This is a genomic window from Rhizobium sp. K33 (assembly GCF_056501445.1).
Window position 1 is genome coordinate 400,403 of the sequence record NZ_CP096478.1, and the last position, 110,621, is coordinate 511,023.

Genomic DNA, 110,621 nt, shown 5'->3' on the forward strand with positions numbered 1-110,621 from the left:
AGACCTGCGTCGCCGCATATTCCTGACCGAGAACGAGCGCGGCGAAAGCCTCTGCCTGCGTCCGGAATTCACCATTCCCGTCTGCCTGCGCCATATCGAAACCGCGACCGGCACGCCGAAGCGATATGCCTATCTCGGCGAAGTCTTCCGCCAGCGTCGTGAAGGCCCGCAGGAATTCTATCAGGCCGGCATCGAGGATCTGGGCGATATCGCAACCGCCGCAGCCGACGCCCGGGCGATTGCCGATAGCGTGGCGATCCTCACGCGCCTCCTGCCGACCAAGCCGCTTTCCGTCACCCTCGGCGACCAGGCGGTGTTCGAAGCCGTGGTCAAGGCGCTTGGTCTGCCCGCCGGCTGGCAGAAGCGCCTGATCCAGGCCTTCGGCAACCCGGTCCAGATCGACCAGCTCCTGCGCACCCTGGCCACCCCGACGCCGGTGCCGGGTCTGGCGCCGGAGGTTTCGGACCTGCTGGCAAAGGGTGACCAGGACGCCCTGATCGCCCATATCGACGCGACCATGCAGGAAACCGGCTATCTCACCAATGCGAGCCGCACGCCCGCCGAGATCGCCCGCCGCCTGAAGGAAAAGCTGGAGCTTTCCGAGACCCGCCTCGATGGTGCAGCTCTTCTTCTGCTGCGCGAATTCCTCTCGCTCGAACTGCCGCTCGCCGATGCCTCGGCAGCCCTTGCCGGCTTTGCCGATGCTGCCGGCCTGAAGCTTGGTTCAGCACTCAGCCGTTTCGATGAACGCGTGGCAGCCCTTGCCAATATCGGCACCGATCTTACCCGCATCACTTACCGTGCCGCCTTTGGCCGACCGCTCGATTATTACACCGGCCTCGTCTTCGAAGTGGCCGTGGACGGTAAACCCGCTGTGCTCGCCGGCGGCGGTCGTTTCGACCGGCTGCTGACCCTGCTCGGCGCCGAAAGCCATATCCCGGCCGTCGGCTTCTCGCTCTGGCTGGATCGCATTGAGACCGAGAGGAGCGCGTCATGACCATCACCATCGGTCTGCCCTCCAAGGGCCGCATGAAGGACGATGCCTCCGCCATTTTCGAAAAGGCCGGCATGAAGATCGTCGCCGTCGGCAATGACCGCTCCTATCGCGGCCGCGTCGAAGGTTTTGAAGATGTCGAGATCGCCTATCTCTCGGCCTCCGAAATCTCGCGCGAAATCGGCAATGGCACGGTCGATTTCGGCGTCACCGGCGAAGACCTGATCCGCGAAGGTCTGGCCGAAGCAGACGCCCGCGTCGAGATCGCGGCGCGCCTCGGCTTTGGCCATGCCGATGTGGTCGTGGCAGTTCCCGAGATCTGGTACGATGTCGACACCATGGCCGATCTCGGCGACGTCGCCGCCGAATTCCGCACCCGCCATGGCCGACGCCTCGCCATCGCCACCAAATACTGGCGCCTGACGCAGCAGCATTTTTTCGGGAGCCACGGCATCCAGCTTTATCGCATTGTGGAAAGCCTGGGCGCCACCGAAGGCGCGCCCGCTGCCGGCCAGGCCGACATCATCGTCGACATCACCTCGACCGGCTCGACGCTGCGCGCCAATCACCTGAAGGTCCTTTCGGATGGTGTCATCCTGCGCTCCGAGGCCTGCCTCGTCAGGGCACGCAAGGCGGAGCATGAGGGTAATGCGATGATCGGTCGGATCATCGAGGCCGTCCGCGGCGTCCTCTGAGGCGTGAGACTTCTCGTCGTGCGGTACCCCCCTCTGCCCTGCCGGGCATCTCCCCACAAGGGGGGAGACCAATCTGCGGCCGGCGCCGCGCACTCCCTCTGCTCTCCCCCCTTGTGGGGGAGATGTCACGAAGTGACAGAGGGGGGTATGATCTGGCTCACCTTTGAATTTTCTATGCAAAAAGCCCGCCGGATCGCTCCGGCGGGTTTTTTGTTGCCTTCAAGGGGCAGGAATATCAGGCAGCGACGGCCTGGGCCGAGCCGCGGCGGGCGTCGATCGAGTAGGCGCCGGCGCCGACGATGGCAAGCGCGATGTAGCCGCCAGCCAGCGTGATGTTCTTCATCATCATGATCTGGTTCAGCGTGTTGATCCAGCCGAGAGCGCCTTCCGGCCAGCCTTCGATGGCAACGGTGCCGGAGTGGAAGACGAGGCCCGTGAAGACGCAGAAGAGCGCAACGGTCCAGGCGGTGATCTTGGTCTGGAAGCCGACGAGGATGAAGAGGCCAGCGACGAGTTCATAGAGACCAGCGGCATAGGCGAGCAGATCGGCAGCCGGGAAGCCGGCGCCGGCGATCATGCCGGCAGTGCCGGCCGGGTCGGTCAGCTTGCCGAAGCCGGACATGATGAACATGAAGGAAAGCAGGATACGAACGAGAACGAGAAGGCCGTTATTGGTGGCGGACATGGGGGATCTCCGTTGAGCGTTGACGCTGAAACCCCCATCGTTGGCGGCCTCAGTCTGTGCCGCTTAGATGCATGCTTTTTTGTCGCAGGCATAGGTTAACAGTCTTTGACTGATCGTTCACAAAAATGAAACGACATCGCCGGCCTCGTTCGGTGCTCCACTCTTCCCAAGGCGTGGCACGCTCCCTACTTTCTAAGGCATCCCCCAGCAAATGGAGCCTTAAGCATGGCAGATCTTTCCGCGTTCCCAATCACGACCAAGTGGCCAGCCGCCAATCCAGACGTCATCCAGCTCTACTCGCTGCCGACCCCGAATGGCGTCAAGGCTTCCATTGCGCTGGAAGAACTGGGCCTGGCCTATGAACCGCATCTCGTCGATTTCGGCAGCAATGCACAGAAGAGCCCGGAATTCGTCTCGCTGAACCCGAACGGCCGCATTCCCGCATTGATCGATCCCAATGGCCCCGATGGGAAGCCGATCGGTATCTTCGAGTCCGGCGCCATTCTCATCTATCTCGCGGACAAGACCGGCAAGCTTCTGCCGAAGGAAGGAGCGGCACGTTATGCCGTGCTGCAATGGCTGATGTTCCAGATGGGTGGCGTCGGGCCGATGTTCGGCCAGTATGGCCATTTCTACAAGTTTGCCGCCGACAAGGTGGAGAACAATCCTTACCCCGCCCAGCGCTATCGTGACGAAACCCGCCGTCTGCTCGGTGTGCTGGAAGCGCAACTGGAAAAGGGGCCGTGGTTGATGGGCGAGGACTATACGATCGCCGATATAGCCACTTGGCCGTGGGTGCGTGCGCTCAAGGTCTTTTATGCCGGTGAAACCGATCTCGGCCTTGCCGACTTCCCGCGCGTGCAGGACTGGTGGGCCCGTGCCGAAGCCCGGCCTGCCAGCCAGAAGGGGCTCAACATCCCGGCGCGCGGCTGATCATGTCAGGGGAGGCGTCGGTGGACGCCTTCCTTTCTCCCGGATGTCCCTCAAAGGGAAAGGGCGTCAGACGGGTGAAACGGAAACGGTTGTTGGCAGCTGAAACCGCGGAAAGATGAAAAGCCCGACCATGTTGCCGCCACTGCCTTCGAAGCCGGAGGATTCCCCGATGCAGAAGACCGGCTGGCGGTGCTGGCTGCCGGTGACGATGGTGGTGGAATAGCAGAAACGCGAGGGCTGGGTGGCAGCCTGCTCGAACAGCCTCAGAATATGGCCACGATCCGCCTGCTCATAGCAGCGCATGACAGTCAGCAGACCACATTCGTCATTGTCGAGGCCATGCAGGACCCTGGCGTTGTCCCCAAGCTTCAACAGTCCGTTGGTGAGATCGCCCGTCCAGTCTTCGGACAGGCCAAAGCGGCAGTCATGCTGCCCCAACAGGCCTTTTTCGTCCTGTTCGCTGACCCTGAAAGCGGTCGCGAGATTGGCATTTGCTATTTTGAACAAGGCTTTCCCCAAGTCGATAGCCAGAACCGGCCCACTGTCTTCCCGGCCTGCGGCAGTCCCTGCCGTAGCCACCCCTTCCGGCCGGAGCCGGCATGCCCGTCGAACAGAGCTTCGTTCCTCCGGTTTGCGCCAGTGAACACACCGACGCCACCATGCATCCTCGCCCCTGATCGAGGAAGCACAGCGTAACAGTCCATCTCAGTCAGCCTTCCGACCGACAGACCTGGACGAAGTCAATCGCCGCATATTGCTCCGGGTGCATCCATGTCGCGTTGCATGGCGGTGCATCTCGCGATCCGCCAGGCGTTCATGCTTCCCCCACAAGAAGCTTGAAGAACAACACGCTAGACACGCCGGAGTTAACGCACTGGATACCATGTTTTATTTCGACTGAAAACGGTAGATGTCTCGATTTGGCACAGAATACTCGACCAAGGTAATAAAGCTAAATATTAGGATAAAATAATATACGGCGATTATATGGCATCTGCGCGCTCGTGATGGAGCAGTGCTTGCATGTCACTTCACAGATATTGAAATATTAGAAAGTTTTTTGTCAACAGTTCAGTTGGACATCCGCCGTCGCCATCTTTGGGTGCACCAGCACGCCAAAGAAAAGGGCGACCCGAGGGCCGCCCTTCCACAAGACTGAACCGGATGGTCCAGATGATAAGACCCTGTTGGTCTTACATCATGTCCATGCCGCCCATGCCGCCCATGCCGCCCGGCATGCCGCCAGCAGCTTCCTTCTTCGGAAGTTCGGCGATCATGGCTTCGGTGGTGATGAGCAGCGAAGCAACCGAAGCTGCGTTCTGCAGAGCCGTGCGGACAACCTTGACCGGGTCGACGATACCCATGGCGATCATGTCGCCGAATTCGCCGGTCTGGGCGTTGTAGCCGAAGTTTTCTTCGTTCTTGTCGAGGATCTTGCCGACGATGATCGAAGCTTCGTCACCAGCGTTGGTGGCGATCTGGCGAACCAGAGCCTGAAGCGCGCGGCGAACGATGTTGATACCGGCTTCCTGGTCGTCGTTGACGCCCTTGGCGGTGATCTTCGTGGACGAACGCAAGAGAGCGGTTCCGCCGCCCGGTACGATGCCTTCCTGAACGGCCGCGCGGGTCGCGTTCAGAGCGTCGTCGATGCGGTCCTTGCGCTCCTTGACTTCGATTTCGGTCGAGCCGCCGACGCGGATGACGGCAACGCCACCGGCGAGCTTGGCCAGACGCTCCTGGAGCTTTTCGCGGTCGTAGTCCGAAGTGGTTTCTTCGATCTGCGCCTTGATCTGGGCAACGCGGCCTTCGATGTCCGACTTCTGGCCGTTACCATCGACGATCGTGGTGTTTTCCTTGGTGATGGAAACCTTCTTGGCGCGGCCGAGCATGTCGAGGGTGACAGACTCGAGCTTGATGCCGAGGTCTTCCGAGATCACGGTACCACCGGTCAGGATCGCGATGTCTTCCAGCATGGCCTTGCGGCGATCGCCGAAGCCCGGAGCCTTGACGGCAGCGATCTTCAGGCCGCCACGCAGCTTGTTGACGACGAGCGTAGCAAGGGCTTCGCCTTCGACGTCTTCAGCGATGATGACGAGCGGCTTGCCGGTCTGAACGACAGCTTCGAGAACCGGCAGCATGGCCTGGAGGTTCGAGAGCTTCTTCTCGTGCAGCAGGATGAACGCGTCTTCGAGGTCAGCGACCATCTTTTCCGGGTTCGTCACGAAGTAGGGGCTGAGGTAGCCGCGGTCGAACTGCATGCCTTCGACGACTTCGAGTTCGGTTTCAGCGGTCTTGGCTTCTTCGACGGTGATGACGCCTTCGTTGCCAACCTTCTGCATGGCTTCAGCGATGTCGTTACCGACCTGCGTGTCGCCGTTTGCCGAGATCGTGCCGACCTGGGCAACTTCAGCCGAGGTGGAGATCTTCTTGGCCTTGGCCTGGAGGTCCTTGACGACTTCTGCAACAGCGAGGTCGATACCGCGCTTCAGGTCCATCGGGTTCATGCCGGCAGCAACGGCCTTGGCACCTTCGCGAACGATGGCCTGGGCCAGAACGGTTGCAGTCGTGGTGCCGTCACCGGCGATGTCGTTGGTCTTCGAAGCAACTTCGCGGACCATCTGGGCGCCCATGTTCTCGAACTTGTCTTCCAGTTCGATTTCCTTGGCAACCGATACACCGTCCTTGGTGATGCGCGGAGCGCCGAAGGACTTGTCGATGATGACGTTACGACCCTTCGGGCCGAGGGTAACCTTCACGGCGTCTGCGAGGATATCGACGCCATGCAGCATCTTTTCGCGCGCGGTGCGGCCAAACTTGATTTCTTTAGCAGCCATGTTCAAACTCCCGGGCGTCTAGCCCATTGTTGACTTGGTTAAAAAGCAAGGTGGGATCAGGCTGAGATCAGCCGATGATGCCCATGATGTCGGCTTCCTTCATGATCAGCAGGTCGACGCCGTCGAGCTTGACCTCGGTGCCGGACCACTTGCCGAACAGAACGCGGTCGCCGACCTTCACGTCGAGGGCAACCTGCTTGCCGCTTTCGTCGCGGGCGCCAGGACCAACGGCGATGACTTCGCCTTCAGCCGGCTTTTCCTTGGCGGTGTCGGGAATGATGATGCCGCCCTTGGTCTTTTCTTCGGACTCGACGCGCTTGACGACAACGCGATCGTGCAGAGGACGGAAATTGGTGCTTGCCATTGTCTAATCCCTCGATCAAATGACATTCGCGATCCCGGACGGGACCACATCGGAATTTGTTAGCACTCTCCCTCAGGGAGTGCCAGCGACGCTGAGATAAGAACAGGCTCTAAACGAGTCAAGCGTCTCGTGAAAAAAGGGAAGGTGCATGCCGGCCAAAAAAACCGACATTCACGACACCCAGGTCCTGACCGACCGCCGTGCATCCCCGACATTTTCCGAGCTAACCTCCGCCTTCGCCCGGATCGGCGTCCTCTCCTTCGGCGGCCCGGCAGCGCAGATCGCGCTGATGCACAAGATCTGCGTCGAGGAAAAGCGCTGGATCGATGAAGACCGTTATCTGCATGCCTTGAACTACTGCATGCTGCTTCCGGGCCCCGAGGCGCAACAACTTGCCACCTATATCGGCTGGCTCCTGCATGGCGTGCGCGGCGGCATTGTCGCCGGCCTGCTCTTCGTTCTGCCGGGCCTGGCCGTCATCCTCGGCCTGTCTGCGCTTTACGCGCTTTATCAGGAGACAAGCCTCGTCACCGGCCTCTTCTTCGGCTTGAAGGCAGCCGTGCTGGCGATTGTCGTCGAGGCGGTCATCCGCATCGGAAAGCGGGCGCTGAAGACGGCTTTTCATCGGGGACTGGCGGCCGCAGCCTTCTTCGCGCTCTTCCTGTTCTCCGTGCCGTTCCCGCTCGTCGTGCTCGCTGCTGCGCTCATGGGCTTGCTCCACGCACGAGGCAAGGAAACGTCGGCGGCGGAGATCTCGCAAGAGATCGGCGCGCGTCCCCCCTTTGCCAGTCAGGTGGCCACGCTTCTGTTCTGGATCGCGGTCTGGCTCGCACCTTTGCCGCTGCTGTGGTGGGCGCTGCCGGAAACGGCACTTCCCGAAGTCCAAAGCTTCTTCTCGAAGATGGCGCTCGTCACCTTCGGCGGCGCCTATGCGGTGCTTGCCTATGTCGCACAGGTCGCGGTCGATCACTATGCCTGGCTGAAACCCGGCGAGATGCTCGATGGTCTCGCACTCGCCGAGACGACGCCCGGCCCGCTGGTGCTCGTGCTCTCCTATGTCGGCTTCCTGGCCGGCTTCCGTCAAAGCGGTGCGCTCGACCCGCTCGTCGGCGGGTTGCTCGGTGGCTTAATCGCCGCCTGGGCCACTTTCATTCCGAGCTTCATCTGGATCTTCGCCGGTGCCCCCTATATCGAGCGGCTGCGCGGCAACCGACTGCTCAGTGCAGCCCTTTCGGCGATCACCGCCGCCGTGGTCGGCGTCATCCTCAATCTCGCCGTCTGGTTCGCACTGCATGTCGTCTTTACCCAGGTGGAGCCGGTCGATCTCGTCAGTTTAGGTCCGCTGACGCTCTCCGTTCCGCAGCCGGTCTGGTCCTCGCTCGACTGGCAGGCCCTGGTCATCGCCGTCATCTCGGCCGTCCTCATCTTCCGCTTCCATATCGGCATCGGCAAGACGCTGCTCGCTGCAGGCGCGCTGGGGCTGGCGGCCCGTTTCCTGCTCTGACGCTAAAGGCAACGGCTGCCAATTTCGGGCCTCACGACGCTTGCCCCTTGCCTTGCCGCCCGTCCTTTGCCATGTCACCGGACACACTTCGAGCAGTCAGGACAGATGATGACCCGCAGCATTTCCACCCTCGGTGACGTAACCGACGCCTATGACGTCATTCTCTGCGATGTCTGGGGCGTGCTGCACAACGGCATTGACGCCTTCCCGCTCGCCGGCGAAGCGCTGACCGCCGCGCGGGAAAAGGGCCTGACGGTGGTGCTGATTACCAATTCGCCCCGACCCGCCATCGGCGTCATCCCGCAGCTGCGCGCCATCGGTGTTCCCGACAGCGCCTATGACCGCATTGTCACGTCGGGCGATGTCACCCGCACGCTGATCGCCGCCGGACCGAAGAAGGTCTTTCTGCTCGGCCCCGAACGCGACCTGCCGCTCTTCGACGGTCTCGACGTGGAGGTGGTCTCGAAGGAAGAGGCAGACTGCGTGGTCTGCACCGGCTTCTTCGACGACGAGGTCGAGACACCGGAAGACTACCGCGACATGCTGACGGATTTTGTCGCCCGGAAGGTGCCGCTGATCTGCGCCAATCCGGATCTGGTCGTCGAGCGCGGTCACCGCATCATCCCCTGCGCCGGCGCTGTTGCCGCATTTTACACAGCACTCGGCGGCGAGACCCGCATCGCCGGCAAGCCGCATGCACCGATCTACGCCGCAACGCTGGCGGCGGCAAAGGAAGCCCGCGGCGACTTCGACAAGGCCCGCGTGCTCGCCATCGGCGACGGCATGCCGACCGACGTCAAGGGTGCCGTCGATGCCGGCCTCGACCTTCTCTACATCTCCGGCGGCATCCACGCTGCGGATTACGCGGCAAACGGCCTGACCGACGAGGGCAAGCTGCATGTCTTCCTCGATCGCGAAAAGGTCGCGCCGCAATACTGGATGCACAGGCTGGCATGAGGCGCATGCTGAGATGACCATCTTTCACCGCAATGAAAAGAAGGAACCGCTGCCCGCAGCGCTGCGCGGCGGCGTCGTTGCCATCGGCAATTTCGACGGGGTGCATCGCGGTCATCAGGCGGTATTGAACCGTGCCTTGGAGCGCGCCGAAGCGCTCGGCGTTCCCGCGCTGGTCCTGACCTTCGAGCCCCATCCGCGCACCGTCTTCAATCCGGACAAGCCGGTCTTCCGGCTCACCCCGCCATCCTTGCGCGCCCGCATCCTTCAGGCCATGGGCTTCCATTCGGTCATCGAATATCCCTTCGATCGGGAATTCTCCCAGCGCTCGGCCGAGGATTTCGTCCAGTCGATCCTGGGCGACTGGCTCGGCGCCAAGGAGGTCGTGACCGGCTTCGATTTCCATTTCGGCAAGGGAAGGGAAGGCGGCCCCGCCTACCTCATGCAGGCCGGAAGCCGCCACGGCTTCGGCGTCAGCCTCGTCGATGCCTTCCGCGACGAAGGGGCCGAGGTCATCTCATCCAGCCGCATCCGCGGCCTGATCGCAGACGGCGATGTTGCCCAGGCAGCTGGTCTCCTCGGCTATCGCTATACGGTCGAGGCGGAGATCATGAAGGGCCAGCAGCTTGGCCGGACGCTGGGTTTTCCGACAGCCAACATGCATCTGCCGCCGGAAGCGACGCTCAAGCCCGGCATCTATGCCGTCCGCTTCCGCCGGCCCGACGGCATCATCCGCGATGGTGTCGCGAGCTTCGGCTATCGCCCGACCGTCACCAGCAATGGCAATCCCTGGCTCGAAACCTTCGTCTTCGACTTCTCCGGCGATCTCTACGGCGAGACCTGCTCCGTCTCGCTCTTCGGCTTCCTGCGCGATGAGTGGAAGTTCGACGGGCTGGATCCGCTCGTCGCCCAGATCCACAAGGATGCGGAGGAGGCGAGGGCGCTGCTCTCGGGCGTCAAGCCGCTTGGGCCGCTCGACGCTGCGATTACCTTCTGAGGTAACACTCCACCGTCGTCGATGTGAGTTGCCGAGCCGCTCAGCGTCACATATGCATGGTCATATGTAAGATCGGCCCGTGACCCGGCGGGCGACGCTGGAGACTATCTTGACCGAATTCACCCCCTTGATGTCTTTCGCCGGAGGCCTGCTGATCGGCCTCTCGGCACTCCTCCTGATGCTGACCTGGGGCCGCATCGCCGGCATGACCGCGATCATCGGCGGCATTCTGCCGCCGCTCGGCGCCGACTGGTCCTGGAAAGCCGCTTTCCTCGCCGGCGCGATCCTGGCGCCGCTCGCTCTATCGGTCGGCGGCTATGAGGTCGAATATTCGGTACCGGTCTCCACCGCCGCCCTGATCATCGGTGGCCTGATCGCCGGCATCGGCGTCACCTTCGGTTCCGGCTGCACCTCCGGCCATGGCATCTGCGGCATGGCGCGCCTCTCGCGCCGCTCGATGGCCGCAACCGCCACCTTCATGGCCTTTGCGATCGGCACCGTCTTCCTCATCCGTCATGTCTTCGAGGTCTCGATCTGATGCGTTTCCTCATCGTTTTCTTCATCGGTGCGCTCTTCGGAACCGGGATTGTCCTCTCAGGCATGGCAAACCCCGCCAAGGTCCTCAACTTCTTCGACCTCGCCGGCAGCTTCGATCCGAGCCTCGCCTTTGTCATGGCCGGTGCGCTCGCGGTGGCAGCCCCCGGCTACGCGCTCCTTTTCCGCAGCCGGCAAAAGCCGCTCTTCGATGCGACCTTCCGCCTGCCCAAGGCGAACGACATCGACGCGAAGCTGATCGGCGGCTCCGCCGTCTTCGGAATCGGCTGGGGCATTGCCGGTTTCTGCCCGGGTGCATCGATCCCCGCACTCGGCCTCGGCCATGCGTCGGCAGCGATCTTCGTTGCGGCCCTGCTCGTAGGCATCCTGATCGCCCGGCGCCTCGCCAAGGCAGATTTCTTCGCCGATGCTCGGCGTTCAGGCTGAGCACTGCCTGCTGGCAACGCCCGGCCATCATCGCTTGACGCCTTGACCGCATTATCGCCTAGTGCGGCCAGCAAATCAGTTGAGACAGCCCGAAAGGCAATCCATGGCCACGACGCCGCGCAGACCCGCCAATCCGAAGGATGCCGCCGAGGCTCTGTTCAAGCCCGCAAAAAAGCCCGCAACCCCGGTGGTCGAGCGCCGTGCGCCGCCGCAGGTGAAGGAGCTGGTCTCGATCAAGCTCGACAGCGCGATCCTCGAACACTTCCAGAAGGACGGCCCCGGCTGGCAGGACCGCATCAACGACGCCCTGCGTGCGGTCGTCGAGGCGGAAAACAGTGGGTAGGAAGCCACGCACGGCACTCCATCTTGCCCCTTCCTTTCGCAACGAAAAACCCCTAAAGAACGCGGCGACATGACGTATCTTTCGGCGGCCCGGATCATTCGAATTATTGGCCCGGCCCTCCCGGTGGCTTGAAGAGCTGCGGGAAGGTCCGGGTTTTTGGCGTTGGGTTAGAAGCCCCGCGCCCGCTTGCCGCCACTCCAAGACGCAAATTCCGCGACCCCGAGGTCGCCCCATCCGATGGCTGATCCATGACCACTACCCCTGAAAAGATCGATTACTCCAAGACCCTCTATCTGCCCGAGACCGAATTCCCGATGCGCGCCGGCCTTCCCCAGAAGGAGCCGGAAATGGCGGCGAAGTGGAAGCAGATGGATCTTTACAAGCGCCTGCGCGCCTCGGCCGCCGGCCGCGAAAAATTCGTCCTGCATGACGGCCCTCCCTATGCCAACGGCAACATCCATATCGGCCACGCGCTGAACAAGGTTTTGAAGGACGTTATCACCCGCTCCTTCCAGATGCGCGGCTTCGATTCGAACTACGTGCCCGGCTGGGACTGCCATGGCCTGCCGATCGAGTGGAAGATCGAGGAAGCCTATCGCGCCAAGGGCAAGGACAAGAACGAAGTTCCGATCAACGAATTCCGCCAGGAATGCCGCGACTTCGCGCAGGGCTGGATCAACATCCAGGCGGAAGAATTTCGCCGCCTCGGCATCGAGGGCGACTTCGACAACCCCTACACCACCATGGCCTTCCATTCGGAAGCCCGCATCGCCGGCGAACTCCTGAAGATCGCCATGTCCGGCCAGCTCTATCGCGGCTCCAAGCCGATCATGTGGTCGGTCGTCGAGCGCACGGCGCTTGCCGAAGCCGAGGTGGAATATGCCGAGGTCGAGAGCGACACGATCTGGGTGAAATTCGCAGTGGTGGAAGGCGCAGATGAATTGAAGTCTGCCTCCGTCGTCATCTGGACCACCACCCCCTGGACCATCCCGGGCAACCGTGCGATCTCCTACTCTTCGAAGATCGAATACGGTCTCTACGAGATCACCGAAGCCACCAACGACTTCGGCCCGCAGCCGGGCGAAAAGCTGATCTTCGCCAAGCGCCTCGCCGAAGACGCGGCCACCAAGGCCAAGGTGACCTTCAAGCTCGTCCGCGATGTGACCGCGGCCGAACTCGGCGCGATCACCTGCGCGCACCCGCTGGCCGACTTGGGCTACACCTTTGCCGTCCCGATGCTCGATGGCGACCACGTCACTGACGACGCCGGTACCGGTTTTGTCCACACCGCCCCGTCCCACGGTCGCGAAGACTTTGAGGCCTGGATGGCAAATGTCCGCGCGCTTGAAGCCCGTGGCATCGACGTGAAGATCCCGTTCCCGGTCGATGATGCCGGCTTCTATACCGAAGACGCTCCCGGCTTTGGCCCCTTGGCCGAAGGCGGCGCTGCCCGCGTCCTCGACGACAACGGCAAGAAGGGCGACGCCAACAAGCGCGTCATCGAGGCCCTGATCGCCGCCGACAACCTCTTCGCCCGTGGCCGCATCAAGCACGAATACCCGCATTCCTGGCGCTCGAAGAAGCCGGTCATCTTCCGCAACACGCCGCAGTGGTTTGTCTACATGGACAAGGAACTCGGCGACGGCACGACGCTGCGCACCCGTGCGCTCTCCGCCATCGACCAGACCCGCTTCGTCCCCGCCGGCGGTCAGAACCGCCTGCGCGCCATGATCGAGCAGCGCCCGGACTGGGTTCTGTCGCGTCAGCGCGCCTGGGGTGTACCTATCTGCGTCTTCGCCGATGCGGAAGGCAATGTGCTGAAGGATGAGAAGGTCAATGCCCGCATCCTTGAAGCCTTCGAGAAGGAAGGCGCCGACGCCTGGTTCGCCGAAGGCGCCAAGGAGCGTTTCCTCGGAAACGAGCATGACGGCGACAAGTGGCAGATGGTCACCGACATCCTCGACGTCTGGTTCGACAGTGGCTCGACCCATACCTTCACGCTGGAAGATCGCCCGGATCTCAAGTGGCCGGCCGATGTCTACCTGGAAGGCTCTGACCAGCATCGCGGCTGGTTCCATTCCTCGCTGCTCGAAAGCTGCGCCACCCGCGGCCGCGCGCCCTACAATGCCGTCATCACCCATGGTTTCACCATGGCCGAAGACGGCCGCAAGATGTCGAAGTCGCTCGGCAATACGGTCACGCCGCAGGACGTCATGAAGGAGTCCGGCGCGGATATCCTGCGTCTCTGGGTCATGTCGACCGACTATGCCGAAGACCAGCGCCTCGGCAAGACGATCATCCAGACCAATATCGATGCCTACCGCAAGATCCGCAACACGATCCGCTGGATGCTCGGCACGCTCGCCCATGACAAGGGCGAGGAGATCGCCTATGCCGACCTGCCGGAACTCGAAAAGCTGATGCTGCACCGTCTGGCCGAACTCGATCAGCTGGTCCGCAAGTCCTACGACGAATTCGACTTCAAGCGCATCGTCCGCGCGCTCTCGGACTTCGCGAATGTCGAACTCTCGGCCTTTTACTTCGATATCCGCAAGGACACGCTCTACTGCGACGCGCCGTCGAGCCTGAAGCGTCGTTCGGCCCTCTTCGTCATCCGCAAGCTCTTCGATTGCCTGGTCCTGTGGTTTGCGCCGATGATGCCCTTCACCACGGAAGAGGCCTGGCTGTCGCGCGATCCAAAGGCCGAGTCGGTCCATCTCGAACAGTTCCCGGTGATCCCGGCCGACTGGTCGAACGAGGCGGTCGCCGAGAAGTGGAAGGGTGTGCGTGCCGTCCGCCGCGCGGTCACCGGCGCGCTCGAGATCGAGCGCAAGGAAAAGCGCATCGGTTCTTCGCTGGAAGCCGCTCCGGTCGTCCATGTCGCCGATGCGGAGCTTCTGAAGGCTCTCGACGGTCTCGATTTCGCCGAGATCTGCATCACCTCTGACATCTCTGTTGTCGCAGGTGAAGGTCCTGATGAAGCCTTCCGTCTCGACGATGGCACGAAGGTCGCCGTCGAGCCGAAGCTCGCCGAAGGCACGAAATGCGCCCGCTCCTGGAAGATCACCAAGGATGTCGGGTCCGATCCGGACTATCCTGAGGTTTCGGCGCGTGATGCCCAGGCGCTGCGTGAACTCGCGGCACTCGGATAAGGAAATGTGACCGGATGATTTGCGCTTTTGCGGGTCATCCGGTAAAACTGCCTGAAATTGGCCGAAATCGACCGGCAGGGCTGGTCGCGAGTATTCGGCACGACTGATGTAACTGCGGCGAGGCTGGTAGGCATTCATGAATTCGGCATATCTGTTCAGAGTTGGCCTCGGTCTGGTTGGCCTTTTCGGCGTCACGGCCAGCCTGTCCGGCTGCGTCGGCAGCCCGACCTACGGCACTGACAAGACGGCAATGGAGCAGCTGGTGGATGACGTCGGCTCGGCCGTGTCGATCGCCCCGCGCGAAGCTGCCAACAAGGGCACGAAGTACAACCCGCGTCCGGATCTCGTGCTGCCGCCGGGCGGCACGCAGACGGCTGCGCTTGTTGCGCCACAGGCTTCCGTCGCAAGCCGCGAAAACAATCCGGAATGGGTGGAATCGCCGGAGGAGGCGCGTGAGCGTCTCGTCGCCGAAGCCGACGCCAATGCGGACAACCCGCGCTACCGTTCGCCGCTGCTTGCCGGCTACGGCACGGCAGGCACCATGACCGAGACCCAGAAGTGGCAGGCCTTCCGCGAGGCGCGCCAGCTGCAGAAGGGCGCCTATCTCGACCAGCGCCGTCTTCTCTCCGATCCGCCGGCCGAATATCGCCAGACCCAGGACGTCGCTCTGACCGACCTGGGCGAGCCGGAAGCCAAGAAGGAAAAGCGTCGCAAGAAGGAAGCCAAGGCTGCCCAGCAGACCAGCTCCTGGTGGATGCCTTTCCAGTAAACCTTTTATCGATATCGTGAATACCGGGGCAGGGCGGCAACGACCTGCCCTTTTGCTTGAGGTCGTCAGATGAACTTCACCATTCGCCCCGCCACGCCGGAAGATGCCGCCGTCATCCTCGGCTTCATCACCGAACTCGCCGTCTATGAAAAGGCGGGCCATGAGGTTGAGGCAACCGAGGAGACGGTCCGATCCTCGATCTTCGGCGAAGGCTCGGTGACGGATGCGGTGATCCTGGAGGCCGACGGCAAGCCGGCCGGTTTTGCCGTCTGGTTCTACAGCTATTCCACCTGGCAGGCGAAGAACGGCCTCTATCTGGAGGATCTCTACGTCTCCCCCGACTTCCGCGGCTCCGGCGCCGGAAAGCTGCTTCTCAAACATCTCGCACGTGTGGCGGTGGAAAAGGGATGCGGCCGCTTCGAGTGGAGCGTGCTCGATTGGAACGAGCCGGCCATCCGCGTCTATGACGCCGTCGGTGCCGAGCCGCAGAACGAATGGATCCGCTACCGATTGGCCGGCCAGAAGCTCAAGGATTTCGCCGGCATCGCATGAGGCGGCTTCAAGACCGCCCTTTTACTCTTCGTTTTCCACCGTGCGGGCGACAAGCGCCATGTGCAGCGCCTGGAGCGCCGGGCCGATGAAGGAAACCCAAAGCAGCGCCATGTTGCGCTCCGCGTGGTCATGCCGAGACAGCACGAAGATCAGGCCGATGATCGTCAGCATCAGGACGGGCGTCGTCGCGATCGCGAGAAGACGAGGCGCCCGCCAGTTCACGGTGCCGTCTGCCGACCACTGCATTGGCAGGCGGTCGCTATGCGGCGCGACGTTGCGATAGGCCCAGAAGGCAATGGCAGCCATGCCGGCGATCGACAGCGTGAGCGCAACAAAGATCATCAATCCCTCCGATCCTGGAAGAAGGCCCTGAGCATTTCGGCCGCTTCGCTTTCGCGAATGCCGGAATAGACATCCGGCACGTGATGGCAGGTGGGCTGCGCGAAGAAGCGGACACCATTCTCGACCGCGCCACCTTTGACATCGCCGGCAGCATAATAGAGTCGCCTCATCCGGGCAAAGGAGATTGCCGCCGCACACATGGTGCAGGGTTCGAGCGTCACATAGAGATCGGCCTCAACGAGTCGTTCGTCGCCCACGGCAGCCGCGGCACGTCGGATGGCGAGGATCTCTGCATGGGCGGTCACGTCATTGAGCGCCCTTGTCTCGTTGCCGGCCCGACCGAGGATGCGTCCGTCGCGCACAACCACGGCGCCGATCGGAACCTCGCCACGCTCGCCGGCCGCACGCGCCTCCTCGAACGCCGCCTCCATGAAGCCGTTTGTCTTCTCCATGCCTGAACTTTCCACTTAACCAGAGCCGCGCGACCTGATACGACAGCCCAAACCACAGGCAAACAGCAAATGACATTCAAAGACAAGTCCAGGCGTCCGGGGGCGAAGTCCTCCGACCGCGGCGGCAAGCCGCAAACCCGAAAGCCGTCCGCAGCCTCAGCAGACAAGCCCGCGTCGAAGCCCGCCCGCGCGCCCCGCGCCGAGGCGCCGGCCGGCGACGAGGCCATGAAGCCCGAGCGCATCTCCAAGCTGCTCGCGCGTGCCGGCGTCGCATCCCGTCGCGACATCGAGCGCATGATCACGGAAGGCCGCGTTTCCGTGAACGGCAAGGTGCTCGAAACACCGGTGCTGAACGCAACGCTCGCCGACAAGATCGAGGTCGACGGCCAGCCGATCCGCGGCATCGAACGCACACGCCTCTGGCTCTACCACAAGCCGGCCGGTCTTGTGACGACCAATTCCGATCCGGAAGGCCGCCCGACGGTGTTCGAGAACCTGCCGGAAGAACTGCCACGGGTCATGTCGATCGGTCGCCTCGACATCAACACCGAGGGTCTGCTGCTGCTCACCAATGACGGTGGTCTTGCGCGCGTCCTGGAACTGCCGACCACCGGCTGGCTGCGGCGTTATCGCGTGCGCGCCTATGGCGATATCGACCAGCCGGCGCTTGATGCGCTGAAGGAAGGCATCGCCGTCGACGGCGTGCTCTATGGCGCGATCGACGCGACGCTCGACCGCAAGCAGGGCCACAATGCCTGGATCACGATGGGTCTGCGCGAAGGCAAGAACCGCGAGATCAAGAACGTGCTTGGCGCGCTCGGCCTCGAGGTCAACCGCCTGATCCGCATCTCCTATGGCCCGTTTCAGCTCGGCGATCTGCCGGAAGGCCAGGTGGTGGAAGTGCGCGGCCGCATGCTGCGTGACCAGCTTGGTCCCCGCCTGATCGAGGAATCCAAGGCAAATTTCGACGCACCGATCTACAGCCATGGCGCGGAGACGGACGAGGAAGACGCTGCAGCGCCGGCCAAGAAGTCCGGCCGCGAGCCGAAGGCCGACTGGGGCCGTGACGAGCGCTCTTCCGAGAAGAAGCGCTCAGGCTCGAACGATCGGGGTGACAAGGGTGACCGCCGCGAGCGGGCGCTCGGCCGTCTCGATACCCGCCGCGACGATGGCAACTCCGGCGACAAGTTTGCCGACAAGCAGAAGCGGCCCGCTGGCAACACCAAGGGCAGGACGGCAAATGTCTGGATGGCCCCGGGTGCCCGGCCGCTCGGCGAAAAGGCGGCCGCTGCCGCTGCCCGCCGCAAGCCTGATCCGCGCGGCGCAAAAAACGCCGATCGTTTCGACGACAGGCCGACCTCGACCGTCAAGATCACCCGTGCTCGCGACGAAGAGGGTGATTGGATCCGCGCCGATGGCCCGGATCAGAAATCGGGTGCACGCGAAGGCGGCCGTGGCGGAAAGCCCGGCGGTTTCGGTGCCCGTCCCGCCCGCCGGGAGGGAGAGGACCGTGCTCCCCGCCGCGACTTCGGCGACCGTGCCGAGCGCACTCCCCGTCGAGACGGCGAAGATCGCGGACCGCGTCGAGAGTTCTCCGATCGTGGTCCGAAGCGCGATTTCGGCGATCGCCCCGCACGCGGTGATCGTCCGCGCGACGACAGACCCCGCGATGACAGGCCCCGTGGCGAGCGTCCGTTCGGTGACAAACCGCGCGGTGGCAAGCCCTTTGGTGACAAGCCAGCCGGCAAGTCCTTCGGTGGAAAGCCTTCGGGCAAGCCGGGTGGAAAGTCCTTTGGTGGCAAGCCAGGCGGCAAGAGCTTCGGTGGCAAGCCGGGTGGCCGTCCTGCAGGTGGCCCGCGCTCCGGTGGTCCGGGGGCTAAGCCTTCCGGCAGCCGCGGTGGCGCGCCCAAGGGCAAGAGGTAAGCCGGCATGCGCATCGTCGGCGGAGAATTCCGTGGCCGGACGCTGGCCACGCCGAAGTCGAATGACATCCGGCCGACCATCGACCGGACGCGCGAAAGCCTGTTCAACATCCTCGCGCATGCCCATCCGGGCGTGCTCGAAGGCACCCGCATCCTCGATCTCTTCGCCGGCACCGGTGCCGTCGGCATCGAGGCTCTGTCGCGCGGCTGCAAGTCGGCGCTCTTCGTCGAAAACAGTGTCGAGGGCCGCAGCCTTCTCTGGGAAAACATCGATGCGCTCGGCCTGCATGGCCGCGCCCGCATCCTGAGGCGCGACGCGACCAATCTCGGACCGGCCAACAACATCGAGCCCTTCGAGCTTCTCTTCGCCGATCCGCCTTACGGCAAGGGCCTTGGCGAAAAGGCGTTGCTTGCGGCGCATCAGGGTGGCTGGCTGGCCAAGGATGCGCTGGTCATCCTTGAAGAACGCAGTGATGTGCAGGTCTCCGTCGATCCGGTTTTCGCCTTTGTCGAAGAGCGGACCTTCGGTGACACGAAAATGTACTTCTTTTCCTATAGGTCGTCCTGATCCCGTCAGTGGAGAAAGACTGAGTCTATGGATCTTGTCGCCGAAACCCCCATCCCCTCCAATCCCGTGAAAGCCGATCCGACGATCGGCGTGGCGCTCGGGGCAGGGGGTGCCCGCGGCTTTGCGCATATTCCGGTGCTCGAAGTCTTCGATGAACTCGGCATCAAGCCGGCGCTGATCGCCGGCTCCTCAATGGGGGCGATCCTGGGAGCCGGTTATGCCGCCGGCATGAGCGGTCGTGACATCCGGGACTACACGCTCTCCCTTGCCGACAATCGCGGCCTCGTTCTCAACCGCTTCTGGAGCCTGCGCCCCGCCAGCATCCGTGCGCTGGGCGGCTTTCGTCTCGGGCAGTTCAACCTGCCGCGCCTGTTGCGCGCCTTCCTGCCGCCGCAGATCCCCGAAACCTTTGCCGAACTCGGCCTCCCCCTGACCGTCATTGCGACTGACTATTACGGCCAGTGTGAGATGGTGCGGACCGAAGGCGATCTCTATGAAGCGCTGTCGGCCTCTGCAGCCATTCCCGCCCTGTTTGCACCCGTCACCATCGACGGTCGGTTGATGATCGACGGCGGCATCTTCAACCCGGTGCCCTACGACCATCTGGTCGGCAAGGTCGACATCATGATCGCCGTTGATGTGATCGGCGCGCCAGAGGGCGACGGCTCACTGGTTCCCAACCGCATCGACAGCCTGTTCGGCGCCTCGCAGCTGATGATGCAGTCGCATATCGCGCTGAAGATGAAGATCTGCCAGCCCGACATCTATCTGCGCCCCGACGTCAACAGCTACAAGGTGTTGGACTTCTTCAAGGCGCGGCAGATCCTGGAGATCTGCGATCGCCTCAAGGATCCGTTGAAGCGCGATATCGCCGCGCGCATGGAAGACTTCGTCCGTCGCTGAGCGATCAGGCGGCCGGAACTTCTCGTTCCTCCTCGACCGCCTGGATCGCCTTTTTCGGCTTGACCAGCGGCTCGGGCTTCACCGGGCGCTTGTGGATCAATTCGCGGCCCGCAAGGATCCCCTCCTGCGCCTGAAGCTTCAGCCGTTCCTCGTCGCGGCGGCGAATGTCTTCGCCGATCGTATAGGCCTCGTCCTCCGAGGCGCCGAGCCCTTCCAGCGTGCGCCGACCGAAGAGCAGGCCGGACTCGAAAGTCTCGCGCAGCTCGTATTCCACATCCTTGGCGCGAAGCTCCAGGCTGTGAACCCGGTCATAGGAGCGCACGAAGAGACGCACATCCGGATATTCCGAGCGAATGAGGTCGACGATCTTGTCGGTGATCTCCTTCTTGTGCGTGCAGACGGCGACGATCTTGGCCTTCTCGATCCCGGCGGCCCGCAGCATGTCGAGGCGCGTGCCATCGCCGAAATAGATCCTAAACCCGAAGGTTGCCGCCTGCCGGATACGGTCCGGGCTGTCGTCGAGGATGGTGACGTCCCGGCCGCTCGCCAGAAGGATCTGCGCGGCGATCTGGCCAAAGCGCGAGAAGCCGATCATCAGGACGTCCGAGCCCGCACCCTCGAAGTCTTCGTCCATCTCCTCCTTCTCCGTCGCGTCGCGCGACAGCAGCCGCTGGCCGATCAGCGCGGTGAGCGGCGTCAGCGCCATTGAGAGCGTCACGATCGAGATGAGCAGCGAGGACTGCGCGCCGGTGAACAGGCCGGCTGCGGCTGCGGTGGTAAAGAGTACGAAGCCGAATTCGCCACCCTGCGGCAAAAGCATGCCGATCCGGATGGCGTCATTATGCGTGGAGCCGGCGATCCGGCAGATCGCATAGATGATCAGCGCCTTCACCGCCATGAGGACGGGCACGGCGATCACGATCAGCAACAGGTTGTCGACGATGACCTGCAGCTCCATCGACAGGCCGACCGCGATGAAGAAGAGCGCCAGCAGAAGCCCGCGGAACGGCTCGATATCGGCCTCCAGTTCATGGCGATAGGAGGATTCCGCGAGCATCACGCCGGCAAGGAAGGCGCCCATGGCCATGGAGAGACCTGCCACCTGCATGAGATAGGCCGATCCCAGCACGACGAAGAGGGCAGCGGCAATCATGACTTCCCGCGCCCCCGTCCGGGCAATGATCTGGAACATGGGCGTCAGCAGATACCGGCCCGCCAGGATCATGGCGATCACCGCACCCACGGCAATCCCCACCTCCAGGATCGGCGACTGCTGTGCCTCACCGCCTTGCGAGCCGAGAACCGACACCATGGCCAGAAGGGGCACGATCGCCAGATCCTGGAAGAGCAGGATCGAAAAGGAGCGTTGGCCATAGCGGCTGTTCATGTCGCCATAGTCTTCCAGCAACTGCAGCGCAAAGGCGGTGGAGGAGAGCGCGAGGCCGAAGCCCGCAACCAGCGCCCCTCGCCAGTTGAGAAGACCTGCCGCATAAACCAGTCCCGTCAGGGCCAATCCTGTGAGCACCACCTGGCTTGTCCCGAGCCCGAAGATGTCGCGCCGCATGGTCCACAATCGGCTGGGTTTGAGCTCCAGCCCGATGATGAAGAGCAGCAGCACCACGCCGAGTTCGGCGACCGCCAGAATCTCGCCGGAGCCGCCGATCAGATGCAGCACGGGGCCGATCACGACGCCCGCGGCAAGATAGCCGAGAACGGTGCCGAGCCCCAGTTTTCGGAAGATCGGCGCTGCGATCACCGCGCCGCCGAGCAGCAACAGGGGTTGGGTGAAAAGAGCTTCGCTTGCGCCTGCCAATGCCATTCTCCTCGTCCGCCGGCATAAGCCGCGCTTGCTCGCCTGGTGCCATGCCGGGCTCGTGATCGGAAAACCCCGAACCGCCCTTGATGCACCTTGTGTTGCACAATAAATGGAGCGGGAAGGAAAGGCCAACCCATGCCCAATCAAATCGATTCCGCCAATCTCCTCGAACGCGCAGAGCAGCTTGTGGACCTCGCCATGAAGGCCGGTGCCGACAAGGCGGATGCCGTGGTCGTCCGCTCCCGGTCCAAGGGCGTTAGCGTCCGACTTGGCAAGGTCGAGTCGACCGAGGCCTCCGAAAGCGACGACTTTTCACTGCGCGTCTTCGTCGGCCGCCAGGTTGCCAGCGTCTCGGCCAATCCGGGCTTCGATCTGAAGGCACTGGCCGAGCGGGCCGTGGCCATGGCCAAGGTGTCGCCCGAAGATCCCTTTGCCGGCCTGGCCGACGAGAGTGAGCTTGCCCGCGACATTCCCGACCTACAGCTCTTCGATGACACGGATGTCTCAAGCGACGAGTTGCGCGAAAGCGCGCTCGCCATGGAGGAGGCGGCCCGGTCGGTGAACGGCGTCAGCAATTCGCTGGGTGCAGGTGCCTCCGCCGGCATGGGCGGTCTCGTGCTCGTCACCTCGCACGGTTTTTCCGGCAGCTATGCCGGCTCGCGTTTCTCCCGCTCTGTCGGCGTCATTGCCGGTGTGGGCACCAAGATGGAGCGCGACCACGACTTCGACAGCCGCCTCTATTTTGCCGAGCTCGACAGCCCCGAAGAGATCGGTCGCCGCGCCGCCGAGCGTGCGATCCGTCGCCTGAACCCGCGCCAGGTCCCGACGGCATCCAACCTGACCGTTGTCTTCGACCCCCGCGTCGCCCGCGGTTTCGTCGGTACGATCGCCGGTGCGATCAACGGGTCGTCCGTCGCCCGCAAGACGTCCTTCCTGCGCGACAAGATGGGCCAGCAGGTGTTGAAAGCCGGCCTCAGCATCACCGATGATCCGCTGAAGGTGCGCGGCTCCTCCTCACGGCCCTTTGACGGCGAAGGCGTCTCCGGCACGCCACTCACCATGATCGAGGACGGTGTGCTGAAACACTGGTTCCTCTCTTCGTCCGTTGCCCGGGAATTGGGTTTGAAGACCAATGGCCGTGGTGTGCGTGGCGGCACGTCGGTCTCGCCATCCTCTACCAATCTCGCATTGGAGCCAGGTGACATCTCGCCGGAGGAGCTGATCCGCAGCGTCGGCACAGGGCTCTATGTCACCGATATGATCGGCAGTGGCGTCGACATGATCACTGGCGAGTATAGCCGCGGCGCGAGCGGCTTCTGGATCGAAAACGGCGAGTTGACCTATCCGGTCTCCGAGATCACGCTGGCGTCCAACCTGAAGCAGATGTTCATGCGGATCACGCCGGCCAACGACATCGACCGGAAGTTCGGCGTCGCCGCGCCCACGCTTGCCATTGAGGGCATGACCCTTGCCGGACTCTGATCGACAGACACCGCCCGGTCCGCGCTTCGACTGGCAGGCGGATCTGAGGCTGATAACCGAGGCCGCGCGCGAGGCCGGCAAGGTGGCCATGGCCCATTTCGGCCAGTCGCCGGAAGTCTGGTGGAAGAACGAGGGCCGCTCGCCGGTCAGCGCGGCCGACTACGCCGCCAACCGGATCCTTGAAGAAATCCTCCGCCACGCCCGGCCGAATTACGGCTGGCTTTCGGAAGAGACGGATGACGATCCGGCGCGCCTCTCCTGCGACACTCTCTTTGTCATCGATCCGATCGACGGTACCCGTGCCTTTCTTGCCGGCAAGGATACGTGGTGCGTCTCGGTTGCCGTGGTCTACAAGGGAGCGCCGGTGGCAGGCATTCTGGTGGCGCCATCGCTCGGGGAAGAATTCACCGCAACGATCGATGGACCTGCCCGTCGCAATGGCCAGGACATTGCGGTATCCGCGGCCGGCATCGAAGACAGCCTGAAACTCGCCTCCGCCCAGGACATGGTCGCAAGCTTCAGCCCGGTCCTCAGACCCCGGATCGAGAGGGTGGAGCATATCCCCTCGCTCGCCTACCGACTGGCGCTGGTCGCCGACGGGCGCATCGATGCGACGCTCGTCAAGAAGAGCTCGCATGACTGGGATCTCGCCGCAGCCGATCTGATCCTTGCCCGCGCCGGTGGCGGGATCACAGATCTCGACGGGCAGCCCCTGGTATACAATCGGGAAGAGGTCACCCACCCGGTGCTCTGCGCAGCATCGGCCGAGCTTCTTCCGGCATTGCTCAAGAACATCTCCCGAATTCCTCGGAGTTGACCTTTGGGGCGAAATCGCGCAGATGGTTCCCCACAGACTAGGAATAAGAAAAGGCCGCGAACATGACGGAAACCAACGAAAACAAGCAGCTTCTCCATCTGGTTTTTGGCGGTGAATTGTCGAGCCTAGAAGAGGTCCAGTTTCGCGATCTGAATGCCCTCGACATCGTCGGCATCTTCCCCGATTACGCCAGCGCGCTCGTCGCCTGGAAGGCGAAGGCTCAGGCCACGGTCGACAATGCGCATATGCGTTATTTCATCGTTCACATGCACCGACTGTTGAACCCTTCGGATAAGTGAACCAGGGGTCGGCGGTGCTCCCAAAACCGCCGTTCACGACCCGCAAGGGTCACGTTTTGAACTCAGTCTTCTTGCATCTCTAGTGTGCGTAGCGCCGCCTCCGAAAAGGGCTGAATGGCATTGTCGATGAAGATGAGCAGGTTCGATCGATGGCACTGAGCGATGGCCTAGCCTCCTTCGCCTTGACATCCTACGGCTGGCTGGGCCTTGCTGCCTACCCGCTGTCTCGGCCCCTGCTTGCCTATCGTGCAGCCAAGGGCAAGGAAGACCGGGCCCGCCGTGCCGAGCGCTTCGGCCATGCAAGTCTCGCAAGACCCGTCGGACCGCTTGTCTGGATCCATGCCGCGAGCGTCGGCGAAACCACCGCCGTCATGTCGCTGATGCGGGAACTGCGCCGCCGCGACATCCATGTGCTGCTGACCACCGGCACCGTAACGTCGGCGGAAGTGGCGAAGAACCGTCTCGGCGACATGGTCCTGCACCAGTATGTGCCGCTCGACCTCCTGCCGTCGATCCGCCGCTTCCTCGATTACTGGCAGCCGGATGTCGCGATCGGTGTGGAGTCCGAGATCTGGCCGACGACGCTTGCCGAGCTGCATCGCCGGCATATCCCGCAGATCCTCGTCAATGCCCGCATGTCCGATCGTTCCTTCGATCGCTGGAAGCGGCATTCATCGATTGCAGAAACCCTGTTCGGCAAGCTCGCGCTGGTGATCGCCCAGTCCGATCTCGACGCAGAGCGCTTCCGGGATCTCGGCGCCTGGCCGGTCAGCGTCTCCGGCAATATCAAGGTCGACAGCGATGCGCCGCCCTGCGACGAGCAGGTGCTTGAGCGCTACCGCCAACAGATCGGCAATCGCAAGACCTGGGCGGCCATCTCCACCTTCGACGGTGAAGAGAAGATCGTCTCCATGGTGCATCGTGCGCTGAAGGCCCATACCGGCCTGCTCAGCGTGCTTGTCCCGCGCCACCCGGAGCGCAGCGATGAGATCGAAGCCATGCTGGTCGAAAAGGGGCTGGTCGTTGCCCGCCGTACCCGCGGGGATGTGATCACGCCGGAGACGGATGTCTTCCTGGGCGATACGATCGGCGAAATGGGTCTCTATCTCAGGCTGACGGAAGTCGCCTTTGTCGGACGTTCGCTCTCGGCCGAAGGGGGGCAGAACCCGCTGGAGCCCGCCATGCTCGGCTGTGCCGTTCTGTCCGGTCCCCAGGTCAGCAATTTCCGCGAAAGCTACCAACGTCTGGTCCGCAAGGGCTCTGCCCGCATCGTTCGCGATGCCGAAATGCTGGCCAAGGCCGTGCACTTCCTGCTGAACAATGATGTGGCACGCTCCAAGATGATCGACGCCGGGCAGGAAAGCATGCAGGAAATGCGCGGTGCGCTTACGGCAACGCTTAAGGGGCTCGAACCCTATATCAGCCCGCTCTCCGTCAAGGCCAAGCTGGAACCGCGCATCGCCGGCCAGAGCTGAGACACCAGCCAGGAATTGTTTCATGCAGCAGAAGTCCAAGATCGCCGGCATCCTGTTCGATAAGGACGGGACGCTGCTCGACTTCGATGCCAGCTGGGGACCGGTCAATCGCGAGGTCGCGCTGATGGCCGCCGATGGTGACCAGGCACTCGCCGATCGCCTGCTCCTCGTCTGCGGCATGGATCCCGCGAGCGGCGCGATCGTGCCCGACAGCCTGTTTGCGGCCGGCAACACGCTCGAGATCGCCGAAGGCATGATCAATGCTGGCTCGCCCTTCATGGTCGAAGCGCTGGTGCCGAAGATCGACGACTGCTTCGCCAAGGCTGCGGAGTTCTCAGTGCCGGTCACCGAACTTGAGCCTCTGTTTGCCCGCCTGCATGGCAAGGGCCTGCGCCTCGGCATTGCCTCCAGTGACAATGAACGCTCGATCAAGGTGGCGGCTGAGCGTTTCGGCATCCTGCCCTATATCGATTTCATTGCGGGCTATGACAGCGGCCATGGCAGCAAGCCGGAGGCCGGCATGGTTCTCGGCTTCTGCAAGGCGACGGGTCTTGCCCCGGCAGAAGTGGCCGTCGTCGGCGACAACAATCATGACCTTCACATGGGCAGGAATGCCGGTGCGGGTCTGAAGATCGGTGTCCTCTCCGGAACCGGCTCGCGCGAGACGCTGACGCTGCATTCCGACATGGTCCTCGCTGACATCACCGAGCTGGAAGCTGTCCTCGCCTGACCAAGGCGTGCCATTTCGGCACGGCCGCGCTTGACCATTCTGCGTTGCAATGGTTCTTGTTGCGCCCACAGGACGGCGTCAGAGGGGCGCCGGGGTCAGGACAGGGACGAGAATGGTATCCGAGGCACCGCCTTTCTGGTGGACCAAGACCGGTTGGCAGGCGATCTGCCTTTATCCGCTCTCCTTCGTCTATGGCCGCATCTCCGGTGCCATCCTGCAGCACCGCCGCCGGCATCCTCTGCCTGTGCCGGTAATCTGCGTCGGTAATTTCACCGTCGGCGGTGCGGGCAAGACGCCGACGGCCATCGCGATCGCGCGTGCCGCGAAGGCGAGGGGGCTCACCCCCGGTTTTCTGAGCCGTGGTTATGGCGGCTCGCTCGACGTCACCACTGTCGTTGATCCGCATCATCATCGTTCGACGGCTGTAGGCGACGAACCGCTTCTGCTCGCCCGCGAGGCACTGACCGTGATTTCCCGCCGCCGCGTGGCCGGTGCGGAAAAGCTGGTCGCCGAAGGCGCGGACCTGATCATCATGGACGATGGGTTTCAGAGCGCCCGGCTCCATGTCGACTACGCCCTGATCGTGATCGACAGCATGCGAGGCATCGGCAATGGCTGGGTCGTGCCTTCAGGGCCGGTCCGCGCGCCGATCCCGGTTCAGATGCGCCATCTGGATGCGATCCTGAAGGTGGGCAAGGGAGATGCCGCGGACCAGTTCGTCCGCCAGGCCTCCCGCAGCGGCAAACCGGTTCTGGTCGCAGACGTCATGCCTCAGTCCGGCGGAGATCTCTCCGGTCGGTCGGTGCTGGCTTACGCAGGCATCGCCGACCCGAGAAAGTTCTACCGCACCCTGGAAGAGCTTGGCGCCGTAATTGCCGACCGCCAGGATTTCCCCGATCACCATCATCTGGCCGATGACGAGATATCGGATCTGCTGGCACGGGCTGAGAAGCAAGGCTTGCAACTCGTGACCACGGCCAAGGACAGCGTCCGCCTTGCCGGCGGCCATGGTCGCGCAGCCGAGCTTCAGGAAAAATCGAAAGTGGTGGATGTCGACATGGTCTTCGATGACCCCAAGGCGCCGGACCTGATCATCGATCGCGCCATCGAAGCCTGCCGCCTGCGGCGTCTGGCCGCGAAGGCCTGATCAGCGGCGCTGGTTGGGCAGAGCGCCTGCACGCTTTTCGGCTTCCAGCGAAGCGGCGGCATCGACATAGGCTTCCTGGCGCGCGACGCTCCAGTATTTGAGCTCGTCGACCATGACGGGCCGCCCGGTGATCGCACAGGTGACGAAGGTCCCGGGCGTCAGGATCTGGAAATCGGCATCGAGATAGCGGATCTTGGCTTCGCGGTTTCCGCCGCCTTCGAAACGGTTCATCACTCTTCTCCTGCGCCGGGTGTCACGGACCTGCAATACAGCGCCCTCCCGGCGAATGAAAGATGGCTCATTTGAAAACCCGCCAAGCGAGCGCTCAACTGCGCCCGAACAGCCGTTCGATATCGGAGAGCTTCAGTTCCACATAGGTCGGCCGGCCATGATTGCACTGGCCCGAACCCGGCGTCTGCTCCATCTGCCGAAGCAGCGCATTCATTTCCTCGACCCTGAGCCGCCGGCCCGAACGCACGGAGCCATGGCAGGCCATGGTGGCGGCGACATGTTCGAGCTTCGCGGACAGCCTGTCGGCCGTATCCCATTCGGCAATCTCGTCGGCGAGATCGCGCACGAGCTGCGTCGCATCCATTTCGCCGAGCATCGCGGGTGTCTCGCGCACCGCAATCGCCCCCGGTCCGAAGCGCTCGATTGCAAGCCCAAGCTGCTCCAGGCTTTCCGCATGGGTCATCAGCCGATCGCAATCCTCTTCCGGCAGGTCGACGATCTCGGGGATGAGCAGCCCCTGCGACGGGAGCCTCCGACCTGTGAGCGCCTTTCGCATCTGCTCGAATACCAGGCGCTCATGCGCGGCATGCTGGTCGACGATGACGAGACCATCCTCCGTCTGCGCCACGATGTAATTCTCATGCACCTGCGCCCGCGCAGCACCAAGCGGGTAACTCGAGATCGCTTCGACGGTCGCGCTTTGGACCGCGGGCGAGGGCGGCGTGGTCTCGCTGCGGGCGGTCGGGACGGAGAGGCTGTCGAAGGCCGCCTGCACCGTCTCGCCAAAGCCGCGGGGAGCCGACACTGCGGCTGCCGCCAAGCCACCGCCGAAGCTCGGCGTGGCTCCGTAAAGGGGACGGGACGGGGAATTCGCCGACGACCAGGCCTGTGTCGGCTGCGGTGAAAACCCGGGACGAAACGCACGCAGCATGCCGCCGGCGCCGGTCGTTGCCGCCCGGTCGCCCTCCCGTTGAAGGGATTGCCGGATGGCACCGACGATCAGCCCGCGCACCAGGGCCGGATCCCGGAAGCGGACATCCGATTTCGCCGGATGCACGTTGACGTCGACCAGCGCCGGGTCGAGTGTCAGTGACAACACGGCGACGGGATAACGCCCCTGCGGGATCGTCTCGGCATAGGCACCCCGGATCGCCGACAGGATCTGTTTGTCCTGCACGGGACGGCCGTTGACGAAGGCGTATTGATGGGCAGAATTGCCCCTGTTGAAGGTCGGCACGCCGGCAAAGCCTGTCAGCCGCACATCCTCGCGCTCGGCGTCGAGCTCGATGGCATTGTCCTTGAAATCGGCGCCCAGCACCTGGGCGATGCGCGCGAGATGGTCGTCGCCGGTGCCGGGAAATTCGAGCGTCGAGCGGTCGGTGCCCGAGAGCACGAAGCGGATGGCCGGAAAGGCGATCGCCATGCGCTTGACGATCTCGGTGATCGCGCCTGCTTCCGCCTTTTCCGTCTTCATGAATTTCAGCCGGGCCGGCGTGGCGAAGAACAGGTCGCGCACCTCGACCGTGGTGCCCGGATTGGCGGCAGCAGGCCTGACATCGCCGACCTTGCCGCCGACCACGGCGATCTCAGAACCACTGTCTGCGCCCGGCGGGCGGCTGGTAATCGTCAGCTTGGCGACCGAACCGATCGAGGGCAGGGCCTCGCCGCGAAAGCCCAGCGACCGGATGTCGAACAGCGTCTCGTTGAGCTTCGATGTGCAATGCCGGCGGATGGCGAGCGCCAGATCCTCCGGTCCCATGCCGCAGCCATTGTCGATGACGCGCAAAAGCGTCTTGCCGCCACCGGCGGTCGCCACTTCGATGCGCGTGGCGCCCGCGTCGATCGCGTTCTCGATCAATTCCTTCGCCGCGCTGGCCGGTCGTTCGATGACCTCGCCCGCGGCGATCTGGTTGATGAGCGTTTCGGAAAGCTGCTTGATGATCATGTCGCCATTTTCCCGGATTCGGAGCTTGGACGAAAGGCGAAATCGTAAGGCGGGTACCTTCATGCCCATCATTAAGTGGCCCTTAACGGAATGTCTCTAGTTTGAACAATGGCTTGCAATGTTCCATCAGCAAGCCTGCTGACGGTGATTTGAGGATATAGGCCGGGTGTTCCTCTGAGATTTCACCGTCTGAAATGCGCTCCGGCATGTCTCCATGATGGCATCAGCCCCCTAATTCTTGCCGTGCAAGGCGGTGAGATTCCGAGAGGCAGCAGTGTGAGCGAGTTTCCACCGGCCCCCGACCAGGACAAGAGACGGCAGGGGCACGACAATCCGTCGGCCGAAGTCGGGCTCGATGCTGCCCTGCTGGATGCCGTGTCTGAAGCTTTCTCCTCGGGCTTCATCATCTATGACCGCAACGACCACCTGATCTTTGCAAGCCGCAGCGCCCGCCAGTTTCTGCCCCTGCCGGCCTCCTTCTTCGAGCCCGGCACGCGCCTGAGAGACATCCTCGGCGCCGCTTACGATCTTGGCCTGCGCCATGCCGCGAGCGGCCAGTCCGACAGCGCCTCGCTGAGCCGCGAGGAATGGCTCACCCGCCAGATTGCCGCCCACTGGAAAGAGCGGCACGAAATCCAGTCCTGCGACAACGACAAGCGTTGGACCCGCTTCTCCAAGCGCCGGCTCTCGTCCGGCTTCGGCTTCTGCGTGATGAGCGACATCACCGAGCAGAAGCGCCGGGACGAACAGTGGCGCGCCGACGTAGAGCGCGTGCAGCTGACGGAAGAGATCCTCGACAATCTCGCCCATCCGGTCTTCGTGCAGGACCGCAATCTTCAGCTTGTCGCCGTCAACAAGGTGTTCTGCTCGGCAATCTCCGTCGGCGCGGACAACGCCCTTGGCAGCACGATCACGACGCTCTTCGAGGCCCAGGTCGCCGAAAGGCTCGCGACTGCGTCCCGTCAAGTGCTCGAGACCGGCGTCACGTCTTCCCTGACCTTGCCGATGCGTCTCTACGGGGACCCGCCGCGGCCGATCCTGGTCCATGTCCAGCGTGTTGGAAAGCCGGGCCGCTATCTGGTGGTATCGAGCTTCGGCGAAGTGGGTGGTGCTGCCGATTTCGCCGCACCGCACGAGCCGCAGATCGTGGAGCCTCGCGAACCTGAACCGTCCTACGGCACGGACGACGGCCGCCTCAATGGACGCAAGGCGCTGATCGTCACCGGCGACCGCGAGTTCGAGACAAGGGCGCTCGAGATCATGCAGTTGCTGGGGCTCGACAGCTGCTGTGTCCGTGACGAGGCGGAACTCGATGCCTTCCTCTCGGTTGCCCGGTCCGTCGGCGTGAGCATCGATCTTGCAATCGTCGACGCCGACCTCGACAGCCGCTGCTTGGAACTGCTGCAGGCGGTGGATGTGGACTATATCACGATCCCGGCCTTCGATATTTCCGGCGATCTCGCCTTCAGCGTTCTCGATCGCCTGACGGCCCTCCAGGCGCCGCCTGTCCCGGCGGATGACTGGGAGATCACCACGGAAGACATTCCGCTCTCGCCGTCGATCGAAGCGGCGTCCTTTGTCGCCGCTCCCCCAGCCGCGGCAACCCCGTCGTCGCCGTCTCTCGTGCTTGTGGCCGAGGACAACGAGATCAACCAGATCGTCTTCTCGCAGATCCTCGAAGGACTGGGTTACGCCTATCGGATCTGCGCCGATGGTGAGACCGTCGTTCGGCTGCGCAGCGAGTTGAATCCGGCCATCATCCTGATGGACGTGACCTTGCCCGGTATCAATGGTTTCGAGGCCGCGCGCCGCATCCGGCAACTGCCGGAAGAGCTGGGCGCGCAGACCCCGATCATCGGCGTGCTCGCCCAGGCGTTCGATCGCGACCGCGAAGCCTGCTTCGCCTCGGGCATGGACGACGTCATCCTCAAGCCCTTGAGCCCCGATGTTATCGATCAGGCAATCCGTCGTCTGGTCCCTGAGATCGCCCGGATCGCCTCGACCGCCTGATATCCCCCGATTTTTGGGGAGGCCGGGCCGCGCTCTCATGCGGCATCGATATGATTATCTTAATGTTTTAGACCCATTCTGGCACGCGTGGAAGGAACCGTACCAGGAAGCATGAATGGGTCCCGCCGGACGACCGCCTGAGCCGCAAGGCCTGAGCGACCAGAAGACGACAGGCTATACCGATCGCTTGACCGGCCTCGGCAACCGCCACAGGCTGAACGACAAGGTGCGCCAACTCGCCGCCGACCGGGCAGCCGACCCTGCACCCTTCACCGTGGGCATCGTCAATCTCGACGGGTTTAAGCCGATCAACGATCTCTTCGGCCAAGCCTCGGGCGATGAGATCCTCTGCCAGGTGGCGCATCGCCTTAAGGCCTGCGTGCCGGATGGCGCAATCGTCACACGCCACGATGGCGACGAGTTCGCGATCGTCCTGCCACTGGTCTTCGAACGACTGGGCGCGGAGCGCGCCGGACAGTTGATCAAGGACGTGCTCTCTGCCCCTTACGACCTCGGCGACCGCAATGTGCGCCTGTCCGCCTCACTCGGCTTTGCCGTCTATCCGTTTGCCGGCGAAGATTTCGAGGAATTGATGAAGAGCGCCGAAACGGCGCTTTACCGATCCAAGCGTCGCGGTCGCGGCCAGATCACTGTTTACTCTCGCGAGATCGCGCAGGAAATGAAACAGGCAACGCAGCTCGAGCAGGCGCTGCGCAATGCCATCATCAACGACACGGTGGACGTTCACTTTCAGCCGATCGTCCGCCTGCGCGACAACCGCATCGTCGGCTTCGAGGCACTCGCCCGCTGGATCGATCCTGACCTCGGCTTTGTCTCCCCCGCCGTCTTCGTGCCGCTGGCAGAAGAACGCGGTTTCATCGACACGCTGTCCGAAACGCTGTTGCGCAAGGCCGCGGAAGCGACCCTTGCCTGGCCGCGCGACCTCTTTCTCTCGTTCAACCTGTCGTCTGTCCAGCTGATGGACCTCAGGACCTCGTTCAACACGCTGTCGATCCTCAACAGCGTCGGCTTTGACCCACGCCGCCTCGAACTTGAAATTACCGAGACGGCCGTCATGTCCTCGGCCGATACGGCGCGTCGGATCATCAAGGAGTTGAAGGATGCCGGCATCCGCATCTCGCTCGACGACTTCGGCACAGGCCAGTCGAGCCTCGGGCGCCTGCGCGAATTCGCCTTCGACAAGGTAAAGATCGACCGCGCCTTCGTCTCGGCGATCACCACGGATCGCACGTCGGAACACATCATCAAGGCGATCGTCAGCATGTGCGAAGGCCTCGACCTCGAAGTTGTGGCCGAGGGCATCGAGACCGACGCCGAGGCGCGCAAGCTGAGGGAACTCGGCTGCGGCATGGGGCAGGGCTATTATTTCGGCAAGCCGGTGGATTCGGCTGCGACGCTTCGTTATCTCGCCGAAAACCATCACGATTTCGCGCTCGTCGATCGCGCCTCGGCCTGACGAATTCCAGTCACCACGCAAAAGAAAAGGCGGCGCCGAAGCGCCGCCCGTCAGGACCTTAACACGTCCCTCGTTCCAGGATTAGTTATCCGTCGACGAGGTGGTGGTGCCGTCGGTCGCGTCATCAGCCTGGTCTTCCAGCGTGCGGAATTCCGGTGCGTTGCGCAGGCTTTCGGCCGTTTCAGTCGTCGTCAGGCGAACTTCAGCGTCAGCAACCTGCTCGACCTGGGTTTTGTCGGTGTCGGTTGCAGCCGTGGTGCCGGCGGTACCGGTCGTGCCCATGCCGGTGGCAGCCGTACCGTCGGTGGTGGCAGCGCCGTCATTGGTCATCGCCGTGTCGTCATCCATGACGCGGGTGATCGTGATGTTTTCGAACGGAACAGCGACGTTCTTTTCGCCGATGCCGAGAAAGCCGCCGACGCCGACGATAGCTGCGACGATGCCGCCATCCTTTTCGACCAGCAGGTCATTGATGTCACCGATCGACTGGTTGTCGGCGGTGTAGATCGCCTGACCCATGAAGTCGTTGACGGAAATCTGGCTTTCGGCCTGTTCGGTCAGGTACGTGCTGGAACCTGCAGCGGCGGCAGGAGCTTCGGCAGTCGTGCCCATAGCGCCGGAGGTGCCGTCGGTCGAAGCGTCAGGCGTGACCGGAGCGGGCGTAGTCGTTGCAGCGCCGTCGGTTGCAGCCGGCGGGGTGGTCGTTGCACCCGGCGTCGCATCCTGAGCGATGGCGAGCGGAGCGATTGCGGTCGAGCCGAGCAGTACGGCGGCGGCGAGCGTCTTGAAGGACTTGTTCATGGTGGACCTACCTTTCCTCTGAGATGGTCTGCGAATGACGCTGCTTGCTGGCTTGCAGTGTGGGCGGCGTCGGTTCGTGAGGAAAATGTCCAGCGGTCCTTATCGTTCCATCGTCGATGCCCGGATTATTTTCACGCTTCTACAGGAACAAAAAACCCGCAAAAGGGTTTGCGCGGCCGGTCGGCGGCCAGCAAACCCCAGAGCAGAAACAAAAGCTTAGAGCTTGAAGCGCGGTTCGGGCTTGCCCTTGACGCTGATGCCGAGATCGAAGGTGACACCGGCAAGCTTGTCTTCTGCTCTCTCGGCATCGCTGAGCCCCTCCCAGCAGGAGGTGAAGGCGAGGCGATCGAGGTTGGCGCCAAAGAAGGCGGGGCAGGTCGGCCGGCGAACGGGCACGGCGTAGCGTGCGATATGCTGGCCCTCGGGCGAGTAGCGATCGATAGCGCCGCCATCCCAGTTCGCGTTCCAGATCGTCCCCTCGAGATCGACCACCGATCCGTCAATGACGCCCTGGCGCTGGGACTGATCGATCAAGACCGTGGGCGCGCCCGTCGGCAGTCCGGTGGACGGGTCGACCGTCACCCGCATCATGTGGTTGACCTTCGAGTCGTTGAAATAGCCGACGCTGCCATCCGGAGAGAAGCAGATGCCGTTGGGGATGCTGACTGCGTCGAAGATTTTCGTCACGGTGGTGCCCGCGACATGATAGATCGCTCCGGCGCCGGTCTCTGCCTTGCGGCTCATCGTGCCGATCCACATGGCGCCGCTCGTATGCATGCGTCCGTCATTGGAACGGTTCTCCGGCTTGTCTTCGATCGTCGCATAGGGAGAGAGCTTGCCGGTCGCGCCGTCGCGCAGAAACAGTCCCTGGTCGGACGCGATCATCTGACGGCCCGCGTCGACTACAGCGATCACGCTGCCGAGGAAGGGCAGGGCGTGCTTCTTCAGCTGGCCACGCTCGACGTCGAGCTCGCAGAGGGTCTTGCCGAGGATGTCGAACCAGAAGAGTGCGCCGGAGCCCGGATCATAGGCGGGGCCTTCACCCAGCTCCATGGGCTCTTCGGTGAGTGTCCTGCCGTTGAAGCTCTGTGTGGCGATCACGCGTGTCCTCCTTTTCGATATGGTCGTCGACCTTGCCCTTCGACTAACGTCTCAGACAGGGGTTTACGGTAAAATTCATGGGGTATCTGGACCCTTGACGCTTTACAAGTCTATGCTCCGGCAACCCAAGGGTCAGATTCGCAATTGGTATCGTCCTTGGGTGTTTCTCATCATTCTCTTTGCGGGACCGGAAAGAAACGGTCTTGTGCTGGTTCGGAGTGATTGGCTGGAGCTTGAGTTTCGCCGTGACCATCCGATCCCTGGCCAATGGCAGGTGAAGTAGCAATTGACGTATACGTCTTGGACAATCTCCTCGATGATCACGGCCGGTGCCCCGGTCCGGATGGGTGTGTGATGACAAACCAGGACATGGCCACTGCGGAACGTCTCGACGGACTGATCAGCGACATCAAGAGCTTCAAGACACAGTTCGACGTCTTTCGCTTCATGAAACGCGTGACGGAGCTTTATGGTGCCCGCGCCTTCATGGTGCTCAACATGCCGGGTGCCACCGCGCAGGAACTGAGCAGCAGCTCGATCATCACCAACTGGCCGGCCGATCTGCTGACCGAATTCGATCAGGGGGCCTTGTTGTCGGGGAGCCCCGTTCTCGCGCATCTGCGCCGCGCCTCTATTCCACTGCTTTTCGACATCGACGACGTCGCGATTCAGCGCGATCCGAAATCCGGCGAGGTGTCAAAGGCCCTCTTCCATCGGTTCCGGATGAACCGCGGCGCCTATTTCCCGGTCCATGATGCGACGGGTGCCCGAGGCGCTGTTTCCTTCGCCGGGGATCGCGAACCCTTCAGCACTCTGGAAATGACACAGCTCGCTTACATCGCGGCGCATGTCTTCAACCGTCTCGCCGAGATCCGCGAGATGGACAGCCGCAACAGCGACATGTTGACCGACCGCGAACTTGACTGCCTAAACTGGACGGCGGCGGGCAAGACGAGCGTGGAAATTGCGGAAATCCTGACGCTGTCGGAGCATACGATCAACCACTATCTCAACCGCGCCACCAAGAAGCTGGACGCGGTCAACCGCACCCAGGCGGTCGCGAAGGCCTTGCGCCTCGGTTTGATCAAGTAAGCGTAAACGCTGGTGCTTTTTTGTGCTGCTGAAAGCAGCGCCGCCTGTTTTCCCGGCATCTGCTGAGCGCAAGAGCCGAGCAATCGCCCCAATTCACCGATATCTGCCGCATTCGCGTCTGGCACGCTTCCTGCATTGCTAGGGACAGTCCAGAGGGGACGTTGCACGACACCCGTGAACGGGTGCAGCCTGACAAGCCGCCGCGGGGGGTGCTCTCCGCAGGCGGCTTGTCTGTCTCTGCCGCAAAGGTCGCACCCTCGCGCCGCATTTGCGGTTGGCGAATGCCTTCGGCTCCATTATCTGATTTCGCTGAACGGTAAGACGTAAGCGGAAAGAAGAGTGCAATGGCCGAACTGTCGCGTGACCTGGTGATTGAGGCGATGAAGGGGATCCGCGGGCCGGATCTCGAAAGCAACATCGTCGATCTCGGCATGGTGTCTGATGTCTTCATTTCCGATGCCAAGGTGTACTTCTCGATCAATGTGGCGGCCGAACGCGCCCAGGAACTGGAGCCGCTGCGTCAGGCCGCAGAGCGCGTGGTCAAGGCACTGCCTGGGGTCAAGGGCGCGGTGGTCAGTCTGACGGCCGAGCGCAAGCAGGGCTCCGCGCCCCCGCCGCGGCCGCAACCGGCAGCGCCCGCGCATGGTCATTCCCATTCCCACGCCCATCCGCATTCTCACGCACCGGCAGCGGCCCAAGCTGGTACACAGCGGACGAAAGCCGGGGTGCCCGGCATCGAAGCCATCATTGCGGTCGCCTCCGGCAAGGGTGGCGTCGGCAAGTCCACCACGGCGGTGAACCTGGCGCTCGCCATGAAGGCAAACGGCCTGCGCGTCGGCATCCTGGACGCCGACGTTTACGGTCCGTCCATGCCGCGCCTTCTCGGCATCACCGGGCGGCCGCAGCAGATCGAAAACCGCATCATCGTGCCGATGGAGAACTACGGCATCAAGGTCATGTCGATGGGCTTCCTGGTCGATGAGGGCACGGCCATGATCTGGCGCGGCCCGATGGTCCAGTCGGCGCTGATGCAGATGCTGCGCGAAGTCGCCTGGGGCGATCTCGATGTGCTGGTCGTCGACATGCCGCCGGGCACCGGCGACGCCCAGCTCACGATGGCGCAGCAGGTCCCGCTCTCCGGTGCCGTGATCGTCTCCACCCCGCAGGATCTCGCCCTCATCGATGCGCGCAAGGGCTTGAACATGTTCAACAAGGTCGAGGTGCCCGTCCTCGGCATCGTCGAGAACATGAGCTATTTCATCGCGCCCGACACCGGCAATCGTTACGACATCTTCGGCCATGGCGGCGCCAAGGCGGAAGCCGAGACGATCGGCGTGCCCTTCCTCGGCGAGGTGCCGCTCACCATGTCCATCCGCGAGACCTCCGATGCAGGAACGCCGGTGGTGGTGAGTGAGCCGGAAGGCCCACAGGCAAAGGTCTATCGCGACATCGCGGCGAAGGTCTGGGAACAGGTCAAGGCCCGCGCAGGGCGTGCGGCGCCGACAATTGTTTTCGAGTGATAGAACGCGTTTTAGGTCCAACAGGGCTGAAGCTCGGGTCCGTTTGACCCGGGCTGCACATGGCAGGCGTGCATATGACGCATTGCTGTAGTGCAACAATTGCTTTGGCTTTCAGTCTGCGTCTATGATTGTGTCCGCGACTTCAATCGCGCGGCGAGCCATGAAGGTGACCAGTCCTTGATAAGGGCCTATCGAAAAGACGGAAGTGCCGAGAACATCGGCATCGAGCCGACGTCGGGCGATTTTTCCGAAGACATCATCTGGCTCGACCTGATCAAACCGAGCCGCGAAGAAGAGCATTTCGTGGAAGGTCGGATCGGCATTCAGCTGCCGACGCCGGATGAGCTCAAGGATATCGAACCCTCGAGCCGCCTCTATGTCGAGAACGAGGCGATCTACATGACCGCGTCGCTGCTCTACCGGGCAGATTCGACCTATCCGCTCCTGACCGACATCGCCTTCATTCTGTTTCGCGGGCGGCTGATCACCATCCGCTACGCCGAGCCGAAGGCGTTCGAGCTCTTCAGTGCAAGCCTCCTGCGCCTGAACGGCCAATGCGACACGGGCGCCAAGCTCCTCGGCCATCTCCTGGAGACGATCGTCGATCGCACCGCCGAGATCCTGGAAACGCTCGCCGCCCGCCTCGACGCGCTCTCGATCACCGTCTTCGTCAATCGCAAGGCGGCCAAGCGCCGTCCGCCGCGTTTCCTGGAAGACAAGCTGCTCGATATCGCCAGCCATCATCAGCTGGTGAGCAAGGTGCGTGACAGCCTTGTCTCCTTGTCCCGCCTGGTCATCTTCCTGCAGTCGCAGCCGGTGGTGCGCCGGGAGGAAGAGGCCGCCGAACTCCTTGGCCTCGTTGCCCGCGACCTCCAGTCGCTTGGCGAGCACGCGGCTTTCGTCGCCAATAACATCACCTTCATGCTCGATGCCTCGCTCGGCCTGATCAATGTCGAGCAGAATTCCATCATCAAGATCTTTTCGATCGCCTCGGTGGTCTTCCTGCCGCCGACCCTCGTCGCGTCGATCTACGGGATGAACTTCAAATTCATGCCGGAACTCGGATGGAACTTCGGATACCCCATGGCGCTTTTTGCCATGCTTCTCTCCGCCATCATCCCCTTCTTGTTTTTCCGTTGGAAAGGCTGGCTCTGAAGAGCCTGTGACCCCATGCAACAGATCGATCACCAGCACGCGGCTGGTCCGAAGGATGCACGCAGTCTTTTTCTTCTCGCACTCGGCTCCGTCGGCGTTGTCTATGGCGACATCGGCACGAGCCCGCTCTACGCCTTTCGCGAGGCCCTGAAGCCGATCGGTGTCGATGGCATCACCCGGGTCGAGATCATCGGCCTCATCTCCCTGATGATCTGGTCGCTGACCATCATCGTGACCCTGAAATACGTCCTCTTTCTTCTGCGCGCCGACAATGACGGCGAGGGCGGCACGCTGTCCTTGCTCGCCCTCCTGTCGAAGAGCGCGAACGGCCACGGGCCGATCCTGATGGTGCTCGGCCTCATTGGCGCGGCCCTCTTTCTCGGCGATTCCATGATCACCCCGGCGCTCTCGGTGCTCTCTGCCGTCGAAGGCCTGAAGCTCGTCGCGCCCAACCTGTCCGACTATATCGTCCCCATTTCGCTCGCCATTCTGATCGGCCTTTTTGCCGTCCAGTCCCGGGGCACCGGCGCGGTCGCCCGCTTCTTCGGCCCGATCACGGCAATCTGGTTCCTGGTGATGGCCGCCGGCGGCATCATCCATATCTTCGATGACATCGGCATCTTCGCAGCCTTCAATCCCTGGTATGCGGCAAGCTTCCTGATCCGCGAAGGCTTCCTCGGGATCGTCGTTCTCGGCGCCGTCTTCCTGACGGTCACGGGTGCCGAAGCCCTCTATGCCGATCTCGGCCATTTCGGCCGCAAGCCGATCCAGCTCGCCTGGTTCGCCCTGGTCTTTCCGGCCCTGGTCCTCAACTATCTGGGGCAGGGCGCCCTGGTTCTGCGAGATCCCTCCACGGCATCCGATCCCTTCTTCCTGATGTTCCCGTCCTGGGCGCTTCTGCCGATCGTCATCCTCGCGACCTTCGCCACAATCATTGCCAGCCAGGCCGTCATCACCGGCGCCTTCTCGCTGGTCCGGCAGGCGATCCATCTCGGCTTCCTGCCGCGCATGCAGATCCTCTTCACCTCGGAGACCCAGACCGGACAGATCTATCTGCCCTCGGTCAATACGCTTCTGCTCATCGGCGTTCTGTCCCTGGTCCTGCTCTTCGAAAGCTCCGAAGCGTTGGCGACCGCCTATGGCATCTCGGTCACCGGGGCCATGGTGGTGACCACGATCATGGCCTTCGAATTCATCCGCAAGAAATGGAACTGGAGCCTGCCGCTTGCAGTCGGTGTGCTAACACCGCTGCTTCTGCTCGAACTGGTCTTCCTCGGCGCCAATCTCCTCAAGATCCATGACGGCGGTTACATCCCCGTGCTCTTCGCCGCCGCCTTCACCGTTGTCATGTGGACCTGGCGGCGTGGTTCGGCGATCATCTTCCAGAAGACGCGCCGCGACGACATTCCGCTCGAAGATTTCATCGCCATGATCGAGAAGAAGGGCGAACACGGGCCGGCCTGTGTCGCCGGCACGGCGATCTTCCTGACCAGCGACCCGACCCGGGCACCGGCGGCGCTGATGCACAATCTCAAGCACAACCATGTCATCCACGAGCGCAACATCATTCTGACCATCCGCACGCTCGGACGTCCGCGCGTGGCCGAGCAGGATCGTTTCGAGGTCGAGGAAATCTCCGACCGATTCTCGCGCGTCGAGCTTCGCTTCGGTTTCATGGAAACGCAGAATGTCTCCAAGACGCTGGCGAGCCTGCGGCGTGGCGGATTGAAGTTCGACATCATGTCGACCTCCTTCTATCTCGGTCGCCGCAAGCTGGTGGCCGGCCCCGGCATGGGCATGCCGCATTGGCAGGATCGCCTCTATATCGCGCTTGCCGAGGCCTCTGCCGATCCCTCGGATTACTTCCGCCTGCCGGCAAACCGCGTCATCGAACTCGGCTCGCACGTGATTATCTGAGCCCGAAGCCGCACAAAAGGGCTGCCGAGACATGCGGCAGCTTCGTGCCACTTCCTGCCTTCACTCCCAAAGCTGTGATCTCTCGTTAACCAAGCATCAAGGTTAACGAGAGATATTTCTCTAATGTAATCCTGTAGGGTTCCGGAGCGCGGGACCTGCGTCAGTATGAGTTGGAGTGTGGCCTTGCGTCCCAAGTTTCGTCCTTCGAAGAAGGTCCTCTCCCGGCTGGAGAACTGGACCTCTCCCCTGGTCTTCGGCCTCGCGTCCTGGCTGATCTTCCCATCCGTTGCCGCCCAGGCCGACATGGCGGGCCTTCTCACCGGTCTCGACCGCGGTGCCAGCAATTGGCGTATGGTGATGACGGACGCACCGGCCGGCTCCATCCACGAGGCGAAACTTGCCTTTTCGGAAGAGGAGGCGTCGGAAGCCCTGTCCGGTGGTGCAGGCCTGATCCTGCCCGATGGTCGCCGCATCGCCTTTGACGGCGGCAAGGCGGATGCCGATGCTTTGCCGGACGAGATGCGCGTGACCCGCGACCAGAAGAAGGGCAGGGTGGTCGCCGTCGAGCCGATGTTGCCGCCGCGCGCCTTTTCCGCCGGCTCGATCCTGCAGCGCACGAGCTCGCTGATGGACCCGCACCTGAAGGCGCCCTCCGCCTTTGCCCCGGATGAGGACAAGGCCAAGCCGGTCGAGCTCGCGAGCTTCTATTTCAAGCGCGAGAAGCCGCCGGTCGATCCCTCGCTCCCGTCGATGATCGCCGATCTCGTGACCAACCCCGTACCGGATGTGCTGGCGACCGCCTATGCGCCGCCACCGCCGGATTACGCCAGCGTCTCGCCCTTCGACAGCATTCTTACCGACAAGCAGCCGGATCAGGGCCGCTTCATCCCGGATATCGACCCGAAGGATCATGCCTGGGCGGCGACCCCACTGCCGGCCGGCGTCTTCTCGGACAAGGAGCAGAAGTGCCTGGCAGAAGGCATCTACTTCGAGGCGCGCGGGGAATCGGTGAAGGGCCAGGCCGCCGTGGCCCAGGTCATCCTCAACCGCGTCCGCAATCCGCATTATCCGGACACCATCTGCGGTGTGGTCTATCAGAACGAAGACTGGCGCAATCGCTGCCAGTTCTCCTTCGCCTGCGACCGGATCCCGGACATCATCACCTCTCCGCGTCACTGGAAGATCGCCAAGGACATTGCCATGGCGGTGACGGCCGGCAAGATCTGGTTCAAGGATGTCGGCTCGGCCACGCATTATCACGCCACTTATGTGAAGCCCGCCTGGGGCCCGACGATGAAGCGCGTCGAGAAGATCGGCAAACATATCTTCTACCGCACCTATGGCGGCGGCTGGAGCTGAGCCGACTATCGCAATCGGTCGAGCCAGCCGCTCAAAAGCGGCACGACGAGGAATGAGCAGGCATAGGTCAGTGGCACGGTGACGAAGATGTAGAGCATCGGCGTCAGGTTGCCCTCAGGACCGAAGGCAAGGGCCGACTGCACGCCGACCATCCAGCCGACGACAATGCTGATCAGGATCCGCAGTAAAAAGCGCGCCATGGGCCTGTCTCGGGCAAAAAGGAAGCTGATCGTTCAATCTTCGAGCGCGGATGGCAACTTCACCGCCGCCGCAGTTGCGACCAGTCCATGACATCCTCGGCACTTCTACGTGAATGTGGCAGATTCTGGTCGCCCCTTGCGGCCATTTGACCGGATTTGGCGTCCGTCATCTGCAATGAATCCTCACATTGGACTTAAGTCTATGATTTTTCGGGGTTAATTTGTGGTGAAACTTGGTGCCCTGATGCCTTGACTATGCAGGGCCTCAAAATTATGGTGCGCCCGACTTCAAAGCGGGCCAGAAGGCTTTCTATCTCGCCGTTTCTGCATTCAAATCGGGCGCAAGAACGGCCCTTGAAACAGGCAACGGACGGAGAGAGCCATGACGGACCACCGGGAAGAAGATCTGGAAGAGCGCCGCAGACGACTGGCCAGCGAACTCGCAGAGCGGGATGGCAAGGCCAGGGATGAGGAACGCGCCGAGAGAAACGCCGACGAGACCCGCAAGGGCTACGGAATGGCGATGAAGATCTCGAGCGAATTCATCTCCGCGATCATCGTTGGCGCACTTCTGGGCTATCTTTTCGACTACTTTGTGGGTACGGGGCCGTGGGGCATGATTGTCCTGCTTCTGATCGGCTTCTGTGCCGGCGTGTTGAACGTCATGCGCGTCGTCGGGATTGTGGCCTCGCCGCATCCGGCCGATCGCAGGATGGAATTCAAAGACAAGGGCGACGGTCGCTGACGCGCCAGCCCGAATGAGAATTGTCCGCTTCGGCGGCGAAAGCGAAAGAGCAGAACGTGGCAAACGATCCTACGCATCAGTTCCTGGTCCAGAAGATTGTCCCGATCGAAATCGGCGGAATTGATTTCTCGTTCACCAATGCCTCGCTGTTCATGGTTGCGACCGTGGCCGCTGCTTCGAGCTTCCTATATTTCTCGACCTCGAACCGCGGCCTGATCCCGACCCGCATGCAGTCGGTCGCCGAAATGGCTTACGAGTTCATCGCCTCGATGCTGCGTGAAGGCGCGGGCGCCAAGGGCATGCATTTCTTCCCGATGGTCTTCTCGCTGTTCATGTTCGTGCTGACCGCAAACCTGCTCGGCATGTTCCCCTACTTCTTCACGATCACCAGCCAGATCATCGTCACCTTTGCTCTGGCCCTCTTCGTCATTCTGACGGTTCTGATCTACGGCTTCTATAAGCACGGTCTGCACTTCCTCTCGATCTTCGCGCCTTCGGGCGTGCCGGGCGCGCTTCTGCCGCTCGTATCCGCGATTGAGGTCGTGTCCTTCCTGTCCCGCCCGATCAGCCTTTCCGTCCGTCTCTTCGCCAACATGCTGGCCGGTCACATCACGCTCAAGGTCTTCGCGGGCTTCGTCGTGTCCATGAGCGCTGCCGGTGCCGTTGGCGTTGCGGGTTCGATCCTGCCCCTCATCATGACGGTCGCCATGACCGCTCTCGAATTTCTCGTTGCCTTCCTGCAGGCCTACGTCTTCGCGGTACTGACTTGCATGTACCTGAACGACGCCGTGCATGGTGGTCACTGAGAATAAAGTCGCTGGCCCCGGCCACCCGGGTGTCAAAAACAGCCGCAACAACCCATTCGAAGGAGTATCCATATGGAAGCGGAAGCAGCAAAGTACATCGGCGCGGGTCTCGCATGCCTCGGCATGGCTGGTACCTCCCTCGCTCTCGGCCGTATCTTCGGTGACTACCTGACGGGCGCTCTGCGCAACCCGTCGGCTGCCGACAGCCAGTTCGGCCGTCTGGTATTCGGCTTCGCCGTTACGGAAGCTCTGGGCATCTTCTCGCTGCTCATCGCTCTCCTTCTCCTGTTCGCCGTCTAATAACGGCTGGAGTTTGGGATCACGGCGCGCCAACAAGGCAGCCGTGATCTCGCGCATTTGAGCATACACCTGGAGGTGAGCATGTTTGTGACCCCCGCCTTTGCCCAGGAAACCCCGGCAGAAGGCCAGCTTCACACCGAGACCGGCGTGGCCCACGACGAGGCTCATGGCGGCGGCGTGTTCCCGCCGTTCGATTTCTCGACCTATCCGTCGCAGCTTCTGTGGCTGGTGATCACGTTCGGCGTGTTCTACATGCTCATGCAGAAGGTCATCGTGCCCCGCGTCGGCGGTATCCTCGAAAACCGCCACGACCGCATTGCCCAGGATCTCGACGAGGCTGCTCGTCTGAAGTCGGAGGCCGATGCCGCCATCGAAACCTACGAGCGCGAGCTGACCGCGGCCAAGGCGAAAGCCGGCCAGATCGCTTCCGCTGCCCGCGACGAAGCCAAGGCCAAGGCCGATGCTGAACGCGCCGCCATCGAAGCGGAACTGTCCGCCAAGATCGCTGCCGCCGAAAGCCGCATTGCCGACATCAAGGCTCGCGCCTTCGCCGAAGTCGATACCATCGCGATCGACACCGTCGGCACGATTGTCGAAGAACTCATCGGCACCAAGTCGACCGCGGCTGACATCAAGGCTGCCGTCTCCGGCATCGCCAAGCAGGGAGCCTGAGCACCATGGACGCTACATTCTGGGCACTCGTTGCGCTCGTTCTCTTCTTCGTCCTGATTGCCTACCTCAAGGTTCCCGGCATGATGGCCAAGGCTCTCGACGAGCGCGCGGACAAGATCCGCGACGAACTCGCCGAAGCCAAGCGCCTGCGTGAAGAGGCACAGCACCTGCTGGCCGAATACCAGCGCAAGCGCAAGGAAGCCGAAGCCGAGGCTGCAGCCATCGTTGCTGCTGCCGAACGCGAAGCAGCAGCCCTGACGGCTGAAGCCAAGCAGAAGACCGAGGAATTCGTTGCCCGCCGCAACGCCTTGTCCGAGCAGAAGATCAAGCAGGCCGAGACCGAAGCTGTGAACGCCGTTCGCGCCGCCGCCGTCGACCTTGCTGTGGCTGCTGCCGAAAAGGTTCTGGCCAAGAAGGCCGACGAAAGTGTTCAGCAGTCGCTGTTCAAGGCCTCCGTTGGCGAAGTGAAGTCGCGCCTCAACTGATTTCAGACAGCCTCTGGAAAGTTATGAATGACGCCCCGATTGGTTCGCCGATCGGGGCGTTTCCTTTTGTGCGGTGACCGTGCCGCAGCCGCATGGGAAGACGGGTCCCGCGATCGTCTTGCCTGAGCTTCAATGCGGAGGACGGCCTTCCGGCACTAGTCCTGGATGATGTCGGCTTCTTCCGGCGCTTCGGCCTTCAGGGGGCGGAAGCTCATGCGATGCAGAGGGCAGGGGCCATGGGTGACGATGGCGCTGCGGTGCCGGTCTGTGCCGTAACCGGCATGCACCTCGAAACCGTAGTCGGGATAGACGAGCCCGGCGCGAACCATCATCCGGTCGCGCATCACCTTGGCGACGATCGAGGCGGCTGCGATGGAGACCGACCGCGCATCGCCCTTCACCACGGCCTCCCCGGCGCAGATCAGACCAGGGGGAACATCGCGGCCATCGGCCAGCACATGGCATGCCTCCTGGTCGAGCCCCGCCACAGCGCGGCGCATGGCATCGAGGCTCGCCTTGCGGATGTCGATGAGGTCGATGCGCCGGGGTGACGACGAGGCAATGGAGACCGTCGCCTGCCGCAGGATAACCTGATAGAGCGCTTCCCGCTGGCTCGCCGAGAGCTTCTTCGAATCGTTCAATCCCTCAGGAATGCGCTTGGGGTCGAGGATCACGGCGGCGGCAACGACCGGTCCTGCCAGAGGCCCGCGTCCTGCCTCATCGGTTCCGGCGACCGGCCAGCTGCCGCGGCGCTTGGCGCGGCTCTCGAGCGAGAAATCTGGAACCAGCGGCAGGTCAGGGAAGAGGCCAGGAGAATCGGGTGGCGTGCGACGTTTCATGCGGCAGAAATCGCACGCGCACCCGACCTCCTGCAAGTCCCCGGTCCCGATCGCCGATCATGGCGACAGGGGCGGCTTACCAGGGACCACATCCGGTGCGAGGCGGCGGACAACAGCACCGGAATCACGAATAGAAACCCGTCAGAGCAGAGAGAGTTGAACCCCGTCGCTGTTGGGCGAGACGAACAGATCTTCCCTCAGATGCAGGCTGCGGCGCATCAGGCCGAGCCGTTTGGTTGCCATTTCGAACCGGCGGCTGATCTGCCAGGCATAGGGGCCGGCACCTTTCATCCGCTTGCCGAATTCGGCGTCATAATCCTTGCCGTCGCGCATCGAACGCACCAGCGACATCACATGCCGATAGCGGTCCGGATAGTTCTGCAAGAGCCAATCGCGAAACAGCGGGCTCACTTCGAGCGGGAGGCGCAAGAGCACATAGCTTGCCTCCGACGCGCCGGCCGCCTTGCCGCTATCGAGGATCCGCTCGATCTCGTGGTCGTTTAGAGCCGGAATGACCGGGGCCATCATCACCGCCACAGGAATGCCGGCTTCCGACAGCGCCTTGATCGCCTCCAGCCGCTTGGCCGGGGTCGAGGCGCGGGGCTCCATCGTCCGTGCCAGCTTGCGGTCAAGCGTCGTCACCGAAATTCCGACCTTCACCAGACCACGTTCGGCCATGGACTTCAGGATGTCGATGTCGCGCAGGATGAGCGCCGACTTGGTCACGATCACCACCGGGTGGTTCGCCTTGTCCAGGATCTCGAGGATCTGGCGCATGATGCGCCATTCCCGTTCGATCGGCTGATAGGGATCCGTATTGGTACCGATAGCAATCGGCTTCACCTTGTAGCCGGGCTTGGAAAGCTCCCGCTCCAGGAGGCGCGGCGCATCCGGCTTGGCAAACAGCTTGGCCTCGAAGTCGAGACCGGCCGACAGGCCCATGTAGCTGTGCGTAGGCCGCGCAAAGCAATAGATGCAGCCATGCTCGCAGCCGCGATAAGGGTTGATCGAGCGATCGAAGGGGATATCGGGAGATTCGTTGCGGGTGATGACGCTGCGCGGCTTTTCCACCTGCACCTCGGTGCGGAAGGGCGGCATGTCCTCGAGCGTCTGCCAGCCATCGTCGAAGGCCACGCGTTCCTGGCTCTCGAACCGCCCTGCGGGATTGATGCCGGCCGCACGTCCGCGCCGCCGATCGATCTCGATCCGCATGCCCGAAGCATTCATCATCGCATCGGCAATATCTGCCGTATTGCCGGGCTGGAAGGCAGCCTGGCTCACAAGAGACAGCTCGTTCATGTTTGCTCCTCGCAGGCTTTGCAGCCCCGCTCAATGACTTTATTCCTAAACGGAAAATGAGAACAATGCAAGAACAAACTTCATCCAAACTGCTTGTGGCAAAAGTTTGTGCAATGCGATAGATATAGGCAATGCTCACAGTCATCATGGAATGCCACGATCAGGAACCCGAGCTGGCACAGACCCTGTCCGTGCTGGTGGCAGGCGCTGTCGAGGGTCTTGTCAGCGATGTCATTGTCCTCGATCACGGCTCGCAAGACGGCTCCTCGCTGGTCGCCGACGCCGCCGGTTGCCGCTTTTATCAGCAATGGGACATGAAGGATCTGCTGGCGACGGCGCGGGGTCAGTGGCTGCTGCTGATCGAGCCGGGGGCGCGACTGGGGGCAGGCTGGGTCGATGAGGTGTCCGAATATGTGGCGCTGAACAAGGCCCCGGCCCGATTCTCCGAATCGCGGCTCTATCGTCTGCCATTCTACCGCCGCCTGACCCGCAGCCGGCCGCTTCTGGAAAACGGTCTGCTCATTCCCAAGCGTCAGGCGCTGGGCCTGGCCGGAGAGGGCAGGGAGCTTCTGCAGCTTGCGAAAGGCCACAAGCCACGCCGTCTGGCCTCCGAGATCATACCCTCCTGGGTCGCGCGCGAAGCACGTCGCTGATCCGGATTTCCGTGTACGAGAAGACGGCGCTCAGCCTTGGCTGCGCCTCAGGTGCTCGTCGAGCCGTGGCATGATTTCAACGAAGTTGCAGGGCATGTGCCGATAGTCGAGCTGCAGCTTGATGATGCCGTCCCAGGCGTCCTTGCAGGCGCCGGGCGAGCCGGGCAGCACGAAGATGAAGGTGGCATTGGCAACGCCGCCCGTAGCACGAGACTGGATCGTCGATGTGCCGATCTTGTCGTAGGAGATGCGGTGGAAGACCTCGGAAAAGCCGTCCATGCGCTTTTCGAACAGCGGCTCCAGCGCCTCGGGCGTCACGTCCCGGCCGGTAAAGCCCGTGCCGCCGGTGGTGATAACGACATCGATCTCCGGCTGCTTCGTCCAGTCTTCGACCTGCGCCCGGATCGCGGCCTTGTCATCTTTCACGATGGCGCGCTGGACGAGCCGATGGCCGGCCTCTTCGATACGGGCAACCAGCGTGTCGCCGGATTTGTCGTCGAAGAGGCTGCGGGTGTCGGAAACCGTGAGCACGGCAATGCCCACGGGGATGAAGGGGCGGCTCTCGTCGATGCGGCTCATCAGCTTTCTCCCGGGACGGTGCGTGTCAGAAGCACATACCAGTTCGGCCGATAGGCCGAAAGCGCAAGGGCGGCCTTCATCGCTGCAGCCTCGGTCTCGTAGAGACCGAAACAGGTAGCGCCAGAGCCGGACATGCGCACGAAACCGGCAAGGCTCTGGCGAAGCAGGTCGCAGGCTTCGGCAATCTCCGGCACCAGCGCTTCGGCCGGCGGCTGCAGGTCGTTGCGCAGCACCGAGAGCGACTTCATCCATTCCGAAACGTTGGGCGCCGCAGTCATCTCGCCGATCGGTGCATTGTCCCGCCGCGTCAGGCTGCGGAAGATCTCCGGGGTCGAGACGGGCTTCAGGGGATTGAGCAGAACCAGCGGCACGGAGGGCATCGCGGCCTTCTCGATCGCCTCGCCGATGCCTCTGGCGCGCAAGGGCGTGGAGGCGAGACACATCGGCACGTCGGCGCCCAGCTGGATTGCGATCTCCTGGAGTGTCTGAGCGGGCAGTTCGGCTTTCCAGAGCCTCAGGAGCCCCCGCAGCGTGGCAGCCGCATCCGCCGATCCGCCACCGATGCCCGAGGCGATCGGCAGGCTCTTGTCGAGCGTGATCGCGACTGGGCCATATGGCTGACCCTGGGCGTCAAGGGCCACCCGCAGCAGGTCACGGGCCTTCAGAACCAGATTGTCGTCCTGGGAAAGCTCGGTGCCGAAGCGACCGACAACGCGAAAACTGTCGCTATCTGCCGTCTCGAAGACCAGTTCATCACCGTCTTCGGCAAAGGTCACGAGACTGTCGAGCAGGTGATACCCGTCGTCACGCCGGCCTGTGACATGCAAAGCGAGGTTGATCTTGGCCGGAGCCGTCTCCACGATCCGCTCCGGCCGGCGCTCTGCAACAGGTGTCATGCGGGTCAGGTCTTCTTGTCGTCTTTCTTGGGCTCTTCGGCCGGCTTGCTCTCGACCTTGGCTGCATCTGCCTCGATCGGCGGCAGACCCTTCTCGATCTTCGCCTGGATCTTCGGAACCTCGGCTTCCTCGGGTTCGGAGGCAAGAGCCCGCTTCCACTGATACTTGGCTTCGAGCTTGCGTCCGACGCGCCAGTAGGCATCGCCAAGGTGGTCGTTGATCGTCGCATCGCCGGCGCGCAGTTCCACTGCCCGTTCGAGCTCGACGACGGCTTCCTCGAAGCGACCGAGGCGATAATAGGCCCAACCGAGCGAATCGACGATGTACCCGTCATCCGGCCGCAGTTCGACGGCCTTCTTGATCATCTCCAGGCCTTCCTGGAGATTGCGGTTCATGTCGACCCAGGAATAGCCGAGATAGTTCAGAACCTGCGGCTGGTCGGGATTGAGCTCGAGTGCCTTGTGGAAGTTCGGCTCGGCCTTGTCCCACTTCTTTAGGCGCTCATAGGCAATGCCGCGCTGGAAGAACACCGACCAGTGGTTCCGCGACGGCGTCTGGCCGATGATCTCGACCGCCTTGTCGTAATTCTCCGCCATCGCCGCATAGTCCTTGGCGTCGGAGAGCACGCTGCCATAGGCGAGATAGCTGCGGATGTCCTGCGGATCGGAGGCGATGAGCGCCAGAAGGTGCTCGCGCGCTTCCTGTACCTTGCCAGTCTCGGCCAGCGTCAGGCCCAGCTGCAGCTCGGAAATCCGCCGCATCGGCGAAGCCTCGGGCACCTGGCGATAAAAGGCGATTGCCTTTTCCGGCTGCTTCGCATTCTCGGCAATGCCGCCGAGCAGGATCAGCGTGTCGGCCGCATCCTTGTCCAGCGCATGCGAGAGCTGGAGGTAGAGCATCACGGTGTCTTCCGCGCCTTCGCGGTTCAGCGCGCCGCCGATCGAAAACAGGACGCCGGCAGCGCCCTGGGCCGCAGTTGCGACCACGGGCTTCGGCTGACGGCCGGCCTCGATCTCGTCGCGCAGTGCCTTGAAGGGCGCAAAATTGGTGATGAGCTCGCCGCCGGCAGCCAGCGCATCGAGCGCCTTCTGCTTGTTGCCCGCCTGGGCTTCGAGCGTTGCCAGAGCGATGACCGCACGGGCAAAGGTATCGGGTGCCGTCGCGCCGCCATTGCGGTCGGTTACGGTTTCGGTCAGCGCCTTGCGCGCCGTGTCCGTGTCGCCGACCATGGCCGCCATGACGCCGAGATTATAGTTCTGGAAGATGCCGTACCAGCTCGGTCCGTTGAGGTCCTGCACCAGCTTCAGCGCTTCCTTGCCTTTGCCTTCGCCGACCTTCGTCCAGGCGATCAGCAGCTGGTTCATCAGCCGGTCCAGATCATTCGGACCCTGATACTTAAAGTGATCGAGCGCCTCGGAATAGTCGCCGTCGCGGATCGCCCGGAAGCCGAGCGCCACCGAGGTCACCCGCTCCACCGCCGGATCCTTTTCCAGAACCTTGGCGAGATCGGCACCCTCGTCGAACTGGCCGTTCATGATGAGCGCGATCATCAGGCGCTGCTGCAGCTCCAGCTCGTTCGGCGTGAATTCCAGCGCCTTCTTGTAGAGCTTCACCGCATTGCCATAGTCGCGGTCGGTCTCGGCCGTTCTCGCCGCCAGAAAGGCGCCTGCGAAGGAATCGACGCTTTCGATGTCGAAGCTTTCGGTTTCCTGTGCTGGCGATGTGGCCGCAGCAACTGCCATCGGCGCCTGCGAGACGCTGAGAAGCAGCGCAAGTGCGGTGCCGGCGAGAGAGCGAAGGGCAAAGCTTTGCCGCATGAAGGAGCCTTTCCAGAACCGAAGACGAGCGCGCGTCACCCGCGCGCGGGCGAGACGCGATGATTCACGGACAGAATGGCTTTTTTGAAGCAGCCTCGCAAGGCAATCGACGGTGACGCGTCAATTGACGCGCGAAATGCAGAAGTCGATCACGTCGTTGAGCGCGCTCTTCCACGGCGTTTCCGGCAGGGGTGCCAGCGCATCGCGTGCGATCTTGCCATAATGCTGTGCCCGCTGGATCGTATCGGTCAGCGCATCATACTTGCCGATCAGACCAAGCGCCTTTTCGAGCCGCGCATCGTCGTTCTGGCCGCCCTCGATCGATTCCTTCCAGAATTCGCGCTCGGCTGCCGTGCCGCGGCGATAAGACAGGATAACCGGCAGGGTGATCTTGCCCTCACGGAAATCGTCGCCGACATTCTTGCCGGTTTCGGCAGCCTTGCCGCCATAGTCGAGCACGTCGTCGACCAGCTGGAAGGCAAGACCCAGATTCATGCCATAGGACTTCAGCGCGCTGCGGGTGGCCTTGTCCGTGCCTGCGACGATCGGACCCACTTCGGCGGCGGCGGCAAACAGGGCCGCAGTCTTGGCGCGGATGACGGCGAGATAGTCGTCTTCGGTCGTCTCCATGTTCTTGGCGACCGAAAGCTGCAGCACTTCGCCTTCGGCAATCACGCAGGCCGCCGTCGAGAGAACGTCAAGTGCATCGAGCGAGCCGACTTCGACCATCATGCGGAAGGCCTGGCCGAGCAGAAAGTCGCCGACAAGCACGCTGGCCTGGTTACCCCAGATCGTGCGGGCCGTGGACTTGCCGCGCCGTAGATCGCTTTCGTCGACCACGTCGTCGTGCAGCAGGGTTGCCGTGTGCATGAATTCGACCGAGGTCGCGAGCTTGATGTGGTGATCGCCCTCGTAGCCGAACATGGCGGCCGTCGCGAGCGTCAGCATCGGGCGCAGCCGCTTTCCACCGGAGGAAATCAGATGATTGGCGACTTCCGGGATCATCTGCACATCGGAGCCGGCCTTCGACAGGATCAGCTGGTTGACACGCTCCATGCCGCTTTTCGTCAGGTCCACCAAAGGCTTGACGGATGCCTGTTTGTTTTTGCTTTCCTCAAGCGGTATGACTACGCCCAACGCACCGGACTCCTGTTCAATTTGGAGGCCGACAATAAAAAGCCGGAGGAGCCACGGCAAGGGGCGAATTGCCTCGCTTTCGGGCTTGAACACGGTTTTGCCGTAAACAGTGAGTTCTGAAATCGATGCATGAGATCATTCGCAGTAACGACGTCGTCCTGCTCTCCTTCGCTGAAAGCCTGATGCGCGATGCCGGGATCGCCACCATGATCGCCGACCAGTCGATGAGCATTCTGGAGGGATCACTCGGCATGCTGCAGCGCCGCCTGCTGGTGGATTCCGACTGTGTCGACCAGGCTCGCCGCATTCTGACCGATGCCGGCCTGGGCGCAGAACTGCGCGACCGCGAGGACTGAGGTCGCCATGGCGGCAGGCACAGAGCCCTTGAGCGAGCAGCCCGTGCAGGAAACGGTGGACGCCTTCCATCGCGGCCGCTTCCATCTGGTTCAGCCCGTCGGTCGCGGCCACCGGGCCGGCATGGATGCCATGCTGCTTGCGTCACTTGTCGTTGATGATCGTAAGGTCCGCGTTGCCGATCTCGGCGCTGGCGCAGGAGCTGCAGGCCTTGCCGTTGCGGTCCGTCTGCCAAACGCCTCGGTCACTCTGGTCGAGCGCTCCCCCGATATGGCTGCTTACGCTCGCAAGAGCCTGGCACTCGCAGAAAACACGAACCTTGCCGGCCGCGCCGAAGTCGTTGAGGCCGATGTCACCCTGACCGGCCGCGCCCGTGTATTTGCCGGCCTCGCCGATGACAGCTTTCACCACGTTATCATGAACCCGCCTTTCAACGATCCCGGTGATCGCAAAACGCCGGATGCCTTGAAGGCGGAAGCCCATGCGATGACCGAGAACCTGTTTGAAAGCTGGATCCGGACCGCAGGCGCAATCATGATCCCGGGCGGCCAGCTCTCGCTGATTGCACGGCCCCAGTCGATCGCCGAAATCATCGCCGCCTGCGGGAAGCGTTTTGGCGGCATCGAGATCACGGCGATCCATCCGCGCGAGGGCGAAAATGCCACCCGCATCCTGGTCACCGCGATCAAGGGCTCCCGCGCCCGCCTGCAGCTGCGCGCACCGCTTCTGATGCATGACGATCCGCAAAGCCATGCCTTTGCACCCTTCGTCGACGATCTCAACAACGGGCGCGCCGGATACCCGCGGCTGCGTTGAAAACACTGATTTTTCCAGGCGCGCCATTGTGTTTGCGCCGGCGCATCTTACATCTCCTCTCGATATTGAAGATCGTGAGGAGTTGAGACGCGACCATGGCAGACTTTCTGAAACGACTGGTTCCCAAGCGCTTCCAGAAGAAGGGCACCGTCATTCCGGTCGTCCGGCTGCATGGCCCCATCATGAGCGGTGGTTCGCGCTTCCGCCCGGCGCTCAACCTCTCCTCCATCGCCGGCCAGCTGGAAAAAGCCTTCGCCATGAAGGACAGCCCGGCCGTGGCGCTGTCGATCAATTCTCCTGGCGGTTCTCCCGTCCAGTCGCGCATGATCTATGATCGCATCCGCGCGCTCGCCGAGGAGAAGAACAAGCGTGTGCTCGTCTTCGTCGAGGATGTCGCGGCCTCCGGCGGCTACATGATCGCCATTGCAGGCGACGAGATCATCGCGGACGCCACCTCCATCGTCGGCTCGATCGGCGTCGTCTCCGGCGGTTTCGGCTTTCCCGAACTCCTGAAGAAGATCGGCGTCGAACGCCGCGTCTACACCGCTGGTGAGAACAAGGTGATCCTCGATCCTTTCCAGCCGGAAAAGGAAAGCGACATCGAATATCTGAAGACCCTGCAGCTCGAGATCCACAAGATCTTCATTGACATGGTCAAGGCCCGCCGTGGCAGCCATCTCGCGGATGATCCGACACTGTTTTCCGGTCTGTTCTGGACCGGCCGCAAGGGCCTGGAGCTCGGCCTCGTCGATCGCCTCGGCGGCATGCGCGAGGAGATCAAGACTTGCTATGGCAAGGATGCCCGCCTCGAACTCATCGGCGCGCCGAAAGGCCTCTTCGGTCGCCGCGCCCCAGGCATCGGCGCATTCGGGTCGACGGATCAGATCGCCGCACAGGCGGTTGCCGGTCTTGCCGAGACGCTCGAAGAAAAGGCACTATGGGGCCGCTACGGTCTTTGACCGAGGCGGGGTGCGGGGGCTGACAGGCGAGGGGACATGGCGCAGCTGATATTTTTGACGATCCTGGTCGGTGGCGCGTGGCTGCTCTACCGCCGCTTCGTGGCCGATGCCGAAAAGCTGGCCGCCAGATCCCGTGCCGAGGAAAAAGAGCGTGAAAACCAGGCGATTGGAACCCTGATCCAGGATCCGGAGACAGGCGAATACCGCCCCCGACGTCCCGACGACGACGACTGATCAGCCCATGCTGACGGATGGGCGGCTGGGCAGGTTTTGATTGTCACGGCGCAAGAGATAACCTAAGTCATTGCAGGATCGCGAATATTGCGTTCGCAGGCATCCGAAGTTGGAGTTCCATGAGCTACACGACGCAGCTGGACGGCGTGACGGGCCAGATGGCGGAAGAGATCCGCTCTTTCGATTGGGGCAAAACATGCCTTGGGCCGATGTCTTCGTGGCCTTTGTCCCTGCTGACGACCCTGCGCCTCGTTCTGACGACACGCCAACCCATGTGCTTCTGGTGGGGCGAGGACCTGCTGCAGTTTCACAACGACAGCTATCTTCCGATCCTCGGCGGCCGCGAAACCAACGCGCTCGGTCAGCCATTCCGACAATACTGGTCGGATGTCTGGGACGGTGTTGAACCCTTCGTGAAGCGGGCGCAGGCCGGCGAAGGCACCTGGATCGAGAACCTGCCGCTGCAGATTCATCGCAATGGTGCGCCGACGGAAAGCTATTGGACCTTTTCCTACAGCCCCCTTTACGACGACAACGCGCAGATTGCCGGTCTCTTGAACGTGGTCACGGAGACAACGGCCTCCGTGATCGACCGCAGGGCTTTGGAGAAGGCCTATCTCGATGCGCAGAGACATCTCGATGAGCGTGAGCAGCATGAAGAGGAGCTGAAGCTTCTCAACCGCGAGCTGGCCCATCGCATGAAGAATACGCTGGCCATGGTCCAGTCGATCATCAGCCAAAGCCTGCGCAATGCCCCGTCCATATCGGAAGCCGCCACCACGATCGGGGCGCGGATCCAGACGCTGGCCAAGGCGCAGGACGTGTTGACCGGGATGAGCGTGACGGCTGCCGAAATCACCGCGATCGCAAAGACGGCCGTCGCTCCCCATGTCGACGGCGATGACCGCATCACGATCACGGGCCCGCAGGTCTATCTCTCCGCCCAGCAGGCGCTCGGTCTTTCGCTTGCGATCCACGAACTGGCGACCAATGCCACCAAATACGGCGCACTGTCCCGACCGGAAGGCCGTGTCGTGATGACCTGGGGCAAGCAGCCCGAGAACGGCTTCACCTTCGACTGGCGGGAAAGCGGCGGGCCCCCCGTTACCGAACCCGCGCGACGCGGCTTCGGCTCGAGACTGACGGAACGTGTCGTCTCCGATCTCTTCCAGGGCCACGCGGCGATCCGGTTCAATCCGGAAGGTGTGACCTTCTCCCTGGTCGGCAAGCTGCACAACGCCGACGACCTCGAGCACTGAGAGATCCCCGCATCCGTGATCCGCTTGCCGAGACGCTTGACCCTTCGGTCCGCTCATGGCACCAGACGGGCCGCAACATGAGCCAAGCCGATGGATAGCCCGATGAACACGCCCCTTGCCCCGCACATGGACCCGAAGCGCTCCTTCCAGGCGCTGATCCTGACGCTGCATGCCTACTGGGCGGACAAGGGCTGCGCGGTGCTGCAGCCCTACGACATGGAAGTCGGTGCCGGCACCTTCCATCCTGCAACGACACTGCGCGCGCTTGGCCCCAAGCCCTGGCGCGCCGCTTACGTCCAGCCTTCGCGCCGCCCCTCGGATGGCCGCTACGGCGAAAACCCGAACCGCCTGCAGCATTACTACCAGTATCAGGTCATCCTGAAGCCGAACCCGTCCAATCTGCAGGAACTCTATCTCGGCTCGCTGAAGGCGATCGGCCTCGACCCGTTGCTGCACGACATCCGCTTCGTCGAAGACGATTGGGAAAGCCCGACACTCGGCGCCTGGGGCCTTGGCTGGGAATGCTGGTGCGACGGGATGGAAGTCTCGCAGTTCACCTATTTCCAGGCCGTCTGCGGCATCGATTGCTCGCCGGTCTCGGGCGAACTGACCTATGGTCTTGAGCGTCTGGCCATGTATGTGCAGGGCGTCGACAACGTCTATGACCTGAACTTCAACGGCCGCGAAGGTGAAGAGAAGATCTCCTATGGCGACGTCTTCCTGCAGGCCGAGCAGGAGTATTCCCGCCACAACTTCGAATTCGCCAACACCGAGATGCTGCATCGCCATTTCATCGATGCCGAAAAGGAATGCCAGGCGCTCCTCGCCGCCGGCGCGCCTTCGGACACGGAAAACCAGCGCCTGCACAAATGCGTCTTCCCGGCCTATGACCAGTGCATCAAGGCGTCCCACATCTTCAACCTGCTCGACGCCCGCGGCGTCATCTCGGTCACCGAACGCCAGGCCTATATCGGCCGCGTCCGCGCGCTCGCCAAAAGCTGCGGCGAGGCGTTTCTGCTGACCGATGCCGGTGGAGCCAATTTCGGCCGGGCTGCCTAACGTCTGCACGCATTGCGTGAAATTGACTTTCGTGCAATTCTCTACTATATGTAGAGCGCGGTCGAGAGAGCTGCCTTTGCAGTTCACTGAAACTCTGGTTTCACTCGGCCGCCTTCATGTATCTACTCTATGTCGATGATGCGGGTTCGATACCGAACAGGAACGAAAAGCACTTCGTTCTTGCGGGCATAGCCGTATTCGAGCGGCAGGTTTATCACCTTGATCTTTTGCTGGATGAGTTGGCGCGAAACATCGTAGCTGAGGAGCCGCATAGGCTTGAGTTTCATGCCAATGAAATGCAGTCGGGCCGCAACCGCTGGCGTCGTCTGGGGAGCAGGGAAGTTCGTCGCGAATATCTTTGTGAAGCATTGAGAACCGCTGAACAGCTGAAGGGAGAGTGGGCCCTGTTTGGCATCGTTGTCGAGAAAGCGGCCATGCCGGACGAGGATGTGATGGACTATTGTTTTGAGCATCTATGCAGCCGCTTTGACCAGTTTCTGGGACGCATGCACAGACGCAGCAATACGCAGCGCGGCATCATCATCATGGACGAGTCGACCAAAGAAACTCGCCTCCAGGAACTAGCCATCAATTTTCGCCGACACGGCCATCGGTGGGGTAAACTTCGCAACCTTGTCGACGTACCATTCTTCGTCAACTCCAAGGCGACCCGCCTAGTCCAGTATGCGGACATGGTGGCTTACGCTCTATGGCGTGCCTATGAGCATGGCGATCACCAGTTCCTCGATCTGATCAAAGACAGATTTGATCGTGCCGGCGAAGTGGTTCACGGCTTGCACACCGTGCTTTTACCCAGCACCGGACAAACCTGAAAAGCCCTCCTAAAACTCCAGCCCCGCCGCCACGCGGTTCTCGATCCGCACGACCAGTCCGTGGATCTTGGCCATCAGCACATCGAAGTCGATCGGCTTGGTGAGGTAGCTTTCGGCACCGGCGCCCAGTCCCTCGATCATCTTTTCCCGGTCGGCGAGTGCGGTCAGGAAGAGGAAGGGCATATTGGCAAATTGCGGGTGGTTGATCTGCAATTCGCCGAGCATCGAGATCCCGTCCATCTCCGGCATGGTGATGTCGGAGATGACGATATCGGGCCGCTGGCTCAGGATCTTGTCGAGCCCCTCCTTGCCGTTTTCGGCTTGCAACACACGGATGCCGGCCTCTTCCAGCTCCTCGACAATTAGCTCCCGGACGTCTCTTTCGTCTTCGACGCAAAGCACTGTGATCATGTCAGTCTCCCGTTGTGGATTGCAGGATCAGGCGGCGCTCACCTCTGGCGCCGGTTGAGCGGTCTCTGGAATTGCCGGCCCCTGGATTGGCAGAACCAGGGTGAAGCAGGTGCCCTTGCCGCGCTCGCTTTCGACGAAGATGTCGCCGTCATGCAGCACGACGATCTGCTTCACGAGCGACAGGCCGATCCCGGTGCCGGCAATGCCGGTCGAGGTGCGGGCACGAAAATAGGGCTGAAACAGTTTCGGCACGTCCTCGGCGTCGATGCCGACGCCCTCGTCCCTGACGGAAAGAAACACGAAGCCGTCTTCCTCCCAGCCGCGGATGGTGATGTCGGGCGCCCGCGGCGCATATTTGACCGCGTTGGAGAGCAGGTTGGTCAGAACCTGTGAGATCGCCAGCGCGTCGCAGCGGATCACGGGCGGCAGTGCCTCGATCTCGGCGTCGAACCGATGATGTTGCGACGACAGCTTCTGCCGCTTGATCGCCTGCTCGATCAGCTTGTGCAGGGAGCAGTCGACCAGTGACAGCTCGATCTTGCCCGTGTCCATGCGGCCGGCAGACAGGAAGCTCTCCATCAGCACCACCATGCGCGCCACTGCCGAACGCACCTGCTGCGTCTTTTCGGCAAGGAAGGCGGCTTCCATTTCACCCTTCTTGCGCTGAATGCGTTGGGCGGCGCCATCGATGATGGCGAGTGGCGTACGGAACTCGTGGCTGGTCATCGCCACGAACTGCCGCTGCATGGCATTGATGTTCTTCTCCTGCTGCAGGGCTTCTTCGAGCGCTGCTGCCTGGGCGGCGATCTCTGCCGTGCGCTGGCGGACCGTCTTTTCCAGCTCGTCGCGATTGCGGATCAGCTCCTTCTCGGCCCGCTTGCGCAGCGTGATATCGGTGTAGCTCAGCACATAGCCGCCATTCGAAAGCGGCTCGGATCGCACGGCCAGCACCTTGCCGCTCTTGCGTTCACGCTCGAAGCTGTAGGGAAGACCGAGTGCTGCCTGTTCGATCCGCTCGCGCACCATGGCCTCAGGATCGCCGTCGCCCCATTCGCCACGGCTGGCATTGTAGCGCAGGATGTCCTCGAACTTGGATCCCGGCGGAAACAGCTCCGGTGGAATGTTCATGAGGTCGTAGAGCCGCCGGTTGGCCATCAACAGTCGCGAGCGATTGTCGAAGACGCCGATCCCGCCGGGAATGGCGTCGAACACCTGCTCCAGCAGCCCGAAGGCCTTGCGCTGGTCGGCGGTCGCGATGGCGACCTCGGCAAACAGGTCGGAAGAAGGCCCCCTTATACGCCAGACATGCACCTTGACCGGATAGACCGTACCGTTTCGTCGGCGCTGGATGGCGTCGAAGGTGACGCTGCGGGTACTACCCTCGACCAGAGGCATCAGTTTTGCTCGATAATCGAGCTCGGAAATGCCGACTTTCAGCGATGCGGGTGTCATCCCGGCAAGCGCTTCGGCCGAATAGCCGGTCCTGACACTGGCGGTGGCATTCGTGCGGCTGATGGTAAAGCGCAGCGGATCGAAGATGTAGATCTCATCCGTCGACAACTCTACCATATCGATGAGCGAAGCCGTGCAGCCGGTGCGCTGCTGTATGATCGGTGCAAGCTCCTGCGCCAGGAGCCGGAGCGCCATCAGGCTTTCCATGTTGATCGGCCGCTCGTTGCGGCTGAAAAAGGCGACTGTGCCAAAATCCGGATCGCCGGTGATGGAAATCGGTATCCAGTAGGGGATCAGGTCCTCGCGTTCGGCAATGCAGTCCGGCATGCGCGCGCCCAGGGGAAGATCGATGGGCAGGTCCATCTGGTCGGCGGTATTGTGGTGAAAGAGCCGCTGGCGGTCCTGACCGGCTTCGCGGATGTAGATGGCAGCCATGTCGGACAAATCGAGCTGCGGCAGAGAGGTCAGGACGGCAAGAACCTCTTTCAGCGTGTCGCTGAGACGCCTTTCAGGGATCGCCGCTCTCAGCATGTCACGGCTGGCGAGCAGGGCCCAGGGTGGCAGGGTGTTCCAGGTCAAAGCTTGCATGCGACAGCTCCGCTGCAAAAACCTATCGGAGGACCATATTAGGATGCGCGAATTAACGGAGCGGTGCCGGTTTGCCTGCAATTTGAAGCATCTGCGCAGCGAAGGGGTTCTCGGAGCGGCTAGGCGTTTCTGCCCAACTTCCATCATGACTTTCGCATGATGACCCGCTAACGTGCGGCCAATTCAGCTGGGGAGCCTGCCATCCATGTTCACGACACTTGCCATCCTCGCCGCCATCGGCGCCTATCTCGTCTTTATCTACAACGGCTTGGTGAAGGCTCGGCAGATGGCCGAGGAAGCCTGGTCGGGCATCGACGTGCAGCTGAAGCGCCGCGCCGATCTGATCCCCAACCTGATCGAGACGGTGAAGGGTTACGCTGGCCACGAAAAGGGCACGCTCGAAAGCGTTGTCGAGCTGCGCAACAAGGCCCAGGCCGTGCCGGCCGGCGACGTGACCGGCCGCGCCCAGGCGGAGGGGCTGCTCGGTGCGGCGCTGGGCAAGGTCATCGCGCTCGCCGAAGCCTATCCGGATCTCAAGGCCAATGAGAACTTCCTTGAACTGCAGAAGTCGCTGGAGACTGTCGAAGGCGAAATCCAGATGTCGCGACGTTACTACAACGGTGCGGCCCGCGATCTGAACGTCAAGGTCGAGAGCTTCCCCAACAACCTGGTTGCCGGCCAGTTCGGCTTCTCGAAGAAACCCTATTTCGAGATTGCCAACGAGGCCGACCGTGCGGTACCGACGGTCAAGTTCTGACGTCCTTCGGCGGGTGTCCCTTTAGAGACTGAGATCAATGACGACTGACAGTGTGACCATTCTTCCGCCCACCCATGCCCTGACCGGCAAGGTGAGCCCTCCGGGTTCGAAATCCATTACCAACCGCGCTCTGCTCCTGGCGGGTCTTGCCAAGGGCACCAGCCGGTTGACCGGCGCGCTGAAGAGCGACGACACCCGTTACATGGCCGAGGCGCTGCGCCAGATGGGCGTGACCGTCGAAGAGCCGGATGCGACCACCTTCGTCGTCACGAGCTCCGGTGAACTGAAGGCCCCGTCAGCCCCGCTCTTCCTCGGCAATGCCGGGACCGCGACCCGCTTCCTCACGGCCGCTCTTGCCCTCGGCCATGGTCGGTACGTCGTCGATGGCGACGAGCACATGCGCAAGCGCCCGATCAAGCCGCTGGTCGAAGCCTTGAAATCGCTTGGCGTGACGATCGAGTCCCCCACCGGCTGCCCGCCTGTCACGATCGATGCCACCGGCCGTTTCGAGAAGAACCATGTCGTGATCGATGCCGGCCTCTCCAGCCAGTATGTCTCGGCTCTCCAGATGGCAGCGGCCTGTGGTTCGGAGCCCTTCACCATCGAGCTTGCTGGTGCCGATATCGGCGCCCGGGGTTATATCGACCTGACGATGTCGGCCATGCGCGCCTTCGGCGCCAAGGTCGAGCAGCCGACGCCATCCTCCTGGGTGATCCAGCCAACCGGCTATACCGCGACCGATTTCCACATCGAGCCGGACGCCTCTGCCGCCACCTATCTCTGGGGCGCGGAAGTGCTGACCAAGGGCCAGATCGACATCGGCACGCCCTCGGATGCCTTCACCCAGCCCGATGCCAAAGCCTATGACGTGATCGCCCAGTTCCCGCATATGCCGGCCGTGATCGACGGCAGCCAGATGCAGGATGCGATCCCCACGATTGCCGTGCTCGCCGCGTTCAACGAGACGCCGGTGCGTTTCGTCGGCATCGAGAACCTGCGCGTCAAGGAATGCGACCGCATCCGCGCCGTCTCGACGGGCCTGAACAACATACGCGAAGGTTTGGCCAGGGAAGAGGGCGACGATCTGCTCGTCTTCTCCGATCCATCGCTTGCAGGCCAGTCGCTGCCGGCCTCCATCGACACCTTCGCCGATCACCGCATCGCCATGAGCTTCGCGCTGGCGGGCCTCAAGATCCGCGACATCACCATTCTCGACCCCGCCTGTGTTGGCAAAACCTATCCCGCCTACTGGGATGCACTCGCCTCCCTCGGCGTCGAACTCGTCAGGAACGATCCGAAATGACCACGCTCCTCCGCCTGTGCTCTGCCTTCCTTCTCCTCATCTGGACGGCATCCGGCGCGCAGGCCGAGGAAGTCATACTTGACTACCACGCCGATATCACCGTCCTTCCCGACGCCACGATCGAGGTGACGGAAACGATCACCGTCAATGCCGAGGGCAACGAGATCAGGCGCGGCATTTTCCGCGATTTCCCCCTTTATGCGCAGGACGCCCGCGGCTTTCGCCAGAAAGTCGACTTTGAACTGATCTCGGTCGAGCGGGACGGTCAACCGGAGGCCAATCATACGGAATCGATCACCGGCGGCATCCGGATCTATACCGGCTCGGCCGACGTCTTCCTGCGTCCCGGAGAATACACCTACACCATCACCTATCGCACCGGCCGGCAGATCCGCTATTTTGATGATCACGACGAGCTCTACTGGAACGTCACCGGCAACGGCTGGCTCTTCCCGATCGAAGAGGCGAGTGCCAGCGTCTCCCTTCCGGATGATGCGGTTCCGACCAGGACAACGGTCTACACCGGTGCCACAGGCTCGACGGCGAAGAACGCGCGTGAAATCCCAGGCTCAGATGGCCTCGAGTTTGAAACCACCGAGCCCCTCGGCCCGGGCGAAGGCCTGACCATCGTGCTCGCTTTCGACAAGGGCGTCGTTGCCGCCCCCTCGTCGGAAGACAGCGCCTGGTGGTTCATCCGCGACAACCTGAACACGATCATCGGTTTCGGCGGTCTGGCCGTGATCTTCATCTATTACCTCCGCTCTTGGATCGCCGTCGGGCGCGATCCGGCAAAGGGCGTCGTCGTGCCGCGCTGGGATCCGCCGGAAGGCATCTCGCCGGCGCTGGTCAACTACATCGACAACAAGGGCTTCTCCGGCGCCGGCTGGACGGCGCTTTCCGCCGCCGCACTTAATCTCGCAGTCGCTGGCTATGTCGAGCTCGACGATCTCGACAGCAGCATCACGATCCGGCGGACGAAAAAGTCGGTGGAGGGCAAGCTGCCATCGGGAGAAGCAGCGCTGATGGCGGAAATCCCCTCAGCCGGCAATGAACTCGTCATCGACAAGGCCAACGGCAAGAAGGTGCAGTCCGTCGGCAACCGCTTCCGCCAGGCGATCGAAAAGGAACACCGCAACAAGTATTACAAGGGCAATGCCGGCTATACCTCCCTCGGCATCGGCCTCTCGATCGCGGTCATCGCAGCCCTTTTCATTTTCGGCGACCTTACCGAAGACGTCTACGCGCTGGTCTTCGTGCCCACCTTCTTCTCGGTCTTCTTCGGCACGTTCACAGCCGGTCTCGGTCGCACCTTGCGCCGCGGGCGCTCGCTTGTGAGCAAGATCTTCGCCGTGGTGGCGCTGGCCTTCATCGGCTTCGTTGCCCTCTCGACGCTCGGCCTGATGCTGTTCTCCATGTGGATGGATCTGGAGGCAACCCACCAATTCCCGGTGCTGATTGCCGTCGGCGGCATCCTGCTGGTCAATCTGCTCTTCTTCTACATCATGGGCGCCCCGACCCCGCTTGGCCGCAAGCTGATGGACGGCATCGAGGGCCTGCGTATCTATCTGACGCTTGCCGAAAAGGACCGCATGAACATGGCCGGCGCGCCGACCATGTCGCCCAGCCATTTCGAAAAGCTGCTGCCCTATGCCGTGGCGCTGGGCGTCGAAAAGCCCTGGTCGCAAGCCTTCGAAACTTGGCTCGCCACGGCCGCCGCCGGCGCCGCGGCCGCAGCCTACAGCCCCGGCTGGTACCACGGCAGCAACTACGGCCGTTTCGGCGACCGCATCGGCGGCTTCTCCTCCTCCATGGCCTCGACGATCGCCTCCACCATCCCGGCACCGCCCCCTTCCAGCTCCTCGTCCTCCTCAGGCTTTTCCGGCGGCTCCTCCGGCGGCGGCGGTGGCGGCGGTGGCGGGGGAGGGTGGTAGGCACCCACCTCCCCCTTGAGGGGGGAGGTCGCGCGGAACGCGCGGGTGGGGGTGTTTCACCGGCGATTAAAGCTGTTGCCCCCTCAATCTCCGGAGTTGCAGGGCGGCGAGATTAGGCGTTCTATGCACAGGTTATGGTTGGGGACGCAGGAGAATGCCCAAACCTCCCACCTCCATGGATCGCTTTCGCCGCGCCAATGCAAGACGTCTGCGATCAACCAGCACGGACGCCGAACGAAAACTCTGGCGCCATCTCTGGCGCATTCCAATCGATGGCAGCCACTTCCGCCGACAGGTCCCGATCGGTCCCTACTTTGCCGATTTCGCTTGTCATCAGATCGGCCTGATCATTGAGTTGGACGGCTCCCAGCATGCGACGGATCAAGGGCTTGAACGAGACCAGGAGCGGACCGCCTTTTTGGAGGAGCAGGGATACAAAGTGATCCGCTTCTGGAACGCCGAAGTCCTGGCGGAGCTGGATGCGGTCCTCGACACAATCTATGCGGCGGCCCGTGAGCGCGAGATATTCCTTGAACTGCACCCAAATGTCCGGTCACCACGCAGAGCGGATCGTCCTCCTGCGTTTGACGCGTCCAAAGGTGATAAAAGGTTGCCGTCAGATCACCCCACCCGGGAGCTCCGCTCCGACCCTCCCCCTCAAGGGGAGGGTGGTTGAGACGCTGACGCCGCACCACCCACCTCCCCCTTGAGGGGGGAGGTCGCGCGGAACGCGCGGGTGGGGGTGATGGCGGCACGTCTGGTCCGATAACGGTGCCGATAAGGTCGAGATCGTCGATTACCACTGAGAAGGAGACATGCCATGACCATCGTCCTGCCGCCCGTCCATCCCGGTGAGATTTTGCGCGACGAGTTTCTGGAGCCCATGGGCCTGAGCGCTGGCGCCCTCGCGCGCCTCTTGAACGTACCGCGCACGCGGATCGAGCGTCTGGCCGCCGAGCAGACGTCGTTGACACCCGATACTGCGCTTCGCCTCGCTCGGTATTTCGATATGTCGCCGCAGTTCTGGATGAACCTGCAGACGAGCTATGACCTGAAGACAGAAGCGACAGCAAAAGCCGCCGAGCTGGCTGCCATTCCCGTGCGAACAGATCTGACCGCAGCCTGAACCCCCGCCATTTTGCACGCATCCATGGATGACTTTTGCCGCAGGGCTTGCTAAGTCCGCCGCAGCCTCAAGCAACATCTCGAAAAGTCAGACCCGATGCCCGATCTCCTGCTCGAACTCCGATCCGAAGAAATCCCGGCCGCGCCGCGCACCCGCAGCGCCGGAGGCGCGAGGACGCGCAATCAGGAAAACGGCATGCGGGCCTCGGAGAACACCAATGCCTGATCTTCTGCTCGAACTCCGCTCCGAGGAAATTCCGGCCCGCATGCAGCGCAAGGCGGCTGGCGATCTGAAGAAGATGGTCACCGATGCGCTTGTCGATGCAGGTCTCACCTATGAGGGCGCGCGCGAATACTGGACGCCGCGGCGCCTGACGCTCGATATCCGCGGCCTGACCGCCCGCTCGGCGGATATCAAGGAAGAGAAGAAAGGCCCGAGTGTCTCGGCCCCTCAAGGTGCCATCGACGGCTTCCTGCGCGGCGCGGGCTTGACCTCCATCGACCAGGCCATCGTCAAGACCGATCCGAAGAAGGGCGATTTCTACGTTGCCTATCTGGAAAAGCCCGGCCGTGCGGCGGAAGAGATCATCGCCGATGTCATGCCCGGCATCATCCGCACATTCCCCTGGCCGAAGTCGATGCGATCAGGTTTTGCCTCCATGCCCAAGGGCTCCGGCTATGGCGGCATCGAGGGCAAGGGCATGGAAAGCCTGCGCTGGGTCCGCCCGCTGCAGTCGGTCGTCTGCACCTTCGGCCCCGAGCATGACGAAGTCCAGGTGATCCCCTTCGAGATCGACGGCATCGTGGCTTCCAATGTCACCTATGGTCACCGCTTCCATGCGCCCGAGGCCATCACCGTCAAGCGCTTCGACGACTACGTGACAAGCCTGGAACGCGCCAAGGTCATCCTAGATGCCGAGCGCCGCAAGGACATGATCCTGCACGACGCCCGCGACATCGCCTTTGCCAATGGCCTCGAACTGGTCGAGGACGAGGGCCTGCTGGAGGAAGTCTCCGGCCTCGTCGAATGGCCGCAGGTTCTGCTCGGCACGTTCGAAGAGGACTATCTCTCGATCCCGGCAGAAATCATCCGCCTGACGATCAAGACCAACCAGAAGTGCTTCGTCGTGCGCCCGCAGGGTGAGACCGACAAGCTCTCCAATCACTTCATCCTGATCTCCAACATCCAGGCCACCGACGGCGGCCGCGAGATCATGCATGGCAACGGCAAGGTCGTGCGCGCGCGCCTGTCGGATGCGCTGCATTTCTGGAAGCGCGACCAGGGCGACCTGCCGGACCTCGATACGCTGAAGGCCTCCGCCGCCAAATTCGACCTGGATCTCAAGAAGCCGCTCGACCAGCGCATGGCCAAGCTCGATGCGCTGAACGTCACCTTCCACACCAAGCTCGGCACGCAGGGCGAGCGCGTGGCGCGCATCCGCGAACTGGCGAAGGTACTGGCGCCTGTTGTCGGCGCGGATGCTGCCCTCGTTGACCGCGCTGTGGTGCTGGCGAAAGCCGACCTGCGCACCGAAGCCGTCGGCGAGTTCCCCGAGCTCCAGGGCGCCATGGGCCGCAAATATGCGCTGCTGCAGGGCGAGAACGCCTCCGTTGCTGCCGCCATCGAAGACCACTGGAAGCCCAACGGTCCCTCCGATCGCCTGCCAGAAGACAAGGTGGGCCTCACTGTCGCCCTCGCCGACAAGCTGGATACGCTTGTGGGCTTCTGGGCGATCGACGAAAAGCCGACCGGATCGAAGGATCCCTATGCGCTGCGCCGTGCGGCGTTGGGTGTGGTGCGGATTCTCCTTGAAGAAGGGATCAAAGCGAATCTAGCCCCAATGATCCGCGCGCTGAATCTGTTGCATTATCCGATCGCCGCTAGAGCGAACGCGGATCAGCTCTTTTCTCACATTTACGCAGGGCGCGGTCCGAAGGACGAGGATGCCATTTACGAGCGCATGTCGGAAGACGATGCATTCTCCAATGGTAAGTTCACTCCAAAGCCGTCGGTTTATTCCCTGTTGTGGTTCTTCCACGACCGCCTGAAGGTCTACCTACGCGACCAGGGCGCCCGCCACGACATCATCGATGCCGTGCTGACGCCCGAAGCCGACGACCTCTTGATGGTCGCCCGCAAGGCCGAGGCGCTCACCGCCTTCATCACCTCGGAAGACGGTCTGAATCTCTTGGCCGGCACCAAGCGCGCCACCCAGCTTTTGGCTGCCGAAGAGAAGAAGGGCACCGTCGTCGCCGATGGCGTCTCGGAAGCGCTGCTGAAGCTCGACGCGGAAAAGTCCCTCTTCGCCGCCATCCAGTCTGCCTCGAAATCGGCAGCAGACGCCGTGGCGTCGGAAGATTTCCGCTCCGCCATGCAGGCGCTCTCGACGCTGCGCGGCCCGGTCGACAAGTTCTTCGAGGACGTCCTGGTCAACGACGAGGACGCCGCCATCCGCGCCAACCGCCTGGCACTATTGAAGGCGATCCGCGAGGCGACAGCCACGGTCGCGGACTTCTCCAAGATCACAGGCTGATGGATGGAGGAGGCTCAAATCCTCCTCGTTGTCGGTGGTGGCGGTGCGAGGGTACCGATCACCACCCCGGTTGGATTTGCTTTCCTGGTCTCCTTCTTGGGATTTTGGCTCGCCTTCATGACTTTCGGCTGCGTATCCATTGTTGGATTTTTTCGCTCGGGTGAGCCGTCCTTGCCGAGGTATCCAAGAGGTAAGGATGCCGCCGACAAGCGCCGTGTAGAGTACGAAGTCAGGAACAAGCGGAATCTTCAGATGCTCTCGATCTGGCAACGTTACCTGGCAACGCGCATTGGTGTCATTCACATCAACCTGATGATTATATTTTTTATCGCTACAGTTGTGTTCGGCATATGGATGTTGGCAGAGCGAAAGCAGATGAATAAGGCAAAGGATCAGGTTGTTGCGGAACTCGTCGTTGTAGGGGTTTGACTAAGTCTGGCTAGATCGCAGGTTTTGCGCCGTTGTTCGAACATGATACTGTACGGGCTGGTGTTGCGACTGGAGGCATCCCCATGCACAAGCCCGTTCAGGTCACCATTGCCGAACCCTATGACAGCTTCGTCGAGTCTCAGCTCGAAAGCGGCCAGTTCAAGTCGGCGCAAGAAGTGGTCGAGGCCGGTCTTCAGCTGCTGAAAGAAGAGCAGGCGCGTACAGAATGGCTGCGCAAGGCGCTGATCGAGGGGGAAAACAGCGGGCCGTCTGTGCCCTTCGATCCCGAAGATCTGATGGATTCTGTCCGAGAAAGATGGAAGAGCCGTGGCTGAGATCCGGCTTAGTCCCGCCGCACGCCATGATTTTCTCGACATCGGTGACTACACGCGGGATCGATGGTCTGAGGCTCAAGCCGAACGATACCTGAGGCAGATCCTTGCGATGATCGGGGAAATCGGAACCTACCCGTTTTTAGGCAGCGAGGTACCTTCATTGCGGCCTGGCTACCGCCGCAGACGTTGCGGCTCACATCTGATCTTCTATGTCATTCTGGAGGATGGCATGGTGGAAGTCGTTCGCATCATTCACGAGCGAGCCGACCATCTGGGCAAACTGGACGATTAACCTTGATGCCCCCCAAAATCTTCATCAGCGCCTGCCTGCTCGGCCGCCCCGTCCGCTATGACGGCAAGGGCAAACCGCTGATTGATCCACGGATCGAACGTTGGAAGGCCGAGGGGCGGCTCGTCGGTTACTGCCCCGAACAGGCCGGTGGCCTGCCCACGCCGCGTCCACCGGCCGAAATCGAAGGTGGCATGAATGGCGAGGATGTGCTGGCCGGCCGGGCCCGGGTTCTGGAGGTGACGGGCGGCGATGTCACCGCAGAATTCGTCGAGGGCGGAAAGAAGGCGGTCGCCTTTGCCCGCGAGCAAGGGTGCGACGTGGCGCTCCTCATCGACGGCAGCCCGTCCTGCGGTTCCGGCTTCATCTATGACGGCTCTTTCTCCGGCACCCGCCACCCCGGTTTTGGCGTCACCGCAGCCCTGATGCGTGAAGCCGGCATCGAAGTCTTCTCCGATCGCGAGCTCGATCGACTAGCCGCGCATGTCGATCGCACGGCCTGACATGCAAAAGGCCGCCGGATCGCTCCGGCGGCCTTTTAACTTGCGTCACGCGAAAGGTGATCAGCTAGCCATGCGATACTGCTGCTGGCCGCCCGCCTGGCTCGTCTTGAAGCTGCGGATCAGGTTCAGGAGGTCGCCCGTGTCGTTGGCGAGAACCTCGGCCGATGCGGTGGTCTCCTCGGCCATCGCCGCGTTCTGCTGGGTGGCCTGGTCGAGCTGGTTCATCGACGACGAGATCGAGCGCAGGGTCGTGTCCTGCTCCTGGGCGCTGTGCGAGATCTTGGAGACGATGTCGTTGGCGCTGGCGATCTGGTCCGAGATGCGTTTCAGGGCTTCGCCGGTCTGACCGACCAGCTGCACACCCTGTTCGACCTGGGCGGAAGAACGGGCGATCTGATCCTTGATCTCCTTGGCGGCGGCTGCCGAGCGCTGGGCAAGCTCGCGGACTTCCTGGGCGACGACGGCAAAGCCCTTGCCGCTTTCGCCGGCACGTGCCGCCTCAACGCCGGCATTGAGCGCGAGCAGGTTGGTCTGGAAGGCGATCTCGTCGATCACGCCGATGATCTTGGTGATCTCGGCCGACGACTGTTCGATGCCGCTCATCGCGCTGATGGCACGGGCCACGATCTCGTCGCTCTGCTTGGCTTCGCCGCTGACGGCGCTGACGCGGCTTGCGGCTTCACGAGCACCATCCGCCGTCTGGCGAACGGCGACGGTCAGTTCGTCGAGCGCCGCAGAGGTCTCTTCGAGGTTCGCAGCCTGGCGTTCGGTGCGGGTTGCAAGCTCGCCGGATGCGCGACGGATCTCTTCCTTCGAGACGGCAATGTCGTTGCCCTTCAGGTTGACGCGGGCCATGGCTTCTTCGAGACGCGCCAGCGCGTCGTTGAAGTTGTCGCGAAGTGCCGCGTATTTCGGGCCGAGATCGGCGCAGCGGACAGTCAGATCACCATGGGCGAGCTGCTCCAGCGACTGGCCGATGGTGGAGACGACATGCGCCTGCTGCCGCGCTTCGGCCAGCTGCGCTTCGGCATTCTGGCTGCGCTCGCCGTCAAGCTCGCGCTGCTGTTCTTCCTGGCGGGCCGCCAGCGCATGGCGCTCACGCACCTTGTCCTGCAGGCTCTTGGTGGCCTTCGCCATCATGCCGATTTCATTGCGCAGATCGGTATGCGGAATGGCGATATCGACATTCTCGTCTGCCACGGCTTCAAGCGAATCGTGGATCGCCTTCAAGGGCTTGGTGATGTTGCGGATCACGAAGAAGGCGGCGATCAGCGCGAGAGCGAAGATGCCGATGGACCAGCTGATCGTCTTGATGACGCTCGAGCGGATTTCAGCCTTCAGGTCATCGGTGTAAAGGCCGGTGACGATGACGACCTTCCAGGGTTCGAAGGCCTTGCCGTAGGAGGCCTTGGGATAGGAACGATCTTCGGGATCTTTCCCGGGCTTCGGACCGATGAACTCCACGAAACCGCCGCCCAGCTGGCCAAGCCGGACAAGTTCGTCACGATAGGCAAAGCCATTCGCGTCCGGCTTGCCCTTGTTGCTCTTGCCGACATCCTTCGAAGTCGGGTGGAACACCATGACGACATCATAGTCATAACCGAAGAAGTAGCCGTCCGGCTCGAAGCGCATCTTGTTCAGCATGTCGTAGGCGCGGGTCTTGGCCTCTTCAACGGTGAATTCGCCGGCAACGGCGCGGTCGTTGAAGTCCTTGAGAACGGACAATGCGCTCTCGACCTGCGTCCTCAGGAGTTCGTAGCGCTGCTGGTAGATTGTCGCAGTCGAGGATCGGACCTCGAAATAGGTGGCGGCAGCAAAGGCCACCATCAAGCCGCCGATCAGCATGATCAGCTGGAGGGAAATCTTCAGGTTTTTCATAGGCGAGCGATCTTTCGTCTGTCGAGCGGTTCGTGCGCGGTGGGAGGAGCAAGCGAACGGGATCGGCACGTCATGTGTCGACGGAGTACGACAGACTCTCGATCCGAAAGATTGAGATGCCTTTAAGCAGCTCAGAATATTGGGATACGAAAATGTACTGGTGAAATTTAGGGGGTCTCAAACGACATAACGCCCGGGACTGGGCCGGGCGTTATGTCCGTGTCGTCCACGAGGAACCGCCGCGCCCGGATCGTTTGGCGGGCGGATGGGAAAATCAGTCGAGACGCAGCTCGAAGCCCGCGAGAGCCGGGGCAGGCTTGTCGCCCGCAGCCGTATCGACCGCCGCGGTCATCGCGCCATGGTCGATGGCGGCAGGAGCGGGCAGGGTGCCGGCAACGACCATCGCGCCGTCCGTCGCCCAGCCTGCAGCCGAGCTATAGACCACGACCGGCGATCCGCCGAACCAGCGCTCCACGCGCTTCAGCTTCTTCTCACCGTCGATATCCACCACTTCGGCGGCCTGATAGCCATTGGCGATGGCGGGCACCTGGTAATGCGACTTGCTGAGCCTCGGTGCCGGCGCGGGGCAATGGGCGCAGTCGATCGAGACGATGCTCGGCTGGCTGGCGGAGAGCCCGGTTATGGTCGAGATCGAGCCTGCCATGGCAGGCATGGCCACCAGCGATGCTGCAAGGATCATGGATGTCGAAGCGAGACGGCGCATAAGGTTTTTCCCCGATTGTTGGGAAGAACGTTAGCAGCAGTTTCTTTCGATCCGGTCAGAAGCTTCTGTAAAATTTGAACGAAGTGGCGAATTCGAAGCGGAAATCGCGACAGATCCGTATGAAAATCAGGCTTTCTCGCGCGCAATTGCCCGCCAGCCGATGTCACGACGGCAAAAACCGTTCGCCCATTCGACCGCGTCGACGAGCCGGTAAGCGGCAGCCTGTGCCTCGGCAACCGTCGCACCGCGCGCCGTCGCGTTCAGCACGCGCCCGCCGGTCGCCACCAGCTGGCCCTCCTTCATCGCCGTGCCGGCATGGAAGACCTTGGCGCCGTCCCCGGCCTGGGGAAGCGAGGCAATCGGCGTCGCCTTGTCGTAAGCCCCGGGATAGCCCTTGGATGCCACCACCACGGTCAACGCCGGGTCCTCGCTCCACTCGGCCGTCACCTGATCCAGCGTGCCGGTGGCGGAGGCATAGAGGATCGGCAAAAGATCGCTCTTCAGGCGCATCATCAGCACCTGGCATTCCGGATCGCCGAAGCGCACATTGTATTCGATGAGTTCCGGACCCTTCTCGGTGATCATCAGCCCGGCGAAGAACACGCCCTGGAAGGGGTGGCCCATCTCGGCCATGCCGCGCATGGTCGGCTCGATGATCTCCTTCATCGTGCGCTCGACCATCTCTGCCGTCATGACCGGTGCCGGGGAATAGGCACCCATGCCGCCGGTATTCGGGCCGGTATCGCCGTCGCCCACGCGCTTGTGGTCCTGGGCGGTGGCAAGTGGCAACAGCGACTTGCCGTCGGAGAGGCAGAAGAAGCTTGCTTCCTCGCCATCGAGGAAGGCCTCGACCACGACTTCCGCACCGGCAGCACCGAACGCGCCCTCGAAGCAGTCGTCGATCGCGGCGAGTGCCTCATCCAGCGTCATCGCAACCGTGACACCCTTGCCGGCGGCAAGGCCGTCGGCCTTGATGACGATGGGTGCGCCCTGTTCGCGCACATAGGCCTTGGCCTTCGGCGCGTTGTTGAAACGCTGATAGGCGCCGGTCGGAATATTGAAGCGGGCGCAGACATCCTTGGTAAAGCCCTTGGAGCCCTCGAGCTGGGCAGCCGCCGCAGACGGCCCGAAGACCGCGATGCCGGCCTCGCGCAGACGGTCGGCAATGCCGGCGACCAGCGGTGCTTCAGGCCCGACGACGACGAAGTCGATCGCCTTGTCCTTGCAGAAGGCGACGACTGCAGCGTGATCATCCGTATCGAGCGAAACGAGTTCCGCCTCTTCGGCGATGCCCGGATTGCCGGGCGCGGCGTAGAGCTTGGTCAGAAGCGGCGACTGGGCGATCTTCCAGGCCAGAGCATGCTCGCGTCCACCCGAACCGATCAAAAGAACCTTCATCGCCAGCCTCCAGTGCCACAAGGGAATGCCCGGCGGTTAAGGGGAGGGAGGCCAAAGGTCAAGCCGAATTGACCTCTGATGGCCCTGCTTTCCTGTGAAGTGGGCTCCATTCCCGTTGCCTTGCCGCAATCGCCCGTTATGGTCCGCGTTCACGAAGCAGGTTCAGCAAAAGTGTCCCGCGGTTTTGCGATGAGAACCTGCGACAAGCAAAGACGCTGAGCGGATGAATCGTTGGCTTGCCAACGAAAGTCTGCCCAGCACAAGACGGAAGACCCATGGCCGACGACATCAAGAGCATTGCCGCCCTCATCGCCACCGAGATCAACGCCCGTCCCGACCAGGTGACGGCCGCAGTTGGCCTGCTGGACGAGGGTGCGACGGTCCCCTTCATCGCCCGCTATCGCAAGGAAGTGACCGGCGGTCTCGATGATACCCAGCTGCGCAATCTCGCCGAACGGCTGATCTACCTGCGCGAGCTCGCCGCCCGCCGCAAGTCGATCTTCGAGAGCATCGATAGCCAGGGCAAGATGACGGATGAGCTTGCCCGCAAGATCGCTTCGGTGACGACCAAGGCCGAGCTCGAAGACATCTATCTGCCCTACAAGCCCAAGCGCCGCACCCGCGCCGAGATCGCCCGTGAGAAGGGGCTGCAGCCGCTCGCCGATGCGATCCTCGCCGACCGCACGAGCGACCCGCAGCAGCTCGCAGCCGATTACATCACCGAAGAGGTGCCGGACGTGAAGACGGCGCTCGAAGGCGCCCGCGACATCATTGCCGAGCAGATCTCGGAAAACGCCGATCTCATCGGCCGCCTGCGCAACGACATGAAGGATCGCGCGATCCTCTATTCGAAGCTCGTCGACGGCAAGGCCGAGGCTGGCGCCAAGTTCGCCGACTATTTCGACCATTCCGAACGCTGGGCAACCGTCCCCGGCCACCGCGCGCTTGCCATGCTGCGCGGCTGGAATGAGGAATCCCTGTCGCTGTCGATCGAAGTCGACCGCGATGACACGGCGCCTGTGAAGCCGAGCCAGCGCATGATCGCCGCCGCTTACCAGGTCGCGGCCAAGGGCCCCGCGGACCAGTGGCTGCTCGAAGTCGCCGGCTGGACCTGGCGCGTCAAGCTCTCGGTCTCTCTATCGCTCGACCTAATGCGCGAACTGCGCGAGCGGGCCGAGGAAGAGGCGATCCACGTGTTCGCCCGCAATCTGAAAGACCTGCTGCTCGCAGCCCCCGCCGGCTCACGCCCGACCATGGGCCTTGACCCCGGCATCCGCACCGGCGTCAAGGTCGCCGTCGTCGATGGCACCGGCAAGGTGGTGGAGACGACGACGGTCTATCCTTTCCCGCCGAAGAACGACATCCGCGGCACGCAGGCGGAGCTTGCTTCGCTGATCCGCAAGCACAAGGTCGAGCTGATCTCAATCGGCAATGGCACGGGCAGCCGCGAGACGGAAAAGCTGGTGGCCGACATGCTGGCGCAGTTCCCTTCAACAGCGCCGAAGCCCACCAAGGTCATCGTCTCGGAAGCCGGCGCTTCCGTCTATTCCGCCTCGGAAACGGCGGCCAAGGAATTTCCAAATCTAGACGTCTCGCTGCGTGGCGCCGTCTCGATTGCGCGGCGCCTGCAGGATCCGCTCGCCGAACTCGTCAAGATCGAGCCGAAGTCGATCGGCGTCGGCCAGTACCAGCACGATGTCGACCAGGGCAAACTCGGCCGCTCGCTGGACGCCGTCGTCGAAGATGCGGTGAATGCCGTCGGCGTCGATCTCAACACGGCTTCCGCCCCGCTGCTTGCCCGGGTCTCCGGTCTCGGCAAGACGACGGCGGAAGCCATCGTTGCCCATCGCGATGCCACCGGCGCCTTCGAAAGCCGCAAGGATCTCCTGAAAGTCCCGCGTCTCGGTGCCCGCACCTTCGAACAATGCGCCGGCTTCCTGCGCATACCCAATGGCAAGGAGCCGCTCGATGCCTCCTCGGTCCACCCTGAAGCCTATGGCGTGGCGAAGAAGATCGTCGCCGCTTGCGGCCGCGACCTGCGCTCCCTGATGGGCGACAGCGCCACGCTGAAAAGCCTCGATCCCAAGCGCTTCATCGACGAGCAGTTCGGTCTGCCGACGGTCAAGGACATCCTCGCCGAACTCGAAAAGCCGGGCCGTGACCCGCGTCCGTCCTTCAAGACGGCAACCTTCGCCGAAGGCGTCGAGGAGATCACCGATCTCAAGGTCGGCATGACGCTGGAAGGCACCGTCACCAATGTCGCCGCCTTCGGCGCCTTCGTCGATATAGGTGTGCACCAGGATGGCCTGGTCCACGTCTCCCAGCTGGCCGATCGGTTCGTCAAGGATCCGCATGAGGTGGTGAAAGCGGGCGATGTGGTGAAGGTCCGCGTCGTCGAGGTCGACGTCAAGCGCAAGCGCATTGCGCTCACCATGCGCAAAGACGGCGGTGAGGCGCAACAGCCCTCGATGCGCGGCGACGCCCGCGGCAATGCCAATGCGATGAAGCATTCCAACGCCCGTCCGCCGAAGCCGGAGCAGCCGGCCATGGGCGGTCTCGGCGCCGCGCTCGCCGAGGCCATGCGGAAGAAGTAAACGAGAAACAGGCCGGAGCTCATCACTCCGGCCTGCCCATCGCCCCCGAAAGGCACCTCTCAAATAGACGCTGCACAATCCTTGCAGAATGGTGTGTGCGGCACGGCCTTCAGCCGCTCCATGGAGATTGGCTCGCCGCATTTCATGCACTGACCATACCGCCCCTTGGCGATCCGGTCCAGCGCGGCATCAATGGCCCTCAGTTCTTCCTCGCCCACCTGACCGAATTCCTCCAGCACTTCGTCGTTTTCCGCCTCGGTCGCGCGTTCGGCACTGTCGGCGCTTTTCAACGTGCCGAGGTCATTGTCGATTTTCTTCAGCCGACGCTCGATCTCGTCCTTGCGGGCCAACAGGATCCGCTCGAAATGGGCTGTGTCCATGGCTTGTACGGGATTGTCCATCGTCTCACCTGTCGACCAGAACCGAAATCTTGGAATGACGAACGACCCGGTCGGCCGTCGCGCCGATGAAGTAGTTGGAGAAATCGGGCACGTGCGACCCGACGATGATCAGGTCCGCCTTGTGCTCCTCGGCCGTTGCCAGGATTTCACGGGCCGGAGCGCCGGAGCGGATCTCGATATGCGCCTTCACCTCGGCCTTTTCCTTGATCGCAACGAGCTTGGCCTTGGCGTCGTTGATCGCGCCTTCGATCAGGTCAACCGGCACGTCGATCGCGAGATAGCCGGGGATGTCCTCGATGATCGTGAGCAGCACGATCTCGCCACCTTCGTCCAGCAGGGATTTCGCCTTTGCCAGGATCTTCTCGCCGATCTCGACGGCTGCCGGATCGACCGGGACGATGATCTTCTTGTACATCTTGCTCTCCTTTGGCACCCGCCGGGTGTTTCCTCTTTATGGACAGAAGATGCGTCTCGGGAGCGGGAGCCGCATTGATCAGGATCAATTTTGGAACGGGTTGCTTCGTCAACTTTTGTCGAACGAAGTTTCGAAGAAATGCGATCTTCTGTGAACGAACGATCTGGACCATATTCTTCGAAAGCGCCGCCTCAGGCCGCAGGAGAAAACCCCATGACCGCCGCATCGAACGAACTAACATCTTTCGCCACAAGCCGCCCCGTGCATGTCGGCCGCGCCCATCTGGTCGTGCGCGATCTCGATACGATGGCTGGCTTCTACGAAAGCGCTCTCGGCATGAAGCGGCTCGAAATGAGCGAGAGTGGCGTCGAACTCGGCGCGGGCGATCGCGTGCTTCTGACGCTGACCACGCGGGGTGATGCAGCTTCCGCGCCCCGGAATGCCGCCGGCCTGTTTCACAACGCGTTTCTGATGCCGGATCGTGCTGAGCTTGCCCATTGGCTGGCACATGCGGCCAATCTCGGCCTGCAGTTCGACGGCGCGAGCGACCACCTGGTGAGTGAGGCAATCTATCTCTCCGACCCGGAAGGCAACGGCATCGAAGTCTATCGCGACCGGAAGCCCGAGGAGTGGACCTACCACGCCGATGGCACGGTCGAGATGGACACGCGCCGGCTGGATCTGCAGGCGCTTTACGACAGCGCGGCAAGGACGCCCTGGGCCGGCATGTCGCCGGACGCAGCCCTGGGCCATATCCATCTGCAGGTTGGGAACGTGCCGGAAGCGGACCGCTTCTACGAAGGTGTGCTCGGTCTGAAGAAGATGGCGAGCTATCCGGGCGCAAGCTTCTACGCCTCCGGCAGCTACCACCACCATGTGGCGGCCAACATCTGGAACAGCCGCAACGCGCCGGCTCGCACCGGTGCCATGACCGGCCTGCAGGATTACGAACTCGCCTTCAACGACAAGGCTGTTCTGGACGGTGTTCTCGCCACGCTCGAGGGCCTCGAAATCAAGGTGGGCCGCACCGCGCGGGGCTACCACCTGCGGGATCCCTGGGGCATCGGGCTGACCCTGGTCGCACCTGTGGCCTGATCACCTCCGGATCCGCTGCAAGCCGGCGCGATCCGGCGTGGAACGGATATTGTTCCCGAACGTTGAAGGACGTCGCCCAGGGGGAACAACGTCATGTCGCCAATCTGCAGCCGAGACCATTTTCTGCCGGGGAGCGCCCGGTGAACATGCAGGTCAACCATCGGCACACGCCATCCCGCAAGGTCCGTTTCAAGAAGACGGGCCTTGATTACGTCGTCTCCTGGTCTGTGATCGGGCTTTTCCTGATCTTCGCCCTAATCGCGCTGCATCTCGCGTCCTTCATCCTCATCCCGCTCACCATGGCCGTGGTCGTCGGTCTGATCCTCGGCATTGCTGCCGACCGTCTCGGCAAGCTGGGTGTTCCCCCGACGCTGACGGCAATCATTCTTTCTGGGCTCTTCCTTGTGGTGCTTCTCGTATTGATCAGCATCGTCTGGACGCCGATCGCCATGCTGATCGAGAACGGACCGGACATGGTCAACCAGGTGATCGCCTATCTCGAGCAGATCCCGTGGATGGAGCGGCCTCTGGCGATCCTGTCCCGTGGACCGGACTCGCTCGAGACCATGATGGAAAACTCCGGCACGATTCTCTCGACCATCGCAGCCGGTGTCACGCCGGCCTTGCTGCAGGTCTTCATTTTCATCGCCGGCCTGCTGCTTTTTCTTTCCTGCCGGCTAGCGCTCCGCCGCGAACTGATCCGCGCTTTCGCGGATCGCGCCCGCCGCCTGAAGGCCATTCGCCTCCTGAACGAGGTTGAGGAGGCGCTTGGCTATTATTTTGCCACCGCCGTCATCGTCTATGGCCTCTTCGGTGTGGCAGCCGGCATCGTCGCCTGGCTTGGTGGACTCGGAACACCGGCGCTCTGGGGAGTGGCAGCTTTCCTGTTGAGCTTCATCCCCTTCCTCGGCATCGCCATGGTGACGATTGCCATGGTGATCGGCGGGCTCCTGGTGCACGAAAGCCTGTTCTGGGGGCTGATGCCCGCTTTCATCTTCTTCGTGCTGGACGGCTTCCTGGAGAACCTGCTCATCCCGGCCGTCATGGGCAAAAGGCTTCAGATGAATGCCTTCATGCTGTTTGGCGCGATTGTCTTCTGGACATGGCTCTGGGGCGCTGTCGGCGCCATGCTCGCGGTTCCGCTGACCCTCATTTGCATGACCCTCTATGCCGGCATCATGCCCCAGACGAAAATACAGCCGAACCTGCCCGGCTAGTCTCGCCTGTCATCTCGTCGTCATCGACAAGTCCTAGGCACCGCTTGAAACGAGCGGTGCCCATACATGACAAACGACCTCCCCCGCCTGCGGCTCGGCATTATCGCCGATCCGCAATATGCCGATCTTGATCCAAACCCGGTTCTCGACCGCCACTTCCGCCAGTCTCTGCCGAAGCTGCGGGAGGCGGTTGCGCACTTCAACACGCAGGCGCTCGATGCCGTCGTGGTGCTGGGCGACCTCATCGACCGCGGCTGGGACAATCTCGCGCCGGTCCTGGAAATCCTCGAGGGTCTTGCGGCGCCACGCATCCTGCTTCCCGGCAATCACGACTTTCTCGTCACGCCGGATCGTCTGCCCGACGTTCACGCCGCCCTTGGCATGCCGGCCCCCTATCACGAGGTGCGGATCAGGGGCCTGCGTCTCCTAGTAACCGACGGTAACGAGATCTCGCTCTTCGCACCACCGGAAGGCGATCCCCGGGGCGACGAGGCAAAGCAGCGTCTCGCCGAGTTGAAAGCGAAGGGCGCGCCCAACGCCCATGAGTGGAATGCCGGCATCTCCAGCCGACAGATGAACTGGATCGCGGACCGGCTTTCAGCCGCGCAAGCGAGTGGAGACCAAGTCATCCTGCTCGGCCATTACCCCCTCCATCCCTTCTCGGATCATTCTTTGTGGGATGCCGAGGAACTGACCCGGCTTGTCACGGCATCGCCTGCCGCATTGTCCTATCTCTGTGGCCATCAGCACACCGGAAACTATGCCGAAAAAGACGGCGTCCACTTCGTCAATTTCAAAGGCATGGTCGATACCGAGCGCCAAAATGCCTTTGCCGTGCTCTCGGTTTTCGAGGACCGCATCGAGATATCAGGGCATGGTCGCGAGCCGGATCGGCGGCTCGATCTGGTGCGTGAGAAGCGGCGTATCGGCGTGCCTTCCTGACGGTTTGCTGACAGACGCCTGACGCGAATTCGTCATAAATATCCGAAAGTTGATCGGGGGCTGACTTATCACTCCTTTGTGACTTCAATCGGCTCTCCCAAGCCTGCAAACATGTGTTGCCCGCAAATGATCGCCGGTGCGCCGGCCGAACTCTGGAGAAAAGCTGATGAAGTTGAAAGTTGTTCTGTCCGCTGCGGCGGCGATCTGTCTTGGCGTGTCCGCAGCGATCGCTGCGGGCGAACCGCAGGTTGTCCGTCAAGAAGAGATGAAGAAGGTTGGCGGCGCCATGGGCACGCTCGGCGGTATCGCCAAGGGCGAAAAGCCCTATGATGCCGATGCCGTAAGAGCAGCCCTCACCACGCTGGTCGAGGTCAGCAAGACCTTCCCCGATCACTTCCCGGCCGGAAGCGAAACCGGCATGGACAGCGAGGCTGCCCCGGCGATCTGGCAGAACATGGATGACTTCAAGGCAAAGTCCGCCAAGCTCACCGCCGCTGCCGAAGCGCAGCTCGCTAGCTTTCCGGCCGACCAGGCAGCCGTCGGCGCGGCCATGCAGGCCATTGGCGGCACCTGTGGCGATTGCCACCAGACCTACCGTCTGAAGAAGTAAGAGCTTTGCGGCGGGCGGAGTCCGGCTGATCCGGATCGCCCGCCGATCTGCGCTCTGAAGGGCGACGCGTGGTTATGATGGAGGCCTTTGATGGCATCGACTTGGGTCAAGGGATTGGGTGCGCTCGCCGTGCTCGGGATTGCAGGTTTCGGTGGCTTCCTGGTCGTCACGGCACCTGACCGCCAGGACCCGTCCGTCTGGGCCAATCTCGGCGAGCCGGATGTCGCCCATGGCCGTGAAGTCTTCTTCGCCGGCGGTTGCACGAGCTGTCACGCGCCGGCGGGAGCCACGGGCGATGCGCGGCTGATCCTGTCAGGCGGAGCGCCGCTGAAGAGCGATTTCGGCACCTTCCACGCCCCCAACATCTCGAGCGACCCGGAAGCCGGCATCGGCGCCTGGACGCTTGCCGAGTTCGGCGATGCCATGACCCGCGGTGTGGGTCGAGAGGGCGAGCATCTCTACCCGTCCTTCCCCTACGGCTCTTATGTCCGCATGACGCCCAAGGATATCAACGACCTCTATGGGTTCATGAAGACGCTGCCCGCAAGCGACGCAGTCGCGCCGCCGCATGAACTGGGCTTCCCCTTCAATCAGCGCCTCGTGCTGGGGGGCTGGAAGTTTCTCTATTTCACCGATGCGCCTCGGGTCGAGCTCGCCGATGCCTCCGACATGGTCAAGCGCGGCCAATATCTGGTGGAAGGCCCAGGCCATTGCGGCGAGTGCCACACGCCCCGCAACGCGCTTGGCGGCTTCCTCTCCGGCCAGTGGCTGGCCGGCGGACCCAACCCAGAAGGCGAGGGCACCATCCCGAATATCACGCCGGGCTCAAAAAGCATGGGCTCCTGGGGCGAGGGCGACATCGTCACCTATCTGGAAACCGGCTTCACCCCCGACTATGACAGCGTCGGCGGCTCCATGGTCGAGGTGCAGAAGAACATGGCCGAGCTTCCCGCCTCAGACCGCGAGGCGATCGCCGCCTATCTGAAAGCCATCCCCGCGGTTCAGTAAGCTCGCATAGCCTGTTCAGCATCGCGCAAGCCTTGCCTGTCATCATCCTGTCGTCGAAATGACTTCGGAGGGGACATGAGCATCGAACGCCGGCGGATGGAGAATGCGCTCCGGTCCTTGCTCGACAACTACCCCGATCCGGCCCTGCATCGCTGGGTGGACGAAACGGTCCGGGCCTTCGAAAAGCGTCTCTCTGCCATTGTCGATCCGCGCGAACGCGACCATGCCCAGCAGGCGGCTCTTATCCTGATCAAGACAACCCTGCAGAAGTGGTCGGAAAACCCGCCCGTCAGGCACTGACGCGGCTTTTTCCTCAGCCGCGATGCTCGGCGGCAAACAATGCCAGCTCTTCCTGCGCTTCCGCGCTGTAGAGACCGAGGGCCTTCAGCACCTCGATCGTAAACGTATCGGGTGACGAACCGGCTGCCGTCACGATCTTCGCATCCAGGACCGCCTGGGGCTGGTCGAGATAATGCGCTTCGCCTCGATAGCCGGGATACTTCTTGTGCGAGGCGAGCGCATTTCCGGTATGCGCCACATCATTGAGAACACCCGTCGCTGCCAGCGCGCTCGCCGCAGCGCAGATGCCGCCCAGAACCTTCCCCTTGTTGCGAAACGCAGTCGCTAATGCCGTGAAATCATATGCCACGCCCTTTTCCCAGGCATAGCCGCCGGGAATGATCAGCGCGTCGAACCGCTCCGCATTGATCGCGTCGAAGCCGATATCCGGTGTCACCTTCAGGCCGCCCATCGACGTGACGGGCTTGCCATCCGGACTTGCGGTCACGACCTCGCAGTCGAGCCAATAGCGGGCTGCTGCCATCAGGAGCGCCGGCTCCCAGTCTGCGTAGTCGTTCTGCAGGGCAATCACGATACGGGGCATGGATAAATCCTCGCGTGCGGAGTAGAAAGTTCAGCTGAGCGCCTGCAGGTAACGCATGCCGGTGACTGGGCGCGGAATGAAATCCATGTTCTCGTAGAAACGGTGAGCGGCGAAATTGCCGGTCGCAGCCGAAACGGAGAGGAAGTCGCAACCGGAAGCCCGGGCGATCTGGCGGGCGCGATCGACGAGATGCTGGCCGATGCCGTTCCCGCGCTGGCCGTCACAGACGAAGAGATGGTGCAGCTCCATGCCGCGCTTGCCTTCCTGCGCCTTGTAGAGCGGCACGAGGATCGCGTAGCCGATCAGGCCTTCGCCGCTGTCGGCGACCAGCGCCTGGATCCAGGGCATCGGGCCGAACAGGTCGCGCTCCAGCACCTCGGGCGTCATCGCCGAAGCATCACCATGATGCATGGCGAGAGCCGCAATCATCGCGTTGAGTTCCGGCAAATCGCGCGGCTTCGCATGGCGGATCGCCACGATCGGCGGGCGGGGCAGGGTGAGGTCAGTATCTTCGGTCATGTCACTTTCCCTTGGTCTCTTCTCGTGCCGTCAGGGGGAAAGTCGTCCGGAAAACAACAAGGCCGCCTGACGGCGGCCTGTTGACAATGTGATCTTGTCGGGCCGCCGGTTACCGGTAGGCCCAAAAATACGTGCAGGTGATGTTTGCGCGAATATCGATCATGGCCGGTGTGATGCGCCAGTTTAAATCGATTGTCAACGGGTGGCGTGGGTGTTTCAGGCTTGATGATATGTTATAGGTTGAGCATGGGAGTTCGCAAACATGACGATCAGTCTGAAGCTTGACGATGATGACCGCGAAAGGATCGAACGCCAGCTTGCAAGCGGTCGGTTCGCCGATGCCTCAGCCGTGGTCAGTGCCGGGCTGGAATTGCTTGATGAGCTTGATGGTGCGAGAGATTGTTGGCTCGACGTCGAGATTCCTGCTCGTTTCGCCGATGCCGAACAAAATCCCGATCGGCTGATCTCTGGTGACGAGGTATTCGCGCGACTTGAGGCACGCCACCGCAGTCGCGTGAGTAACCGGTAAGATGACCCGGCCGCTGATTATTCATCCGGATGCGGCCGGAGAGCTCAACGACTTGTACGATTACATCGCCGAACACTCCGGTCCGGACAGGGCGTGGGGCTATGTCAGCGCCATAAAATCCTTCCTCGTTGATCTCTGCGCTTACCCCAAGCGCGGAAGTCTGCGGAGCAGCGCGGTGGACGGGCTGCGGATCATAGGCTTCCGCCGGCGACTGAGCATTGCCTTCGTCGCGCGCGACGGTGACGTCTTGGTGCTCGGCTTCTTCTATGCCGGTCGCAGTATTGATGCCGCACTGCTCGCCCAGCGGGTTAATCTGACCGAGGGTCGTTGACAATCAACGCTCCGCCCCCAACCCGGCGCTTGACCGTGAGCATTGGCTATCAATGCTCATGCTCGCAAAGCCCGTGATCGGACAGCGCCCGGATCACATAACAATCACCCACCGTATGGCAGTCGGCATGCGAGACGATCCGCGCCAGTTCCGTCTCCAGCTTCTTCAACCGAGCAATCTTCTCCTGCACCTCCTCCAGCTGCTCGCGCGCGATCTGGTCCGCCCGCTCGCAGGGCTCTTCCGGGTGCCGGCTGAGCGTCAGGAGTTCCCGGATCGCCTCGATCGGAAAGCCGAGATCGCGCGCGTGGCGGATGAAGGTCAGCCGATCGAGGTCGCTCTTTTCATAACGCCGCTGATTGCCCTCAGTCCGGTCGGGCGCCGAGATCAAGCCCATCTGTTCATAGTAGCGGATGGTCGGCACCTTCACCCCGGCGCGCCGCGAGAGATCTCCGATCGAAAACATGAAAATTACCTCTTGAACCTCTAGTGACTAGAGATCCTATCTTGGCGTCATGACCACATCAAGATGTGAAGGATCGATACGTTGAGTGCTGCCTGCGGACATGACCATGCCCCATTCGATGGCATGTCGGAAACCTACAAACGCCGCCTGTGGATGGTGATTGCCATCAATGCCGCGATGTTCGTGGTCGAGATGACGGCCGGCCAGATGGCACGTTCTCAGGCCCTGCAGGCTGACGCCTTGGACTTCTTCGCCGATGCCGTGACCTATGGCATCTCGCTGGCCGTCATCGGTGCGACGCTGAAGACCCGCAGCATGGCCGCCGCGGCCAAGGGTGTCAGCCTCTTCCTGATGGGGCTCTGGGTCTTCGGCTCCACCGTCTGGCGTGTCTTTCAGGGCGGTGTGCCGGAGGCGCCTATCATGGGCTTCATCGGTCTTCTGGCGCTGGCGGCCAATGCCGTGAGTGTACTGCTTCTGATGTCCTACAAGGATGGGGATGCCAACGTCCGCTCCGTCTGGCTCTGCTCGCGCAACGACGCGATCGGCAATGTCATCGTGATGATCGCAGCCTTAGGCGTCTGGGGCACGGCGACTGCATGGCCGGATCTGGTCGTCGCCGGCATCATGGCAGGCCTCTTCCTGAATTCCTCGATCCAGATCCTCACTCAGAGTTATCGCGAGTGGCGGGCGGGCGAGGCCATCTCCCTGTCATCCTCCTGCTGTGGACCGGCAGGCGCATCTTGCGAGGCGGGCCACGATCACGACCATGATCACGAATATGGCCACCACCACAGCCACGTCTGAGATCCGGCGGCCAAACGCAAGAAGGCCGGCCTGGCATCATGCCGGCCGGCCTCCTTGACCGCATTGTCTCATCAGAATTCCTGATAGGGCGAGGGGGGTATCTCGTATTCGCGATAAGCTGCTTCCACCATCTGCACGCGGGAATCGGCCGGCGAGCGATCGCGGTTCTGCGTGTTGCCGATATCGACGATCGCCTTGCGCGAGCCTTCCACCGTCCAGAGCGCAGACGCGAGCTGGTTCGACAGGAGCGTGCTGGAGAATGTGCTGGCTCCGGTCGCGCGGCCGGTGGGTGTCGCAGGCGTCTCGGGTGCAGCATCCTCGGTACCGACCGTGCTCGGCACGTGACGGCTTTGGTAGGAGTAGCTGCTCAGGCCGCTTTCGATCCTCATGGCAAGAACCTCGGTTGAGAAATTAACCTTTTGTTAACTTTTCAACCTTGCGCGAAGCTTGCGTCCCGCATTGCATTATGACGATTGGCCCTTGCGCAACGACGCGACTGAAAGTACGCGCCGCGAATCAGGAATGTCAGCCTTGGCTGTTTCAGGCATTGCCGAAACAATGCCCAAAACACACCCGTTATTGCTTCTAGAATGTGACCGGCGTCACCGCCTCACATCTTACCCGCCACCTTGATCGCATAGGCATATTCGAACGCGATCTCTTCCAACCGCTGGAAGCGCCCCGACTTGCCGCCATGGCCGGCGGCCATGTTGGTCTTCAAGAGGAACGGACCGGCCTCCGGGGCGGTCTCGCGCAGCTTCGCGATCCACTTGGTCGGCTCCCAATAGGTGACGCGCGGGTCGGTGAGGCCCGAAAGCGCGATGATCGGCGGGTAGGGCTTCTTCTCGACATTGTCGTAAGGGCTGTAAGCCGCGATCCAGCGATATTCCTCTTCCGACTCGATCGGGTTTCCCCATTCCGGCCATTCCGGCGGGGTGAGCGGTAGGGTGTCGTCGAGCATGGTGTTCAAGACGTCGACAAAAGGCACGGCGGCGATGATGCCGGCGAATTTCTCCGGCGCCATGTTGGCGACTGCCCCCATCAGCATGCCACCGGCCGATCCGCCTTCGGCGATGATCCGGTCGTAAGCGGTGAAGCCTTGCCTCACCAGGTGGTCGGCAGCCGAGATGAAGTCCTTGAAGGTATTGACCTTCTTTTCCATCTTGCCGTCTTCATACCAGGAAAAGCCCTTGTCCTTGCCGCCGCGGATATGGGCGATGGCATAGACGAAGCCGCGATCGGCGAGCGACAGGCAATTGGTGTTGAAGCCGGCGGGAATCGTGATGCCATAGGCGCCGTAGCCATAAAGCAGGCAGGGGGCCGAGCCGTCGAGCTCGGTATCTTTCCGGTAGAGCAGCGTGACTGGCACCTTTTCGCCGTCATGCGCTTCGGCAAAGACCCGGCGGGTCACGTAGTCCTCCGGTTTGTGGCCCGACGGCACTTCCTGGGTCTTCAGAAGCGTACGCTCGCGCGTCGCCATGTTGTAGTCGAAGAGCTGGGACGGCGTCGTCATCGACGAATAGGAGAAGCGGATAACGTCGGTCTCGTATTCCGCAGCCCCCTGCAAGCCCAGCGAATAGGCTTCCTCGGCAAAGGCGATCGAATGTTCTTCGCCGCTCTTCCGGTCGCGGATCATGATGACCGGCAGGCCCTCGCGACGCTCCAGCCAGACGAGATGGCGGGCGAAGGCCATGTGGTTGAGGATCAGCCGGCCCGGCTCATGCGGCACCACCTCTTTCCAGTTCGCCTTGCCCGGTGCCGTTACCGGCGCCTCGACGATCTTGAAGTCCTTGGCGCCGTCGGCATTGGTCAGGATGTAGAAGACGTCTCCACCTTCCGTCATCGAATATTCGACGCCTTCCTCGCGTTCGGCGACCAGAACCGGCTCGGCCATCAGGTCCTTGGTCGAGAGCAGACGGTATTCGGAAGTCTCGTGGTCATGGATGTCGATAAAGATGAAGTCGTCGAGCAGCGAGCCGCCGACGCCCATGAAGAAGCCGGGATCCTTTTCCTCGTAGACGAGTCGGTCAGACGACTGCGGCTGGCCGACGATGTGGTGGAAGACCTTGGACGGTCGGTGGTTCTCGTCCTGCAGCGTATAGAAGAAGCTCTTGCCGTCAGGCGCCCAGACCCCGCCGCCGGCAGTGTTTTCCAAGACGTCGTCCAGATCCTGCTTGGTCGCGAGATCGCGGATCCGGAGCGTGTAGTATTCCGAGCCCTTGTCGTCATAGCCCCAGATCCCGAAGGTATGATCGCTCGTATGGTCGATGCCGGACAGGCGGAAGTAATCCTTGCCCGCAGCCTCCTTGTCACCGTCGAGCAGCAACTCGCGGATCGCTTCGTCCTTCGGATTGCCGTCGCGCGGGATGCGGAAATAGCGCGGCTGTTCGCCACCGGTGACGAAGGCCGAGCCATAGGCGAAGGGGCCGTCCTTCATCGGGATCGATGAATCGTCCTCCTTGATGCGGCCCTTCATCTCGACAAAGAGCTGCTTCTGCAGCTCCTTCGTGTCCGCCATCGCCGCTTCCATGTAGCTGTTCTCGGCTTCCAGGTAGGAGCGGATTTCCGGATCGAGGATCGAGGTGTCCTTGAACATCGCCTGCCAGTTGTCGGCCCTGAGCCACGCGTAATCATCCGTGCGGGTGATCCCATGACGCGTGTCGGTGACGGGCTTCTTTGCGACAGTCGGCGGAGCGGGCAGGTTCTTGAAGACGGACAAGGGAGATCCTTCCGGAAAATGGAACAGCTGAAGATCATCGAGAGATAGAGAGGCGGCGCGGCGCGATCAAGCGCCGCGGCAATGGGGATCAGCCGTCCGTGCCAGCCGTCGACTTCGCCCAATCCATGTAAAGCTCCAGCGCCTTGCGGGTCACCGGGCCTTCCTGGAACTGCGCATTATCGAGCCGCGTCACCGGCACCACCTTGGAGTAATTGCCGGTCTGGAAGACCTCGTCGGCATTCATGAAGTCCTCGACCGACAGCGTCGCCTCGCGCACGTCGAAGCCGGCCTGGCGCAGCAGGCCCATGATGCGGGCGCGGGTGATGCCGGCGAGGAAGGTGCGGTTGGCAGCAGGCGTATAGACCACGCCGTCCTTCACCATGAAGACGTTCGAGGAGGCCGTCTCCACCACATTGCCGTTCATGTCGCGCACCAGCGCATTGTCGAAACCGCGTTTGCGGGCATCGATGATCATGCGACCGGAATTGGGATAGAGGCTGCCGGTCTTGGCGTCCGTCATGGCGCATTCCGGCGTCGGGCGGCGGAAGGGCGAGACCGTCAGCGAAGAGGGCTTGGCGGTGTGCATAGGTGCCTCGAACAGGCAGAGCGCAAACCGGGTCGATTCCGGATCGGCGGCGACCACGGAGCCTGCCTGGCCGTGCTCGGCCCAATACATCGGCTTGATATAGATCGCCGTCTTACCGTCGAACTTCGCAATGCCTTCCCAGGCAAGGCGCTCGATCTCTTCCGCCGCCATGGTCGGCTTCATGCCCATGTTTTCGGCCGAGCGGTTGACGCGCTGGCAATGCAGGTCGAGATCCGGCGCGATTCCGTCGAACCAGCGCGCCCCGTCGAACACCGTCGAACCCAGCCACATGGCATGCGAAACCGGTCCGATCAGCGGCGGGTTGCCGGCAAACCAGTCGCCGTCGACATAGGTGAAGGTGGGGGTGCGGGCGGATGTATCGACAGCCATTGCGGGTCTCCTGTTCTCGTTGCTTCGCAGCAAAGGCGCCCAGCGGCTGAAGGTCAAGGCGAAACACGTCATCGGGACACAAATCCGCAATGTTCGGTTCTTGTGCGGCGATTTCCACGCAAATTCAGCAGCTTGAGTGATCGATCGATCAATGCTGCTGATGAAGCGAGATCAGGCCAAGGTCGCAATTCGCGTGGTTAAAGAACCCGTAACGGATTCCTGAAATATTGATCGAAGTTGAGATCGCGATCTTCGGGTCTTTTGTTCTGCGTTTTCTTGGGGGTCACCATGAACAAGGTGCGTATCGTCGCCTGTCTTGCCGCGTCCGTTGCGGCCTCGTCTTCACCGGCACTTGCCGAAGGCTTCTTCTCCGGCAACTGGTATGTGACGCTCGGCGGTGCCGGCATCTCGGCTCCGACCTTCGAAGGGGCCAAGGACAACAAGTTCTTCTTCTCCCCGATCATCTCTGTCGGTCGAGGCGGTGCCCCGCGCTTTTCCTCGCGCAACGACAATCCGAGCTTTGCGATCTATGACACCGATGTGCTGCGCGCCGGTGTCGTCGGCAAGTTCGTCCGCGGTCGCGATGCCGGCGACGACAAAGCCCTGCGCGGCCTGTCGGAGGTCGATTGGGGCGGCGAACTCGGTGGCTTCGCGGATGTCTATGTCACGGACTGGCTGCGTGCCCGCGCCGAACTGCGCCAGGGTATCCGGGCCCATGACGGCCTTGTCGCCGACATCGCCGTTGACGCCTTTACCGATATCGCACCGGATCTCAGGGTTTCCGCCGGCCCGCGCATGACCTTCGCCACCAGCGGCTATACGGATGCCTATTACGGCGTGAACGCGGCGGAATCCGCCGCTTCGGGCCTCAGCCAGTATGATCCCGATGGCGGCATCACGTCTTATGGCGCAGGCGGCGCGATCACCTGGGCCGCCACCGACAAGCTTTCGATGAGCGCCTTCACCGAATACAAGCGCCTGGCAGGCCCTGTCGCCGACTCGAGCCTCGTCGAAGAGCGTGGCAGCAAGAACCAGCTGATGTTCGGCGTCTCCGCCAGCTACAAGTTCGGCGTCAGCTTCGACTGACGAAAGGCCGCAGCCGATTTTCGAGCCGGGAGGGCAGGGGGCGGTTTTCTTAGGTCTGCCCATGCTCTATCAACAGGGGCATGAGCACAGCCGATCCGAACATTGATCGCGTCATCGACGCGCCCTCCGACAATTTCGTCTATCGCGTATTGCCGCGATGGCTCTGGCCGCATGCCCAGCTTGCCCGCTGGGACCGGCCGATCGGCTGGCAGCTCCTGATGTGGCCGTGCTTCTGGTCCTCGGCGCTCGCGGCCAATGCGCTTGCCGCCGAAGGCCGGTTGAATGCAGGGCTCTTTATCTTCCACCTCGTGCTCTTCTTCATCGGCTCGGTCGCCATGCGCGGGGCCGGCTGCACCTATAACGATCTCGTCGACCACGACATCGACAACATGGTGGCCCGCACGCGCTCGCGTCCCTTGCCGTCCGGACGGATCAGCCGCCGCAATGCCAAGATCTTCATGGTCGTGCAGTCGCTGGTTGGTCTCGCCGTATTGCTCTGCTTCAACAGCTTCTCGATCGTGCTCGGCATTCTCTCGCTGGCGGTCGTTGCGATCTATCCCTTCGCCAAGCGCTTCACCGACTGGCCGCAATTCTTCCTCGGGCTTGCCTTCTCCTGGGGTGGCCTCATGGGCTGGGCCGGGCTGCACGGCAATCTCTCGCTAGCCGCGATCCTCGTTTATCTCGGCGCGGTCGCCTGGACGATCGGTTACGACACGATCTATGCCCATCAGGATCGCGAAGACGATGCCCTGGTCGGCGTGCGCTCTACGGCGCGCCTCTTCGACCGGGATACCAAGATCTGGCTCACCGGCCTTTACGGCCTGACGCTCATCCTTCTGCTTTCGGCATTTCTGGTCGGCGGTGCGGCTTTCCCCGCGATCATCGGCTTGCTTGTTGCAGCGGCGCTGTTCGCCTGGCAGATCAAGGTGCTCGACATCGACGACGGTGCCCAGTGCCTCGCGCTCTTCAAGTCGAACAACCGGGTTGGTCTCATCATTTTTCTCGGCCTTGTCGTGGCCATTCCCTTCGCCTGATCTCTCTTCAGGCTGCGCTAATACAAGGGCCAATTTCGTTTCATTTCGAAACGCCGGCGGACAATTACCCTCAAAAGCAAGAGGCCCAGAAGTTGTCTTCCGGGCCTCTTTGATGTTCGGTCCTGGGACAGGATCAGTTGCGGGCGATGATTTCCTTTCCGGAAATCTTCATGGTTACACCCAGCTTGCCGGTCGTGCGGCGCACGAGGAAACGCGGGCGGCGCTCTGCAAAATAGGAGTGGCGGCGACGCGGCTGCGTCTCCTTGGTGCGAACGTCGCCCAGATGATCTTCGAGCGGGCGGGCAACGCCATCGGCTTCGACCATCAGCATGGGAATGCGGAAGGCATCTGCCCAGCCGCGCCAGTCGGCGGCGATATCGCAGAGATCGTGGGCCACGAGCAGCGGAATGCAGAGATCCGGATCTTCGTGATGCAGTTCGAGCGTTACGGTCACCTCGCCGTCGCCATGGTCAATGGCACGCGCGGCAACGCCCTTGAAGGCGCGGGTCGGAAGAGCGAAGGAAAGCGGCAGGCCGCTGCCGGGGAGGATCTTGCGCAGGACTGCGCCGCGTTCATCGATGGTGATCGTGACGTCGCCAAGCGCGCCGCGCAGGGCATAGGTCACCTGCTGAGGGAACCGCGCAGGGTCCAGTCGCAAAGTGGCACCGGCCCATGCTGGCTTCAAAACCGTGTTCGTCATCTTCATGCTACCCTTGTTTTACCCGAGAGCGCGTCATGTGCTCGTCTGTTCGGGACTTTTCGTCCTCTGTGGGGTCAACATAGCCAGCCGCTGTTGGAGACAGCTTAAAAGACGCGGTAAAGAAAACCTTGCGCAGTCAAATGGTTAGTTTTGTCACACCGGTCACGGTTTCGAAAAAGTGAAATTCCGCTCCGATCTGTTCCACGGCGGAACGTATGCTTGCGCTGAGGCCAGGCGGCGCGGCGAAGGGCGTTGAAACTCATTTCGCTTCTTCACCATTCCATAAAGCTTGAGGCAAGGATTTCGCGCCATACTGTGATTCGCGCGCGATACGTTCTCTAAGGAATCCTGATGGTCTCGACCTATCTGAGCTACAATCTCGTCAACCGTGACATCAAGGCGAGCCTCAACCGCACCGCCTCTGATCCGGTCGTCGCGCGCCAGACGGAGTATTTCAAGGAGAACATCGGCAAGGTGAGCTCGCTCGAGGAATTCCTCGACGACTACCAGCTCTATTCCTATGCGATGAAGGCCCATGGTCTCGAAGAGATGACCTATGCCAAGGCTTTCATGAAGAAGGTGCTGGAAAGCGATCTCTCGGATGAAAACAGCTTTGCCAATCAGCTGACCGACGAGCGCTATCGCAACTTCGCTGCATCCTTCCAGTTCTCCGCCCAGACCACCGATCTCCAGACCGATGCCCAGCAGGCCGAACTCCTGGAGAAATACGAGGCGTCACTGGCGGAGGAGAGCGATACGCTCGAGGCCGAGTCCTTCTATTACGAAGCGATGATCGACAAGGTCACCAATGTCAGCGGCCTCGTCAACAACAGCCGCCTGATGACTTTCGTGCTCGACGCCTATGGCATCGACGGCACCTATTACACCAAGGATCATCTGACGCAGATCCTGACCAGCGACACCTCGGATCCGGACAGCTACGTCAACCAACTCGTCGCCAACGGGTCAGCCAATGCCGCAAGCTTCCTCAAGCTCGCAGAGGCCTTCGACTTCAATGCGGATGGATCGCTTGCGGGGGCGACGGCCCAGACAGCGGCCCAGAAGGAGCAGACCGTCTCGCTCTATGTCGACGAAGAGCAGACCTACGTCACCGACTACTACCGCCAGCGCGAGCGCGCCTATTATGAATCGAAGATCTCGACGATCACGAGCGTCGATGAGCTGACGTCCGACAGCCGCCTGTTCAACTATGTCCGCACGGCTTTCGAACTCGGCTCCGTGTCGGCCTCCACCTTCAAGTCGATCGTCACCAGCGACACCTCGGATCCGGATAGCTACGCCGCCACCAATGGCGGGGATGCCTGGGTGGCGATTGCCGGCAAGTTCAACTTCGCCAGCGATGGCACGGTCGAATCCGGCATGACCGCGCAGGGCTCCACCCAGCTCGCCTCCACGCATTCAGGCTTCTCGACCCTATACGATGACGCAGACGAAGAGCGGAAAGACGCTCTGATCGACCTCTTCAAGACCAATATTTCCGAAGCAGAGAATGTCGACGACCTCTTGTCCGACACCACGATGCGCCTGGTCCTGCAGCGCACCTTCGGTTTCGAAGCGAACGAATTCTCCAACAGCGAGTTGCGCAAGGCGCTGACCAGCGACTTCACCGACCCGAACAGCTACGCCAACAAGTCGAAAGACAGCCGCCTGATCGAGATGTCGAAGCTCTTCAACTTCGACAGCGAAGGCAATGCCGCCGTGCCGCTTCAGGCTCACAACTCGCTGACGGCGACGATGATTGCCAAGCAGTATGTGATCAACGAGGTTCGCTTCCTCGAAGACCCGGAAAAGACGGAAGTCCGCGAAGCCGCGACCAAGAAGGCCGAGGTTTATCAGGAGAAGATCCAGTCGATCGACTCGGTCAGCGAACTGCTCGCAAACCGCGAAGTAGTCGATGTGGTGATCGGCGCCTTTGGTCTGGAAGCGGACGACGTTACCGACGACTTCCTCAAGCAGATCTTCGGCTCCGACCTTTCCGACCCCAAGAGCTTCGTCAACCAGCAGACCGACAGCCGCTGGGCCGAACTCGTCGCCTCCTTCAACTTCGACGCCGAAGGCAATCTCACCCGCGAGACGATCGGCACGATCCAGCAGCGCGGCGAGACCATGGAAACGGTCAACAAGTATCTGCGCCAGACGCTGGAAGAGACCGAAGGCGAGAGCAACGAGGCTGTCCGCCTGGCGCTTTACTTCCAGCGCACGGCACCGACGATCACGGATGCCTACGGCCTCATCGCCGACGATGCGCTCATGGCGGTCTTCCGCACCACCTTCGGCTTTTCGGACGAGTTCTCCAACATGGATGTGGACCAGCAGGCGCGCATCATCGGGGAGAACCTGGAGCTTTCCGACCTGCAGGATCCGGCCAAGCTGGAACGCCTGCTGCAGCGCTATTCGGCCATGTACGACACTGAAAACGCCACCTTCAGCGATCCCGCAATCTCCATCCTGAGCGGCGGCAGTGGCAGCATTTCGGCCGATCTCCTCTTCAGCCTCGCCCAGCTGAAGGCCTGATCTTACATCATTCAACAACCCGTCGGCCTCTTGTCGACGGGTTTGTTTTTGTCTATCGATATATCCATTGGGATATATCGAAATGGAGGCCACCGTGATCCGCCTGATGAAGACAACAGCTCTCGCGCTCTCCGCACTGTTTGCCGTGACCGCCACGAGCCTTCTGGCAACAGCCGCCCACGCCGAAGAGCCCGTCACGGTCTTCGCGGCGGCGAGCCTCAAGGAAAGCGCCGAACAGGCCGCTGCCGCCTGGAAGGCTGCTGGCGGAGGCGAGGTCACCTTCTCCTTTGCGGGAAGTTCAGCACTGGCCAAGCAGATCGAGGAAGGCGCGCCGGCCGATATCTTCATTTCCGCCGACCTCAAATGGATGGAACATCTGGACAAGGCCGGCAGAGTGAAGGGCGATAGCCGCGTCAATCTGCTCGGCAATCGCATCGTGCTGGTCGCGCCGAAGGATTCCGCTGTCACGGCCACCATCGCTCAGGATTTCCCTCTCTCCGATCTGCTCGGGGATGAACGCCTCGCCATGGCCAATGTCGATGCGGTCCCCGCTGGCACCTATGGCAAGGCTGCACTCCAGAACCTTAATGTCTGGGACAGCGTGCAAGACAAGGTGGCGCAGGCAGAAAACGTCCGCGCGGCTCTACTGCTCGTCTCGCGCGGCGAGGCACCGCTCGGCATCGTCTATGAAACGGACGCCAAGGTTGATCCAGGCGTGAAGATCATCGATCGTTTCCCCGAGGCGAGCCACCCGGCAATCATCTATCCGGTCGCCTTGACGACGGATGGCAAGAACCCGCGCGCCGCCGAATTCCTGGCTTACTTGCAGGGCGCGGATGCCCATGCCATCTTCACCGCCGCGGGCTTCACCGTGCTGGCGAAGACCAACTGACCTTCGATCGACTGAAGCCGAATTCTGCAACGCATCCGGGATGTTACATTTGACGCTGACGGCCGAAGAATGGACCGCGATGCTGCTCAGCCTGAAGGTCGCGACTGTCGCCGTGGCCTTTTCGCTGCCGCTGGGCCTGCTGGTCGCCTGGCTTCTCTCGCGCAAGGAGTTCTGGGGCAAATCGCTCCTGAACGGCCTCGTGCATCTGCCGCTGATCCTGCCGCCCGTCGTCACCGGTTATCTGCTGCTGATCACCTTCGGCAGACGCGGCGCGGTCGGCGCATTCCTGGAGCAGTCGCTCGGCCTCGTCTTCTCCTTCCGCTGGACGGGGGCGGCCCTGGCCGCCGCCGTCATGGGCTTTCCGCTCCTGGTCCGCTCCATCCGCCTCTCGCTCGATGCCGTCGACCGGAGGCTCGAAGCCGCTGCCGCCACCCTTGGCGCGCCACCCCCTTATGTCTTCGTCACCGTCACCCTGCCATTGATCCTGCCCGGCATCGCCGCCGGAGCGATCCTCGCCTTTGCCAAGTCCATGGGCGAGTTCGGGGCCACGATCACCTTCGTCTCGAACATTCCCGGCGAGACGCAGACGCTGGCCGCGGCGATCTACACCTACACTCAGGTCCCAGGCGGTGATCTCGCCGCCATGCGCCTGACCCTGATCTCGATCGTTCTGTCGCTCGGTGCCCTGATTGCCTCCGAATTCCTGTCGCGGCGCATCGCCGCTCGAGTCGGAGCGGCCTGATGCTGGAGCTTGCCATCCACCACCGCCAGGGCGATTTTGAGCTGCAGGCCGACCTGACCCTGGGCGAGGGGCTGACGGCCCTCTTCGGTGCTTCCGGTTCGGGCAAGACCACACTCATCAACATCATCGCAGGCCTCATCCGTCCGGAGGAGGGTCGCATCCTCTTCAATGGCGAGACCTGGAACGAGAAGGGCACCTTCCTGCCGCCACACCGCCGACGCATCGGCTATGTCTTCCAGGAAGGCCGCCTCTTTCCCCATCTGACGGTCCTGCAGAACCTGCGTTATGGCGAGGGCCTGCTGCCGCGCGCCGAGCGCCGCGAAGACCTCGACCGCATCGCTGCACTTTTAGGGATTGCCGGCCTGCTCGGCCGCCGCCCCGCCCATCTCTCGGGTGGCGAAAAGCAGCGCGTCGCGCTTGGCCGCGCCCTGATGGCAAGCCCGAAGCTGCTCTTGATGGACGAGCCTTTGTCGGCCCTCGACACCGCGCTCAAGGCGCAGATCCTGCCCTATATCGAGCGCATCCGCGACGAGTTCGGCGTGCCGATTATCTATGTCAGTCACTCGGTGGAGGAGGTGGCGCGTCTCGCCAATGCTCTGGTGACCTTCAAGGGGGGCAGAGCGAGCGGGGTTGGCCGTCCGGACGAGGCATTGGCAACGGTCGCGCAGGCCTCGGGCGATCTGCCGGCCGGCAATTTCATCGAGGCGGAGATTACCGCTCACGACGAGACGGACGGCCTGACAGAGGCCAGCTCGGCTGCGGGCCCGCTGCTGTTACGCCGCACGCCTCTGCCGATCGGCACACGCGTCCGTGTCTTTGTCCCGGTCTCGGATATCGTTGTGGCGACGGAACATGGCCAAGGCCTTTCCGCCCTCAATCGGCTCTCGGGCCGAGTCCTTGCCGTCGATGACGGATCAGGGGCGAGCGTCACGCTCACCGTCGACTGTCAGGGCCAGACGATGATCGCCGAAGTAACGCGCCGATCCCTGCGCCAGCTGGCGCTGGCTCCGGGCAAGCCGGTCCATCTTCTCTTCAAGACGGTGTCCATCGCGTCCGAAGGCCTCTTCCGGCAGGTCCTGCCCTGAGCGAAGGCAGGCCGCTCAGCTGTCGTCTTCGTTCTTTTGCCCGGCGGGAACGAAGTCATGCGATTGCATGGCCTCCAGCCAGTCGAGATCCGACGAAAGCGCCTTACGGCTCTCGGCGTCCATCCGCCGGCAGGCCTTAAGCAGCGTCTCGCCGAACGGCGTCAATCCTGCGCCGCCGCCACTTTTTCCCCCGTGGCGGGTGAAGATCGACGGCTCCTTGAACATCCGGTTGATCTCGTCGGCGAGCAACCAGGATCGGCGATAGGACATGCCCATCGCAGCACCCGCCGCCCGGATCGAGCCGTGCTCCTCGATCAGCGCCAGGAGCTGTGCCTTGCCTGGCCCAAGCCGCGCGCCATTGGCGAGGTCGATCCGGAGCGATAGGCGAGGGGAGCCGGTCATCGGATCAGCCGATCACCTTGCCGGGGTTCATGATCCCGGCGGGGTCGAAGGCCTGCTTGATGCGCCGCATCAGCTCCGTCTCGATCGCCGGCCGGCTGGCCGCAAGCTCGTCGCGCTTCAGCTGGCCGACACCATGCTCCGCCGAAATCGAGCCCGTATGCTTGTGCACGACAGCGTGCACGACCGCATTGACCTCGCGCCAGCGGGCAATGAAGGCGGCCTTGTCGGCGCCGATGGGCTGGCTGATGTTGTAATGGATGTTGCCGTCGCCGAGATGGCCGAAGGCGCAGATGCGGGCATCCGGCATCAGCGCGTGGACGGCGGCATCTGCTTCCTTGAGGAAGGCCGGAATGCGCGAGACGGGCACCGAAACGTCATGCTTGATCGAACCGCCCTCCGGCTTCTGCGCATCCGACATGCTTTCGCGCAGGTGCCAGAAGGCATCCTGCTGTGCGATCGAACTTGCGATCGCGGCATCCGAGACGAGCCCCGCCTCGAAGGCCTCTGCCAGCAGCTCCTGCATCATGGTCTCGGCAGTTTCAGCCGAGTCCGAGGTCGAGATGTCGACCAGCGCATACCATGGGTGAATGGAAGCCAGCGGATCGCGCACGCCGGCGATATGTTTCGTCGTGAATTCGATGCCGATCCGCGGCATCAATTCGAAGCCTGTCAGTGCCGAGCCGCAGCGCTGCGAGGCCTTCTCGAAGAGCTGAAGCGCAGCTTCGGGCGAGGCGAGCCCCACATAGGCGACCTGTTTGCCACGCGGGCGCGGCACCATCTTGAGCACCGCACCGGTGATGATGCCGAGCGTGCCTTCCGCGCCGATGAAGAGATCGCGGAGATCATAGCCGCTATTGTCCTTCTTCAACCGCCTGAGCCCGTCCCAGATCTCCCCCGTCGGTAGCACCACTTCCAGCCCAAGGCAGAGCTGACGCATATTGCCATAGGCGAGCACGGCCGTGCCGCCAGCATTGGTGGCGAGATTGCCGCCAATCCGGCATGATCCTTCGGAGCCCAGCGAAAGCGGGAAAAGCCTGCCATGCTCCTCGGCTGCCTTCTGCACGTCGGCCAGGATCGCTCCGCCATCGGCGATGATCACGTCCGCAACCGGGTCCACTTCCCGGATCGTGTTCATCCGCTCCAGCGAGAGCAGCACATCCTGACCATCTTCGCGCGGCACCTGGCCGCCCACGAGGCCCGTGCGCCCGCTGACGGGCACGATCGCCGTCCCGGTCTCAGACGCAAGCTTCATGATTGCAGAGACTTCCGCCGTCGATCCAGGCTTCAGAACCAGCGGCGAGGCGCCATGATAGAGCCCGCGGTTTTCGGTGAGATAGGGCTTGATGTCGTCGAGAGAGGTCAGCGCGTTCGTCTCGCCGACGATGTCGATGAAGGCGCGCAGACGTTCGGCAAGGCTAATGGTCACGTTCATCTCTGTCATTCCTCCGTGCCACGCGGGGCTGCTGCCCGCATCAGCCGGTCGTTGATCGCCTCGCCAAGCCCCTCGTTCGGGATCGCTGCAACGGCTATGCCCTTCGCGCCGCTCGCATCCGCCCGCTTCAGGTAGTCGAAGAGATTGCTCGCGGCTTCGGCAAGGTCGCCTACGGGGCTGAGGTTGAACAGCGCTTTGGCTCCCGCTGCTCCGGATATGTCGCCGGAACCGAAGGCGATCAAGGCCTCGTCCTGCGCCACGCTCGTCGCGTTCAGCCGCACCGAGGCGTCAGGCGCATAATGCGAGGCTAGCATGCCAGGCGCTTCGATCGCGGCTGTCCCGGACGCCTTCGGCCGGCTGATTAACGTGCCGATGACAGCTTCGATCGCCTCGACCGCGATGCCACCGGGCCTCAAAAGCCGTACGTCGCCGCCCTCGACCTTCACGATGGTCGATTCCACGCCGACAGGGCAGGCGCCGCCATCGATGATCACGTCGATCTTCTGTCCGAGGTCCGCCGCCACATGCTGCGCCGTCGTCGGGCTGATCCGGCCAGAGGAATTGGCGCTGGGTGCGGCGAGCGGCCGGCCCAGATTGCGAATAAGCTCGGCGGTAAAGCCGACAGGCACACGGATGCCGACGCTATCCAACCCGGCGGTCGCCAACGGATGAATGCCGCAATTCTCCTGGAGCGGGAGAACCAGCGTCAGCGGTCCTGGCCAGAAGGCCTCTGCAAGTTTCCGCGAGAGCGGATCGAACACGGCATAGCGCTCTGCCATGGCAAGATCCGCCATATGGCAGATCAGCGGGTTGAAGCGCGGACGCCCCTTGGTTTCGTAGATGGAGGTGATCGCAGCGGGATGCGTGGCGTCGGCCGCAAGCCCGTAGACGGTCTCGGTCGGGATCGCGACAGGCCTCTGGCGCATCAACACCTCGGTGGCCGCCGTGATGGCCTCCGCCTTGTCCTTGTCCGTTGCGATCGGGATGATCCGCGCCATTTTTGAGATGCCTTCCGGTCTGCCTTTGCCCGTCCTTATCGCCTGCGCGACGAGCCGGCAAATCCCTTTTTCAGCGCGATGGACCGCAGTTTCCACCCTATTTTTTAATGGGGTGGCGAGACATCTCAAATTTTAACTACCGACGTAACCGAAAGAAAGAGAACTTCGCCTATGGTCAGGCCAAGAGACGGGAAAGCCTCACTCGGGGAAGTGGACAGATGCAGCAAGTCAAGAATCCTGCCGCCAGCATTGCGCTTCGCGTCGCCACCGCCATGCATCAGATGGGCATCGACGGTCTGCCGCGCAATTACGAACTGGTCTATGAAGCCTATTCCGGCAGCAATCCGGAACTGGTGCGTGAGTTCATCGCGCTCGGCAAGGTCAAGACCCAGGAAGCGCTCGACGAGCTCGGCCGCAAGTATCTGCCGCATCACCATGAAGACGGTCTGCTGAGCCGCCAGAACGGCCAGGTTCGCGCAGAGATGAGCAACTTCATTTCGCTCCTCAACGAGGAAAAGATCTCGCTCACCGATTACGGCCGCGTCATCGGTCATGCCTCGAAGACCATCCTGACCGAAGCCGACCTCGAAGGCACGCCGCTCGGCCAGTCGATCAAGATGCTGAAGGCCGCGACCGAGAAGCGTGCGCATCAGAACAGCAATGTCGTGCGCGCCGTGGTCGACAAGACGGCAGCGCTCGCCGATCTGCAGCGCGAGGCCGAAGAGGCCGAAGCCGCCAAGTTTGTCGATCCGGTCACCCGCCTTGCCTCGCGCCGCGCCTTCAACAAGGCCGTCGCCAAGATTTATGCAAACCCGGAAATGCCCGTCCTCTGCGGTGTCGCCATCGGCGAGATCGATGATTATGCCCGCATACAGGAGCAGATGGGCCCGGCCGTGGCCGAACGCTTCCTGATGCAGGTCGCCAAGGTTCTCGAAGCCGTCTCCGGCGGTGGCGACCTTGCCTGCCGCTTCGATGCCGGCCGCTTCGGTCTGCTGCTTTACACCTCCGATCAGGAGGAAATCAGCCGCGTGGTCGATCTCGTCCGCGCCAAGCTGAAGGCCACCAATTTCGTCGGCTCGTCGAGCGGTGCCCGCGTCGGCCAGCTCACCATGTCCTTCGGCATTTGCTTCTCCGAGCAGGCCCCGAATGCCTTCGACTTCACCAACTTCGCGGAAAAGGCGCTCGCCACCTCCAAGTCGGCCGGCGGTGATACCGTCACGGTCTATGGTGCGAACGACTATGTCTCGAAGGATTGGCTGATCTACAAGAAGAAGCCCGTCGGCGGTTTCGGCGCCTGATCGGGGACGCCAGCCTTTAAAGCTTTGCGATGATCTTCCTGAGCTCGGCGTCTCGCGCGCCGAGCATCAGCACGTTTCTGAGCGCCTCTTTCGGGTCGACCGTCTGGAACAGGAGCCCGTTGTCGCGGAAGGAACGATCGATCGTCATCGCCTTGGTTTCTGCCTCCGGCTTGATCGCCACGGCAAAATACATCCGCCCGTAATTCTGCTTGATCTGCTCGAAGAAAACTTCCTCACCGCCGATATCCGCCAGAAAGTTGGCGATGTAGAAGGCCCATTTCACATCGGCATATTGCGCGAAGTTCGTGCGCGCCGCGGTCACGTGACAGTAACCGAGATGCGGGCTGTTGTTCAGCGTGCGGTGAAAGATGATCTTGGGGAACTTGATCGAACGGTGAAAGCTGTTGATCCGGTCGTGCGTGGTTTCCGCAGCCCGTTCCAGCCGGCGTCCCGTCCGCGCCGCGACTTCCTCATAGGTCAGGTAGCGCCGTTCATCCGGCAGCCAGTCTTCACGGCTGCGCGAAATCCGTCCGGTCCTGAGGAACTCGGAATGGACGGCCTTGGCGGGCGGCGGCGCCTTCGTTTCCGCTTTGGGAGCCGCGTAGTATCTCAGTTTCTGCATCTTGACGCTCTGACGGTACCCGGACTGACTGCTGGAGCTTAGCGCAGCATGGTTAATCATGATTTGATGGTACTTTGCGCCTCGGAGGTTTCCTGAGGCTTGCCGCAGCGCAAATCTTGCAATCTGCTCTGCAATCGCCCGTTTGCGTCACGCTGTTTCGGGAGGTTTCTTGTCGAATACTGCAGTATTCGGAAATTAAAGGAGATTTTGCTCTCTCCCCTCTATTTCACGGGGCTGTGGCCATGTCGCAAACAATTTCAGCCGTGTCGTTTCGCAGTGCAGCGCATGACCCGGCCCTGTGATTAGATGCTGGCAAGCTCGAGGTGCCGCCCTGGTAGGGAAGGGCGGGAAATCGGGAAGCCGGTCAAAATCCGGCGCTGCCCCCGCAACGGTGGTGGAGAATGCGTTTTGGCAAAAGGCCACTGGGAGAAATCCTGGGAAGGCGCCGACGCGGTCCGCAAATGGACCACTCCTGAGCCCGGAAACCAGCCTTGGCAGACGGACATTTGAGGTTGCGGAGGGCGACCGGAGATAGCCATGCGCAGCGCCTGTTCAAGGCGGTGACGGGCTGCGCCCTCTTCTCCCCCGAGTTTTTGAAAACACGAGGACGACATGGACCTGCAGGCCAATGTGCTGCGTCAGTTGAAGAACCGCCGCGAGGGTTTCTCCCTCGAACAGCCCTTCTATATCGACCAGGATTACTTCAAGCTCGACATGGAGATGATCTGGTATCGCGACTGGCTGTTCATCGGCCATGACTGCGAGATACCGCGTGCCGGCAACTATTTCACCGCCCAGATCGGCGACTATCCGGTCGTCATCGTGCGCGGCAAGGATCAGGTGATCCGCGCCTTCCACAACACCTGTCGCCATCGCGGCCACCGCGTCTGCACCCAGGACAAGGGCGCCTCCGCCAAGCTCGTCTGCCCCTACCACCAGTGGACCTACGACCTTGACGGCTCGCTCGTCTTCGCCCGCCAGATGGGCGAGAATTTCGACAAGGCCGAGTTCGGCCTGAAGACCGTGCATTGCGAAAGCGTCGCGGGCTACATCTTCGTCTGCCTCGCCAACGAAGCCCCCGATTTTGCCCCTGTGCGGGCCTCGATCGAACCTTACATGGCGCCGCACCGGCTCTGGGAAGCCAAGGTCGCGCACAAGAACACGATCATCGAGAAGGGAAACTGGAAGCTCGTCTGGGAAAACAACCGCGAATGCTACCACTGCGCCGGCAACCATCCGGAGCTCTGCCGCACCTATCCGGAAGCGCCGACCGCAACCGGTGTGCAGGGGGCCGGCGACGACCCGTTCATTTCCGAACATTGGGCACGCTGTGAGGCGGCCGGTCTTCCGTCCACCTTCAAGATGGACCCGTCCGGCCAGTTCCGCACCGCCCGCATGCCGCTGATACAGGATGCCGAGAGCTACACCATGTCGGGCAAGCGCGCCGTGAAGAAGCCGCTCTCCGCCGACGTGCCGATCAGCCATATCGGCACCATGCTGCTCTTCCACTATCCGACGACCTGGAACCACATCCTCGGCGACCACGCGATTTCCTTCCGCGTCCTGCCGCTGTCGGCCGAAGAGACGGCCGTCACCACCACCTGGCTGGTGAACAAGGATGCGGTCGAAGGCGTCGATTACGACCTCGAAGAGCTGACCCATGTCTGGAACATGACCAATGACCAGGATCGCTCGATCGTCGAGGAAAACGCCTTCGGCATCCGCTCGCCGGCCTATGAACCCGGTCCCTATTCCGTCGATCACGAAGGCGGCGTCATGCAGTTCGTTGAATGGTATTCCAACTTCATGGTGAGCCGCCTTCAGGGCGACAAGGCTCGCCTCTCCGTGGTGGCCTGATCATGAACATTGCCGTCACCCAGTATCGCCATGTCGACGAGATGCGCCCCTGGTCCGACCGGGAGCATCTCCTGGAGTGTGTCGCCGTCACGCCGGAAGCCGCCGACGTGATGACCTTCACCTTCAAGCCGAACAAGCCGGGCCTCTGGTTCCGCTACATGCCGGGCCAGTTCGTGACCCTCGAGATCCCCGTCGGGCCCGAGCCGGTGATGCGCACCTACACGCTCTCCTCCAGTCCCTCGCGGCCCTACACGATCGCCGTGACGGTCAAGGCGCAGAAGGACAGTATCGGCACCCGCTGGATGTTCGACAATCTGAAGCCCGGCATGGCGCTGAAGGCTTTCGGCCCGCTCGGCGACTTCTCCTATGCCAAGTATCCGGGCAAGAAGTACCTCTTCATCTCGGCCGGCTCCGGCATCACGCCGATGATGTCCATGACCCGTGACCTGAGTGACCGTGCACCCGATAGCGACATCACCTTTCTGAACTGCGCGCGCTCGCCCGACGACATCATCTTCCGGTGGGAGCTGGAGGCGAAGGCGCGTGACATGCCGAACTTCCAGCTCGGCTTCATCATTGAGCAACTGGGCCGCGGTCAGCTCTGGTCGGGCCTGAAGGGCCGCATCGACAAGGCAAAGATCGCGCTTCTCGCCCCCGACTTCCTCGAGCGCACCGTCTTCTGCTGCGGCCCGGCGCCCTTCATGGCAACCGTGCGCGAAGCGCTCGAAGGTGCCGGCTTCGACATGAAGCAGTATCACGAGGAAGCCTTCCAGCCGGTCAAGCCGGAGCCGATGGTGGTTGTTGCCGACCATGGCGATGGCGAGCAGGCAACCAAGGTCACCTTCGCCATGTCGGGCAAGGACGGCCTCTGCGCCCCTGGGCATACGGTCCTTCAGGCAGCCCGTGCGGCCGGTGTCCGGATCGGTGCGGCCTGCGAATCCGGCCTCTGCGGCACCTGCAAGGTCATGAAGCTCTCGGGCGAAGTCGAGATGGACCACAATGGCGGCATCCTCGATGACGAGATCGAGGAAGGCTATATCCTCGCCTGCTGTTCGAGGCCGAAGGGCGATATCGAGATCGAGGCTTGAGCGGACGCTGGTCAATCAACTGTATGTGAAGAGAGGGCGGTTCCGGATAGGAAACGCCCTTTCTCTTGTCCTGGAGAGCGCCCAGGAGACACGTGCCCTTGCCGCCCGGCTCAGGCCGGATTAGCATTCTCTGATGGAGCCTCCGGCCGCCAGAAGCGGCCAAGTGTCGGCCATGATGGCGGGCGCAGAGGAAGGCAGCTCCGCACAAAAAGGGGGATCACGCATGAAGCTTGTTTCTGCTCTCGCCGCCGCCTGTCTCGCCGTCGCCGGCTTCATGATGGCCGGCACCGCTGCCAATGCCGGCGGCCTTGAAGTCCGTATCTACGAACGCCACACGAGCTATCGGCATTACCAGCGGGTCACGGTGTTCTCGCGCCATCACGGCTATCGCGCCTATGGCTATCGGCTGCATCGCCCGGGCTATGTCTATCACAGAGGCCTGTGGTTCTCGCCGCGCTCGATGCGAGCGGGTGTGATCGTCGACCGGCCGATCCCGCGCCGCCATGTGGTGCATTATGGTGGTGCTCTCGCCCAGCAACACTACAGCTGGTGCGCGGATCGCTACCGCTCCTATCATTGGCGCAGCAACACCTTCCAGCCGTATCACGGGCCGCGTCGAACCTGCGTGTCGCCCTATTCCTGAGGGCGTTTCCGGAACAAAAGCTGAGCTCCCCCGTTGACGGGCACTTGCGCGCCGGAGCGGTCGTGGAACCGCCACGCGCGGAGCGCGAGCCATGAACGGCATGTTAATTCTGAGTTCAGGCTGGCCCCGTTAACGTTCGTTTCAAGGTCGAGGCCCGGATGTTCATCCGGTTCCGACGACCGGGAAACATGCAGGGAGAAACATCATGAAGACTGCATTCAAGACGACCGCCGTCGCCGCGCTCGCCTCGATCATGGCCTTTACCGGCATGATCCCCGCCCAGGCGCAGGTCATCCGTCCCGCGGCCCCCATTGCCGCCACCACCGATGCCACCGCGGTACAGTATCGTGACCGCTATGAGCGTCGTATCGACCGCCGCATCGACCGTCGTATTGATCGCCGCATCGACCGCTACGAGCGCGCGCACTACTGGCGCGGTCACCGCGGTTACCGTGAGCGCCGTGCAGGCTATCGTTACCACAATGGCTACTGGTACCCGTTGGCAGCCTTTGCAGCCGGTGCGATCATCGGCGGCGCAATCGCCAACCCGCCGCGCGCTGCAGCACCGGTGGGCAACGTGAACCCGCGGCACTACCAGTGGTGCGAGGCGCGCTACCGGTCTTATGACGTGCGCTCCAACACGTTCCAGCCGTATAACGGCCCCCGCCAGCAGTGCCTGTCGCCCTACTATTGATCGATAGCTCCCGCTGATCCGGCTTCCTCGAGAAGCCGGAAAGGGTTAACATCAAGCCGCCCCGGTGCTAGCCGCGGGCGGTTTTTTCGTGAGCACGATCCGCCTGTTTCCTAACGGCAAAATCCCCGCGTTAACCATTTGTTAACCAAATCAGCACTACTCCTTTCATCAACGATTTGTTTACGTAGATGACCAAAGTGCTAACCGAACCACGCTCCATCCGCATCAAGGGAAGATCCTTCCTGGCCGTCGTCCTGACGCCGGATCCGCCGTTCGACGACTGGCTTGTCCGGCTCGATGACCTCGCAGCCCGTTCGGCTGGCTTCTTCCTCGGTCGCCCCGTGGTACTCGACGTTTCCGACATCGAAATCGACAAGCCCCAGCTGAAGGCCCTGATCGCCGAGCTCGCGGCGCGCAATGTTTCGATCATGGGCATCGAAGGCGGGCGCCCCTCTCTCGTAGAACCGGGCATGCCGCCGCAGCTGAAGGGCGGAAAACCCGCGGCCGACTACGAGGTGCCGCGCGAAGAGGCGGCCGAACCTTCCGATGCAAAGCCCAAGGGCAAGGCGGAGAAGAAGCCCGCCGAACAGGCGGCACCCCAGGTCACGGTGCAGCAGAGCCCCGTCTCGGCGCCATCGCTGATCGTGCGTGAGACCATCCGCTCCGGCCAGTCGGTCATCTACACCCAGGGCGACGTCACGGTCATCGGCTCGGTACAATCCGGTGCCGAAGTCATCGCCGGCGGATCCGTCCATATCTACGGCGCGCTGCGCGGCAGAGCGCTCGCCGGATGCGTTGGCAATGCCGACGCAAGGATCTTCTGTCGTAAGTTCGAATCCGAGCTGGTTGCAATCGACGGCGTCTACGCGATGACCGACGACATGGATCCAGAATTGAAAGGGCATCCAGTTCAGCTTTGGCTGGAGGGGGATGCAATCATGACAGAAAGAATGACGTGAACTTGAGCGGGGATAGACAGGAGAACCACATGGGCAAGGTGATAGTCGTGACATCCGGCAAGGGCGGGGTCGGCAAGACCACCTCGACGGCCGCTCTCGGTGCAGCGCTGGCACAGCGCAACGAAAAGGTCGTCGTCGTCGATTTCGACGTGGGCCTTCGCAATCTCGATCTGGTGATGGGTGCCGAGCGCCGCGTTGTCTACGATCTGGTCAACGTGATCCAGGGTGACGCCAAGCTGCCGCAGGCGCTCATCCGCGACAAGCGGCTGGAAACGCTCTTCCTGCTGCCCGCCTCGCAGACCCGCGACAAGGACAACCTGACCGCCGAAGGCGTCGAACAGGTCATCAACGAGCTGAAGAAGTATTTCGACTGGATCATCTGCGACAGCCCGGCCGGCATCGAACGTGGTGCAACGCTAGCCATGCGCCATGCCGACATGGCCGTCGTCGTCACCAATCCGGAAGTCTCTTCGGTGCGTGATTCGGATCGCATCATCGGCCTTCTCGATTCCAAGACGCTCAAGGCCGAGCGCGGCGAGCGCATGGAAAAGCACCTGCTGCTGACCCGCTACGACGCCAACCGCGCCCAGCGTGGCGACATGCTCAAGGTCGACGACGTCCTCGAGATCCTGTCGATCCCGCTGGTCGGCATCATCCCGGAAAGCATGGACGTGCTGCGCGCCTCCAATATCGGTGCGCCGGTCACGCTCGCTGACGCCCGCAGCGCCCCGGCCATGGCCTATTTCGATGCTGCCCGTCGTCTGGCCGGCGAAAACGTTCCGATCACCATCCCTGGCGAGAAGCGTGGTCTCCTCGACAAGATCTTCGCGCGGAGGGCCGCATGAGCATTTTCTCCCTGTTCCGCAAACAGCGTTCCGCCCCGATGGCGCGTGAACGCCTGCAGGTTCTGCTCGCCCATGAGCGCGCCTCGCTCGAAAGCGATCTGGTGGCCGTCCTGCGGGAGGAAATCCTTGCCGTGATCGCCAAGCATGTCGAATTCGACCGCGACAAGGTGCAGATCAAGATGGACCGCGACGAAGACGTCTCGATCCTCGAGATCGACGTCGAGATCCCGCGCAACGCCCAGCGCCTCGCCGCCTGATCCGGCCATCCTCTGATATGAAAAAAAGGCCGCCGCCGGAAACTCCGGTCGGCGGCCTTCTCTTGTTTTGTGAATAGGGCAGGGCGGCTGCTGCCGCCCGGCCCGTGGATGATCAGCCGATCTTGGCGTTGTCGTCCTTCTTGATCGCAACGATCGTCGAGCGCGGCAGCTTGCCTTCGCCGTCCGGGAACGGAGCGTCCGGATGCTGGATGCCGGCAAACATGGTGCGCTTGTCGGCCGACCAGGTGAGGCCGGTCACTTCCGAACCCTTCGGGCCGGTCATGAAGCGCTCGATGCGGCCTGTGACCGGGTCGCCGGCGAGCATCTGGTTGTTGCCCTGACCGGCGAAGTCGCCCTCGTTGGAGTCTTCGCCGTCGGTCTGGATCCAGACGAGACCGGTCGAATCGAACATCATGCCGTCAGGCGAGTTGAACATGTTGCCTTCGTTGATGTTGGACGAGCCGGCATAGGCGTCCTTGTGCACGACCGGGTTGCCGGCCATGGCGAACAGGTCCCACTTGAACGTGGTGCTGGTGTGGTCTTCCGCATCCGGATACCAACGGACGATCTGGCCATACTCGTTGCCGGCGCGCGGGTTGACGGCGTTGACGTCCATGACGTCGCCGCCGGCATTGGTCCGCATCTTGCCGTCTTTCATCACGGCGCGGTTCGAGTTGTTGGTCAGGCAGCAATAGGCTTCGATCGCAACCGGGTTGATGGCGACCCATTCCGGACGGTCCATGGTGGTGGCGCCAACCTTGGACGCGGCCTGACGGGTGAAGACGGCAATTTCATCGGCCTTCATTCCGGTGGTTTCCGGCGTCAGAGCCAGCCATTCGCCGGTGCCTTCGTCAGAGAACTTGGCGACATAGAGCGTGCCTTCGTCGAGCAGCTTGGACGTGTCGCCGCCCGGGACATAGATGCCGTTGGAGACGTACTTGTAGAGGAACTCGCCACGCTCGTCGTCGCCCATGTAGACGACCACGCGACCGTCGCGTGCGACGGCGACGGCGGCGTTTTCATGCTTGATGCGGCCAAGCGCCGTGCGCTTGATCGGCGTGGAAGAGGCATCCGACGGATCGATCTCGACGACGTAGCCGGCGCGGCGCGGCTCGTTCGGGTTCTTCGCAACGTCGAAACGCTCGTCGAACTTTTCATAACCGTAGCGGGTCTCGGCCACGATGCCGTAGCGCTTGTAGTCGTCGGGCAGCTTGAACTCGGCATTGGTGGTGCCGAAGTAGCCGTTGAAGTTCTCTTCGCAGGTGAGGTAGGTGCCCCACGGCGTCTTGCCGGCGCCGCAGTTGTTGAAGGTGCCAAGACAGTCGACGCCATTGGGATCTGCTGCGGTCTTGACCAGATCCGAGCCAGCGGCTGGGCCGGAAAGCTTCATCGGCGTGTTGTGGTGAATACGACGATTAAACGGGCTGTCGACAACGATCTGCCAGCCGTCGGCGCCTTCGGTCACTTCCATGACGGTCACGCCCTGCATGTTCTGCAGGATCTTCACGTCGTCGAGCGACTGCGGCATGCCTTCCGGCGCATGCGGCAGGTTGGTTTCGTTGTTGACGTATTCGTGGTTGACGGCGATGACCTGATGGTCGCCGATCACGAACATTTCCATGCCATCGGTGTTCTCACCGAAGACCTTGTCGGAGTTTTCCAGCGAAACGCCTTTCATCGGGTCGATGTCGGAGGCGGTTGAGAACAGCGGCTGGCCCCACTTGGCGAGCGGCTTCCAGCTATAGCCTTCCGGAACATGCACGGTGTTGTCGGTGGCGATCGGGATCGGCTTGAAGGCAAAGCGCGACGCTGCATCCTGCGCCTGGGCCGAGGTCGAGCTCATCAGGTTGCCGAGCGTGCCCATGGCGGCAGCAGCAGAGCCCATGGCCAGGATGCCGCCAAGGAAGCCGCGGCGGGAGACGGCGCGTTCAACGACGCGGTCGAAGTCGGTCACGGCCGGCGGCGGATTGTGCAGCTCGTCCCACTCGTCCCACGAGAGATGATTGGTGTTGGTTTCGGTCATGGCAGA

At 62.3% G+C, this 110,621-nt stretch carries 113 protein-coding genes and 1 riboswitch (1 of these 114 cut by a window edge); of the genes, 76 read left to right on the forward strand and 37 right to left on the reverse strand.

Translation table 11 applies throughout. The features are described 5' to 3' along the window. Both M1E12_RS01825 and hisG read left to right on the forward strand, forming a co-directional pair. A protein-coding gene (locus tag M1E12_RS01825) for an ATP phosphoribosyltransferase regulatory subunit (protein WP_479563543.1) crosses the window boundary here: on the forward strand, window positions 1–997 show its 3' portion. 125 nt of this gene lie to the left of the window's left edge; the window shows 997 of its 1,122 coding nt (coding positions 126–1,122); the start codon falls outside the window, past its left edge; it ends in the stop codon at window positions 995–997. Beyond that, window positions 994–1,689 carry an ATP phosphoribosyltransferase gene (gene hisG / locus M1E12_RS01830; RefSeq protein WP_479563544.1) on the forward strand — a complete coding sequence of 232 codons (696 nt, stop codon included), beginning with the start codon at window positions 994–996 and terminating at the stop codon, window positions 1,687–1,689. The genes M1E12_RS01825 and hisG overlap by 4 nt, the downstream gene beginning before the upstream one ends. A 235-nt stretch (window positions 1,690–1,924) precedes the next feature. Here the strand turns inward: hisG and M1E12_RS01835 are convergent, their stop codons facing one another. Then, window positions 1,925–2,374 carry a DoxX family protein gene (locus tag M1E12_RS01835; RefSeq protein ID WP_113462051.1) on the reverse strand — a complete coding sequence of 150 codons (450 nt, stop codon included), beginning with the start codon at window positions 2,372–2,374 and terminating at the stop codon, window positions 1,925–1,927. A gap of 225 nt (window positions 2,375–2,599) precedes the next feature. Between M1E12_RS01835 and M1E12_RS01840 the strand changes: the two genes are divergently transcribed. Further along, window positions 2,600–3,307: a glutathione binding-like protein gene (locus tag M1E12_RS01840; protein ID WP_479563545.1), complete on the forward strand. Its 708-nt coding sequence runs from the start codon at window positions 2,600–2,602 to the stop codon at window positions 3,305–3,307. Window positions 3,308–3,373: 66 nt separating this feature from the next. Here the strand turns inward: M1E12_RS01840 and M1E12_RS01845 are convergent, their stop codons facing one another. The 3 genes from M1E12_RS01845 to groES form a co-directional block, all read right to left on the reverse strand. Continuing rightward, on the reverse strand, window positions 3,374–3,814 hold the full coding sequence (locus tag M1E12_RS01845) for a hypothetical protein (protein WP_479563546.1): 441 nt from the start codon (window positions 3,812–3,814) through the stop codon (window positions 3,374–3,376). 686 nt (window positions 3,815–4,500) lie between these two features. After that, window positions 4,501–6,141: a chaperonin GroEL gene (gene groL, locus M1E12_RS01850; protein WP_136542292.1), complete on the reverse strand. Its 1,641-nt coding sequence runs from the start codon at window positions 6,139–6,141 to the stop codon at window positions 4,501–4,503. A gap of 67 nt (window positions 6,142–6,208) precedes the next feature. Beyond that, on the reverse strand, window positions 6,209–6,505 hold the full coding sequence (groES, locus tag M1E12_RS01855; RefSeq protein ID WP_062276043.1) for a co-chaperone GroES: 297 nt from the start codon (window positions 6,503–6,505) through the stop codon (window positions 6,209–6,211). A 148-nt stretch (window positions 6,506–6,653) separates the two neighbouring features. Here groES and chrA point away from each other — a divergent pair, with 148 nt between their 5' ends. The 9 genes from chrA to M1E12_RS01900 all read left to right on the forward strand — a co-directional run bounded on the left by chrA (window position 6,654) and on the right by M1E12_RS01900 (window position 15,757). Beyond that, window positions 6,654–8,009: a chromate efflux transporter gene (chrA, locus tag M1E12_RS01860; protein WP_479563547.1), complete on the forward strand. Its 1,356-nt coding sequence runs from the start codon at window positions 6,654–6,656 to the stop codon at window positions 8,007–8,009. Window positions 8,010–8,117: 108 nt separating this feature from the next. Further along, on the forward strand, window positions 8,118–8,966 hold the full coding sequence (locus M1E12_RS01865) for a TIGR01459 family HAD-type hydrolase (protein ID WP_479564797.1): 849 nt from the start codon (window positions 8,118–8,120) through the stop codon (window positions 8,964–8,966). A 13-nt stretch (window positions 8,967–8,979) separates the two neighbouring features. Continuing rightward, entirely contained in the window at window positions 8,980–9,960 is a 981-nt protein-coding gene (locus tag M1E12_RS01870; RefSeq protein WP_479563548.1) for a bifunctional riboflavin kinase/FAD synthetase, read from the forward strand. 109 nt (window positions 9,961–10,069) lie between these two features. Continuing rightward, window positions 10,070–10,498, forward strand: coding sequence for a YeeE/YedE family protein (locus M1E12_RS01875; protein WP_479563549.1), 429 nt, complete (start codon window positions 10,070–10,072; stop codon window positions 10,496–10,498). Continuing rightward, on the forward strand, window positions 10,498–10,941 hold the full coding sequence (locus M1E12_RS01880) for a DUF6691 family protein (protein ID WP_479563550.1): 444 nt from the start codon (window positions 10,498–10,500) through the stop codon (window positions 10,939–10,941). The genes M1E12_RS01875 and M1E12_RS01880 overlap by 1 nt, the downstream gene beginning before the upstream one ends. A 103-nt stretch (window positions 10,942–11,044) precedes the next feature. Further along, on the forward strand, window positions 11,045–11,284 hold the full coding sequence (locus tag M1E12_RS01885) for a BrnA antitoxin family protein (protein WP_479563551.1): 240 nt from the start codon (window positions 11,045–11,047) through the stop codon (window positions 11,282–11,284). 248 nt (window positions 11,285–11,532) lie between these two features. Next, window positions 11,533–14,436 (forward strand): isoleucine--tRNA ligase, encoded by a 2,904-nt coding sequence (ileS, locus tag M1E12_RS01890; RefSeq protein WP_479563552.1) that lies wholly within the window; start codon window positions 11,533–11,535, stop codon window positions 14,434–14,436. Between the two features lie 136 nt (window positions 14,437–14,572). After that, entirely contained in the window at window positions 14,573–15,205 is a 633-nt protein-coding gene (locus M1E12_RS01895; protein WP_113462041.1) for a hypothetical protein, read from the forward strand. A 69-nt stretch (window positions 15,206–15,274) separates the two neighbouring features. Further along, window positions 15,275–15,757, forward strand: a complete 483-nt coding sequence (locus tag M1E12_RS01900) for an N-acetyltransferase family protein (RefSeq protein ID WP_479563553.1) — start codon at window positions 15,275–15,277, stop codon at window positions 15,755–15,757. Between the two features lie 21 nt (window positions 15,758–15,778). Here M1E12_RS01900 and M1E12_RS01905 read toward each other — a convergent pair whose 3' ends face one another. Next, a complete protein-coding gene (locus M1E12_RS01905; protein ID WP_479563554.1) occupies window positions 15,779–16,099 on the reverse strand; it encodes a hypothetical protein in 321 nt (106 codons plus the stop codon). Beyond that, window positions 16,099–16,551, reverse strand: a complete 453-nt coding sequence (locus M1E12_RS01910; RefSeq protein WP_479563555.1) for a nucleoside deaminase — start codon at window positions 16,549–16,551, stop codon at window positions 16,099–16,101. The genes M1E12_RS01905 and M1E12_RS01910 overlap by 1 nt, the downstream gene beginning before the upstream one ends. 69 nt (window positions 16,552–16,620) lie before the next feature. Between M1E12_RS01910 and M1E12_RS01915 the strand changes: the two genes are divergently transcribed. The 3 genes from M1E12_RS01915 to M1E12_RS01925 are packed head-to-tail and all read left to right on the forward strand — an operon-like array spanning window position 16,621 to window position 19,944. Then, window positions 16,621–18,474 (forward strand): pseudouridine synthase, encoded by a 1,854-nt coding sequence (locus tag M1E12_RS01915; RefSeq protein WP_479563556.1) that lies wholly within the window; start codon window positions 16,621–16,623, stop codon window positions 18,472–18,474. Between the two features lie 6 nt (window positions 18,475–18,480). Next, window positions 18,481–19,041: a 16S rRNA (guanine(966)-N(2))-methyltransferase RsmD gene (rsmD, locus tag M1E12_RS01920; RefSeq protein ID WP_310240657.1), complete on the forward strand. Its 561-nt coding sequence runs from the start codon at window positions 18,481–18,483 to the stop codon at window positions 19,039–19,041. A 27-nt stretch (window positions 19,042–19,068) separates the two neighbouring features. Continuing rightward, window positions 19,069–19,944, forward strand: coding sequence for a patatin-like phospholipase family protein (locus M1E12_RS01925; protein ID WP_113462035.1), 876 nt, complete (start codon window positions 19,069–19,071; stop codon window positions 19,942–19,944). A 4-nt stretch (window positions 19,945–19,948) separates the two neighbouring features. Here the strand turns inward: M1E12_RS01925 and M1E12_RS01930 are convergent, their stop codons facing one another. Continuing rightward, entirely contained in the window at window positions 19,949–21,763 is a 1,815-nt protein-coding gene (locus M1E12_RS01930) for a monovalent cation:proton antiporter-2 (CPA2) family protein (protein ID WP_310282684.1), read from the reverse strand. Window positions 21,764–21,895: 132 nt separating this feature from the next. Here M1E12_RS01930 and M1E12_RS01935 point away from each other — a divergent pair, with 132 nt between their 5' ends. From M1E12_RS01935 to lpxK, 6 genes are all read left to right on the forward strand, one after another. Next, on the forward strand, window positions 21,896–23,242 hold the full coding sequence (locus M1E12_RS01935) for a TldD/PmbA family protein (protein ID WP_479563557.1): 1,347 nt from the start codon (window positions 21,896–21,898) through the stop codon (window positions 23,240–23,242). Next, window positions 23,229–24,059 (forward strand): 3'(2'),5'-bisphosphate nucleotidase CysQ, encoded by an 831-nt coding sequence (locus tag M1E12_RS01940; RefSeq protein ID WP_479563558.1) that lies wholly within the window; start codon window positions 23,229–23,231, stop codon window positions 24,057–24,059. The genes M1E12_RS01935 and M1E12_RS01940 overlap by 14 nt, the downstream gene beginning before the upstream one ends. A 62-nt stretch (window positions 24,060–24,121) precedes the next feature. Then, entirely contained in the window at window positions 24,122–24,358 is a 237-nt protein-coding gene (locus M1E12_RS01945) for a DUF4170 domain-containing protein (RefSeq protein WP_113462031.1), read from the forward strand. Window positions 24,359–24,513: 155 nt separating this feature from the next. Then, window positions 24,514–25,833 (forward strand): lipid IV(A) 3-deoxy-D-manno-octulosonic acid transferase, encoded by a 1,320-nt coding sequence (gene waaA, locus M1E12_RS01950; protein ID WP_167495021.1) that lies wholly within the window; start codon window positions 24,514–24,516, stop codon window positions 25,831–25,833. 22 nt (window positions 25,834–25,855) lie between these two features. Continuing rightward, the gene (locus M1E12_RS01955; protein WP_479563559.1) at window positions 25,856–26,563 is read left to right on the forward strand and encodes an HAD family hydrolase; all 708 of its coding nucleotides are present in this window, start codon (window positions 25,856–25,858) and stop codon (window positions 26,561–26,563) included. A gap of 112 nt (window positions 26,564–26,675) precedes the next feature. After that, window positions 26,676–27,710, forward strand: coding sequence for a tetraacyldisaccharide 4'-kinase (gene lpxK / locus M1E12_RS01960; RefSeq protein ID WP_479563560.1), 1,035 nt, complete (start codon window positions 26,676–26,678; stop codon window positions 27,708–27,710). Here the strand turns inward: lpxK and M1E12_RS01965 are convergent, their stop codons facing one another. Beyond that, on the reverse strand, window positions 27,711–27,941 hold the full coding sequence (locus tag M1E12_RS01965; RefSeq protein ID WP_162548179.1) for a DUF2093 domain-containing protein: 231 nt from the start codon (window positions 27,939–27,941) through the stop codon (window positions 27,711–27,713). It abuts the gene before it with no gap. 94 nt (window positions 27,942–28,035) lie between these two features. Continuing rightward, the gene (mutL, locus tag M1E12_RS01970; RefSeq protein WP_479563561.1) at window positions 28,036–29,886 is read right to left on the reverse strand and encodes a DNA mismatch repair endonuclease MutL; all 1,851 of its coding nucleotides are present in this window, start codon (window positions 29,884–29,886) and stop codon (window positions 28,036–28,038) included. Between the two features lie 276 nt (window positions 29,887–30,162). On the opposite strand from mutL, the gene M1E12_RS01975 reads away from it, so the two are divergent. Further along, window positions 30,163–31,896: a response regulator gene (locus M1E12_RS01975; protein ID WP_479563562.1), complete on the forward strand. Its 1,734-nt coding sequence runs from the start codon at window positions 30,163–30,165 to the stop codon at window positions 31,894–31,896. 115 nt (window positions 31,897–32,011) lie between these two features. Further along, window positions 32,012–33,373, forward strand: a complete 1,362-nt coding sequence (locus tag M1E12_RS01980) for a putative bifunctional diguanylate cyclase/phosphodiesterase (RefSeq protein ID WP_479563563.1) — start codon at window positions 32,012–32,014, stop codon at window positions 33,371–33,373. 81 nt (window positions 33,374–33,454) lie between these two features. On the opposite strand, the gene M1E12_RS01985 is transcribed toward M1E12_RS01980, so the two are convergent. Then, entirely contained in the window at window positions 33,455–34,174 is a 720-nt protein-coding gene (locus M1E12_RS01985; RefSeq protein WP_479563564.1) for a PRC-barrel domain-containing protein, read from the reverse strand. 216 nt (window positions 34,175–34,390) lie between these two features. Beyond that, window positions 34,391–35,227 carry an SMP-30/gluconolactonase/LRE family protein gene (locus tag M1E12_RS01990; RefSeq protein WP_479564798.1) on the reverse strand — a complete coding sequence of 279 codons (837 nt, stop codon included), beginning with the start codon at window positions 35,225–35,227 and terminating at the stop codon, window positions 34,391–34,393. Between the two features lie 402 nt (window positions 35,228–35,629). Here M1E12_RS01990 and M1E12_RS01995 point away from each other — a divergent pair, with 402 nt between their 5' ends. The 5 genes from M1E12_RS01995 to M1E12_RS02015 all read left to right on the forward strand — a co-directional run bounded on the left by M1E12_RS01995 (window position 35,630) and on the right by M1E12_RS02015 (window position 42,318). Further along, window positions 35,630–36,367, forward strand: a complete 738-nt coding sequence (locus M1E12_RS01995) for a helix-turn-helix transcriptional regulator (protein WP_113462022.1) — start codon at window positions 35,630–35,632, stop codon at window positions 36,365–36,367. Between the two features lie 344 nt (window positions 36,368–36,711). Then, a complete protein-coding gene (apbC, locus tag M1E12_RS02000) occupies window positions 36,712–37,887 on the forward strand; it encodes an iron-sulfur cluster carrier protein ApbC (protein ID WP_479563565.1) in 1,176 nt (391 codons plus the stop codon). A gap of 177 nt (window positions 37,888–38,064) precedes the next feature. Then, window positions 38,065–39,042 carry a magnesium transporter CorA family protein gene (locus M1E12_RS02005; protein ID WP_479564799.1) on the forward strand — a complete coding sequence of 326 codons (978 nt, stop codon included), beginning with the start codon at window positions 38,065–38,067 and terminating at the stop codon, window positions 39,040–39,042. A gap of 15 nt (window positions 39,043–39,057) precedes the next feature. After that, the gene (locus M1E12_RS02010; RefSeq protein WP_479563566.1) at window positions 39,058–40,959 is read left to right on the forward strand and encodes a potassium transporter Kup; all 1,902 of its coding nucleotides are present in this window, start codon (window positions 39,058–39,060) and stop codon (window positions 40,957–40,959) included. Between the two features lie 183 nt (window positions 40,960–41,142). Then, a complete protein-coding gene (locus M1E12_RS02015; protein WP_479563567.1) occupies window positions 41,143–42,318 on the forward strand; it encodes a cell wall hydrolase in 1,176 nt (391 codons plus the stop codon). Window positions 42,319–42,323: 5 nt separating this feature from the next. Here M1E12_RS02015 and M1E12_RS02020 read toward each other — a convergent pair whose 3' ends face one another. Further along, complete coding sequence (locus M1E12_RS02020; protein WP_479563568.1) at window positions 42,324–42,518, reverse strand: hypothetical protein; 195 nt, start codon at window positions 42,516–42,518, stop codon at window positions 42,324–42,326. A gap of 382 nt (window positions 42,519–42,900) precedes the next feature. Here M1E12_RS02020 and M1E12_RS02025 point away from each other — a divergent pair, with 382 nt between their 5' ends. From M1E12_RS02025 to M1E12_RS02045, 5 genes are all read left to right on the forward strand, one after another. After that, a complete protein-coding gene (locus M1E12_RS02025; RefSeq protein WP_113462018.1) occupies window positions 42,901–43,263 on the forward strand; it encodes an AtpZ/AtpI family protein in 363 nt (120 codons plus the stop codon). Window positions 43,264–43,319: 56 nt separating this feature from the next. Beyond that, a complete protein-coding gene (locus M1E12_RS02030; protein ID WP_113462101.1) occupies window positions 43,320–44,069 on the forward strand; it encodes a F0F1 ATP synthase subunit A in 750 nt (249 codons plus the stop codon). A gap of 72 nt (window positions 44,070–44,141) precedes the next feature. Next, window positions 44,142–44,369 carry a F0F1 ATP synthase subunit C gene (locus M1E12_RS02035; RefSeq protein WP_006726635.1) on the forward strand — a complete coding sequence of 76 codons (228 nt, stop codon included), beginning with the start codon at window positions 44,142–44,144 and terminating at the stop codon, window positions 44,367–44,369. A gap of 81 nt (window positions 44,370–44,450) precedes the next feature. After that, window positions 44,451–45,041, forward strand: coding sequence for a F0F1 ATP synthase subunit B (locus M1E12_RS02040; RefSeq protein WP_113462017.1), 591 nt, complete (start codon window positions 44,451–44,453; stop codon window positions 45,039–45,041). Between the two features lie 5 nt (window positions 45,042–45,046). Continuing rightward, on the forward strand, window positions 45,047–45,526 hold the full coding sequence (locus M1E12_RS02045) for a F0F1 ATP synthase subunit B (protein ID WP_136542264.1): 480 nt from the start codon (window positions 45,047–45,049) through the stop codon (window positions 45,524–45,526). A 155-nt stretch (window positions 45,527–45,681) separates the two neighbouring features. On the opposite strand, the gene M1E12_RS02050 is transcribed toward M1E12_RS02045, so the two are convergent. Next, complete coding sequence (locus M1E12_RS02050) at window positions 45,682–46,365, reverse strand: ribonuclease HII (RefSeq protein WP_479563569.1); 684 nt, start codon at window positions 46,363–46,365, stop codon at window positions 45,682–45,684. Between the two features lie 141 nt (window positions 46,366–46,506). After that, window positions 46,507–47,664 carry a PA0069 family radical SAM protein gene (locus M1E12_RS02055; protein WP_479563570.1) on the reverse strand — a complete coding sequence of 386 codons (1,158 nt, stop codon included), beginning with the start codon at window positions 47,662–47,664 and terminating at the stop codon, window positions 46,507–46,509. Between the two features lie 131 nt (window positions 47,665–47,795). Between M1E12_RS02055 and M1E12_RS02060 the strand changes: the two genes are divergently transcribed. Further along, window positions 47,796–48,317: a glycosyltransferase family protein gene (locus tag M1E12_RS02060; protein ID WP_113462013.1), complete on the forward strand. Its 522-nt coding sequence runs from the start codon at window positions 47,796–47,798 to the stop codon at window positions 48,315–48,317. A 30-nt stretch (window positions 48,318–48,347) separates the two neighbouring features. On the opposite strand, the gene moaB is transcribed toward M1E12_RS02060, so the two are convergent. The 4 genes from moaB to M1E12_RS02080 all read right to left on the reverse strand — a co-directional run bounded on the left by moaB (window position 48,348) and on the right by M1E12_RS02080 (window position 52,746). After that, window positions 48,348–48,896, reverse strand: a complete 549-nt coding sequence (gene moaB, locus M1E12_RS02065) for a molybdenum cofactor biosynthesis protein B (RefSeq protein ID WP_479563571.1) — start codon at window positions 48,894–48,896, stop codon at window positions 48,348–48,350. Then, entirely contained in the window at window positions 48,896–49,792 is an 897-nt protein-coding gene (locus M1E12_RS02070) for a 4-(cytidine 5'-diphospho)-2-C-methyl-D-erythritol kinase (RefSeq protein WP_479563572.1), read from the reverse strand. Before M1E12_RS02070 ends, moaB begins: the two co-directional genes overlap by 1 nt. 5 nt (window positions 49,793–49,797) lie before the next feature. After that, window positions 49,798–51,609: a tetratricopeptide repeat protein gene (locus M1E12_RS02075; RefSeq protein ID WP_479563573.1), complete on the reverse strand. Its 1,812-nt coding sequence runs from the start codon at window positions 51,607–51,609 to the stop codon at window positions 49,798–49,800. Between the two features lie 120 nt (window positions 51,610–51,729). After that, entirely contained in the window at window positions 51,730–52,746 is a 1,017-nt protein-coding gene (locus M1E12_RS02080; RefSeq protein ID WP_113462100.1) for a polyprenyl synthetase family protein, read from the reverse strand. A 125-nt stretch (window positions 52,747–52,871) separates the two neighbouring features. Between M1E12_RS02080 and M1E12_RS02085 the strand changes: the two genes are divergently transcribed. The 7 genes from M1E12_RS02085 (at window position 52,872) to M1E12_RS02115 (ending at window position 58,260) form a co-directional block, all read left to right on the forward strand. Beyond that, the gene (locus M1E12_RS02085) at window positions 52,872–53,102 is read left to right on the forward strand and encodes a putative signal transducing protein (protein ID WP_113376055.1); all 231 of its coding nucleotides are present in this window, start codon (window positions 52,872–52,874) and stop codon (window positions 53,100–53,102) included. A gap of 7 nt (window positions 53,103–53,109) precedes the next feature. Further along, a complete protein-coding gene (locus tag M1E12_RS02090; RefSeq protein ID WP_183954591.1) occupies window positions 53,110–53,916 on the forward strand; it encodes a tRNA1(Val) (adenine(37)-N6)-methyltransferase in 807 nt (268 codons plus the stop codon). Window positions 53,917–54,011: 95 nt separating this feature from the next. Then, complete coding sequence (locus M1E12_RS02095; protein ID WP_479563574.1) at window positions 54,012–54,875, forward strand: S49 family peptidase; 864 nt, start codon at window positions 54,012–54,014, stop codon at window positions 54,873–54,875. Window positions 54,876–54,911: 36 nt separating this feature from the next. Continuing rightward, on the forward strand, window positions 54,912–55,109 hold the full coding sequence (locus tag M1E12_RS02100) for a hypothetical protein (protein ID WP_113376057.1): 198 nt from the start codon (window positions 54,912–54,914) through the stop codon (window positions 55,107–55,109). Window positions 55,110–55,228: 119 nt separating this feature from the next. Beyond that, the gene (locus M1E12_RS02105) at window positions 55,229–56,368 is read left to right on the forward strand and encodes a sensor histidine kinase (protein WP_479563575.1); all 1,140 of its coding nucleotides are present in this window, start codon (window positions 55,229–55,231) and stop codon (window positions 56,366–56,368) included. A gap of 126 nt (window positions 56,369–56,494) precedes the next feature. Next, window positions 56,495–57,427: a glycine--tRNA ligase subunit alpha gene (locus M1E12_RS02110; protein WP_310241091.1), complete on the forward strand. Its 933-nt coding sequence runs from the start codon at window positions 56,495–56,497 to the stop codon at window positions 57,425–57,427. 116 nt (window positions 57,428–57,543) lie between these two features. Then, entirely contained in the window at window positions 57,544–58,260 is a 717-nt protein-coding gene (locus tag M1E12_RS02115) for a DUF3800 domain-containing protein (RefSeq protein ID WP_479563576.1), read from the forward strand. A 9-nt stretch (window positions 58,261–58,269) separates the two neighbouring features. On the opposite strand, the gene M1E12_RS02120 is transcribed toward M1E12_RS02115, so the two are convergent. Both M1E12_RS02120 and M1E12_RS02125 read right to left on the reverse strand, forming a co-directional pair. Then, window positions 58,270–58,671 (reverse strand): response regulator, encoded by a 402-nt coding sequence (locus M1E12_RS02120; RefSeq protein WP_136542256.1) that lies wholly within the window; start codon window positions 58,669–58,671, stop codon window positions 58,270–58,272. A gap of 27 nt (window positions 58,672–58,698) precedes the next feature. Beyond that, the gene (locus tag M1E12_RS02125) at window positions 58,699–60,711 is read right to left on the reverse strand and encodes a sensor histidine kinase (protein WP_479563577.1); all 2,013 of its coding nucleotides are present in this window, start codon (window positions 60,709–60,711) and stop codon (window positions 58,699–58,701) included. Between the two features lie 205 nt (window positions 60,712–60,916). Here M1E12_RS02125 and M1E12_RS02130 point away from each other — a divergent pair, with 205 nt between their 5' ends. The 11 genes from M1E12_RS02130 (at window position 60,917) to M1E12_RS02180 (ending at window position 69,917) form a co-directional block, all read left to right on the forward strand. Continuing rightward, complete coding sequence (locus M1E12_RS02130) at window positions 60,917–61,468, forward strand: LemA family protein (protein WP_479563578.1); 552 nt, start codon at window positions 60,917–60,919, stop codon at window positions 61,466–61,468. Between the two features lie 37 nt (window positions 61,469–61,505). Next, window positions 61,506–62,771 carry a 3-phosphoshikimate 1-carboxyvinyltransferase gene (gene aroA, locus M1E12_RS02135; protein WP_479563579.1) on the forward strand — a complete coding sequence of 422 codons (1,266 nt, stop codon included), beginning with the start codon at window positions 61,506–61,508 and terminating at the stop codon, window positions 62,769–62,771. Next, a complete protein-coding gene (locus M1E12_RS02140; protein WP_479563580.1) occupies window positions 62,768–64,702 on the forward strand; it encodes a DUF2207 domain-containing protein in 1,935 nt (644 codons plus the stop codon). Before aroA ends, M1E12_RS02140 begins: the two co-directional genes overlap by 4 nt. Before the next feature lie 175 nt (window positions 64,703–64,877). Next, window positions 64,878–65,378, forward strand: coding sequence for an endonuclease domain-containing protein (locus tag M1E12_RS02145; RefSeq protein WP_479564800.1), 501 nt, complete (start codon window positions 64,878–64,880; stop codon window positions 65,376–65,378). 144 nt (window positions 65,379–65,522) lie between these two features. Next, entirely contained in the window at window positions 65,523–65,828 is a 306-nt protein-coding gene (locus M1E12_RS02150) for a HigA family addiction module antitoxin (protein ID WP_479563581.1), read from the forward strand. Window positions 65,829–65,924: 96 nt separating this feature from the next. Then, window positions 65,925–66,053, forward strand: coding sequence for a hypothetical protein (locus tag M1E12_RS02155; protein ID WP_479563582.1), 129 nt, complete (start codon window positions 65,925–65,927; stop codon window positions 66,051–66,053). Next, a complete protein-coding gene (glyS, locus tag M1E12_RS02160; protein ID WP_479563583.1) occupies window positions 66,046–68,361 on the forward strand; it encodes a glycine--tRNA ligase subunit beta in 2,316 nt (771 codons plus the stop codon). Before M1E12_RS02155 ends, glyS begins: the two co-directional genes overlap by 8 nt. Before the next feature lie 3 nt (window positions 68,362–68,364). Further along, window positions 68,365–68,790 (forward strand): hypothetical protein, encoded by a 426-nt coding sequence (locus tag M1E12_RS02165; protein WP_479563584.1) that lies wholly within the window; start codon window positions 68,365–68,367, stop codon window positions 68,788–68,790. Between the two features lie 83 nt (window positions 68,791–68,873). Further along, a complete protein-coding gene (locus M1E12_RS02170) occupies window positions 68,874–69,125 on the forward strand; it encodes a type II toxin-antitoxin system ParD family antitoxin (RefSeq protein ID WP_479563585.1) in 252 nt (83 codons plus the stop codon). Further along, window positions 69,118–69,417, forward strand: coding sequence for a type II toxin-antitoxin system RelE/ParE family toxin (locus tag M1E12_RS02175; protein ID WP_479563586.1), 300 nt, complete (start codon window positions 69,118–69,120; stop codon window positions 69,415–69,417). Before M1E12_RS02170 ends, M1E12_RS02175 begins: the two co-directional genes overlap by 8 nt. A 5-nt stretch (window positions 69,418–69,422) precedes the next feature. Next, complete coding sequence (locus tag M1E12_RS02180) at window positions 69,423–69,917, forward strand: 2-thiouracil desulfurase family protein (protein WP_479563587.1); 495 nt, start codon at window positions 69,423–69,425, stop codon at window positions 69,915–69,917. 60 nt (window positions 69,918–69,977) lie between these two features. Here the strand turns inward: M1E12_RS02180 and M1E12_RS02185 are convergent, their stop codons facing one another. The 3 genes from M1E12_RS02185 to purD all read right to left on the reverse strand — a co-directional run bounded on the left by M1E12_RS02185 (window position 69,978) and on the right by purD (window position 73,917). Further along, window positions 69,978–71,795: a methyl-accepting chemotaxis protein gene (locus M1E12_RS02185; RefSeq protein WP_113460675.1), complete on the reverse strand. Its 1,818-nt coding sequence runs from the start codon at window positions 71,793–71,795 to the stop codon at window positions 69,978–69,980. A gap of 274 nt (window positions 71,796–72,069) precedes the next feature. Then, on the reverse strand, window positions 72,070–72,519 hold the full coding sequence (locus M1E12_RS02190) for a plant virulence effector HPE1-like domain-containing protein (protein WP_479563588.1): 450 nt from the start codon (window positions 72,517–72,519) through the stop codon (window positions 72,070–72,072). A 126-nt stretch (window positions 72,520–72,645) separates the two neighbouring features. Further along, the gene (gene purD / locus M1E12_RS02195) at window positions 72,646–73,917 is read right to left on the reverse strand and encodes a phosphoribosylamine--glycine ligase (protein ID WP_479563589.1); all 1,272 of its coding nucleotides are present in this window, start codon (window positions 73,915–73,917) and stop codon (window positions 72,646–72,648) included. Window positions 73,918–74,192: 275 nt separating this feature from the next. Here purD and M1E12_RS02200 point away from each other — a divergent pair, with 275 nt between their 5' ends. After that, a complete protein-coding gene (locus M1E12_RS02200; RefSeq protein ID WP_479563590.1) occupies window positions 74,193–76,511 on the forward strand; it encodes a Tex family protein in 2,319 nt (772 codons plus the stop codon). A 59-nt stretch (window positions 76,512–76,570) separates the two neighbouring features. On the opposite strand, the gene M1E12_RS02205 is transcribed toward M1E12_RS02200, so the two are convergent. Together M1E12_RS02205 and M1E12_RS02210 are read right to left on the reverse strand one after the other, a co-directional pair. Beyond that, on the reverse strand, window positions 76,571–76,891 hold the full coding sequence (locus tag M1E12_RS02205; protein ID WP_479564801.1) for a TraR/DksA family transcriptional regulator: 321 nt from the start codon (window positions 76,889–76,891) through the stop codon (window positions 76,571–76,573). A gap of 25 nt (window positions 76,892–76,916) precedes the next feature. Continuing rightward, window positions 76,917–77,327 (reverse strand): universal stress protein, encoded by a 411-nt coding sequence (locus M1E12_RS02210; RefSeq protein ID WP_136542242.1) that lies wholly within the window; start codon window positions 77,325–77,327, stop codon window positions 76,917–76,919. Window positions 77,328–77,465: 138 nt separating this feature from the next. Between M1E12_RS02210 and M1E12_RS02215 the strand changes: the two genes are divergently transcribed. From M1E12_RS02215 to M1E12_RS02240, 6 genes are all read left to right on the forward strand, one after another. Beyond that, window positions 77,466–78,422, forward strand: a complete 957-nt coding sequence (locus tag M1E12_RS02215) for a VOC family protein (RefSeq protein ID WP_479563591.1) — start codon at window positions 77,466–77,468, stop codon at window positions 78,420–78,422. A gap of 146 nt (window positions 78,423–78,568) precedes the next feature. Next, complete coding sequence (locus M1E12_RS02220) at window positions 78,569–79,639, forward strand: AI-2E family transporter (protein ID WP_210309845.1); 1,071 nt, start codon at window positions 78,569–78,571, stop codon at window positions 79,637–79,639. A gap of 66 nt (window positions 79,640–79,705) precedes the next feature. After that, window positions 79,706–80,581 carry a metallophosphoesterase gene (locus tag M1E12_RS02225; RefSeq protein ID WP_479563592.1) on the forward strand — a complete coding sequence of 292 codons (876 nt, stop codon included), beginning with the start codon at window positions 79,706–79,708 and terminating at the stop codon, window positions 80,579–80,581. A gap of 166 nt (window positions 80,582–80,747) precedes the next feature. Further along, on the forward strand, window positions 80,748–81,191 hold the full coding sequence (locus tag M1E12_RS02230) for a c-type cytochrome (protein WP_479563593.1): 444 nt from the start codon (window positions 80,748–80,750) through the stop codon (window positions 81,189–81,191). Window positions 81,192–81,281: 90 nt separating this feature from the next. After that, window positions 81,282–82,199 (forward strand): c-type cytochrome, encoded by a 918-nt coding sequence (locus tag M1E12_RS02235; RefSeq protein WP_479563594.1) that lies wholly within the window; start codon window positions 81,282–81,284, stop codon window positions 82,197–82,199. Window positions 82,200–82,274: 75 nt separating this feature from the next. Beyond that, entirely contained in the window at window positions 82,275–82,499 is a 225-nt protein-coding gene (locus M1E12_RS02240) for a hypothetical protein (RefSeq protein ID WP_113460664.1), read from the forward strand. A 13-nt stretch (window positions 82,500–82,512) separates the two neighbouring features. Here M1E12_RS02240 and M1E12_RS02245 read toward each other — a convergent pair whose 3' ends face one another. Together M1E12_RS02245 and M1E12_RS02250 are read right to left on the reverse strand one after the other, a co-directional pair. Continuing rightward, on the reverse strand, window positions 82,513–83,082 hold the full coding sequence (locus tag M1E12_RS02245; RefSeq protein ID WP_479563595.1) for a DJ-1/PfpI family protein: 570 nt from the start codon (window positions 83,080–83,082) through the stop codon (window positions 82,513–82,515). Between the two features lie 30 nt (window positions 83,083–83,112). Continuing rightward, window positions 83,113–83,601, reverse strand: coding sequence for a GNAT family N-acetyltransferase (locus tag M1E12_RS02250; RefSeq protein WP_136542236.1), 489 nt, complete (start codon window positions 83,599–83,601; stop codon window positions 83,113–83,115). Window positions 83,602–83,863: 262 nt separating this feature from the next. Between M1E12_RS02250 and M1E12_RS02255 the strand changes: the two genes are divergently transcribed. Next, window positions 83,864–84,130, forward strand: coding sequence for a ribbon-helix-helix domain-containing protein (locus M1E12_RS02255; RefSeq protein ID WP_136542235.1), 267 nt, complete (start codon window positions 83,864–83,866; stop codon window positions 84,128–84,130). A 1-nt stretch (window position 84,131) separates the two neighbouring features. Next, window positions 84,132–84,461, forward strand: coding sequence for a type II toxin-antitoxin system RelE/ParE family toxin (locus tag M1E12_RS02260; RefSeq protein WP_479563596.1), 330 nt, complete (start codon window positions 84,132–84,134; stop codon window positions 84,459–84,461). A 49-nt stretch (window positions 84,462–84,510) separates the two neighbouring features. Here M1E12_RS02260 and M1E12_RS02265 read toward each other — a convergent pair whose 3' ends face one another. Further along, complete coding sequence (locus tag M1E12_RS02265; RefSeq protein WP_479563597.1) at window positions 84,511–84,924, reverse strand: MerR family transcriptional regulator; 414 nt, start codon at window positions 84,922–84,924, stop codon at window positions 84,511–84,513. A gap of 81 nt (window positions 84,925–85,005) precedes the next feature. Between M1E12_RS02265 and M1E12_RS02270 the strand changes: the two genes are divergently transcribed. Beyond that, window positions 85,006–85,728 carry a cation efflux transmembrane domain-containing protein gene (locus M1E12_RS02270; RefSeq protein WP_479563598.1) on the forward strand — a complete coding sequence of 241 codons (723 nt, stop codon included), beginning with the start codon at window positions 85,006–85,008 and terminating at the stop codon, window positions 85,726–85,728. 71 nt (window positions 85,729–85,799) lie between these two features. Here M1E12_RS02270 and M1E12_RS02275 read toward each other — a convergent pair whose 3' ends face one another. From M1E12_RS02275 to M1E12_RS02285, 3 genes are all read right to left on the reverse strand, one after another. Continuing rightward, entirely contained in the window at window positions 85,800–86,117 is a 318-nt protein-coding gene (locus M1E12_RS02275) for a hypothetical protein (RefSeq protein WP_479563599.1), read from the reverse strand. Between the two features lie 221 nt (window positions 86,118–86,338). Next, a complete protein-coding gene (locus M1E12_RS02280; RefSeq protein WP_479563600.1) occupies window positions 86,339–88,447 on the reverse strand; it encodes a S9 family peptidase in 2,109 nt (702 codons plus the stop codon). 88 nt (window positions 88,448–88,535) lie between these two features. Continuing rightward, on the reverse strand, window positions 88,536–89,423 hold the full coding sequence (locus tag M1E12_RS02285) for a branched-chain amino acid aminotransferase (protein WP_479563601.1): 888 nt from the start codon (window positions 89,421–89,423) through the stop codon (window positions 88,536–88,538). Window positions 89,424–89,711: 288 nt separating this feature from the next. Here M1E12_RS02285 and M1E12_RS02290 point away from each other — a divergent pair, with 288 nt between their 5' ends. Beyond that, a complete protein-coding gene (locus tag M1E12_RS02290) occupies window positions 89,712–90,509 on the forward strand; it encodes a MipA/OmpV family protein (protein WP_479563602.1) in 798 nt (265 codons plus the stop codon). An 80-nt stretch (window positions 90,510–90,589) separates the two neighbouring features. Further along, window positions 90,590–91,543, forward strand: a complete 954-nt coding sequence (gene ubiA, locus M1E12_RS02295) for a 4-hydroxybenzoate octaprenyltransferase (protein WP_136542227.1) — start codon at window positions 90,590–90,592, stop codon at window positions 91,541–91,543. A gap of 133 nt (window positions 91,544–91,676) precedes the next feature. Here the strand turns inward: ubiA and M1E12_RS02300 are convergent, their stop codons facing one another. Beyond that, window positions 91,677–92,243, reverse strand: a complete 567-nt coding sequence (locus M1E12_RS02300; protein ID WP_113460696.1) for a DUF6101 family protein — start codon at window positions 92,241–92,243, stop codon at window positions 91,677–91,679. Between the two features lie 351 nt (window positions 92,244–92,594). On the opposite strand from M1E12_RS02300, the gene M1E12_RS02305 reads away from it, so the two are divergent. From M1E12_RS02305 to modC, 4 genes are all read left to right on the forward strand, one after another. Then, window positions 92,595–94,778, forward strand: coding sequence for a DUF1217 domain-containing protein (locus M1E12_RS02305; protein ID WP_479563603.1), 2,184 nt, complete (start codon window positions 92,595–92,597; stop codon window positions 94,776–94,778). Between the two features lie 97 nt (window positions 94,779–94,875). Beyond that, entirely contained in the window at window positions 94,876–95,670 is a 795-nt protein-coding gene (gene modA, locus M1E12_RS02310) for a molybdate ABC transporter substrate-binding protein (RefSeq protein ID WP_479564802.1), read from the forward strand. Between the two features lie 40 nt (window positions 95,671–95,710). Beyond that, window positions 95,711–96,412, forward strand: coding sequence for a molybdate ABC transporter permease subunit (gene modB / locus M1E12_RS02315; protein WP_136542224.1), 702 nt, complete (start codon window positions 95,711–95,713; stop codon window positions 96,410–96,412). After that, complete coding sequence (gene modC, locus M1E12_RS02320; RefSeq protein WP_479563604.1) at window positions 96,412–97,497, forward strand: molybdenum ABC transporter ATP-binding protein; 1,086 nt, start codon at window positions 96,412–96,414, stop codon at window positions 97,495–97,497. The genes modB and modC overlap by 1 nt, the downstream gene beginning before the upstream one ends. A gap of 15 nt (window positions 97,498–97,512) precedes the next feature. On the opposite strand, the gene M1E12_RS02325 is transcribed toward modC, so the two are convergent. From M1E12_RS02325 to M1E12_RS02335, 3 genes are read right to left on the reverse strand one after another with little or no spacing between them, the layout of a single operon-like run. Next, window positions 97,513–97,899, reverse strand: coding sequence for a winged helix-turn-helix domain-containing protein (locus tag M1E12_RS02325; RefSeq protein WP_136542222.1), 387 nt, complete (start codon window positions 97,897–97,899; stop codon window positions 97,513–97,515). A gap of 4 nt (window positions 97,900–97,903) precedes the next feature. Continuing rightward, window positions 97,904–99,331 (reverse strand): FAD-binding oxidoreductase, encoded by a 1,428-nt coding sequence (locus tag M1E12_RS02330; protein ID WP_479563605.1) that lies wholly within the window; start codon window positions 99,329–99,331, stop codon window positions 97,904–97,906. A 5-nt stretch (window positions 99,332–99,336) separates the two neighbouring features. Then, window positions 99,337–100,329, reverse strand: a complete 993-nt coding sequence (locus tag M1E12_RS02335; RefSeq protein WP_479563606.1) for an L-threonylcarbamoyladenylate synthase — start codon at window positions 100,327–100,329, stop codon at window positions 99,337–99,339. A gap of 218 nt (window positions 100,330–100,547) precedes the next feature. On the opposite strand from M1E12_RS02335, the gene M1E12_RS02340 reads away from it, so the two are divergent. Beyond that, complete coding sequence (locus M1E12_RS02340; RefSeq protein ID WP_479563607.1) at window positions 100,548–101,627, forward strand: GGDEF domain-containing protein; 1,080 nt, start codon at window positions 100,548–100,550, stop codon at window positions 101,625–101,627. Window positions 101,628–101,643: 16 nt separating this feature from the next. Here M1E12_RS02340 and M1E12_RS02345 read toward each other — a convergent pair whose 3' ends face one another. Continuing rightward, window positions 101,644–102,249, reverse strand: coding sequence for a DUF6656 family protein (locus tag M1E12_RS02345; RefSeq protein ID WP_310240781.1), 606 nt, complete (start codon window positions 102,247–102,249; stop codon window positions 101,644–101,646). Between the two features lie 304 nt (window positions 102,250–102,553). Beyond that, window positions 102,554–102,757: riboswitch (cobalamin riboswitch) on the forward strand. Between the two features lie 104 nt (window positions 102,758–102,861). On the opposite strand from M1E12_RS02345, the gene M1E12_RS02350 reads away from it, so the two are divergent. The 7 genes from M1E12_RS02350 (at window position 102,862) to minE (ending at window position 108,592) form a co-directional block, all read left to right on the forward strand. Beyond that, entirely contained in the window at window positions 102,862–104,106 is a 1,245-nt protein-coding gene (locus tag M1E12_RS02350; protein WP_136542217.1) for an aromatic ring-hydroxylating oxygenase subunit alpha, read from the forward strand. Between the two features lie 2 nt (window positions 104,107–104,108). Further along, window positions 104,109–105,194 carry an FAD-binding oxidoreductase gene (locus M1E12_RS02355; RefSeq protein WP_479563608.1) on the forward strand — a complete coding sequence of 362 codons (1,086 nt, stop codon included), beginning with the start codon at window positions 104,109–104,111 and terminating at the stop codon, window positions 105,192–105,194. A 223-nt stretch (window positions 105,195–105,417) separates the two neighbouring features. Beyond that, on the forward strand, window positions 105,418–105,837 hold the full coding sequence (locus M1E12_RS02360; RefSeq protein ID WP_479563609.1) for a BA14K family protein: 420 nt from the start codon (window positions 105,418–105,420) through the stop codon (window positions 105,835–105,837). A 205-nt stretch (window positions 105,838–106,042) separates the two neighbouring features. Beyond that, window positions 106,043–106,531 (forward strand): BA14K family protein, encoded by a 489-nt coding sequence (locus tag M1E12_RS02365; RefSeq protein ID WP_113460642.1) that lies wholly within the window; start codon window positions 106,043–106,045, stop codon window positions 106,529–106,531. 188 nt (window positions 106,532–106,719) lie between these two features. Then, window positions 106,720–107,490: a septum site-determining protein MinC gene (minC, locus tag M1E12_RS02370; protein WP_310240786.1), complete on the forward strand. Its 771-nt coding sequence runs from the start codon at window positions 106,720–106,722 to the stop codon at window positions 107,488–107,490. 29 nt (window positions 107,491–107,519) lie between these two features. Then, on the forward strand, window positions 107,520–108,335 hold the full coding sequence (gene minD / locus M1E12_RS02375) for a septum site-determining protein MinD (protein ID WP_113379453.1): 816 nt from the start codon (window positions 107,520–107,522) through the stop codon (window positions 108,333–108,335). After that, window positions 108,332–108,592, forward strand: coding sequence for a cell division topological specificity factor MinE (gene minE / locus M1E12_RS02380; protein WP_113379454.1), 261 nt, complete (start codon window positions 108,332–108,334; stop codon window positions 108,590–108,592). The genes minD and minE overlap by 4 nt, the downstream gene beginning before the upstream one ends. Before the next feature lie 112 nt (window positions 108,593–108,704). Here the strand turns inward: minE and M1E12_RS02385 are convergent, their stop codons facing one another. Continuing rightward, window positions 108,705–110,615 (reverse strand): PhoX family protein, encoded by a 1,911-nt coding sequence (locus tag M1E12_RS02385; protein ID WP_479563610.1) that lies wholly within the window; start codon window positions 110,613–110,615, stop codon window positions 108,705–108,707. Window positions 110,616–110,621 lie beyond the last annotated feature (6 nt).

What these genes read in the sequence shown, in the direction of transcription:
- M1E12_RS02305 (WP_479563603.1), top strand. Translation starts at nt 92,595, where the DNA reads ATGGTCTCGACCTATCTGAGCTACAATCTCGTCAACCGTGACATCAAG.
- M1E12_RS02330 (WP_479563605.1), bottom strand. Translation starts at nt 99,331, where the DNA reads ATGAACGTGACCATTAGCCTTGCCGAACGTCTGCGCGCCTTCATCGAC.
- groES (WP_062276043.1), bottom strand. Translation starts at nt 6,505, where the DNA reads ATGGCAAGCACCAATTTCCGTCCTCTGCACGATCGCGTTGTCGTCAAG.
- M1E12_RS02060 (WP_113462013.1), top strand. Translation starts at nt 47,796, where the DNA reads ATGCTCACAGTCATCATGGAATGCCACGATCAGGAACCCGAGCTGGCA.
- M1E12_RS02040 (WP_113462017.1), top strand. Translation starts at nt 44,451, where the DNA reads ATGTTTGTGACCCCCGCCTTTGCCCAGGAAACCCCGGCAGAAGGCCAG.
- M1E12_RS02345 (WP_310240781.1), bottom strand. Translation starts at nt 102,249, where the DNA reads ATGCAGAAACTGAGATACTACGCGGCTCCCAAAGCGGAAACGAAGGCG.
- M1E12_RS02185 (WP_113460675.1), bottom strand. Translation starts at nt 71,795, where the DNA reads ATGAAAAACCTGAAGATTTCCCTCCAGCTGATCATGCTGATCGGCGGC.
- M1E12_RS02095 (WP_479563574.1), top strand. Translation starts at nt 54,012, where the DNA reads ATGGCAGACTTTCTGAAACGACTGGTTCCCAAGCGCTTCCAGAAGAAG.
- M1E12_RS02085 (WP_113376055.1), top strand. Translation starts at nt 52,872, where the DNA reads ATGCATGAGATCATTCGCAGTAACGACGTCGTCCTGCTCTCCTTCGCT.
- M1E12_RS02035 (WP_006726635.1), top strand. Translation starts at nt 44,142, where the DNA reads ATGGAAGCGGAAGCAGCAAAGTACATCGGCGCGGGTCTCGCATGCCTC.
- M1E12_RS02385 (WP_479563610.1), bottom strand. Translation starts at nt 110,615, where the DNA reads ATGACCGAAACCAACACCAATCATCTCTCGTGGGACGAGTGGGACGAG.
- M1E12_RS01835 (WP_113462051.1), bottom strand. Translation starts at nt 2,374, where the DNA reads ATGTCCGCCACCAATAACGGCCTTCTCGTTCTCGTTCGTATCCTGCTT.
- hisG (WP_479563544.1), top strand. Translation starts at nt 994, where the DNA reads ATGACCATCACCATCGGTCTGCCCTCCAAGGGCCGCATGAAGGACGAT.
- minE (WP_113379454.1), top strand. Translation starts at nt 108,332, where the DNA reads ATGAGCATTTTCTCCCTGTTCCGCAAACAGCGTTCCGCCCCGATGGCG.
- M1E12_RS01865 (WP_479564797.1), top strand. Translation starts at nt 8,118, where the DNA reads ATGACCCGCAGCATTTCCACCCTCGGTGACGTAACCGACGCCTATGAC.
- M1E12_RS02205 (WP_479564801.1), bottom strand. Translation starts at nt 76,891, where the DNA reads ATGGACACAGCCCATTTCGAGCGGATCCTGTTGGCCCGCAAGGACGAG.
- M1E12_RS02115 (WP_479563576.1), top strand. Translation starts at nt 57,544, where the DNA reads ATGTATCTACTCTATGTCGATGATGCGGGTTCGATACCGAACAGGAAC.
- M1E12_RS01910 (WP_479563555.1), bottom strand. Translation starts at nt 16,551, where the DNA reads ATGGAGAAGACAAACGGCTTCATGGAGGCGGCGTTCGAGGAGGCGCGT.
- M1E12_RS01885 (WP_479563551.1), top strand. Translation starts at nt 11,045, where the DNA reads ATGGCCACGACGCCGCGCAGACCCGCCAATCCGAAGGATGCCGCCGAG.
- M1E12_RS02325 (WP_136542222.1), bottom strand. Translation starts at nt 97,899, where the DNA reads ATGACCGGCTCCCCTCGCCTATCGCTCCGGATCGACCTCGCCAATGGC.
- M1E12_RS01870 (WP_479563548.1), top strand. Translation starts at nt 8,980, where the DNA reads ATGACCATCTTTCACCGCAATGAAAAGAAGGAACCGCTGCCCGCAGCG.
- M1E12_RS01915 (WP_479563556.1), top strand. Translation starts at nt 16,621, where the DNA reads ATGACATTCAAAGACAAGTCCAGGCGTCCGGGGGCGAAGTCCTCCGAC.
- M1E12_RS02235 (WP_479563594.1), top strand. Translation starts at nt 81,282, where the DNA reads ATGGCATCGACTTGGGTCAAGGGATTGGGTGCGCTCGCCGTGCTCGGG.
- M1E12_RS01955 (WP_479563559.1), top strand. Translation starts at nt 25,856, where the DNA reads ATGCAGCAGAAGTCCAAGATCGCCGGCATCCTGTTCGATAAGGACGGG.
- M1E12_RS02010 (WP_479563566.1), top strand. Translation starts at nt 39,058, where the DNA reads ATGCAACAGATCGATCACCAGCACGCGGCTGGTCCGAAGGATGCACGC.
- minC (WP_310240786.1), top strand. Translation starts at nt 106,720, where the DNA reads ATGACCAAAGTGCTAACCGAACCACGCTCCATCCGCATCAAGGGAAGA.
- purD (WP_479563589.1), bottom strand. Translation starts at nt 73,917, where the DNA reads ATGAAGGTTCTTTTGATCGGTTCGGGTGGACGCGAGCATGCTCTGGCC.
- M1E12_RS02180 (WP_479563587.1), top strand. Translation starts at nt 69,423, where the DNA reads ATGCCCCCCAAAATCTTCATCAGCGCCTGCCTGCTCGGCCGCCCCGTC.
- M1E12_RS02225 (WP_479563592.1), top strand. Translation starts at nt 79,706, where the DNA reads ATGACAAACGACCTCCCCCGCCTGCGGCTCGGCATTATCGCCGATCCG.
- glyS (WP_479563583.1), top strand. Translation starts at nt 66,046, where the DNA reads ATGCCTGATCTTCTGCTCGAACTCCGCTCCGAGGAAATTCCGGCCCGC.
- modC (WP_479563604.1), top strand. Translation starts at nt 96,412, where the DNA reads ATGCTGGAGCTTGCCATCCACCACCGCCAGGGCGATTTTGAGCTGCAG.
- M1E12_RS01995 (WP_113462022.1), top strand. Translation starts at nt 35,630, where the DNA reads ATGACAAACCAGGACATGGCCACTGCGGAACGTCTCGACGGACTGATC.
- M1E12_RS02025 (WP_113462018.1), top strand. Translation starts at nt 42,901, where the DNA reads ATGACGGACCACCGGGAAGAAGATCTGGAAGAGCGCCGCAGACGACTG.
- M1E12_RS02355 (WP_479563608.1), top strand. Translation starts at nt 104,109, where the DNA reads ATGAACATTGCCGTCACCCAGTATCGCCATGTCGACGAGATGCGCCCC.
- M1E12_RS02190 (WP_479563588.1), bottom strand. Translation starts at nt 72,519, where the DNA reads ATGCGCCGTCTCGCTTCGACATCCATGATCCTTGCAGCATCGCTGGTG.
- minD (WP_113379453.1), top strand. Translation starts at nt 107,520, where the DNA reads ATGGGCAAGGTGATAGTCGTGACATCCGGCAAGGGCGGGGTCGGCAAG.
- M1E12_RS02200 (WP_479563590.1), top strand. Translation starts at nt 74,193, where the DNA reads ATGGCCGACGACATCAAGAGCATTGCCGCCCTCATCGCCACCGAGATC.
- groL (WP_136542292.1), bottom strand. Translation starts at nt 6,141, where the DNA reads ATGGCTGCTAAAGAAATCAAGTTTGGCCGCACCGCGCGCGAAAAGATG.
- M1E12_RS02050 (WP_479563569.1), bottom strand. Translation starts at nt 46,365, where the DNA reads ATGAAACGTCGCACGCCACCCGATTCTCCTGGCCTCTTCCCTGACCTG.
- M1E12_RS01985 (WP_479563564.1), bottom strand. Translation starts at nt 34,174, where the DNA reads ATGAACAAGTCCTTCAAGACGCTCGCCGCCGCCGTACTGCTCGGCTCG.
- M1E12_RS02150 (WP_479563581.1), top strand. Translation starts at nt 65,523, where the DNA reads ATGACCATCGTCCTGCCGCCCGTCCATCCCGGTGAGATTTTGCGCGAC.
- M1E12_RS02265 (WP_479563597.1), bottom strand. Translation starts at nt 84,924, where the DNA reads ATGTTTTCGATCGGAGATCTCTCGCGGCGCGCCGGGGTGAAGGTGCCG.
- M1E12_RS02260 (WP_479563596.1), top strand. Translation starts at nt 84,132, where the DNA reads ATGACCCGGCCGCTGATTATTCATCCGGATGCGGCCGGAGAGCTCAAC.
- M1E12_RS02255 (WP_136542235.1), top strand. Translation starts at nt 83,864, where the DNA reads ATGACGATCAGTCTGAAGCTTGACGATGATGACCGCGAAAGGATCGAA.
- M1E12_RS01840 (WP_479563545.1), top strand. Translation starts at nt 2,600, where the DNA reads ATGGCAGATCTTTCCGCGTTCCCAATCACGACCAAGTGGCCAGCCGCC.
- M1E12_RS02285 (WP_479563601.1), bottom strand. Translation starts at nt 89,423, where the DNA reads ATGGCTGTCGATACATCCGCCCGCACCCCCACCTTCACCTATGTCGAC.
- M1E12_RS02340 (WP_479563607.1), top strand. Translation starts at nt 100,548, where the DNA reads ATGCAGCAAGTCAAGAATCCTGCCGCCAGCATTGCGCTTCGCGTCGCC.
- M1E12_RS02300 (WP_113460696.1), bottom strand. Translation starts at nt 92,243, where the DNA reads ATGACGAACACGGTTTTGAAGCCAGCATGGGCCGGTGCCACTTTGCGA.
- M1E12_RS02250 (WP_136542236.1), bottom strand. Translation starts at nt 83,601, where the DNA reads ATGACCGAAGATACTGACCTCACCCTGCCCCGCCCGCCGATCGTGGCG.
- M1E12_RS01880 (WP_479563550.1), top strand. Translation starts at nt 10,498, where the DNA reads ATGCGTTTCCTCATCGTTTTCTTCATCGGTGCGCTCTTCGGAACCGGG.
- rsmD (WP_310240657.1), top strand. Translation starts at nt 18,481, where the DNA reads ATGCGCATCGTCGGCGGAGAATTCCGTGGCCGGACGCTGGCCACGCCG.
- M1E12_RS02230 (WP_479563593.1), top strand. Translation starts at nt 80,748, where the DNA reads ATGAAGTTGAAAGTTGTTCTGTCCGCTGCGGCGGCGATCTGTCTTGGC.
- M1E12_RS02075 (WP_479563573.1), bottom strand. Translation starts at nt 51,609, where the DNA reads ATGCGGCAAAGCTTTGCCCTTCGCTCTCTCGCCGGCACCGCACTTGCG.
- M1E12_RS02155 (WP_479563582.1), top strand. Translation starts at nt 65,925, where the DNA reads ATGCCCGATCTCCTGCTCGAACTCCGATCCGAAGAAATCCCGGCCGCG.
- M1E12_RS02275 (WP_479563599.1), bottom strand. Translation starts at nt 86,117, where the DNA reads ATGAGGATCGAAAGCGGCCTGAGCAGCTACTCCTACCAAAGCCGTCAC.
- M1E12_RS02335 (WP_479563606.1), bottom strand. Translation starts at nt 100,329, where the DNA reads ATGGCGCGGATCATCCCGATCGCAACGGACAAGGACAAGGCGGAGGCC.
- M1E12_RS01935 (WP_479563557.1), top strand. Translation starts at nt 21,896, where the DNA reads ATGCCCAATCAAATCGATTCCGCCAATCTCCTCGAACGCGCAGAGCAG.
- M1E12_RS01930 (WP_310282684.1), bottom strand. Translation starts at nt 21,763, where the DNA reads ATGGCATTGGCAGGCGCAAGCGAAGCTCTTTTCACCCAACCCCTGTTG.
- ubiA (WP_136542227.1), top strand. Translation starts at nt 90,590, where the DNA reads ATGAGCACAGCCGATCCGAACATTGATCGCGTCATCGACGCGCCCTCC.
- ileS (WP_479563552.1), top strand. Translation starts at nt 11,533, where the DNA reads ATGACCACTACCCCTGAAAAGATCGATTACTCCAAGACCCTCTATCTG.
- M1E12_RS02125 (WP_479563577.1), bottom strand. Translation starts at nt 60,711, where the DNA reads ATGCAAGCTTTGACCTGGAACACCCTGCCACCCTGGGCCCTGCTCGCC.
- M1E12_RS02245 (WP_479563595.1), bottom strand. Translation starts at nt 83,082, where the DNA reads ATGCCCCGTATCGTGATTGCCCTGCAGAACGACTACGCAGACTGGGAG.
- M1E12_RS01945 (WP_113462031.1), top strand. Translation starts at nt 24,122, where the DNA reads ATGACGGAAACCAACGAAAACAAGCAGCTTCTCCATCTGGTTTTTGGC.
- M1E12_RS02045 (WP_136542264.1), top strand. Translation starts at nt 45,047, where the DNA reads ATGGACGCTACATTCTGGGCACTCGTTGCGCTCGTTCTCTTCTTCGTC.
- M1E12_RS01900 (WP_479563553.1), top strand. Translation starts at nt 15,275, where the DNA reads ATGAACTTCACCATTCGCCCCGCCACGCCGGAAGATGCCGCCGTCATC.
- M1E12_RS02290 (WP_479563602.1), top strand. Translation starts at nt 89,712, where the DNA reads ATGAACAAGGTGCGTATCGTCGCCTGTCTTGCCGCGTCCGTTGCGGCC.
- M1E12_RS02240 (WP_113460664.1), top strand. Translation starts at nt 82,275, where the DNA reads ATGAGCATCGAACGCCGGCGGATGGAGAATGCGCTCCGGTCCTTGCTC.
- M1E12_RS02020 (WP_479563568.1), bottom strand. Translation starts at nt 42,518, where the DNA reads ATGGCGCGCTTTTTACTGCGGATCCTGATCAGCATTGTCGTCGGCTGG.
- M1E12_RS02210 (WP_136542242.1), bottom strand. Translation starts at nt 77,327, where the DNA reads ATGTACAAGAAGATCATCGTCCCGGTCGATCCGGCAGCCGTCGAGATC.
- M1E12_RS02350 (WP_136542217.1), top strand. Translation starts at nt 102,862, where the DNA reads ATGGACCTGCAGGCCAATGTGCTGCGTCAGTTGAAGAACCGCCGCGAG.
- M1E12_RS02170 (WP_479563585.1), top strand. Translation starts at nt 68,874, where the DNA reads ATGCACAAGCCCGTTCAGGTCACCATTGCCGAACCCTATGACAGCTTC.
- M1E12_RS02110 (WP_310241091.1), top strand. Translation starts at nt 56,495, where the DNA reads ATGGACCCGAAGCGCTCCTTCCAGGCGCTGATCCTGACGCTGCATGCC.
- M1E12_RS02090 (WP_183954591.1), top strand. Translation starts at nt 53,110, where the DNA reads ATGGCGGCAGGCACAGAGCCCTTGAGCGAGCAGCCCGTGCAGGAAACG.
- moaB (WP_479563571.1), bottom strand. Translation starts at nt 48,896, where the DNA reads ATGAGCCGCATCGACGAGAGCCGCCCCTTCATCCCCGTGGGCATTGCC.
- M1E12_RS01895 (WP_113462041.1), top strand. Translation starts at nt 14,573, where the DNA reads ATGAATTCGGCATATCTGTTCAGAGTTGGCCTCGGTCTGGTTGGCCTT.
- M1E12_RS02145 (WP_479564800.1), top strand. Translation starts at nt 64,878, where the DNA reads ATGGATCGCTTTCGCCGCGCCAATGCAAGACGTCTGCGATCAACCAGC.
- lpxK (WP_479563560.1), top strand. Translation starts at nt 26,676, where the DNA reads ATGGTATCCGAGGCACCGCCTTTCTGGTGGACCAAGACCGGTTGGCAG.
- apbC (WP_479563565.1), top strand. Translation starts at nt 36,712, where the DNA reads ATGGCCGAACTGTCGCGTGACCTGGTGATTGAGGCGATGAAGGGGATC.
- M1E12_RS01980 (WP_479563563.1), top strand. Translation starts at nt 32,012, where the DNA reads ATGGGTCCCGCCGGACGACCGCCTGAGCCGCAAGGCCTGAGCGACCAG.
- M1E12_RS02140 (WP_479563580.1), top strand. Translation starts at nt 62,768, where the DNA reads ATGACCACGCTCCTCCGCCTGTGCTCTGCCTTCCTTCTCCTCATCTGG.
- aroA (WP_479563579.1), top strand. Translation starts at nt 61,506, where the DNA reads ATGACGACTGACAGTGTGACCATTCTTCCGCCCACCCATGCCCTGACC.
- M1E12_RS02130 (WP_479563578.1), top strand. Translation starts at nt 60,917, where the DNA reads ATGTTCACGACACTTGCCATCCTCGCCGCCATCGGCGCCTATCTCGTC.
- M1E12_RS02055 (WP_479563570.1), bottom strand. Translation starts at nt 47,664, where the DNA reads ATGAACGAGCTGTCTCTTGTGAGCCAGGCTGCCTTCCAGCCCGGCAAT.
- M1E12_RS02120 (WP_136542256.1), bottom strand. Translation starts at nt 58,671, where the DNA reads ATGATCACAGTGCTTTGCGTCGAAGACGAAAGAGACGTCCGGGAGCTA.
- M1E12_RS01905 (WP_479563554.1), bottom strand. Translation starts at nt 16,099, where the DNA reads ATGATCTTTGTTGCGCTCACGCTGTCGATCGCCGGCATGGCTGCCATT.
- M1E12_RS02215 (WP_479563591.1), top strand. Translation starts at nt 77,466, where the DNA reads ATGCGATCTTCTGTGAACGAACGATCTGGACCATATTCTTCGAAAGCG.
- M1E12_RS02165 (WP_479563584.1), top strand. Translation starts at nt 68,365, where the DNA reads ATGGAGGAGGCTCAAATCCTCCTCGTTGTCGGTGGTGGCGGTGCGAGG.
- M1E12_RS02070 (WP_479563572.1), bottom strand. Translation starts at nt 49,792, where the DNA reads ATGACACCTGTTGCAGAGCGCCGGCCGGAGCGGATCGTGGAGACGGCT.
- M1E12_RS02365 (WP_113460642.1), top strand. Translation starts at nt 106,043, where the DNA reads ATGAAGACTGCATTCAAGACGACCGCCGTCGCCGCGCTCGCCTCGATC.
- mutL (WP_479563561.1), bottom strand. Translation starts at nt 29,886, where the DNA reads ATGATCATCAAGCAGCTTTCCGAAACGCTCATCAACCAGATCGCCGCG.
- chrA (WP_479563547.1), top strand. Translation starts at nt 6,654, where the DNA reads ATGCCGGCCAAAAAAACCGACATTCACGACACCCAGGTCCTGACCGAC.
- M1E12_RS02105 (WP_479563575.1), top strand. Translation starts at nt 55,229, where the DNA reads ATGAGCTACACGACGCAGCTGGACGGCGTGACGGGCCAGATGGCGGAA.
- M1E12_RS01990 (WP_479564798.1), bottom strand. Translation starts at nt 35,227, where the DNA reads ATGGAGCTGGGTGAAGGCCCCGCCTATGATCCGGGCTCCGGCGCACTC.
- M1E12_RS01925 (WP_113462035.1), top strand. Translation starts at nt 19,069, where the DNA reads ATGGATCTTGTCGCCGAAACCCCCATCCCCTCCAATCCCGTGAAAGCC.
- M1E12_RS02360 (WP_479563609.1), top strand. Translation starts at nt 105,418, where the DNA reads ATGAAGCTTGTTTCTGCTCTCGCCGCCGCCTGTCTCGCCGTCGCCGGC.
- modB (WP_136542224.1), top strand. Translation starts at nt 95,711, where the DNA reads ATGTTACATTTGACGCTGACGGCCGAAGAATGGACCGCGATGCTGCTC.
- M1E12_RS02220 (WP_210309845.1), top strand. Translation starts at nt 78,569, where the DNA reads ATGCAGGTCAACCATCGGCACACGCCATCCCGCAAGGTCCGTTTCAAG.
- M1E12_RS02100 (WP_113376057.1), top strand. Translation starts at nt 54,912, where the DNA reads ATGGCGCAGCTGATATTTTTGACGATCCTGGTCGGTGGCGCGTGGCTG.
- M1E12_RS01965 (WP_162548179.1), bottom strand. Translation starts at nt 27,941, where the DNA reads ATGAACCGTTTCGAAGGCGGCGGAAACCGCGAAGCCAAGATCCGCTAT.